Here is a 115343-nt window from a genome sequence, read left to right as displayed (position 1 = left end):
CACGGAATCAAACCCGATGCAGATACGAACGCACATGGAAACACCAATCATCCGCCATATCAAGGTCAAAGGCGAAGCCAGCCCATATGATGGTAACCTTAAATATTGGAGTGCAAGAATGGGTAAACAACCCGGTATGCCAACAAGGGTGTCGAAACTCTTGAAGAAGCAAAAAGGGAAATGCGCCCACTGTGGACTGACATTCCGTGAAGAGGATATAATGGAAATCGACCACATCATCCCCAAATCAAAAGACGGAAAGGATGTGTACAAGAACCTCCAACTTCTTCATCGTCACTGCCACGATGTTAAGACTGCCTCAGATGGTAGTCGCGGTTCTCATGACAAGAGCCAAGTTGTTGAGGAGCCGGATGAGGTGAAAGTCTCAAGTCCGGTTCTGAAGACGAGTCGGGTGGGCGACTGCCCGGCTTAGTTTAACAAACTATCCCATGGGTGAAAGTCCAACGGAAAGTTTTCAAGCTCCAAAAAAGTATATTTCAAGCAGCTAAATCGGGACAGGACGCGAAGGCACGAAGGTGGCAACGTCTACTGGTGAAGTCATATTATGCCAGACTCCTAGCAGTGCGGCTGTAGGGGCGGGTTCCACGGTCAGCCATGCTTCCCAACAGTCAGCTTAATAAACCCGCCCCCCAAGATAATCAAGGCAAGAAAACGGCTGGAGTCGATGGAATGAGAGCAATCTCACCAAGGCAAAGGTATGAACTTGTCGAAAGCATTAAGGGAAATCTCAAAGCAAAACCACTGCGACGGGTATGGATACCAAAACCCGGAAGGGATGAAAAACGCCCTCTGGGAATACCCACAATCCAAGATAGAGCAAGGCAAGCCTTGGTTAAATCGGCTCTTGAACCTGAATGGGAATCGAGATTTGAAGGCACAAGCTATGGGTTCCGACCTGGTCGGTCAGCCCACGACGCAATTGGTAGAATCTATACTGCCATAAATCAAGGACAATACTATGTTCTCGATGCTGATATAGCGAAATGTTCTTACCGTGAACCATGATTATCTACTGTCCAAAATTCATTGTCCAAGCAGCCTGAAGAGAGACTTGAAACAATGGCTCAAAGCAGGTGTGCTAGATAACGGTGTATTTGAGGATACAGAAACAGGGACACCCCAAGGAGGGGTAATAAGTCCAATACTCGCCAACATCGCACTGGATGGAATGGAAAGGCTAGTTAAGGAAATGTATCCAAATAAAGGAACAGCCATTCAGGTGAACCTTATAAGATACGCCGATGATTTGGTGGTTATATCAAAAAACCGGGAAATCATTGAACAGTGCAAAACTGCAATTTCCGAATGGTTAAAACCTGTAGGATTAGAAATAAAACCTGAAAAGACTCGAATCTGTCATACACTCAAATCTATTGAGTACAATGGCAAAACAGAGGAACCAGGGTTCGACTTTCTGGGATTCAATATCAGGCAATATCCGGTAGGAAAACATAAAACTGGGAAAAATACACATGGGAAACCATTAGGATTCAAAACCTACATCAAACCCAGCAAGAAAGCAGTTAAAGCCCATACAGAAGTGATTAAGGGTGTAATCAAACAACATAAAACAGCACCTCAATCAGCCCTGATTAACAAACTAAACCCAATCATTAGGGGATGGTCAAATTATTATTCAGGGGTCGTCTCAACAGAGACCTTCACAATGCTAGACCACACAATCTGGCTAATGTTAAGGGCATGGACAGGTTCAAGATGCGGAAAGGCAAGCTACGAAAAGCTAGGAAACTACTTCCATAAAGGAACGGTTAAACTTAGCAATGGGAAAGAAAGACATGAATCCTGGTTATTCAAGACTAAGGATGGATTCACATTATGGCAACATAATTGGACTCCGATTGTCAGACACACCCTAATACGCCCTAATGCAACACCATACGACGGAAAATGGACTTACTGGGCAACCAGACGAGGTCAGGCAATTGAAACGCCAAATAAGGTAGCAAAACTACTCAAAAAGCCAAAAGGTAGGTGTACCTGGTGCGGGCAATACTTTACCCCATCAGACCTAGTTGAAGTAGACCACATTGTACCTCGAAGCCTAGGCGGAAAGGATGAATACAAGAACCTCCAACTATTACATCGCCACTGTCATGATGATCAAACGGCACTCGACAACGCCAACGCTGTATCCTTAACAATGGAGCAGTCAGACTAGGAGCCGTGTGAAGGGAAACTTTCACGCACGGTTTTGAATGGGAGGGGGTAGAGGCGACTCTACTCTCGACCCCTAATAGAAGATGGGAAAAAAACGGCAAAATTCAAGCAATAAAGACACCATCAGGGCAGAGACGATATGATATTGCGTCCTACACGGTCTCATCAAACGAGAGAACGCAACGGGCAATTATCGCTTATGCCCGCGTTTCAAGTCGCGGACAAAAAGCAGACCTTGCGCGCCAAGTTGCAAAATTACTCGAGGTCTACCCCAACGCCGAGCTCGTCACTGATATCGCCAGTGGTCTTAATTTCCAAAGAAAAGGACTTAGAGCCGTTTTGGAGCGAGTCCGTCAAGGCGATGTCGGATTTATTGTGGTTGCCCACAAAGACAGACTCGCCCGTTTCGGGTTTGACCTCATCTCTTGGTTGTGTGAACAAGATGGTACAAAAATCGTGGTTCCGGGCCAAGACGGTTTATCCCCAGAACGAGAATTGGTTGAGGACATCCTTGCCATTGTTCACATCTTCAGTTGCCGACTTGACGGACTCAGAAAGTATAAATCTGCAATCAAAAAAGATCCGGATTTATCCAAGCCTTGAACTGGAAAAAACCTGGAAAAAATGGCTGGCGGCTTGCCGTTATTGTTTTAACCAAGCCATAGCTATGCAGCGAAGCTCGACGCGGATGATTGGTAAGCTGAAGTTAAGAAATCTGGTAATGCAATCAGATTTACCTCAGTGGGTTAAAGAAACGCCTTGCCATATCAGACAAAATGCTATCTTTGACGCACATCAAGCCATAAGTGCGAGTGGTGATGCCCAATTCCGAAGTATCCGTGACCCCCGCCAAACCATCAAATTTAATAATTCCAATTTCACCAAAGGAACATGGTACAGTAAATTAACAAAAACACTGAAGTTTAAGGCAAGTGAACCTATACCAGAGCCATGTGATTATGGTACTCAATTGACTTATCGGCGTGGTAAATGGTTCGCTGTTTTTCCAGAACCTGTAATTAAAAGTCATACATATTCAATGAAAATAATTGCCTTATATCCTGGTGTCAGAACTTTTTTGACCGGATATGACGGCGATAAAGTCATTGAAATTGGCAACGGGGACATGGGACGAATCGTGAGATTATGTCAATACTTAGATGATTTAATTAGCCGTTCAACTAAGGTAAGTGCTAAACAACGCCGTTCAATGAGAAAAGCGGCCAATCGAATTCGAGAAAAGATTCAAAACTTAATTGACGAAGTGCATAAAAAAGCAGCACATTATCTAACTACTAACTATGGATTAATTTTTCTTCCTCGCTTCGAGTCCTCCCAAATGGTAGCCAAGTCCAGAAGAAAAATTAGGTCTAAAACAGTCAGAAGTATGCTGACTTGGGCTCATTATCGCTTTAAGTTAATCCTAAAACATCAAGCAACAAAGCGAGGTGGCGTGGTGCTTGATGTTGGCGAAAGTCACACATCTAAAACCTGTGGAGGGTGTGGACATCGCCACGCCCAACTAGGTGGTGCGAAGATACACAAGTGTCCCCACTGTGGTAGTCAAACACCTAGAGATGCGAATGGCGCACGTAATATAATGTTACGTGCTTTGAGGGATTCCTCCTTTACTGTCAGCAATGATGGTATTGCTATAGTTACAGTCCGAGCATTGTCAATCAATGTTAAGGAATGTTCAGCTTAAATGAATCAGACACTAGCGATCGCCAGTTTCGATATCATAGTGTTGTCCGTTATCGCCGAATCCTACCATTGTTGTGCTTGATCCTATTTTTTGGCTAGGACTGTCCCTATTATTGGTTGCAGTCAGCCTGACCGCCTTATTAATTGCAGCACTCCCGGCGATACTCGCCTTGGGGAGAGCAGCACGCAGCGTCGAAAAATTAGCTGATACCCTGTCGCGGGAATTTCCTCCCACCCTAGAGGCTATTCGCCTAACGGGGATGGAAATTAGCGATCTGACAGATGATGTAGCCGAAGGAGTCCAAAGTGCTAACCAAGTAGTTAAACAAGTTGATCGCAGTATTAGCAGCGCTAAACAACAAGCGAAACAACTAAAAATCGGGACTGGGAGTATTGTCGCAGGTATCCGTGTCGGTTGGGGAACCTTCACGGGTAAAAGTCGCCGTTCCCAAAAACCAAGTTTACCCCCAGAACGCTCGTCCCAGAGACTACCATCCGATCGCGATCGGCTTCAATTAGGGGGAAACCCACCCTCGGCGAAGGTTTCCTATGAAGACTATGATTCCGAAAACCGACAGCCCTACGATTGAAAAAAAGCAATGGTAAACAGGTAATTAATTTAAAATTAATAATTATTGATGATCCACAGTCAACCATTCCCAGCCATGAAAAAAGGGAACTTTCAAAAAAGTCCCCCATAAGTGTCCAGTCAAATATCGAGTAGACCACCCAATCCAATAGTTAGTCTAGTTATCCGTTTTTCCCAGTTAGGTAAAGGTATTTTCGGATTCTATAAGTTAGATAATAACCTATAGAAGCACAAAAAACAAGCATATTGTGTGAACTTTATGCAAAAATTTGTAAAGTTTAGGCAAAGCCCTTACATTCGATCTAATACCGAAATCCCCAATAGAGATAGACCCAGCCTCAAAGTTTCAGCCGTTAAGTGACACAAAGCTAAACGAGAAGCGCGATCGCATTCATCAGCTTTCAAAACTGGACAGCGATCGTAAAACTGATTAAACTTCTGGCTCAATTCAAACAGATACTGACACAATCGATTCGGCAACAACTCTTGGGCCACGGTATCGATAACCTCATGTAATTGTAGTAAATGTTTAGCCAAAGTCAACTCAGAAGGGTCTTGTAAATGAATACTCGCCCTATCCCCCACCTGTTCAAAATCAATACTCCCCTTACGGCTAATCCCCTGAATCCGCACATAGGCATATAACATATAGGGAGCCGTGTTACCCTGTAGAGACAGCATCTTATCAAAACTAAAGATATAATCACTGGTGCGATTTTGACTCAAATCAGCATATTTGACCGCATCAATACCAACCACCTCCGCCACATGATGCACAAATTCTGGAGACTCTGCGCGTCCTTCCTGCTGTAGGCGAGTTTCCAAATCCTCCTGAGCGCGTTTAACCGCTTCGTCCAAAAGATCCCGCAGCCTGACCGTTTCCCCAGACCGAGTTTTTAGCTTTTTCCCATCCTCTCCCTTAACGAGACCAAAGGGAACATGGACCACATCCACCCCATCGGGTATCCACCTCACCCGACGGGCCACCTGCCACACCTGGGCGAAATGATTAGCCTGACCTGCATCAGTGACATAAATTAGACGAGTAGCACCTTCCGTGTTAATCCGATGACGCACCGCGGCCAAATCCGTAGTAGCGTAGTTATAGCCGCCATTGGACTTCTGCACGATTAATGGTAGGGGGTCTCCTTCCTTATTGGTAAATCCTTCTAAAAATACGCATTTTGCGCCTTGGTCTTCCACCAATAACCCAGATGCTTCCAAATCCGCCACCACTTCCGCCAACATGGGATTATAAAATGATTCACCCCTTTCGGTGAGTTTAATATCAAGGCGATCATAGATTTGTTGAAACTCCCGGCGAGACTGATCACAAAGTAATTCCCAGGCGCGGCGACTATCCTCGGATCCTGATTGTAAACGGACTACCTGATCGCGAGAGGCTTCTTTAAACTCTTCATCTTCATCAAACCGCTTTTTGGCTTGACGGTAAAACTCGACTAAATCCCCAATATCTAAAACGTCAGCAGTAGTTAAGGCTGAGGGGTATTTTTCCTGTAGGTAAGTAATCAACATCCCGAATTGTGTCCCCCAGTCGCCAACGTGATTCAGTCGTAGCACCTGATGACCTTCAAACTCTAAAATCCGGGCGATACAGTCCCCGATAATGGTCGATCGCAAATGACCAACGTGCATTTCTTTGGCAATATTGGGGCTAGAAAAGTCTACAATCACGTTTTGTGGGTTTCCATTCGGGGCGATTCCTAACCGAGGGTCAGTTAATTTAGCATTAAGTTGGGTTTCTAGGTACTCTGATTTGAGGCGCAAATTGATAAACCCAGGTCCGGCAATTTCTGGAGGGGAGCAGATATCATCAATTTGAAGATGCTCTATAATGGTGCTGGCTATCTGGCGAGGGTTACTTTTGAGCCTTTTGGTTAGGGACATGGCAACGTTGCACTGATAATCCCCGAATTTGGGGTTACTGCTGTTAACTATTAATGGATCAGTCCCGCTGACGGTTTCCCCAAAGGCATCAGTTAGGGCTGTTTCAAATCGCGATCGCATCTGTTGGATTAGAGAAGACATAATTTTCGGCTGCCGATTACGCAGTGGTTGGATTACAGAAAACATGATATTTTTTGCCGATTATATACAAATCGGCCCTTTGACCATCCTCAAGGGTGATCAACATCTATACTGGCTGATTTTATCGCATTAGGTCAACTCTTCGTTGTTTAGTTATGTGGATTTATGGACTATTAAATCCCGGTTTTTTCACAGAACAGAATCTATATTTACCCAAATATACACAAGCCATATAAAATAAAAATAAATTAAACCGCGCTCTCTTGGGGCTCACTATTTACTTCATGGACAACAGGCAGTCAAAATGTTAGAAGCACTTATTTGGATAGGGATTTTTGCAGTTAGTCTGGCGGTTCTGATCTATGCCTCGGATTCCTTTACAGAATCAGCTAGTAAACTGGGGCTATTTTTCGGCTTGAGTCCGTTTATTGTGGGCGTGACCATTGTGGCGATCGGTACCTCTCTTCCTGAACTGGTTTCTTCTCTGGTAGCCGTTTATCGAGATACCTCAGAAATTGTAGCTAGTAATGTTATTGGTTCTAATATTACTAATATTTTTCTGATTGTTGGGGTTGCGGCCGTTATCAGTAGTCCGATGAAGATTAATTATGACCTGATTTCTGTGGATCTACCTATGTTGGTTGGCTCCGCTATTCTGCTCTATTTTACCATTAGTGATGATGTTTTTTCCACCGGAGAAGCTCTGTTATGTCTCATCGGATTTGTGATTTATCTGATTTATATTATCCGAGAAGGTCAAGAGGATAATAACCAGCAAATTGACGATGAGGTGAACTCTACTCGATTTGTGATTGTGAATTTGGCGATTGTGATTTTGGGCGCGGTTTTTATCTTTGTCGGCGCTAACTATACCATTGAATCGATTATTAAACTCTCGGAAATTTTCCATCTGGGAACTGAGATTATTGCCGTTACTGTGGTGGCTTTAGGGACATCTTTACCGGAGTTGGTAGTCACGATTTCTGCCGCTCGAAAAGGTAATGCAGAAGTGGCGATCGGAAATGTGGTCGGCTCCAATATTTTTAACTCCTTAATCGTTATGGGAGTGCCGGGACTGATTAAACCGTTAGATATCCCTGATGATATCTTAGTTAATGCTCTTCCGGTCATGCTGGCGGCGACTTTACTGTTTTTCTTTGTCACCCAAGATAAACAGGTAACACAATGGGAAGGATTGCTATTTTTTGTGCTTTACGGTTGGTTTGTTGGTCACATTTTTGGCTGGTTATAAACTGTCCCCAGCAGACTAACTCCCCCAACCAATAGCCAGTCATCAGTAGGGGGGAGATTTTTCGCTCCTACTGATGATTAACAGAGGCGAAGGGAGTCTCAAGTTGATTTGGCTGCGTCAGAATCATCAGAGTTGGCTTTTTTTTGCCAGTTTAAGCTGTTCTTCGATTTGCTCTCGATGACTGACGGTGGTTTGGCGGGACTGTGGCCAACCGCGATCGCCTGTTTTCTCGGTTCCCGATGACTCAGAAGGATCACGGTTCACCGTTTTGGCAATTCTAAGCTGCTCTTGAATCTGATCTCGGTGACTCAGAAGCGGTTCACTGGGAACTTTCCGACCCGCTACAGTTCTCCGAGGCGGAGGGGGAGGAGGAGTAGGAGAAGTCGGGGGAGATGCTAATGGTGCGATCGCATCCTTGAGCAGTTTAATCGCACTGTTACGAGCATCTGTTTGTTTCGGTAACAAATCTATTAGTTCCCGGATAGTTTGCTCGTACTGGACTTCTTCGGGAGATATCAACGGAGTGGATAATCTAATTGGATCTCGCTGAACAGCAGCGATCGCCTGACGCACCGTTTCTTGGATTTTACCCCTGTAGGTTTTCGCTCGTTGCTCCTGTTTGTTTCTACCCTCCTGACAAGACGCATACAACGGCGGCAGACGGTTAAGAGCATAGGTTGCTACTTCAACCCGACTAATATACTTTAGTAAATTCTGTGACAGACGCTGTAACTGACGATCAATTTCTTCATCTACCCAAATCTCCATCACATTTTGGTATTTTGGCGGTTTGTTATCGTTAGTAGTATTCATTTAATCAATTCTATAGTAATAGTTCTATATTTAAATCAATAGCATATTACTTCTGGATTTGCTCAAGATTCTCTGTCTCCTTATCAAAAATTTACGCAATTTTGAGCAAATTTTATAAATCCCAGAGGTTTGTAAAGAACAACAATATAATAAGGGGTTATACCCATCATGGGCATAACCCCTTACCAATTCTCCCAAGACAAGTGACAGGACCATGATCTGATGAGCTGGCTAGTCACCTTGAGGGATGTACTTTTAGTCCTGATATTTGTCGTGACATTAGATTTATAATAGATAGTAAATTTTACTAACACCTAGTTTGTCAAAATTTAGACTCAAGATATATTAACATATTATGAATAGATTAAAATTGCAGTTATCCAAAATATTCAACCGCAGACAACTATCTAAACTGGTGAGATCCCTAGCCAAACTACTGCGAGAATTGATAGAAATCGTGTTAATTTTAGTAGCTGTTTTCCTGTTAATTTCTGCAATCCTATATATAGAAGACACCCTACAAGCCAACACAGAATGGGGTAAATTCTTTATAAATGCCCTAGAAAAGTCCCGAATTCTTGGCACATTTGAAAGCATCAGTATTGTCACAGCATTAGTAATTTATGTCAGACAAGGAAAAAAGAAATCTCATTACGAAGCATGGCAAGTCATTGACTCAGCTCAAGGCATTAAAATTAGCCATGCTCGCATTAAAGCCTTAGAAGAATTATCCAAAGACGGAGTAAGTCTTAAAGGCTTATCTTTACCAATGGCGGATCTGGAACAAGTGACCTTGGTAGACACCGACTTCAAAGAAGCAAATCTAAAAACCGCTAAACTCCAGGAAGCCAACCTAAAAGGCAGTACCTTTGAACTCACCCAACTCCAAGGCGCTAACCTATGGAAAGCCAATTTACAGGAATGTTTTTTTCTACTCACCCAACTCCAGAAAGTCAACCTAAATGCAGCCAACTTAGAAAATGCTGAACTTCAGGGAGTCAATTTATTAGAAGCTAATTTACAGCAAGCCAACCTACAGGGAGCCTATATTTTAGGAAACTTACAAGGAGCCAACTTTCAAGAAGCAAATTTAAAAGGTGCAAACCTTCAGGGAGCCTATCTTCAGGATGCCAACTTTAAACGAGCCAACCTGCGGGGAGTCAATCTTAAAGATGCCAATTTAACCGGGGTGAATTTTGAAGAAACCAATTTACAAAGCGCTAACCTGCAAAATGCTCAGGGATTAACCCCCCAACAAATTAGAGTAGCCAAAAATTGGGAACAGGCTCGTTATTCTAAGACTTTTCTCTTGAGTTTAGGACTACCTCAAGACTCATCATTGGTCAACCCAGAAGAGTTGACCTAAATCTACCATTATGGCAATAAAGATACCCATAAATTGGGGATAGTTCAATCAAAACTCAACCATCCCCAAATTTGATTGGGTGTTAATTCCAACTGGATACCATCCAAAACAGGTAGCACAGTATCTCCCTCATACAACTCTATTTTTTGTTCAGGAAACACCAGGATGACACTGCCATCTTCATCTGGATTAATTAACCATCCCAACTCCGTACCATTTCTTGAACACAATAACAACTTAGACAGAACTCTGGTCAAGTTTTGTTCTGGGGACAAAATTTCAATACACCAGTCAGGATATGTTTGAAAGCGATTAGCAATTCTCCCGGAAGGTTCGCGAGGAATCCTGGACCAGCGAAATACAGAAATATCTGGCACAATTGACCTGCCATCAAAAGTGCAGCGCAATTCAGGAAAAGCATAAGCAATTTTGTCTGTTTCTGTTACCTGATTAATCGCGCCGCCAAGTTTCCCCTGTAGTCTGCTATGTTCTCCCTGTGGCATAACTTTCTGAGTAATTTCTCCATTGATAAATTCTGAAGCTGGCTTAGTTTCCGGAAGTTTCAGAAACTCCTCCAACTCAAGCTGAGGTTGAGCAATTGTAATCATGTCAGTTCTGTTAAGAGTAAACTGGATTGTATCTTAGACAAGAGATGAGTTGGCATACATGGCCACTAAGTTGAGCCTAAACCAACTATAACATCTACAGTTTAGGACATTCAGCCAAGTAGGAGTTGAGGGTATGAGAATATTAGTAACGGGTGGAGCCGGATTTATTGGTTCCCATTTGATTGACCGACTAATGGAACAGAAACACGATGTTCTGTGTCTGGACAACTTTTTCACGGGGAATAAGCAGAATATTCTTAAATGGATAGGGAATCCTTACTTTGAACTGATCCGCCATGATATCACTGAGCCAATTCGCCTAGAGGTGGATCAGATTTATCACTTGGCTTGTCCTGCTTCCCCAGTACATTATCAATACAACCCGGTCAAGACCATTAAAACTAATGTCATGGGGACTTTGAATATGCTGGGTTTAGCCAAACGGGTCAAGGCTCGATTTTTGCTGGCTTCCACCTCAGAAGTTTACGGAGATCCAGATGTTCACCCCCAAACTGAAGAGTATCGGGGTAATGTTAACTGTATTGGTCCCCGTTCCTGTTATGATGAGGGGAAACGGGTAGCGGAAACTCTGGCTTTTGACTACTACCATCAAAATAAGGTAGATATTAGGGTGGCGCGCATCTTTAATACCTTTGGACCCCGTATGCTGGAAAATGATGGACGGGTGGTGAGCAATTTTATTGTCCAAGCTATCCGGGGAATTCCTTTAACAGTTTATGGTGATGGTTCCCAAACCCGTAGTTTTTGCTATGTTTCGGATTTGGTGGAAGGACTGATTCGCCTGATGAATGGGGAGTATATAGGGCCAGTTAATTTGGGTAATCCGGGAGAATATACGATTTTGGAGTTGGCTACCAAAATTCAACAGATGATTAATCCTGATGCCGAGATTCAATATAAACCCTTACCCCAAGATGATCCGAAGCAGCGACAACCGGATATTACCAAAGCCAAGAAGTATCTTAATTGGGAACCTACGGTACATTTAGATGATGGACTCGAGCTAACCATTGAAGATTTTCGGAGTCGGGTTATCCTTGAGAGTAAGTAGTTTAGGTAATTGCCGATTGATGGGTCTTCTACAATTCTAAATGGTTGTGCTAATAAATCATGGCACTGCTATAACTCCTGTTGTATCAATCATTTGAGGAAGTTTGTATGCGTGTTTGTGTAATCGGTACTGGATATGTGGGTTTAGTAACCGGGGTTTGTTTGGCTCATACAGGTCATGATGTGATTTGTGTGGACAACAACGAAGAAAAAGTTAAGTTGATGAAGTCGGGACAGTCCCCAATTTATGAGCCGGGACTTTCGGAGTTGATGAAGTCCTGTGCGGAGTCTGGGAAGTTGTCTTTTACTTCTGACCTGAAAGCTGGGGTTGAACATGGGGATATTTTGTTTATTGCGGTGGGAACCCCTCCCCTACCAACAGGAGAAAGTGACACTCGATATGTGGAAGCAGTGGCGCGAGGAATTGGCGCTAATTTGACCCGTGGATCTGGTTATAAGGTGGTGGTGAATAAGTCTACGGTTCCTATCGGTTCGGGGGACTGGGTGCGGATGATTGTTCTTGATGGTTTTACTGAACAACAAAAGGAACAAGGAACTTCTGGGTCGGCGGGAGAATTGCAGTTTGATGTGGTTAGTAACCCGGAATTTCTGCGGGAAGGTTCGGCGATTTTTGATACTTTTAATCCCGATCGCATTGTTTTGGGAAGCAATAGCCAAAAGGCTTTGGGTCTGATGCAGGAATTATATCAACCCATTGTAGACCGTAAATATGCTGATGATCCCGATTTACCTCCGGTTCCGGTGGTGATGACTGATTTAAGTTCTGCGGAAATGGTCAAATATGCGGCTAATTCCTTCCTGGCGACTAAAATCAGTTTTATTAATGAAATCGCCAATATTTGCGATCGCGTTGGTGCTGATGTTAAACAGGTAGCCACTGGTATCGGTTTAGACTCCCGTATTGGTAACAAATTCCTGCAAGCTGGTATTGGTTGGGGGGGGTCCTGTTTCCCTAAAGATGTCTCGGCTTTAATTCATACCGCCGATGATTATAATTATGATGCCAAACTGTTGAAATCAGCCGTAGAGGTCAATAATCAGCAGCGGGTAATTGCGATCGAAAAATTGCAGCAAGTTCTCAAAATTCTGAAAGGGAAAACCATTGGTTTACTGGGGTTAACCTTTAAGCCGGATACTGATGATATGCGGGATGCACCCGCTTTGAATTTGATTGAACAACTCAGCCGTTTGGGAGCCAGGGTGAAAGCCTATGACCCGATTATTTCCCAAAGCGGAATGCGTCATGGTCTGTCTAATGTGATGGTGGAAACCGACCCAGAATTGATGGCTGAGGGTTGTGATGCTTTGGTCTTAGTAACCGATTGGGAACAGTTCCAAAACCTTAACTATGCCAAAATGGTTAAATCTATGCACAGTCCTGTTATCATCGATGGTCGGAATTTCTTAGACCGCGAAAAACTCCAAGAACTTGGTTTCCAATATGTGGGAATTGGACACTAACTTATCATGAGTTAGTTTAATCTGCTAATTATCACTAATCAGAAAGAGATATATTGGATATATTGATAAATCTGGTTTCTCCCCAATTAAAAGACGGAAGATATTACCAACCTTCCGTCTTTATTTATTTGTTGATTTAGCGGTTAATTACACACGATTCTAGGCGTTAGAATCGTTAGTAGGTAGGAGAGCTTCTACCGAGGTATCGGGGGCGATTTTGGGAGCTACAAACCCGCCTGAGTAAAGCACCGAACCGCGTTGTTGTTGAGCAAATACCGGGAAGATTTCACGCACTTGAGAAGCAACTTCAACAGTTTTCACATCATAGGTTTGAGTCGCTACTTTGGGATATAAACCAATCCCGATAATTGGTAATAGCAAACAGGTGGCAATCATCACTTCGCGAGGTTTCGCATCTCCCAGATATTTATCAATGTTGAATCCGCCACTATTTTCACCGTAGAAGACCACCCGCAATAGGTTCAGTAAATAAATGGGGGTTAAAATCAGACCGACAGCAGCTAAACCAATCACTACAATTTTGAAGCTGGAACTGTAGATATCGCTAGTTGTGATACCGAGGAAGATAGTTAATTCTCCGACAAAACCACTCATTCCAGGTAGTGCTAAAGAAGCCATTGAACCAGCAGTGAAGAGGGCAAACACTTTAGGCATATCCTTAGCCATACCGCCTAATTTTGCCATTGATAGGGTGTGGGTACGTTCGTAGGTAACACCTGCTAAGAAGAACAGCATGGCGGCGATTAAACCGTGGGAAATCATTTGCAGAACCGCGCCGTTAAGTCCCAATTCAGTTAAGGAAGCAATACCCAGGAGGACAAAACCCATGTGAGAGATAGAGGAACAAGCTAATCGACGTTTGAGGTTATCTTGAGCAAAGGCGCTTAATGCACCGTAGACAATATTAACCACTCCTAGAATTGCCAGAATTGGGGCAAAATACAGGTGAGCGTTGGGTAGCATTTCCATGTTCATGCGGATTAAGCCGTAACCACCCATTTTCAGGAGAACACCCGCTAGAATCATTGATACAGGGGCGGATGCTTCGCTATGAGCATCAGGTAGCCATGTGTGGAGGGGGAAGATAGGGAGTTTGACGGCGAAGGCAATTAGGAAGCCTGCATACAGGAATAATTCTAAGGCTAGGGGATAGTTTTTGTGAGCGAGGGTGCTAATGTCGAAACTGGGGTTGGAGCCGTAGAATGCCATGGCTAGGGCGGCGGCGAGGATGAAGATGGAACCTAGGGCAGTATATAGGATGAATTTAGTAGCTGCATAGAGGCGCTTGGGTCCACCCCAGATGGAAATCAGGATATAAACGGGAACCAGTTCTAGTTCCCACATCAGGAAGAATAATAGCAGGTCTTGGGCTGCGAATACCCCCATTTGGGCGGAGTACAGCACCAATAAGAGAAAATAAAATAGTCTGGGCTTGTTGGTGACGCGCCAGGAAGCTAGAATAGCTAATGTATTAACGAAACCTGTTAGCACGATTAGGGGCATTGATAGGCCGTCTACTGCTACTGACCAGTTCATGCCTAATTGGGGAATCCAACTATAGGTTTCGGCTAGTTGGAATGTTGAATCGTTGAGATTGTAGTTAGAAAAGAAGCATACAATTGTCAGAACTAAGTCGAGCAAACCGACTCCTAGGGCATACCAGCGGATAGTTTTGCCTTCTCGGTCGGGAATTAGGGGAATGGCAAAGGATGCCAATAGGGGAAATAGGATAATTGCTGTTAACCAGGGAATTTGACTGCTCATGGTCAGAGTGTGAGAATAAATACCTATTGCTTGCTTGTTAGTGAATTATACTCAAAGAGTAAAGTTTTGTTAAGCCTTTTGGCGAAAATTTTTTCGAGATTGTCTGAATCAGCTTCACAGTAAGGGTTTCAGGTCTTGATTTTTTTTTGTTACTGGGTTATCCTTAACTGTATAGATTGATTATAGTCTATGGTTATAGGTATGTCAACTTATTGGAGTCTATTAAATTGGGGGGTGTCAGTGGACCATTTCTAGGGACTTTGGTTGAAAAAGATGGATATTTATTCAGAAGCGACAAACTCTGTGTCACAATTGGGATCGGTTTAACCCATTTGTTAAGAAGTATAAAGCTGTCATCAGTTATGGAACCCCTTTATCAATATGCCTGGTTAATTCCGGTGTTGCCCCTCTTTGGTGCAATGCTGGTAGGCATAGGGCTAATCTCATTGAACAAAGCCACTAACAAAATTAGACAGGGAAGCGCTATATTCCTGATTTCCCTGTTAGGTGCATCAATGGTTTTGTCCTTTGCTCTCCTAGCCAGTCAAATCAACGGCCATGAATCCTACACTCGTATAATTGAGTGGGCGGCGGCGGGAGACTTTAAAATCAGTATGGGCTACACAATTGACCATCTGACCGCTGTGATGTTGGCGATCGTCAGCACTGTAGCTCTATTGGTAATGGTCTACACCGACGGCTATATGGCTCATGATCCAGGATATGTTCGTTTTTATGCCTATCTGAGTCTATTTAGCTCGTCTATGTTGGGTCTGGTAGTTTGTCCCAACCTGCTACAAGTCTATATTTTCTGGGAATTGGTAGGGGTATCTTCCTACCTACTGATCGGGTTTTGGTACGATCGCAAACCAGCAGCAGATGCCTGTCAAAAAGCCTTCATCACTAACCGTGTCGGTGACTTCGGTCTGCTGTTAGGGATCCTCGGTTTATATTGGGCGACTAACACCTTTGAATTTGAGTTAATGGGGTCTCGTCTAGAACACCTAGTAGAAAGCGGGTCCATTAGTGGGGCGCTGGCTGCTCTATTTGCCATCCTAGTGTTCTTAGGTCCCGTGGCGAAATCGGCTCAATTTCCCCTCCATGTTTGGCTTCCAGACGCAATGGAAGGCCCGACCCCGATTTCCGCTCTCATTCACGCCGCCACCATGGTAGCGGCTGGGGTATTCCTGATCGCCAGAATGTACCCGGTGTTTGAGGGTATCCCCGTGGTGATGACTATGATCGCCTGGACAGGTTGCTTTACTGCCTTTCTAGGCGCTAGTATCGCTATCACCCAAAACGACATCAAAAAAGGACTCGCCTACTCCACCATTTCCCAACTAGGCTATATGGTGATGGCAATGGGTGTCGGTGCTTATAGCGCCGGACTGTTCCACCTAATGACCCACGCCTACTTTAAGGCAATGTTGTTCCTGTGTTCCGGTTCGGTTATTCATGGTATGGAAGCCGTAGTCGGACACGACCCGGTTCTAGCCCAGGATATGCGACTAATGGGGGGACTGCGGAAATATATGCCCATCACTAGCACCTGCTTTTTGATTGGGACTCTGGCTATTTGCGGCATTCCTCCCTTTGCTGGCTTCTGGTCAAAAGATGAGATTCTCAGCAGTGCCTTTGCTTCTAATCCGGCGCTGTGGGTGGTAGGCTGGCTAACGGCTGGTATTACGGCATTTTATATGTTCCGTATGTATTTCAGTACCTTTGAAGGTCAATTTCGGGGTAATGATACAACCATACAGCAACAGCTAACGGCGGAGGCTAATGGCCCTAATTATGCCTTTGGTCCGGGTGCGATGAACCCAGAGGAACTACATAGCGATGATCATGGTCATGGTCATGATCACGGTCATGGTCATAGTGATACTCCCCATGAGTCTCCCTGGACTATGACTATTGCTTTGATGGCTTTGGCTGTTCCCTCTGTGTTTATTGGGTTATTAGGAACTCCCTTTAATAACTATTTCGAGATGTTTATTCACGCTCCCGGGGAGTCAATATCGGAAGTGATGGAACAGTTGGCTGAGTTTGAACTAGGCGAATTTGTGATTATGGCGGGGAGTTCCGTTGGCATTGCTTTGATTGGTATTACTTTGGCATCCTTGATGTACTTGAAACATCAAATTGATCCAAGTGCGATCGCTAAAAAAATCCAACCTCTTTACCAATTCTCCCTAAACAAATGGTATCTCGACGATATTAATGACCTCCTTTTTGTCAAAGGAAGTCGCCGCCTCGCCCGTCAAATTCTCGAAGTTGACTATCGAGTTGTTGATGGTGCCGTTAACTTAACAGGTTTAGTGGCTTTAGTCACCGGAGAAGGTCTCAAATACTTAGAGAATGGTCGCGCTCAATTTTACGCCCTAATTGTATTTGTAGCAGTCCTCGGCTTTGTCGTATTTTCCGGCATTGGCTAACTGCAATTACCCCCGTGTTTCCGTAATTTGGGGAAGTGGAAAATCTCCGGTTTAATTAACCATTAGATTCACAACACTTTCCCAATCTTGTAGTGAATGATTGGCGCTTTTGTCCTAAGCGTGAAAGGACAACTAAAACATGACAATGGCTAATTTTCCTTGGCTGACGATTACAATTCTGTTTCCCATTGTGGCATCACTTTTTCTACCGTTTATCCCTGATAAAGAAGGGAAAACGGTGCGCTGGTATGCCCTAATTGTGGGATTGATTGACTTTTCAATTATTGTTTATGCCTTCTGTACTGGGTATGACTTGAATACCCCCGGTTTACAGTTGGTAGAACGTTATGACTGGCTGCCAGAAATCGGTTTGAGTTGGTCCGTGGGGGCTGATGGCTTATCTATGCCCCTAATTATCCTCACCGGATTTATCACCACCCTAGCGATTTTAGCCGCTTGGCCAGTGACTTTTAAGCCCAAACTTTTCTACTTCCTAATGTTGGCGATGTATGGCGGTCAGATTGCCGTTTTCGCTGTCCAGGATATGTTGTTATTCTTCCTGGTTTGGGAGTTGGAATTAGTTCCGGTTTACCTAATTCTTTCAATTTGGGGCGGTAAAAAGCGCCTGTATGCGGCTACTAAGTTTATTTTGTATACCGCAGGCGGTTCCCTGTTTATTTTGGTGGCAGCCCTGACTATGGCTTTCTATGGCGATGCTGTTACCTTTGATATGCAGGCGATCGCCATTAAGGACTTCCCCATTAAACTACAATTACTCCTGTATGGTGGCTTTCTGATTGCATACGGGGTCAAATTACCCATTTTTCCCCTTCACACCTGGCTACCTGATGCCCACGGAGAAGCTACCGCCCCCGCCCATATGCTACTAGCGGGTATCCTCCTAAAAATGGGCGGTTATGCCTTGCTACGCATGAATGTGGGAATGCTACCCGATGCCCATGCCACCTTCGCCCCCATTTTAGTGATTTTAGGCGTAGTTAACATCGTCTATGCCGCCTTCACTTCTTTCGCTCAACGCAACCTCAAGCGAAAAATTGCTTATTCCTCAATTTCTCACATGGGGTTTGTGTTAATTGGTATGGGCTCATTCACAGAAATAGGCCTCAGTGGTGCCATGTTGCAGATGATTTCCCATGGCTTAATTGGGGCTAGTTTATTCTTCCTGGTCGGCTGTACTTATGACCGCACCCATACCCTCATGTTAGATGAAATGGGGGGGGTTGGTTTAAAGATGAAGAAAGTTTTTGCCATGTGGACTACTTGTTCAATGGCATCTCTAGCCCTACCTGGAATGAGTGGATTTGTGGCTGAATTAATGGTGTTTATTGGTATTGCTACCAGTGACGCTTACAATGCCACCTTTAAAGTCTTAGTCGTCTTCCTCGCCGCCGTAGGTGTAATTATTACCCCAATTTATCTGCTGTCCATGCTGCGGGAAATTCTCTATGGTCCTGAAAATCAGGAACTTACCTCCCACGAAAAACTCGTAGATGCAGAACCCCGCGAGGTCTTCGTTATCGCCTGTTTATTAGTGCCGATAATTGGCATTGGGTTATATCCCAAAGTGGTAACACAAATGTATGATTCGACCACAACTCAACTCACCGCTTTAATGCGGCAGTCTGTCCCCACTTTGGTTAAGAATAATCCCATTGCTACCAATACTCAAGAATTGGTTTCTCTAAATGCTCCCATCATCGGTAAGTCCGTGTCTGAGAATTAACCAATTTAACCAATTCAAGACCTAATTAATAATCCCCCCAGAAGTTGGGGGGATTTTTTGATGATACCACAGCAAGGAATAAGAACTATAAACTTAACTGACACCATCCATAGCTGCGTTGATTTCTGGTAATTAATATACCCTCATAAAAACCATTGAGTTCCGGTCAAGATATAGTAAGCACCTGTCATCATTAAAGCTACGCTACCAAAGCGGATAATACCTTCAGAATGGTTTAACAACTGCTTGCTTTGTTTTGCTAATCCAGTAAACAAACTAGCCAGGAAAATCAATAGAGTATATCCCAGAGCATAACTCACCATTGTCAGCGTTCCGAGCAGTTGAGAGCCCGTCCCCGCCGCTGCTGCTAATACCGCAAATAATACCGGACTAGCGCAGGGAGAACTCACCAAAGCAAAAGTTAAGCCTACCCCTAATGGTCCAGCTATAGGAAGATTAATATTTGTTTGTGGTAGGGGTAGATTAATTAACCCCATTAACCATAGTCCCATCAATGCCATAATCATTCCCACTGCGATATTGATATAGCCTCGGTAGTCCACCATTACCGCTCCCGCAAAGGAGGAAACTAAACCAAATAAACTTAAAATTGTCACCGCTCCCAAGACAAATAAACTCGCCTTAGAAAAAGCATCCCATCGAGAGCTGATTTGTAAAGTTCCGATATAACTGAGGTTGACAGGAAGTAAAGCTAAAATACAGGGAGATACACTGGCTAAAAGTCCTCCAATAAACGCCAAAAACAATAACAGAGCAGGATGACCAGTATTTTGTTGTTCAAACCACTGTTGATAGCGGTTTTCTACTAGAGATATTACTTGTTCAATTGGATGACTTATCACTGGTCCGAGAGTGATAACTACCATCAAAGCTAGTAATCCTAAAACTATGTAAACTAGCCATTTTTTCCATCCTTGATAATTTGCGGATTTGGGGGCTTTTCGGTCTATATAGGTAGTTTTCTTCACGCCAATTATCTCCTGTATCAGCATTCTTAACTTGGGAAAATTATGGATTGACTTACCCTTCTAGCTAGGGTCGGCTTTACTAGCACAGGGGTCGGCTTTACTAGCACAGGGGTCGGCTTTACTAGCACAGGGGTCGGCTTGCATTTCTGTATCTGTATTAGGAGAGGTGGTTCTAGCAGCACAAGGATTTGAGCAAGCTGCGACTGTTCCTAAACTCAAAATTGAAACTATGGTCAAAGTTGATAAATAGTGAATATTCATGCTCTGTAGTCCTCCAAATATGTGAATTGGGTAATCAGTAATTAACTGTTGAATCAGAGTTGTAGTTTTCGGGTAAAATTTCCACAATTTATTTTTGATTACCCTGTTTATGTCTGATTGTTTATTTTTGAGAAAGTGCTGTATTAAGTACAGAAGTATAATCAGCCAAGTTAGTATTATTGCGGTGTTGTGCTAAAATATCACCCGTGGCTGGGTCGATAATTGCTACCATGCCGGTTTGAGCTTTATTAGCTGCAAAAAAATCAGCTAATCCGAGTTCTTGAGCCAGGGATTCTGCCGCACTAGCTTTACTTTGGTCGCTGACATCAAAAACCACAAAATGGGCAGTATCTCTATATTGTTGTTTTAGTTGAGCCAGGGTGGGGGCAATATTTCTACAGGCGGCACACCAACTAGCATAAATATCTACCACTACTGGTTTACCTTGTAGTTTTTGGGCTAAACTACCCCCCACATTACCCACTTTAGCGGCACAGGGATTAGCAGAAGCACAGGGGTTAACTTGAGCGATTTCCTGGTTTTTAACACTCTGAGATGCTCTGAGTGGTGTCCCGGTAACCAGAGATAAAGTGATGAAAATACCACTTAAACACAGGGAGAACCATAATAGGGGCGATGGTTGGCGCATATTGAACCTCAAAATTTTTCTAACTGTACATAGGTAAGAAGCAGTCACTAAGTTGATAGCCTTAGTTAACTGTTATTTGTATTAAATTCCACAAATATGAGGATTATCTGAAAAATAGATGGAGATTAGATAAAAAATAATTTCAGCAAAAATTCATCTGGTTATCAGCAAGAAATCAGCTTTTGAGGTAACAGTGTAGCTATAATTCAAGATTAAATAGCACAATTGAGTATAACTATATAGTTTGGGTAATCTGATGACAGGTGAAAATTGGTTAGCGACTAATGATGGAAAATGTAAGGCGGTTGATTGGAGGACTCAGGAGGAACTATTATCTAATCCTTATCGACTATATCGGTTTTTAACTAATCTCGAAGATATTGTCGAAAATATTTCGGAAGACTATCTACGACTACAGGCAATTTGTCCGTTGGTTCGGAAATTATTAAACAGTTCTTCTTGGCTACAAATTCCTATGCTGGAACCTAACCCAGAAACGGGTTGGGAAGTTTTGATGTTATACGATGAACCCTTTTTTCCTTTAACAGTGCAATTAGTAGCTTGGGCTTCTGGGACAGTTTCACCTATTCATAATCATGGCTGTTGGGGGTTGGTAGCTTTGCTTAGTGGGAAGGAAAAAAATAGTTTTTGGCGACGGTCTCCTACGGCAGAATTTCCTGATAAAATTGAACCTATGGATGAGCGGGAGATAATGGCAGGTGATATTTTGTGTTTCCTCCCCGATGCTATTCATAACATTGAGGCAATTTCCCCAGAACCTACGATTAGCTTTAATTTGTATGGTGAAACTAACTATAATCAGCGATTTGAGTTTGACCCGATTAAATTTATGGCGAAAACTTTTTAATTTTTGATGGTCTAAATTGAGGCTTATATGATGGAAATACGTCGTTACTTGCGTGGGATTATTAATTGTTTCCCTAGGGTTAATTTGTCAACATCTTCTCTTCAGTTTCGTTTGACTTTTGAACTGGTGACACTCTCGGTTTTAGGGCTGGGTAGTGTTTCGATTTGGGCAGCTTGGCAAATGGAACAAAGTTTAGTGACAGTTCATAAACAAACTTTAGAATATATTGCTAGACGGTTTCCAGAACAGCTTGAACTTTATACCCAGACAGCATCTTTGGAAACCGGATTAGAACAGACTATTCGTCGAGTTTCGACACCGGAATTGCTGGTGTTAGTACAAAATACTGATGGTCAAGTTTTGGCTAAATCTTCTAATATTAATAGTGATTTATCAGAACTGCGTGGGGTGGTATCTATTACGGAAATTCCGGAAGAACCACAAGTGATTAGATATGGCGATCGCCATATTGTTTTATGTGGGACACCTTTAACTCTAAATAATCAAGTAGTTGGTCGGCTTTACTTATCTCAAGATATTACCGGAGACCAGCAAAAATTACAGGCGGGATTATGGAGATTATTAATAATTAGTCTGGTGACTATCTCAATCCTAATTGTAGCAATTTCCCAACGGATTCGCCAAGGGATGCAACCCCTACAGCAAATGAGTCAAGTAGCTAGTGCTATATCCGCAGATGATTTGAGCGCTGCTCAACTACAACTACACGAAGCACCTGATGAAATTTTAGGGCTGGCTAAGGCTTTTAATCAGATGTTATTTCGCCTATCTGAATCTTGGGATCAACAACGACAATTTGTCGGGAATGTTTCCCATGAACTGCGAACACCTTTAACGGTGGTTGTGGGTTATTTACAAAGTTTAATGCGACGGAGTACCAATTTAAGCACCTATCAACAACAGGCATTAGAAACAGCTACAGCAGAAGCTGAACGCACTATTCGGATGTTACAGGATTTGCTAGATTTAGCCAGAGCAGATAGTGGTCATTTGCACTTTAGAAGCAATCCAATTATTCTTAATACTTTAGTCGCAGAAGTAACCGCCATGACTAAAAAAGTAAGCGATCGCCAAATTAATCTATTAACTACGGCTGAGGATGTAGTGGTTTGTGCTGACCAAGACCGATTACAACAGGTATTGATTAATTTGGTTGATAATGCTCTGAAATATTCGGGGTCTGAACAGTCCGTTGATTTGGTTTTAGAAAAAACTAGCGAATCTGGTATAATTCATATACACGATTATGGCATTGGCATTCCCTTAGCTCATCAAAACCGGATTTTTGAAAGATTTTATCGAGCCGATGAGTCCATGACTCGTTCTCGGGATGGTACGGGGTTAGGATTGGCGATCGCCAAAAGTTTAATAGAAGGTATGAAAGGCAAAATCACCCTCCGTTCTCAACCGCAAAATGGTAGTATATTCACCATCACATTACCATTATGGAGATCTCACCTATGAGTCAGCATATTCTCCTGGTAGAAGATGACCCCAAACTAGCTGAATTTATCGCCGCCGAACTCACCCTAGAGGGATATCAAGTAACAGTTGCTCCTAATGGAATCGAAGGCTTAACTAAGGCTCGTAATTCTGACCCAGATCTGTTAATTTTAGATTGGATGTTACCTAGTATTTCGGGATTAGACTTATGTTTACGTCTCAGACAAACTGGGGTGCAAATTCCCATTATTATGTTAACCGCCAAAGATGAAATACCAGACCGTGTGACTGGATTAAACGCCGGAGCAGATGATTATGTAACTAAACCCTTTAGCATCGAAGAATTGCTGGCTAGGGTTAAGGCTCGCTTACGTCGTACCAATTCGGAAGCACCGGACTTTATGGAATTTGAGGACTTGAAATTAAATCGTCTTACTAGGGAAGTATATCGAGGCTCTCAACTAATTGAATTAACCGTCAAAGAATTTGACTTATTAGAGTTGTTACTGCGCCATCCTCGTCAAGTAATGACTCGCGCTCAAATTCTGGATCATGTTTGGGGTTATGACTTTATGGGAGAATCAAATATTATTGAAGTTTATATTAGAGCTTTACGCATTAAACTCGAAGACAGCCATCCCAAACGACTGTTACACACTGTCCGAGGTGTCGGTTATGTTTTGCGTTGATCTTAACCCTCAATAACTACCATGGTGTCATTAATCAATAAGTATGATATAATTATATGTTGTCTCATGTTGTCTTGTTGATAGCAGGAAAGCTCATGAATCCATTTTCTCATCAGAACCCTAATTCTCATAAAGATCATCAATCCCCCAATGGATTAAGCAATATCCATCATCCCTCGGAATCAGAAATCGAAGACCTGCAATTTAATGAATATGATCCGCGAGTGGTTAAAAATCTCAAAAATTCCTTTCTGTCTTTAGTAGTTATTGGCTTAGTTTTAGGGTTGTTTATTGCGGCGGGAGTTGTCTATATCATGAATCGATTGGATATTAATGCTCAACCTCCGGGTAACTCTAGCATCCAACAAGTTCAATAATTTGGTGATTAATTAGATGATTAATTACTCATTTTTATATCGCTGTTCGGCGATTTCTTTGACTTTTTTAGAAAATTGCGGATAGTTTTCTAAAACACTGTCAAAATCTTCTTTTAACAGCACAAAAAGCTCACAATAGCTGAGGGTTTTAACCGAAGCTGTGCGACGGGTAGAATAAAGTAGAGCAATTTCGCCAAAAAATGACCCGGCTGACATGATTCTATATACTTTTCCAGTTTTCTCGGAAAAGGCTTGCACTTCTCCCCGTTGGATAAAATACATTTCATGTCCTAACTGTTCCTCCCTAATTATATAGTCATTAGGTGGCAATATTCTCGGCTTTAGTTTAACCACTAAGGCTTCAATACAAGCCGGATCAGCATCTTTAAATAGGGGGACTTTTTCCAATAATTCCTGATACAAATACAGATAAATTTTGGTTTTTAAAGAATTGGGGATTTCATCAAGAAAATCCCGGTCAAATGATGTGTCTCGGTTGCATTCCCACAGATATTGATAGTAGTCCCTAACCTGCGCCTGTAAAAAAGCGGGAATTTTGCGATCGCGCATATAAGACTGAACTTGATCAAGTTGTTCTCTAAACCTAGCCTGACTAGCATCTAAACTACTGACCACAGAAGCCACATTACCAATAATAAACGCATACATAGACACCCCCAAAATCATTACAACTAAAGTAAATGCAATCTCTAAGTTACTGGTGGGGGTAATATCGCCATAACCGACAGTTGTTAAAGTAGTAATTGACCAATATAGAGATTTCATATATTGGGTAGCTATGGGGGCTGTATCTAAGTTAGAATTAATTAACCAAGAGTCTCCGTAAGCAATCATTGACTTACCAATCCAAAACCAGATACAGGCTACCCAATGATCAATCAGAAATATAATCAGGACTAACTCAGTCATACGCACTAGGGCTGGATTAATTTTAACATTAGTTTCCCATCGCCGAAAAATTCTAAAAAATTGCGACAGTCTCAACAGCCTCGGTATTCTGAGGATAGCCAATATCAATACTGATAATTGAGGAAAAAATAGCCTAGCCATTAAATCCAGCGGGAGACTAGCAGCTAGGTTAATTTTAAAATATGTAGCCCGGTAATTTTGAGCGATTTTTTTCAGGTCTGTAATACATTCTCCTTGGTCAATATATGCCATCCTAAATCTGAGGAAAATATCCATCATAAAAACCAAGTCCGCGCCACAATCTATCCCTAACCATAAATGGGAAGTAGTGGTCTGAAAAGCTATGCGAAATGGGATAACAATAAAATTGTATAGTATCACCAAAACTAATAAACATTCCCATAAAAAAACTTCTTTTGATTCTGGGTCAAAGATTTGCATTTATATCATCTCTCCTGATTTACTGTATCCGCGATTACCAAACATGGGATAATTTTAAAAATTTTCAGGGATTTTTCAGCTTAGTCTCATCAAAATTTAAGTTATATGAGGTTATATATAACCATGGCATAGATATGGTATCTGAGGTAAACTTGGGGAACACTTGAGAAACTTGTGTTTTCAAAATTCCGGGTAATTTTAGCTAGATAGTTGTTACAATAACTGATAATCATAGTACAGACATAGCCAATTAATAATGATTCAGACCACGATCGCACCATTTCACCAAAGAATTAAATCCCCTCTAACCAAAAACTCGATTAGTGTTTTACAGATTAATCTAGGAAAACGCTGTAACCTCGCCTGTACTCATTGTCATGTAGAAGCTGGTCCCCGACGCACCGAAGAATTAACCCCAGAAATTTGTGAACAATTAATTGAGTTAATTCGGCGTTTTCCACAAATTGAAACGGTAGATTTAACTGGTGGGGCTCCCGAAATGAATTATGGTTTTAAGCCATTAGTAGAAGTAGCGAAATCCCTCAATAAACAAGTAATTGTCCGTTCCAACTTAACTATTTATTTTGTTAAGGGATTTGAGGATATCCCCGCCTACTGTAGCCACCACCAACTCAGGATTATAGCATCTTTACCTTGCTATTTGCAAGATAATGTCGATCGCATGAGAGGTTCAGGGGTCTATCAAGACTCGATCGCCGCCATTCAAAAACTCAACCAGCTAGGATATGGTCACGCGCCGGATCTCATTTTAGATCTAGTCTATAACCCAGCTTTACCCACCTCAGACAGCTTTTCCCTCCCCCCCCAACAGGAAAACCTACAACAAGCCTATAAGGTCTATCTGCGAGAGAAATTCGATATTGAGTTTAATCAACTTCTCACTATTACCAACCTTCCCATAGGTCGCACTAAGTTATTTTTACAGCGTCAAAAACTCCACGATAAATACTTAGATTTTTTGGCGGATAACTATAATCCTGATACCGTGGAAAATCTCATGTGTCGGAATGAATTATCAATTGATTATCTGGGAAATGTCTACGACTGTGATTTTAACCAGATGGAAAATCGACCCGCCAGAACCCCTGATGGTCAAAATATCACAGTTCAAACACTTCTGGAAGCTGACAGTTTAGATATCATTGAAACCGTCCACACTGAAGCATATTGCTATGGTTGTACTGCGGGCTGCGGTTCGAGTTGTGGAGGTGCTTTAACATGATGATTTTGGGGCTAGTTTAGGCTCATACCCTTGACTATTGCCTACCATAAAGCCGGGAATTTGTCAATAAAAATCAATGATAATTCCTGGCTAATTAGCGGATAAGTTATAAGGTGAGTTTGGCAAAAATGTTGGCAATTCAAGATATATTAAGAAATGCGATCGAGTGGATAGACAGCTTAGGCGGCTGGGGGGCGGGAGTATTTATGCTCCTATATATTGTGGCAACTGTTGCCTTTTTACCTGGTTCGATATTAACCCTAGGTGCGGGTTTTGTCTTCGGGGTAATTTGGGGTTCTGTTTATGTATCGATCGCCTCAACTTTGGGGGCTATTTGTGCTTTTTTAATCGGACGATATTTAGCTAGGGGTTGGGTATCGGCAAAAATCGCAGGTCAGGCAAAATTCCAAGCGATCGATAATGCAGTAGGGAAGGAAGGCTGGAAAATCGTAGGACTCCTGCGCCTGTCGCCCATCTTTCCGTTTAACCTGCTAAATTATAGTTTGGGCTTAACCAAAGTTTCCCTAAAAGATTATTTTCTGGCTTCCTGGATAGGTATGATGCCAGGAACAGTCATGTATGTGTATATTGGATCTATTGCGGGTAGTTTAGCCACCCTGGGAACTGAGCGATCGCGCACAACAGGGGAGTGGATACTCTATGGCGTGGGACTTGTAGCCACCGTAGCCGTCACAGTCTATGTCACCAAAATCGCCCGCCGTGCGTTAAATGAGAAAATCGCCGCTCCTGAACGGTCCTAAAACCTTTTCAATCGGGAAAAAATTAGTTATAATGGCGGCAGCTTTGCCCAAAATCAGGTCGCAGTCATGCCACGTCAGGATACAATTTTTGAGCGCTATTTAGCGCCCGTGTTAAAATTATTTGTAGACCGAGAAGCGATCGATAACTTGGACAAAAGTATCGATTGGGAATCAGTGTGCGATCGCCTCACTGACCCCAACCTCGTCTATCCCCAATATTACCAAACCCAAGACTTTCACGGTATCGAGGGAGGATACCTGAATAAAAGCGCCGCCCTCACCTACGACCCCATTACCCAATACGCCATTCCCCCCAATGAAACCTGGGTCCGCCAAGAAGCTATTGATACCATTACCGTTAAACCTAGACGCATATTAGACCTAGGGTGCGGCACAGGTTCAACTACCCTACTATTAAAACAAACCTTTCCTAATGCCGAAGTGATCGGCTTAGACTTATCTCCCTATATGTTGGCGGTGGCGGAAACTAAAGCCAAACAAGCCGGCTTAGATATCAAATTCTATCATGGTTTAGCAGAAGAAAGCGATCGCTTTGAACCTCAATCTTTTGACTTAGTTTCCGCTTCTCTACTTTTCCATGAAACCCCCCCAGAAATAGCCATAGCCATAGCGCGGGAGGCTTTCCGACTTCTGAAAGCCGGGGGAGAAGTAATGATTCTTGACGGTCATCAGAAAATCTTACGCCAAAACCCCTGGCTAACCGAAATTTTTGAGGAACCCTATCTCAAAGATTATGCCACCGGAAGCGTTGATGCAACTCTTGGGGCGGCGGGTTTTGCGAAAGTGCGATCGGAGGATATATGGTGGATAAATCAAGTTACCGTAGGCTCTAAAACCGATGATTAACCATTCCCCCAACATCAATTCACAATGGGAACAACAGCCCAATCATAACCCATTTCCTGCCCCAGCCTAAGATAATTAATACTTTGGTAGGGGCGGGTTGCGCTGTCAATCTAAATTCCCACAGATAAAACTGGTAAACCCGCCCCAACCCACCCCATATCAATCAATAATTGGTTATCATGTAGGGGCGGGTTCTGCTGTCAATCTAAATTCCCACAGATAAAACTGGTAAACCCGCCCCAACCCACCCCATATCAATCAATAATTGGTTATCATGTAGGGGCGGGTTCTGCTGTCAATCTAAATTCCCACAGATAAAACTGGTAAACCCGCCCCAACCCACCCCATATCAATCAATAATTGGTTATCATGTAGGGGCGGGTTCTGCTGTCAATCTAAATTCCCACAGATAAAACTGGTAAACCCGCCCCAACCCACCCCATATCAATCAATAATTGGTTATCATGTAGGGGCGGGTTCTGCTGTCAATCTAAATTCCCATAGATAATTATTAATTAATAATTATTAATTAATAATTCCCATAGATAACATTTGTCCATTATCCATTAACTTGGTATGAGTTTAAAGGCTGTTCTGTTTGATTTTAATGGTGTAATTATCAATGATGAATCGATCCATGAACAGTTAATCGAGGAATTATTGGTAGCTGAAAATCTGCGGGTGAAACCAGAGAAAATTCGTGAGGTTTGCTTAGGAAGAAGCGATCGCGCCTGTTTACAGGATTTACTCTCATTATACGGCAGAGTGGTAACTTCTGAGGAGCTAGAAAACCTGATCGCGCGGAAAGCACAAGCCTATCAACAGCGGTTAAATGCTATGTCAGACCTACCCCTATATGATGGGTTGCGGGAACTAATTACGCGCATTCAGGCGGCGAATTTGAAAATCGCCCTAGTTACCGGCGCTATTAGAAACGAAGTTGAGTTAGTTTTGACTCGCGCGGGGTTGATTGATTATTTTTCCGTCATTGTCGCTGGGGATGATATTACCACCAGCAAGCCAGAACCTGATGGCTATTTATTGGCGCTACAAAGGCTAAATTCCGCTGATGAGACCTTGAATTTGCAGCCGGAAGAGTGTTTAGCGATAGAGGATACTTTTGCTGGTATTGAGGCGGCGAAACGCGCGGGTATTCCTGTCGTGGGGGTAGCCCATACTTATCCTTTCCATATGCTACAGCGTCGCGCTGATTGGTGTGTGGACTATCTCCAGGACTTGGAGTTAGAGAGGATTTTGGGAATCTCTGGAGAAGTTGCACTATCAGAACCCGGTTGATGTTATAATCAGCGGTTGTGTCCTATCTCTCTCTATACTTGGGGAATTAGCTCAGTTGGTAGAGTGCTGCGATCGCACCGCAGAGGTCAGGGGTTCGACCCCCCTATTCTCCATATCGCTTAAAAGCCTATTCTGGCTACGATAACCGGGAAACACTCAACCCGATAGTCGTACCGTTACACTCAAAATGCACTCCATTCAGTCTTAGCACACGGGACAATTAGTGCACATCCCCTAGCAACAAATCTTAATCATTGACGGGTTAATCAATAAGCACAACTTAATCAATATGTCAAATACCCATATCACCCCCATAGCCGGACGCTGATAGGGTAGTTCCCTTGTGATACCCGTCAATGGCAAGCCTATCGGTTCCTAACGTCACCCTTGACTGCTATCACGTAGCCCAGGGGGTGTTGTGTTGTCGATTTATTGAGGGTTAATCATCAAGCTGATATATTACCCTAAGAATTGCCTTAATCTCTGGCAAGTCTGGATTGATACCATGATTGGTTAGTGCTTGCTTTGCCATATCTAGCGGTAATGGCTGCTTTTGATGTCGTGTCAGGATACCTAACTCTGTGGCAAGGTTGCGACGTTTTTTGTACTTGCTGTCATTAACCGTTACCGAGTGACCAAACGAACGCGCCCTGATTTCCTGTGGTATCCCGTTCATCTCTCCCAGTTGGTTGGCTAGATATCGGAAAGCTAATGCTTGGGTGAATCCCCAATTATGGTTAGTTAACCATTGTCTGTGGTTACGATTAAAGCCCGTTGGGTTCTTAGGTTCAGTAATAGGTAAACAGACGTTATGAATCCCTAGACGGTTAATCAAAGCCTTGTCTTTTGACATTGGTATTGCTAACCTTTGACCTGTTTTGGTGCTACTACCAAAGCAAGTAAACTCACCAATCACTAACACTAACTCAATGTTATTGGAGTCACTTATCGCGGGGAACGTTATGCCGTCAACCGTGATATCCTTGGTTAAGTTTTGTCCTGCTGCAATCTCTGATGGTCTCAATCCATATAAAGCACACATTGCTGACACCCAACACCAACCATCACGAGCATTATTGTCTGTCAACCGTCCATAATCAGTGTTACGTTCCTTGTCTAGCAAGCCTAGCAAGGTATCCAAGTCTATACTTTGGGATTCAGCAAATACTGTCTGGGTAGGGTCAATCTTTTCCATCTTCTCTAGTGCTTTCTTGCATCGAGCACGTTCCGCTACCTGTCTTAGTCGGTAGTATCTGTCTTTGAATATTTTATGACCTACCGGACTACTGCCATCTTGTAACGGGCTATATAACGCTTCTTTTCTACCCTCCCAGCTAACATAAACATCCCAGTCTGTGACTTTGTTAAACACAGTAAGAAAACAGCGTTTAAATGAACTTTGGTCACTAGCCATATCACGGGAACGTTTCCGCTTAGTGTTCTTGTGTACCCCATTAAAGTAATCATCCTCCATTTCTTTAAACACTTGACGATAGGTGATTAAGTCGTTTTCCATGGGAACTTTGGATTCATCAAGGATAGTAGCCTTGTACCAGTCCAGCCATTCAGATACTGACTGAAATTGTCCATCAAGGGATTTATGGACTAACCAAGCCTTGTCTACAGCCTTGCGGATACCCTCTGGAGTAAATTGGCAATTACAGCCCCGTTGCTTACGTCCCCCAGTTTCCGGGTCAGTGGTGATGTCTAGTTGGATTGTCCCCCGGTTACGCTTAATCCTGACACCCTTGGGACATTGTTGGCGGGATAAGTTGAAAAACTCAAGGATATCTTGAAAACCTTGATATATACCGCTGTGCGTACTGTTTGTACTTGTACTCATTTTACACTCACTCCTAATAATGCGATCGCTTTCGAGTGCATCAGTGTGACGGTAGAGTAAGGGTTATAGCTTTTATGGTGGGTTCGACCCCCCTATTCTCCACTAAAAGCCTATTCTGGCTAAGGTTAACCGGAAATAGTGAAATAGTTTTTAAAAATGCGATAACCGGGTTAAGTTTTTCCCGGTTATCGCAGTCAGGATAAAGTTTTACAGAAAATGGAGCATATGGGAATCGAACCTGGTTTAAAGGCTATAACCCCTATTCTACCGTTACTTGGGTGTTACTCAAAACCACAATAGAGTAACAAGTGAGTAAAAAATGAGTAACACTGCTAACACCCCTACCGTAGGGGGAAAGGGCAATTATGACGAGAGTTACGATAGATTTCTGAAAGCCTACCAAGACTTTAAGGGGGAATGTCCCAAGGGAGTGACTCTCAAGCTACAGAAGTCCGGGACCAGGTACAATCTGCTACTGCAGTTCAAACAACCGCCTACCGGGAAACGACTACCCAAAACGGCTAATCTTGAGTGTACACCCCAAGGTGTGATAGACGGAGTTAAAAAAGCTAAGTTAGTGGCGGAGGCTCTGGGAACTATCAGTAGCGCTAGTGAATTTTGGGACTGGTATGATGCAACTATCCTAGGAAAGAATCAGATTGAGGATAACCTGATAACCTACCGGGAGATATTCCAACAACTAGAAGATGAGTATTTTGCCGGGTACAACCGCAACACAGGAAGGAAGCGCTCCCGTGATATCGTCAGTGATTTATCATCATACCATCGGACTAAATGGATATTTTTTGAACAGTTCCCTAATTGGGATGATTACCCCACTTGGGAGAGTTTTAAAACTATGCTGTACACTCCCTTACAGAATGGAGAGGAATTGATAGGGTCCAAAACATTCAAAGAACGTTACTACATCCTGAAAGCCATCGCCAAAAAATCACCCAATAAAGACCACATGCTAAAGCAATTAGAGCCTATTAATCCCAAACAAACACGATTTACGGTTAAACAACGCATAGGTATCGATGCTTTTAAAGAATGGTGGTACAGCGCCAAACAGGAAGCCTACACCATTAAAAGCCATAGAATAAGTGAAATCCGTCACAGTTGGTTGTGGGTTACTGGTATGGCAGTAATGTATGGGTTAAGACCTACTGAGATAGCAGCCGCTATTAATTTGACCAAACCTTATGTAACAGAAGATGGTGTAGTTATCAAAGCATTATCGGACCTCGATAATCAGGATAATTACTTAGTGTTAGGTGACTACGCCTACTTTACCGACGGAGAAGGCAGGAAGGTAAGTATTAAGACCGGGGGACGGATTATAGCACCAATCCCTAGTCCTGAGATGTTTAATTTTTTGGAATTAAATCGACCGCTACTACCAGAGTATACTCCCAGAGAGGGAAGCCAGCCTAGGACTGTAGCTGCGGGTTTTAATGTAGCATTCAGCAAACATATTAAAGCTATGGGGTGTCCGGTAACTCAGAAATATGCTTTCCGTAGGTTGTACAACCTGTTAGGTGAAAAATATGGGGTGCCTATAGAATTACGCGCTAGAATGATGGGCCATAGCGCAATGGTTAACGCATCCAGTTATAAAACCGAGGGGATTGACGCGACATTGGAAGTTTTAAAAGGGGTGGCTAAACTACCCGTACCGTTAAACGTAGCCCTGGAAAGGTTGACTGCTTTGGGGGTTGATATTGATAGCCCCGAGGCTAAATTGTTTCTCAGGGTAATTTATCAGATAGATTAATTTACCCACTACAATCTCATAAGTTAATACCCCTAGATTAAACTCCTAGGGGTTATTTTATGGCTACAAATTGATAGATCCTGTTGTGGTTTTGAGTAATACCTAAGTGACGGTAGAATAGGGGTTATAGGCTATGCAACAGCTTCGATTCCCATATGCTCCATTTTCTGTAACCCCTAGTCTAGTAGCTATCGCGCGATATTACTCAAAACGATAGCTACACCCAATTACTCAGATATTACTCACAATCCATTCCTAGCACAGGATAATAATTCTGTCAACAGGATGATTACTCAATCAACAAGCACAACTTAATTAATCTGTCAAATAGCCATACTCCCCCCTAACCAGACACGCGATAGGTTAACTCCCTTGTGATACCCGTCAATGGCAAGCCTATCGGTTCGTGCCTCACCATTGACTGCTATCACATCGGTCGTTTCCCCTAAGATGTCTGTTCCGGTTGGGGGGAGGGTATGTTTCTCAAAATCAACCACTACAGCACTAAAGGATAATCCCTCAATCTATCTTTGTACATTGATAGTTAGGTTATTTTTCGCGGACTATACCTATAGGTAAACCTATGTGCGATCGCTGTAGTGATTGTCTATGGGGTCAAGCCATGATTGTTACTGGGGAGATTCTTGGGAGTGCGATCGCAAAACCTGAATCATCTCCTGCCGGAACTAACCCGACACCCCTAAACATCTTTACTACTGGCGGAGACTATCGAGATGTGAACCGATACCAACATAATCACCTTACCCAAAAATCTTAGCCGTCTATTGTAGGTAATTTAGTTAGGGGTGTTATGTGGACATGATAGGGTGAGTATTCATATACTCTCGCTTTCGTAGCGAATTATCGTAACGAAAACCTAAAAATATGCAGACACCCCTACAGTCAGAAACCATAGGGGGCCATTTTAGGATATTGGGTTATGGGTTAGGTGCTAGGTAGGCTACTAGGGCTTGCGCCAATCATCAGCATTCGGGGTATCTTTACGGTTAGGGTTTGGGTGATTGTTACTTGATTTACAGATGATTTTGTCAAAAGAGCCTTTAATAAAATCAAGTAAAATACGCAACACCTCGCTGTTATAGTCAAGTTTTGACTCAATAATCTTATCTTCCCTAAGTATCGCATAAGTCGAAAATATAATTATAGTTATCAATAAAGCTAATTCAGCAATTATTATATTCATTGTGTTAATATCCAAAAATAAAGAGTGAACCATTTTATCCGTTCTAACGGGTCAAATACCGCATAAAAGTTACTATATGGGGGTGATTCAATTATTTGATATTCATTAAGCCAGACAATCTCACGCTTAACCATCATATTTTGTTTAACGTCATTATATGCGTAAAATTTTAACCAACCCGCCATTTTCCAATAAGTGGAAACCTGGTCAGCATCAAATAATATTCTAACAAATTTACTGCCCGATATATCTGGTAATCGCTTACTCCCGTGTGGGGTATCATCCTCATTGATAAAATATTGGTTGTAAGTCAAAAACCATTTATTCTCTGATATATCGTAGTTGTTAGGCATATTATTAAGTTATCCAGTGAGTAGGTCTAATAGTTTGAAGACTAGATTCTGTTATATGGGTTAATCCACTAACGTCTATTGATAGCGGACTCCAGGGAAAATAAATATTGATATCATCCTCACACGATAATAAATCCCAACTTACACCGTTATAACCACTATCTGTAAAGTGAGTTACTAGATATATTTCGTTATTAGATTGAGAAATATAACAGCGTAATCCTGCTACAGACGGGCTAAATGTGTGGGCTTGATGATGTGTAGAGAAATTAATCGACATAGTACCAACGGTTGATATTCTGTAAAACAATAAAATCGGAATAACACCTAAATAACCAAGATTAGCGACAATTATATCGCCTTTTATCCAACCACGAGTGTCGCTAGAATTAACTGTTATTTTACAGGCTTGGTTCCAGTCTGGCATAACTGCAGAAGCATCAAAAAAACCGCCAACATATTTTTTGATTTTAAAATTGCCAACCGGACTACTACTTCTGTCATTAAAAATAATATTTCTTGTGGCGATATCTCCATTAACGTCTAACTCTGTTTGTGGTGTTGTGTTTGCAATTCCTAGGCGGGAATCTCCAGTTAATACCATCATCGTTGTTCCGCCAAGTCCCGAGGCAAACGTGCTGTCATGGTGAATTCCACGCTTAAACCAAGCAAAATGCTGCCCCGTCCTACAATAATATGTACTATTTTGTATACCTATCCCGTACAGGGGACTACCAGCGACAGTAGTCCCCCATAGGGTTATCATTTGCCTCGTGGTACTACCAAAACTAATAGTACCTAAAAATACTTTATTGTCTTGTATTGTTTGGTCTCCGGTCAAATTAACTGTTTCCGACAAGGTAGCGGGTTTGTCTGTAATATTATCCCATGATAAATCAGTTAATTTAATTAAATCAGTGTTTGAGTCAATAACGGCTTGTATCCTTTCATTAGTTAAATAAAGGTTAACTTCACCCTCTGGTAAGTTATCAGTTGATTGCCCAAATCTACTGGAATAAATATTAAAGTTAGTCATAAATTAAGTCCTATTTAATAGGGGGAAATCCCCCCATATCATTTAATCAACAGTTATAAACTCAACTACAGTTACCGAAATATCTGCGACAGATTCACTGATTGCTTGTAGTTCACTAGCGCCAATAGTGAGCATAACAGTATCACCCGGCTTAACGGAAAATGCTGCATCAGCGATAGCGGTTCCCGTTGGGTCTAAAATTAGGTGAACGGGTACAGCAGACCGATTTTTGATAAATACATTACGTCCGTTTGTTGTGGCATTTACTGCTACCAACTCGGCAACCGTATTAGCCGTTAAACTAATAGAAGTTGTAGTAGGTGTGCCCGGTATTTTAGCCGTAATATTGAGAGTGTCTAAATTTAAAACACTACTGTAAACTGAGAAACTCATAATTGATTACCTGGTAAATAATTCCATTATAGTCGGTTAATAAGTGATTGTCTGTTCTAATCCAACAATCTGCGAAACGCTGTCTTCTGTTACCCCATAAATACTAGCGGTAGATTTTAACTCATCATCCCAAGCTGTATTAGGTGGTAGCCATAAGCATTGACCTGGTACACAATTGCTGATGTGTCCGTGACTAAACCAAACCCCAACGTTACCGGCGTTCTGTAGGTGTAAGCGATATCTGTAAGTATTGGCGGCACGGATTAGTGTAGGTGTATTGCCTACCGAAATCCCAAAATTTTCGGGTTGAGTTAGTGATGGTGTTTTCGGTAATGTATCTAGCTGATATTCTGCCATTCCAAAAATATTAATCGAATCATTATTGTGCAATTGATTTAGACATCTAGCCTTTAACACGGAATGTGAATCTATAGCTAATCCCTCTGTTTGATTGGTAATCAATTCGATTAATAAATTTTCGGTATGGATTCCCCCATAATAAGGGAGTTTTACGATACCTAGATTTAACCCGTTTTCTGTGGCTAGGTTCCAATAAAATATCTGTAAGTCTATAGAACCTTGTAACACATCTTTTTTCTTTTCCCATCTTTGGTAATAACTATCTTCTGGGTAAATCTTGGGCACTTGTGACTGATTGATACTAGGGATATAACACCTAGCATTTAAACTAGAAACATAGGCGTAAGCAGTAACATCATAACGAAATCTATCAGTTATCAAACCTTCTAAAATTGCGCCATTAAATAACTCTACAGCGTTATTCCAGTTACTAGCGTTAATTTCCTGGGTGATGTTTTGTAGCCCTCTCATTCTGTTGTGATGTGTATAAATTTTGCTATAATCATAACATAAATAGCAACGGTAAATGTTTATGGCTGGGGTAGGCGCAGCGTCTGGGATAATAGCAAAAAAAGCTGGTAGGTTTGTTGCTAGGCGAGCAGCAATCCGATTAGGCAAAAAAGTTGCTAGGGACGTAGCAAAAAATCAGTTTGATGTTGAAAATTCCTGGGAAGAAAAATTTGAAAATGAATATACCGAAAATTATGAGGATTTAGAAGATGGCAGGAAACGGAAAAATTTTGATGTCAAGATAGAATATAGGGTTGGCTTCGGTGATTTTGGCGATAATAGCCCACATCACGAAGGCGAAGTTAAATTAGGCGTTGGGAAAAATGGCGGTAGGCGACTGGGGGTTTCTTCGAGTAATAGGAGAGGTCCTGGCGGGATGTCGTGGGGATTAGGTGTTAGCTTTGGAAGTAGCATAGATACAGGCGATAAAATAGATGATGAGGAGGGGAGAGATATCGATGATGATATCGATGATGATGTCGATGACGACGATGATGATGATGATGATGATGGTGGCGAATGGATTGTTATAGATGATGAGCCTGACCCAGAAACCGGGAGAGGTAAAAAAGGTAGTAAAGGTTCTGATTCATTACCTGAAAATTGTAACGGTTGTTTAGTTATTTTACAGCATAGTTATTATAAAGTAACCGGTGAATATCCTAGGGAGCCGGAGAAAAATGGTGGATATATTACAATTCGGACGGACAATGTATCACGGGCAGACGGGGTAAATCATTTAATCGTAGAGGAGACTACTAATGATGATATTCGACGCTCACCATCATTCTCGTGGATACCCGGTGCATCTAGCGATGTTCCCGATTATTACTGGGGGGGTATGACATCAGACGATAATTCACATCCTCCTACATACTCTAAGATTTATCCCAGGAGATACGCTGGTGGAATATTTGTAACAAGTCGCCCCAAACAATTATTAGAGACAATAGAAACATGGACGGGTGTCATTCGACCTTACCGAAGATATACCTATATAGACGAGTATGGTATTTTATATAGACCTATTGATGATTACTGGATACAAGTTCCACCATCAGGATCCATTGAAACAACAGAGATAAGCCATTACCGCAAAAATCATAGGTGGGAAGGGGAAGTGTACAGTATTGTTAATATAGTACGAAGGTGGGGGTGGGAATGGAAATGGTTTAGTAATGAATGTGGAGATATTCAGTGGTATTTTCCTAAAACTAAAAAAAGAAAAATCAAAAGAAGAAAAATTTGGATACCAGACATGAATGAAGAATGTTGCGGAATGATTAGACGGATTTATGAGTTTTTGGACCCTGAATCCTTCCCTGCCGAAATGCCAGAAAAAATAACAGTTAATGCGGATAATCCAGACAACAGAATCAAGCGAATAAATACATTGCCAGAGTGGCTGATGTACAGATTTGATATTGATGATGAGAGATGGGGTGAGTTTGAGGTTAAGGTGGAAATTGATGATGTAAACTTAATGACAAAAGAAGAGGAGAAAGCCGAAATCAAGTTACCTAATCTAGCCGAGTCAATTGCTGAGATATTTGGGATAGTAATGGAAATTGCTATTAGCCATCAGGTTACACAAAACGCTGTTTTAACAGCATTACACGAAGCAGGCTTAGCTCACGCGGCGGCGTTTAAAGCAGGTAGGGAAGTGTCGGAGATAATTGACTATTTAGGCTTTGCTACTGAAGAAAAATATGAGACGCTTAAAACAGCATTTACCCCCGAGGCGGAATCTTTTGAGGAGCTGTTAGAACCTAACGAAAGCAAAGTTAAGATTACAAATCAAAAGGATGCTAAGGAAACACTGCAAACAACATTAAACCAGATTAAAGAAATATTTGCTATTGTACGCGCCCAAGGTACTTTACAGGTTAACAGTAATGACCCAGCAAAGGATATATTAGCCGATTTAACGCGGTTATATGATTCAATGAAAAAACAAGACGATATCAGGGAACAGGAAACAAACAAAGTACAGGAATTATTAAAAAAAGACTTTCCTGATATCAAGATAGAAACTGAATTGATTGATGGTGATAATCCGTTAAGAGGGACTTTGTAATGGTAGCCAGAAGTGCAAGAATGTTGAGAAGCACCCGCAGTTTGTCTAGTCGGCAAACCCGGAGTGGTATTGGTAGAAATGGCGTTAGGCAGGTTAATCTATCCCGTAGAACGTCTACCCAGGAGATGGGATGGTTTGGTAAATTTTGGGCGAAAGTTACCGGTAAGGTCGCCGAATGGGGCAAAAGTTTTGGGGGTTGGTTATGGGAGGGATTCACTAAGTTTCTATCCGCATTTAGTTTTGAGAAGGTAGCGCAATTTATTACATCTAGTTGGGATTCTTTCTGGAATTTTAACTGGAATATCTCTGATTCGGATATCGATAAAAATATCCTTAACATCAAAAGACAATTTATAAGCACCACTGCAGGTTTTTTAGGCAATATGGCTGGCAAGTTAGTCTGCGGAGTGTTACCGGTAGCCGGTCTCGCTTTTATCAATAAAGCTGCAGCTATGCACGTCGCTTTAAGCAAAGGTCCTGAGATGTTGATGGAGGTATCTACAGCGTTTGGCTCATACTTAAAACAATCGTTTAATATGACTATGAAAGCAATAGCATGGTCACTATTTAAACACGGCAGGAGAGCCATAAAATTATTTTTAGACAAAAGTCCGTCAGTAGCCGCTAACGCTATCGTGGAAATGGTTCCTGGTGGTAAGTCAACAATTGAAAAGTGGGGTAACGAGAAAGGTGAAGAGTGGAGTTTTGGAAAACAAAGGAGAGAGGCTAGGGAAAAATTGCCAGAAGAATATGACGGCAATATAAACACTATTTGGAATCAAGATAGTTCTGAAGAATTCTGGGATGAATTTAGCGATAGTTGCAAAGAATCTATCATCTTAGTTGCTCAAGGTTTAGATGAGTATATTGCACTGCAAAGAATAGAGGAAAATAGACAGCAACAATTAGTTAACGCCGTGGTAGAGAATGGTGGTGAGAGATTCAGAATCGTATCATCTTTAAGGAATTTACAGGAAAATATTGCAAACACATTAGCCCAAACTGAAATACTAGGAAATAGAGATATAGGTCAATTTATGGGGTCAGGCGATTTCCAGGAAGTTAGCACATCAGCTAACCTTAAAATACAGTTAACCTTTATTTTATACAACTACGAAAAGCCACCATATTGGACTAAAGATAGACGGTCAAAATTACAAAAAACTCAAATAGAATTACCATCAGTTGATAGGCATAAAATCACTTGGGATAGATTACAAAAGATATTTACCCAACCCAGTAAATCAGCATTTACTAAAGGCAATATTAAAGTTACCTGTACTATGAGTAATGGCAGAAAATTCTCATTTTTTGTCAATGAATCAAGTAAAAATGAAGCTGAAGCTTTGTGTAAAGAATTGGTTGATTTAACTAACGCTAAAATAGTTTATCCTATTACGTTTGAGGAGAGGAAAGGTTTTGGCGGTAGGGAAAATGTGAAAAGAATTAAAGAAAGTAGAATGTATATCAGTGAAGTGAAAATACTTAACTGGGAGTTAATCGATAAATTTGAACAAGCGAAAATTGATTTAGGTGAAGGTAGCGTATTAGCAATGTATCAGGACCCCAGAAAAGCAAAAGCCAAAATACCCCTACACTTTGAGAAAAAACCAACCTGGGTTGACGATGCTATCAGGAAAGCTACCAGAACGTCATTAGAACTGAAAACAGGAAACAAACCCCCAACATCAACCTAATTATCGGACTTTCGCTGTAATGTTGGCATTGGTAACGTGCTGTTTGTATTTGACTTAAAAGAAGCTACATATATGTAGCATTTCACTCATTAAACACAAGCCACCCAATCAGCGAATATACTGCTATAGTCTAAATATCGAATTGAGTAAAAATAAAACTATGGCTGCACCTAAAACGCTAAATGCTACCACGATGGAAAATCAACTACTAGAACTGGTTGAACAAACCCAACGTATGCAATCTCTCGCAGCAAACAATCCTAATGGCGCAACCGTTATTACGAGTTACACCCGCAATATGGCTACAGGTCTTATCAGTGTCTCCATGTCAATCCCTAGCGATGATGTTTTAGACCCTGTAGATGGTTCTATTGACGTATCAGCAGCCGAGCTGTTTGTTGATTAATAGATATTGGGTAGGTGTTAATATCATCACTCTACCTACCCTAGTTTAGATAATTTAGAAAAAAGGAAACTAATATTATGCCTTTAGACGCTGCATATGCCGCCGCATGAGCTAAACCCGCCTCGTTTAATGCTGTTAAAACAGCGTTTTGTGTAACCTGATGGCTAATAGCAATTTCCATTACTATCCCAAATATCTCAGCAATTGACTCGGCTAGATTAGGTAACTTGATTTCGGCTTTCTCCTCTTCTTTTGTCATTAAGTTTACATCATCAATTTCCACCTTAACCTCAAACTCACCCCATCTCTCATCATCAATGTCAAACCTGTACATCAGCCACTCTGGCAATGTATTTATTTGTTTAATTCTGTTTTCTGGATTATCTGCATTAACTGTTATTTTTTCTGGCATTTCAGCCGGAAAGGATTCAGGGTCCAAAAACTCATAAATCCTTCTAATCATTCCGCAACATTCATCTTTCATATCTGGTATCCAAATTTTTCTTTTTTTAGTTTTAGGAAAATACCACTGAATATCTCCACACTCATTACTAAACCATTTCCATTCCCACCCCCACCTATGTACTATATTAACAATACTGTACACTTCCCCTTCCCACCTATGATTTTTGCCGTAATGATTTATCTGTGTTGTTTCTATAGATGCTGATGGTGGTATGAATATCCAGTAAGTATCATTGGGTCTATGTAAAATACCGTGCTCATCTATTTCGGTATATCTTCGATTAGGTCGAATTATACCTTTCCAGGTTTCTATTGTCTCTAGTAATTGTTTGGGTCGGCCTGTTACAAATATTGCGCGAGCGTTTCTTCTAGGGAAAATCCTATCATATGAGGGAGGGTGTGAATTATCGTCTGATGTCATGCCCATAAAGGTAATAAAAGGAACATCGCTAGACGCACCGGGTACCCATGAGAATGGTTCTGAATATCGAATATCATCATTAGTAGTGTGCTTTACAATTAAATAATCTGCCCCGTCTGCTCGTGATACATCTTCCGTCCGAATTGTAATATATCCACCATTTTTCTCCGGCTCCCTAGGATATTCACCGGTTACTTTATAATAACTATGCTGTAAAACAACTAAACAACCGTTACAATTTTCAGGTAATAAATCAGAACCTTTACTACCTTTTTTGCCTCTCCCGGTTTCTGGGTCAGGCTCATCATCTATAACAATCCATTTGCCACCATCATCATCATCATCGTCGTCGTCGTCGATATCATCGTCGATATCTCTTCCCTCTTCATCGTCTATTTTATCACCCGTATCTATGCTACTTCCAAAGCTAACACCTAATCCCCACGACATCCCGCCAGGACCTCTTCTATTACTTGAAGAAACCCCCAGCCGCCTACCGCCATTTTTCCCAACGCCTAACTTAACTTCGCCTTCGTGATGTGGGCTATTATCGCCAAAATCACCAAAGCCAACCCTATATTCTATCTTGACATCAAAATTTTTCCGTTTCCTACCATCTTCTAAATCCTCATAATTTTCGGTATATTCATTTTCAAATTTTTCTTCCCAGGAATTTTCAACATCAAACTGATTTTTTGCTACATCCCTAGCAATTTTTCTGCCTAATCGGACTGCTGCCCGCCTAGCAACAAACCTACCAGCTTTTTTTGCTATTATCCCAGACGCTGCGCCTACCCCAGCCATAAGCATTTACCGTTGCTATTTATGTTATGATTATACCAAAATCTATACACATCGCAACAGAATGAGAGGGCTACAAAACATCACGCAGGAAATTAACGCTAGTAACTGGAATAACGCTGTAGAGTTATTTAATGGCGCAATTTTAGAAGGTTTGATAACTGATAGATTTCGTTACTATATTACTGCTTACGCCTATGTTTCTAGTTTAAATGCTAGGTGTTATATCCCTAGTATCAATCAGTCACAAGTGCCCAAGATTTACCCAGAAGATAGTTATTACCAAAGATGGGAAAAGAAAAAAGACGTATTACAAGGTTCTATAGACTTACAGATATTTTATTGGAACCTAGCCACAGAAAACGGGTTAAATCTAGGTATCGTAAAACTCCCTTATTATGGGGGAATCCATACCGAAAATTTATTAATCGAATTGATTACCAATCAGACAGAAGGGTTAGCTATAGATTCACATTCCGTGTTAAAAGCTAGATGTCTGAATCAATTACATAATAATGATTCGGTTAATATTTTTGGAATGGCAGAATATCAACTAGATACATTACCGAAAACACCATCACTAACCCAACCCGAAAATTTTGGGATTTCAGTAGGCAATACACCCACCCTAATCCGTGCTGCTAATACTTACAGATATCGCTTACACCTACAGAACGCAGGTAGTGTTGGGGTCTGGTTTAGTCACGGACACATCAGCAATTGTGTACCAGGTCAATGCTTATGGCTACCACCTAATACAGCTTGGGATGATGAGTTAAAATCTACCGCTAGTATTTATGGGGTAACAGAAGACAGCGTTTCGCAGATTGTTGGATTAGAACAGACAATCACTTATTAACCGACTATAATGGAATTATTTACCAGGTAATCAATTATGAGTTTCTCAGTTTACAGTAGTGTTTTAAATTTAGACACTCTCAATATTACGGCTAAAATACCGGGCACACCTACTACAACTTCTATTAGTTTAACGGCTAATACGGTTGCCGAGTTGGTAGCAGTAAATGCCACAACAAACGGACGTAATGTATTTATCAAAAATCGGTCTGCTGTACCCGTTCACCTAATTTTAGACCCAACGGGAACCGCTATCGCTGATGCAGCATTTTCCGTTAAGCCGGGTGATACTGTTATGCTCACTATTGGCGCTAGTGAACTACAAGCAATCAGTGAATCTGTCGCAGATATTTCGGTAACTGTAGTTGAGTTTATAACTGTTGATTAAATGATATGGGGGGATTTCCCCCTATTAAATAGGACTTAATTTATGACTAACTTTAATATTTATTCCAGTAGATTTGGGCAATCAACTGATAACTTACCAGAGGGTGAAGTTAACCTTTATTTAACTAATGAAAGGATACAAGCCGTTATTGACTCAAACACTGATTTAATTAAATTAACTGATTTATCATGGGATAATATTACAGACAAACCCGCTACCTTGTCGGAAACAGTTAATTTGACCGGAGACCAAACAATACAAGACAATAAAGTATTTTTAGGTACTATTAGTTTTGGTAGTACCACGAGGCAAATGATAACCCTATGGGGGACTACTGTCGCTGGTAGTCCCCTGTACGGGATAGGTATACAAAATAGTACATATTATTGTAGGACGGGGCAGCATTTTGCTTGGTTTAAGCGTGGAATTCACCATGACAGCACGTTTGCCTCGGGACTTGGCGGAACAACGATGATGGTATTAACTGGAGATTCCCGCCTAGGAATTGCAAACACAACACCACAAACAGAGTTAGACGTTAATGGAGATATCGCCACAAGAAATATTATTTTTAATGACAGAAGTAGTAGTCCGGTTGGCAATTTTAAAATCAAAAAATATGTTGGCGGTTTTTTTGATGCTTCTCGCAGTTATGCCAGACTGGAACCAAGCCTGTAAAATAACAGTTAATTCTAGCGACACTCGTGGTTGGATAAAAGGCGATATAATTGTCGCTAATCTTGGTTATTTAGGTGTTATTCCGATTTTATTGTTTTACAGAATATCAACCGTTGGTACTATGTCGATTAATTTCTCTACACATCATCAAGCCCACACATTTAGCCCGTCTGTAGCAGGATTACGCTGTTATATTTCTCAATCTAATAACGAAATATATCTAGTAACTCACTTTACAGATAGTGGTTATAACGGTGTAAGTTGGGATTTATTATCGTGTGAGGATGATATCAATATTTATTTTCCCTGGAGTCCGCTATCAATAGACGTTAGTGGATTAACCCATATAACAGAATCTAGTCTTCAAACTATTAGACCTACTCACTGGATAACTTAATAATATGCCTAACAACTACGATATATCAGAGAATAAATGGTTTTTGACTTACAACCAATATTTTATCAATGAGGATGATACCCCACACGGGAGTAAGCGATTACCAGATATATCGGGCAGTAAATTTGTTAGAATATTATTTGATGCTGACCAGGTTTCCACTTATTGGAAAATGGCGGGTTGGTTAAAATTTTACGCATATAATGACGTTAAACAAAATATGATGGTTAAGCGTGAGATTGTCTGGCTTAATGAATATCAAATAATTGAATCACCCCCATATAGTAACTTTTATGCGGTATTTGACCCGTTAGAACGGATAAAATGGTTCACTCTTTATTTTTGGATATTAACACAATGAATATAATAATTGCTGAATTAGCTTTATTGATAACTATAATTATATTTTCGACTTATGCGATACTTAGGGAAGATAAGATTATTGAGTCAAAACTTGACTATAACAGCGAGGTGTTGCGTATTTTACTTGATTTTATTAAAGGCTCTTTTGACAAAATCATCTGTAAATCAAGTAACAATCACCCAAACCCTAACCGTAAAGATACCCCGAATGCTGATGATTGGCGCAAGCCCTAGTAGCCTACCTAGCACCTAACCCATAACCCAATATCCTAAAATGGCCCCCTATGGTTTCTGACTGTAGGGGTGTCTGCATATTTTTAGGTTTTCGTTACGATAATTCGCTACGAAAGCGAGAGTATATGAATACTCACCCTATCATGTCCACATAACACCCCTAACTAAATTACCTACAATAGACGGCTAAGATTTTTGGGTAAGGTGATTATGTTGGTATCGGTTCACATCTCGATAGTCTCCGCCAGTAGTAAAGATGTTTAGGGGTGTCGGGTTAGTTCCGGCAGGAGATGATTCAGGTTTTGCGATCGCACTCCCAAGAATCTCCCCAGTAACAATCATGGCTTGACCCCATAGACAATCACTACAGCGATCGCACATAGTTTCCCCTATAGGTCTAGTCCACGGAAAGGCGGTCTGATATCTTTGTACATTGATAGCTTGGGGAATTATCTTCTGCTGTTGTCGTGGTTGATTTTGAAACATATCCTCCCCCCAACCGGAACAAACACTCTTTGGGGAAACGACCGACGTGATAGCAGTCAATGGTGAGGTACGAACCGATAGGCTTGCCATTGACGGGTATCACAAGGGAGTTAACCTATCGGTGTCTGGTTGGGGGGAGGTATGGATATTTGACAGATTGACTAAGTTGTGCTTGTTGACTGAGTAATCATCCTGTTGACAGAATTATTATCCTGTGCTAGGAATGGATTGTGAGTAATATTTGAGTAATTGGGTGTAGCTATCGTATCGAGTAATGTCGCGCGATAGCTACTAGACTAGGGTTTACTGAAAATGGAGCATATGGGAATCGAACCCATGTCCAAAACGACTATTTACGCCCTGCTCGTTCACAGACATAGCCCCTCTAATCCTTAGGGCGGGAACCGTCACTTATCCCTGACGGTAGGATTCTCTAGTAGAGTCTTTTTCAGTTAAGCTACCAGAGAACGCTTAACCGAAGCATCCGTTGGGGTTTAACCCACAGTCCTTAACGGAGTCAAACCGTGAGTGCTCGAACCTATAGGAGGTATTCGTTATTAAGCAACAGCGGCTTTAACGCGAGCGAAAGGTACGACGTTGTTCGCACTTACATTTTTTTTGAACCTTTGATTTTCGAGAGGAGGCTCACTCTCGGCCTGAATCACAAGGTCGGTTTGATCGTCCTGTCGAAACCAGTAATGCCCCGTGTATACAAATAATGATAGATGATAAATCCCAGACTGTCAAGGGCTTTGGTGAAACTGTCTGTGGTCCGCAAGAGTTAAGGAAGGGGAGGGGTTTTGTCGGGGCGGGTACGTCATGGCACTACTAAGACCCGCCCCCGGCGGCTAAACAGCAGCAGTGGCCGCTAAAACCGCATCGGCTTTTTCAATACCTTCGCGAACCGATTGAGCGCAACTGTTGAGTGCTTCGCGTTCATTGTCTGTGAGGTTTAATTCCAGAACGCCCTCTACGCCTCGACATCCCAACCAACAGGGAACCCCTAGGAAAATATCCTTCATGCCATATTCTCCCTTGAGATAGGCAGAAGTTGGCAATAGACGACGACGGTTGAGTAAAATAGATTCTACCATAGTCCGCACGGAGGAAGCGGGAGCATAATAAGCGCCGCCAGTTTTCAGAAGTCCGACTATTTCCGCCCCCCCATTACGAGTGCGAGCAATGAGACGATTAATGGTTTCAGCATCCATTAACTCTGTAATGGGAATGCCATTAACTGTAGAATAACGGGGAAGGGGAACCATTAAATCGCCATGGCTTCCCATAACGGTTGCATTAACATCAGCAACGGAAACGTTTAATTCTGTGGCGATAAAGGCTTGGAAGCGAGCTGAGTCTAACACTCCTGCCATTCCCATAATCCTAAAAGGTTCGATTTGGCTGACCTGCCAAGCTATATAAGTCATTACATCCAAAGGATTGGTAACTATGATAATGACTGCATTAGGGGAACTGGCGATCGCATTAGTAACAGCACGAGCGACAATAGGGGCATTAGTTTCGATTAAATCATTACGATTCATGCCCGGAGTCCTAGGGCGACCGGCTGTAATTACGACAATATCTGATCCGGCAGTATCTGCATAATCATTAGTTCCGAGAATTTTGCGATCGTGACCTTCCACTGATCCAGCTTGCATCAAGTCCAGGGCGACCCCTTGGGGTAAACCCTCCACCACATCAAGTAATACGACATGGGCGACATTACTCTCTGCTATGCGCTGGGCTAGAGTCCCACCTACCTTACCTGCCCCAATTATGGAAACCTGGGTAGGGTGACATGAAGGAGGAAAAAACATACTAGAAGCCATCTGCATATACCAATTATATTTTTATTAACGGTGTCCTCTGCAAGATGGGAAGTAAAGGCGGGTTAAGCAGGGGTAGCCCTAATTTGAAGCCACCCCACCACCCGTAGGATTATGGGAATCATACCCTACCCTGCGGGTGTTAGTACCCTAGCCTAGTTATGTACGGATATTAGGGTTAACTGCGTAGTCCGATCGCGCATCGAGTCGCACATGGCTATTTAGCCGGTTCCAATTGATCAATCCGCAACCATATAGCTGGTGTAGGGACTCGACCAAATTTGACAAAGGCATAATCTCCCTTGGTTTCCATGACTTCCCCTTTAGTTTCAAACAAATAGGGAGGTAAGCGGGAGTCGCTGGCGGTCACTTCTAGGCTATTTTCTAATTTTTCCCGAACGGCGTGAACAAAATCTCCGCGTTTAATAGTCATAGCGAGTAGGATAGCAAATGATAAATGAATCTATCCCAAATTTTAAGGGCTTGTGAGTTAATTTGATGTCAAGGATTCTGCGATCGTGGGCGAATCTGTACAGACAAGGCATTCATTGCCTCTACTGATTCTGGCTTCCCATCCTGAGCACTGCAAATTATATTTTACCGTTACTGATGGTAGACGTAGCTTTATGAACATCTATCTTAACAATCGAGATCAGGAGAGATCAGAATCGAGTTGAGGTTGACACCTAGGGCAGAAATGGGTGCCGCGTCCCGATAGTTTAATTTTAGCGATGGGGGTTTGACAAACTCGACAAGGTTTCCCGCCGCGTTGATAAACCCAGGCGTGGCTACCGTAGTTCCCGTTAACGCCTTGGACGTTGAGGAAATTACGAATAGTTGTGCCACCGGAAGCGATCGCCTCTTGCAAAACCTCGACAATGTGGGTACACAGGCGATTAACTTGGTCTTCACTGAGACGACAACTAGGAGTTGTGGGTTGAATTCCCGCTAAAAATAATGCCTCGTCCGCGTAAATATTACCCAAACCAGCCAATATAGCTTGGTCTAGTAAAGCCGTTTTAATCGGTCTTTGGCGGAGTCGGAGTTTGGTGGCTAAATACTCAGGGGAGAATTCATCGCTAAGGGGTTCTGGTCCCAATTCCCGTAAACCAGAAATCACATCCATCACCGCCATACCAGGGGGAACCCACCAGATTTTACCAAAAGTCCTCTGGTCAACAAATCTCAATTCTCGTTCCCCCTGCAAAAACAATCTCACCCTGGTATGTTTGTGTAAAGGTTGATCAGAAGTCAGCCACAAAAGTTGTCCGGTCATCCGCAAATGCACACCCAGCCAGCCCCCGTCGCTTGTCTTAGTCTCGATTGGGTCTTTTGATGTGAAAATAGGATTTGATGGCTGTGATGGCGCTTGTAGTTGCGCTAAAAGATATTTTCCCCGCCTATACCAATGGTTGATGGTAGTGTTGGTAAGTTGGGCTATAAATTCCACAGCAGTGGGGTGAGCGATCGCACTATCTAACAGGACATCCGCACCCACTATAGGCTGATTGAGGGTCATCTGATTTAGACCCTTTCTAACGGTTTCAACTTCAGGTAACTCTGGCACAGCAAAACAAGCAGATATAAAGTGACTGCGATTAAAACATTAACAGGCGGCAGGCACTCTATGGCACTGCCGCCAGGGGGATTAGCCGAGAGCCTAGTTTACTTCTTAGCTGCTTTAGCTGGTGCTTCTACTTCCACCAACTCAGCTTCAGCAAAGTTGTTAGTGTTAACGCCGCCATCAACACCGCAGTAGGCGTTGTAGTTGACCTTATCAAAACGAACAATCACAGGATAGCGAATCCCGCTTTTATCCACGGAAACAACTGTTCCCACTTCTTGGAACCAATAGGACTCTTTACGAAGAATGCGAACTTTAGAACCACGTTGAACCATTGGTTTATTTTCCTCTATGTCTAAAATGCGTTAATCTTCAGCCTACTACTGGATCAGCCATCTTATTCACTTCACTTTTTTAAGTTTTATTGCTAACCTACCCACAGGACTGGGGCTTCCGTGAGGGAGATTTCCCCAAAACTGCTGATTTGTGGTGACTTCGACCGTTCACTCTTGCCGTCTACCATCGCGGAAAGTACCGGGGAAACGTTGTCCGGCGGTGTTAATGAGAACACCTTGGCCGTGGGGGATACCGCCGCGCAGTTCCCCTTCATAGCGAAAACCGTTAGGGAAGGTACAATTCCCGCTTCCGTCGAGGGCCTGATTAAAAAATTCTCCTTGGCAGGTAGTCCCATCTGTGCGGGTTAAGGTTCCCTGTCCAAAGGGTCCCCCGGCAAAAAATCTTCCCTCAAAGCGATCGTCATTGCTATAAACAAACTGTCCGCTACCGTGGGGTTGGCTGCTGGTGTTACCGCTACCCACTTCCGTGACCAGTTGAAACTCACCAATATAGCGATCGCCATTGGCAAAAATCACCGTTCCGTTGGTAATCTGGCCATCTCTAAACACTCCCACTACACGGGAATCATCAGCAAAGATAAACACACCTTGACCATTAGGGAGACCATTGCGAAATTCTCCCTCAAAGCGATCGCGGTTAGCATAGACAAAGATACCGCGTCCTTCTGGGCGACCGTTGACAAAACTACCCGTAAAATTATCTCCCCCTTCGTAGTTGCACGTCACCTGACCAGTAGGTAGTTGTCCTTCACAGATGGGGGGGCGACCGCCTTCTGTTTGGGCATTAGCTGGCAGTGCAACTAACAAAGCCACAGAGCCACCAAGCGCCATTCTGCTGACCAGAGACTGCGTGAACCGTCCTAGGGTAACAAAGCCAAATTTTTCAACTAAATTCAACATAATACTCAACCCATGACATTGATAATTTCTGGGTTATCAAACCCAAGGGAGTTTTAGATCAACGACTGACCTCAACCACCGGGGATATAGATCCAAGCCAGGCAGAGTAGTCGCCTAAAACCCCCAATTAGTTAGGACTGATTACGAACAAAATTGTTGATAGTTTGTGGCATTACAATCGTGTTAGCCTCATCCCCAAAGGGTCCGCTAACCTCACCTACCATTCTAGCAACTTCAATGCCGTTCTGCTCAAAGATGACAATCGGAACGCCGTCTCCGCTCAACTTCACCCGCTTGATTAGAACTTCTCCCCCTGCTATGCGCTGACCAACACTCACATAACGACTCGTGGGTTCATTAGGAGCCTTAAGAATAATTCTCGTATCATCTCCCGTTCTCAGCACTCCGGTTACCTCTATTCCACGAGCTAAATCAGTCGAAGGGGGTGGTGGCGGCGCGGCTGGGGCGACGGGTGGAGGAGCATTAGGGTCAACCCATGCGGGTGGTCTGGAAGTGAGGGGGAGTTGAGGCAGATCTGGCACTCCAGCTACAGCTAGATCTGGTAATTCTGCTACTGGTTCAGCCAGTCCGGGTCGTCCGTTGGCTACTCCTGGCTGTCCGGTGGGAGTTCCGGGTCGTCCGTTGGCTACTCCTGGCTGTCCGGTGGGAGTTCCGGGTCGTCCGTTGGCTACTCCTGGCTGTCCGGTGGGGGTTCCGGGTCGTCCGTTGGCTACCCCTGGCTGTGCGGTGGGGGTTCCGGGTCGTCCGTTGGCTACCCCTGGCTGTCCGTTAGCTACCCCTGGCTGTGCGGTGGGGGCTCCTGGTTGTCCTGGTACCGTAGTAACAGCAACAGGAGTTCTCCATTGGGGTGGTTGCATAGCCACCGGAAGACTGGGTAGGTCCGGCACTTGTCTAGTGGGTAAGGCGATCGATTCACTGTCTGCTTGCACGTCTGGGGGTCTATCTGCAATAACCGGTGGAACCGGTCCAAAGGGGTCAAGTTGTTGACCAGGAATCGGAATAGTTGCCGGTGCAGCAGGTACTCCATTTCTGCCGGGCAGAAGCTGTCTCAATCGTTCCTCTGATTTGGTAGACTGAATCAAACCTGCTTCTGGCGGAGGAGTTTCAGTAACTAGAGGATCTTCAAATGGTGTTTCTGCTGTAGTTTCCTCTTCCGATGGGTCAACTGGGGTTGTTTCTTCTGTGGGAGTTGGAGTCAATGTAATTTCCTCCTCCGGTGGCTCCGAAGCACAACCCCCTAGCCAGAGTGATAAAACCCCCGCTATAATCACAAATAGAACTTTACGCATTGCCTATCCCCAATGATGCTCTAAATTTGACGCTCTCATGTCAAGGGTAGCTTGAAACGAACCACAATCATCATTTCTAGCTGCCATCTGTTTAAAATTATCGGCTGGTTGGTAATAACCCCAGGTTAACAAATTTACGAGGGTTTTTGGGACTTAAAGGGCGGGTAGTGTCAAACCTATATTAGCTTGCTGTTGCCTTTTCACCTAGCAAAGAGTTAACAGTTTCGTCAAGGGGTGATATCATGTCGATGGAATTCACTCGTCGCTAAAAGGTAAGTTGGCATGGCATCAGTGTCTGTATCTCCCGTTGTACTCATCATATTAGACGGTTGGGGCTATCGTGAACAAACGGACGGAAATGCCATTGCTGTTGGCAATACCCCTGTAATGGATAGCCTTTGGACTGCTTATCCTCGAACATTAATTCAGGCTTCTGGTAAGGCTGTCGGCTTGCCGGAGGGTCAGATGGGCAACTCAGAAGTTGGTCACTTGAATTTAGGCGCGGGACGAGTGGTTCCCCAAGAGTTGGTGAGGATTTCTGATGCAGTTGAGGATGGCAGTATTCAGAATAATCCGGCTTTGGGTAAGGTTTGTGAGGAAGTTCGTCAGGGACAGAGTAAGTTACATTTAATCGGTTTATGCTCTGATGGGGGTGTGCATTCCCATGTTGACCATATACTGGGATTGCTGGATATGGCTAAGGCTAAGGGGTTGTCTAATGTCTGTATTCATGCCATTACTGATGGCCGTGATACTAACCCTAATGATGGAATTAAGGTTCTCCAACAAATTCAAGACTACACTGAAAAAATCGGGGTGGGCCATATCGCGACTATTAGCGGCCGTTACTATGCTATGGATCGCGATAATCGATGGGAAAGGGTAAAGAAAGCCTATTCGATTATGACTACCGATGGACCACAGAGCGATCGCACTATAGCTGAGATCATGAGGGAATCCTACGGAGAGGGTATCACCGATGAGTTCATTAACCCCATGAGAGTAGCGCCAGGGGCGATCGAACCTGGAGATGGGGTGATTTTCTTTAATTTCCGACCAGATCGCGCTAGACAGCTTACGCAAGCCTTGGTTATGGAGGATTTTGATGGGTTTGAACGGGAACTGATCCAACCCCTGAGTTTTGCGACTTTTACCCAGTATGACCCCAACTATCCCGTCGATGTCGCTTTTGAACCCCAAGGACTCGATAATATCTTAGGACAAGTAATTGCTGATCATGGCTTGAAACAACTGCGGACCGCCGAAACCGAAAAATATGCCCATGTCACTTATTTCTTTAATGGTGGTTTGGAACATCCTTTTGAGGGAGAAGATCGAGAACTCATTCCCAGTCCCGCCGTGGCTACCTATGACCAAAAACCCGAAATGTCTGCCGAGGAAGTCACAGAAGTGGCTCTTGAGGGTATCGCTAAAGGGATTTATTCTCTGATTGTGATCAATTATGCTAACCCCGATATGGTCGGTCACACGGGGATAATGGATGCTGCGGTTAAGGCTATTGAAACGGTCGATCGCTGTTTGGGAGAATTGTTAGCAGGTATCTCTAAAGCCGGGGGAACAGCCATTATTATTGCTGATCATGGTAATGCTGAATATATGTCCGATGAACAGGGTAATCCCTGGACTGCTCACACTACTAACCCAGTTCCTTTTATTCTGGTTGAAGGGGAAGTCCGTAAAATTCCTGGTCATGGGACTGATGTACCTTTGAGAAGTGATGGCTGTTTGGCGGATATAGCTCCGACTATTTTGGAAATACTCCAGTTACCACAACCGCCAGAAATGACCGGAACTTCCATGATTGTTAAATCTGAGTTATCCCTGACAGAAAATCGTAGTCCGGTCAGGGTTAGACTTTGACCGGAAATTGGTTAAGGGAGCCGGGATAATTAATAATTAATTTTCCTGTTCCCGGTTGGGCTTAATTTCTCAAAAGATTGACAAGGGGTGGCAGATGGTGTTATGTTAGAGACTAACTTATAATTGTAATTTTGACGCAAAAAATAAAATTGTCAATATTACGATTATCTAAAATAATAACACAAGTAACCCTCCTAAAGCAACCCCCCAGCGGAAGGAATTTTTTTTAACATTTCTTAACTTTTCTTTACAAAAGTTAACATAATCATCAGATGGTCCTAGTCTTCTGACTGGGTAAGGCTAGGCTGGGCGTTTTTGATGCGACGTTCTTGGGAGAGAATAATCAGTGTAGCTAAGGTTGACACGAACAACATCATGAGAGCAGCAACTGAGGCTTGGGTAAAGGCGACACTTTCTGCTGTGGCTTGCCAAATTTGGGTGGCTAAAGTACGAAAGCCAATGGGAGAGAGTAACAGAGTGGCTGGTAATTCCTTAATGGAGGTGAGGAAGATTAACATAGCGCCACTAATCACGCCAGGACGAACGAGTGGTAAGGTGACATGGCGTAGAGTTTCCCAGGGTGTGCGTCCCAAAATACGGGCAGATTCTTCTAGGTTTGGGGATACTTGAAGTAGTGAGCCGCGCAATGTTCCGACGGCTTGAGGAATGAATAAGACTAGATAAGCAAACAGCAACATGGGTAGTTGTTGATAAAGCCAGGGTACATAATTGGCTCCAAAGAAGACGAGGGAGAGTGATACGACAATTCCCGGCATTCCAAAACCGATGTAGGATGTGCGCTCTAAGATGGCTGTGAGGCGACTAGGAAAGCGGACGGCGAGAATGGCGATGGGGAGTGCAAACAGGGTGGAAATGATGGCAGCTAGACCTGAGCTATAGATGGAGTTGTAGGCGGCGGGTAACATCATGGTAATCAATTCTATGGGGTTTTGACCTACTCGCAGACCACGCCCTAACCAGAAGAATAAAACTCCGAGGGGCATTACTAGGGAAAATAGTGTAATCAGGATACAAAAACCGAGGGCTAACCAAGTCCAGCGACCTAGGGGAATCAAGGGTTGTTGATGTTGACTAGCTGAACCTCTACTATAATAGGCGGCTCGCGATCGCGCTCGATATTCTAGCAATAAAATCAACCCGACTAAGGCGATTAATACTAGGGATAAGGCGGCGGCCATACTACGGTCAAAACTGGAGCGATATTGTAAAAAAATGACGTAGGTAAAGGACTCAAACCGCATGAGTGCGGGAGTGCCAAAGTCTTGGAGCGCATAGAGTGAGACAAGTAGAGACCCGGCGGCGATCGCTGGCCGCAGTTGTGGTAAGGTGACTCGCCAGAAGGTTTGATAGGGAGTATATCCGAGAACCCGTGAGACTTCTTCCATGGCTGGGTCCATACCTTGTAAACTCGATCGCACTGTGAGCAATAAGTAAGGGTAGGAAAATAGTGTGGTGGCGATAATTACTCCAGACCAGCCATAAATAGAGGGTAGCCGCTGGACTCCCAAGGGTTCGAGGAGAATTTGGATCATACTGCCACGGGGTCCGGCGAAGGCTAATAGAGCAAAACTGCCCACATAGGTGGGGATAGCTAGGGGTAATGTTGTGACTACTGACCAAAAACGCCGCCCGGGTAAATTGGTGCGTACTATTAGAAATGCTAGGGGAATGGCAATCAAAGCAGATAGGAATGTGACAGATAAGGCCATACCTATACTGTTGAAAAATACCTGAATGGTGCGGGGTCGGGATATAAGGGCGATGAAGGGGACTAATCCAATGCCCATGGCCCTAATTACTAGGTAAACCAGGGGTAATGCCATGCCTAAAGCGACTATGGCAGCCATGATGACTAAAAAAATGGGAGGATGCGATCGCTTGGTGGAGAAATAGCTATTTAAGGATAATGTTTTCTTTAGGTTAATAGTCATTTAATGAAGGGATAATAGGAAAAATTAGGGGGATATTATAAACGGAAGTACCTGAATAAGTCAGGCAAAAATCAGAAGCAATTATACCATAAATGGTAATAAACGTCTGTTTAAGGAGCAAGTTTTCTGAACAAATCAGGAAGAGGTCTAGTGCTTCCTGATTGATAGGATGGGGTTCCCTGGTTATAAAACTCCCGCTGCTCGCAGCAACTCTAGTGTTCCTTCCAAGTCTTCTAAGTTACTGAGATCGATATCTGGGGGATTAATCTGATCAATAGGAATCTGTCCATTTGGTGGTTCTATTCCATCAATTAAGGGATATTCACTATTCCCTTGGGCGAAGTGTTGCTGTGCTTCTGGAGTAAGCAGAAACTCGATAAAGACTTCTGCTACTTCGGGTTGGTCTGTGCTATCGATAATAGCGACTCCGGCTATATTGATCATGGAACCTACATCACCGGTGGCATAGTGATAGGATACGGGGAAATTGGGATCTTCGGCTATAAAGCGGAACAAGTAATAGTTATTTGTCAATCCCAGGGCTACTTCACCGCGCCCCAAGCCTTCGACAAGGGTTGTATTATTGCGATAGACCTGGGGGTTATTGGCTTGCATAGCTTCTACCCATTCTCTAGCGCGTTCTTCGCCTTCATGCTTTCGGAGAGCAGTAACAAAGGATTGGAAGGAGCCGTTAGTTGGAGCCCAGCCAATGCGTCCTGACCATTCGGGTTGTGTAAGTTCCCATAAGGAGTTAGGAACTTGATCGCTGCTGAGTAGATCTGTATTGTAGTTAAATACGCGCGCGCGTCCGGTAATACCAATCCATTGTCCTTCTCGAGAGCGGAACCTAGGGTCTACTTGATTGAGTAAGGTTTCTGGAATGGGACGGGTGCGCCCTTCTCTTTGCAGGGCGCCTAAAGCTCCTGCATCTTGAGCAAAATAAATATCGGCTGGGGAATTTTGACCTTCTTCTAAGATGGTGGCGGCTAATTCGGCTGTATCCCCATAACGGACATTGACTTGAATGCCAGTTTCAGCTTGAAATCGCTCAAACATTGGACCAATTAGGTCTTCTCCGCGACCAGAATAAACGACTAAGGTTGCACCTGTTGTAGCATTGGTGGCGGTTGTATCGGTGGTTGGTTGTTGTTGACCACAAGCGATGGAGATGGCGCTGGTGGCTATTGCTAACCCAATTAAAGAGATAACTTTTCTTCGTTTCATGTGATTTTCCCAAGTTTCAAGGTGAGCTGATATTCATAATATTTCTCAATTGCTGAGATATGAATAGCCCTAGTAATCGATTTTTGCAACCGCAGGCAGGGTATGATCTGGATATTGGTGCAATGGTTGGTTGATAGTCTGTTATAACCAGGATACAACCTGGGACTTTCCTAGATATGGGCTACCATTCTGACTTTAGTCCCACCAGCTAATTCAAAATTATTATAGATTAGTCTGGACTTTAATAAGAATAGTTGTCAATGGGCTGTCTGTCAATATGGCAGATATAGGATTTTGGTTTAGGGTGAGGCTAGGGATATAGTTAGACAGGGGGGTCGCGTTTAACAGCAAATGAGTCTATTGTTGTATAAAGATTTATAAAGTTTTCGGAAACGCGGTCTGCGTTTCATATCTGTTTGAGGAGTCCCATGAAGCAACTTCTGATGCAAGAGCGATTTTTTTTGACCATCCATATCCTGTCCACTCTGTTTGGTCTAGCGGGACTGCTAATAGTTCTACCTAATCCAGAACTAATTATTAACCTACCCCCCATAGGACAAAGTTTCTTTCAACTGAGTATGGCAGGGGGAGGAGTAGCTTATATTGTGTTTGGAGCGATCGCAGTTAGCTTATACGCCTATCGCACCCTAGGGCTGGTTACAACCCTAGGATTTATGGTGCCATCTATTGTCCTATCGCTGAGTAGTGAACTCCTGGGGACTAGCACAGGTTTTCCTTTCGGTCATTACCAATATCTAAACGGTTTAGGCTATAAAATCGGGGATCTAGTTCCGTTTACGATTCCCCTATCCTGGTTTTATATGGGTTTAACCTGCTACCTACTAGCGAGGGGTGGCTTAAAAGTAACGCTGGCTTCGAGTTGGGTGCGTCATGTAGCAGCTTTAGCGGTGGCCGCGATTTTATTAACGGCTTGGGATTTAGTCCTAGACCCGGCTATGAGTCAAGCACCTTTTCCGTTTTGGCAATTCCAAGAGGTAGGGGAATTTTTCGGAATGCCCTATCGTAATCTTACGGGATGGATGGGGACGGGTTTGCTGTTTATGACGGTGGCCGCGGTTTTATGGAGAGGTAGGCCGATTGTTTTATCTCGACCTCTGTTGACTCTACCTTTACTGGTGTATTTGACTAACTTTGGCTTTGGCGCAGTAATTACGGTGGTGGCTTTAGATCCTAAGTTTCTACTACCGACTCTATTAAGTGTATTATTTGGTGTGGTTCCGGCGATCGCCTTATGGTGGACTGCACTCGAACCAGATATGCCTACGTTAGAACCCAATTCTAACTCGCCGGAGGTGGCTGATTCTCCGATGAATGCGATCGCCAAATAAGATGATGATTGTGGTCGGTGGCATTCCCCTGGAGGTGAATTTGATTTTATCCCCAAAATTTAGGATTAACCCCCGACCCATTTGGTGATTTACCCCTAAATATCCCCTAAATGGCTCTATCCTTTATTAGACAATGGTTAGAGCCATTTACAATGGTGGTTAGTGGGCATTATTGAATAATTAGTCAAGTTTATGGGCGCAGTAAACCGATAAAACCATAATAGGCGATCGGGTAGATTTGTCAACGCCCTAAATTAATCAAGAACAGATGGGGGGCGGAGCAATGAATTAATAGAATAGTCCGTCCCCCCAGGCTGAGAAAATGAGCGGGAAACTGTTGCTAGAAACGGAAAGTCGTGAGCCGAGTTCCTACGAAAATATTAGCATTGCGGCTATTGTGATCAGGACATCAAGAATATTGTCTATTCCCAGAGCATTAGCGCCTACCCAGAAGCGAGCTTTACCATCAAAAGCCGGGAAACGGTAGTTTAGATCATCTAGTCGGAAGCCATTACTCCTGCCATCAATGGAAGTGCGAGCCATTAATGTATTATTGAGACCAAAAGCTCTCAGGTTGGGAATGTCTACGGCTTCTAAACGAATTCTCAGCCTGTCTCGACCGCTAAAGCTGCTATCAAAGTTGAGACGGGCCTGGTAGCCGAGATAGGTTTCGGTGGGGTCATCACTGGCTCGGCCAAAGGGTCCCCCTGCTACATTATGACGAGAGCGCGCGCCAAAGCTATCTCCTGCCCAAAATACTACTTCCCCACTAAGTTTGGTAGTAGTGGAGAATTGGTTAGCTTCTAATTCGGCGGTTCTGGCTTCTAGGGCATATACGCGACCTCTTAAAGTGGCTAGTTCTGCTGCAAATTCTTCCTGAAGCCGTTGGATAACTGCTAGGTCATAACGAGTTACCAGATTAGCTACAGAAGCGGCAATTAGTTCGTTAACTCGGTCTAAACAGGCATTTAAACCAGCCGCAAACTCAAAACGAGTCATGGCTCGGTTTCCCCTAAAGGTTCCGTCAGGATAACCTGCGATACAGCCATAGCGCTCAACTAGGGACTGTAGGGCTTGGAATGCCCAGTCTGTGGGTTGCACGTCTGACAACTGGGAAACAGAAGTTACCTGTTCCATGGAGTCTTCTAAGCCACTGTATTGGTTGATTTGCTCGATACCTAAGATGCTGATTTCTGGCTCGGTTTCGGGCTGTATTTGAGCTAATTTTGACACTCCCCGCTCTGAAGAGACGGGGATTCTTGGCTCACCGAGACCACTTAAACTAGATTCCTTGCGTCGTCTAGCCCAGAGGTGGGACTCTCCCCAAGCGTTACTTTCGGTATGCCCTACCGTAGTTGCATTTCTGCCAATCCTGTTTAGATTGAAGCAAATATACCTCAAAAACTGATTTGTCTAGTTCCTGTGAATCTTTTACCTGCTGCCAGGAGGAAGCTAGAACAATGCAGCCAAACCGCATAGATTCAATGGTCAAGGTTCAGTGTACGCCTTGAGGCAACAAGGTTTTTTAAGTGGTTGGTTACCTTTATCCACGCTCAATCGGTGTAGCATTTATCTAGTAAGCGTGTCAAGTCAAACAGCGATGTTGTTCGAGAGTTGATCAGGTCTTGGGCTGACGGGCACTAAAGTACCCGTGTCGCCTTTCATCCTTGCTCTCTTGAGACAAGGTTTTCATGCTCCAGTGCTGTTCGTATAAGGGTGGGCTTGGGGGTTCGGACATGAGGGCGATCGCCACATTAGACTCTGGGCTGATAGAGTCTTCTATCTCTTCAGTAGTTACCGGGTCTACTTGAGATGTCATGTCAAATTTAGTGGCTATTTTTTCTGTGGCTAAGGCGGAACCTGCACTTAGCAGCAGGGCTGCACCCACCAAGCTGGGACTGTGGAGGGTCTTCCAAAGAATTTTGTTTGTCATTTCTAATCTAATCTCACACCAACGCTAAAACATCTGAAAATCGGTTAATAGCTGTAGTTCCTGGATCACTACACCATTAATTGAGAGTTTTTTCTCATGATTGGGGTTGTCTAATTACTTAGAAACCTTTTCCAGTAAACATTTAAACCCTTTAAATCCAGGATAGGATTCTAGGTATGGCTCTAGATACTAATTACAAATTATTCTCTTTAAGGTGTTTATATCATGAAAGTGATTTTTCAAGCTAATGATTCTCAATTAGTTGGCAACCTAGGTCTAGCCCCGGCAAATTAGTTAAGTGTAGCTAATGTATGGCTGCCAATAGTTTTGATTTTCCAAAGATTGTTAAGAATTAATAAGGTTTTATGGCTAACTGTAGGGTCGGGTGCTAGGTCAGCCACGGGAAAAACGAGAGGACTGCCGCACCGACCCCCGGAGAAAATGCGATCGCCTAAAATTGGCATATTGACAAAAATAAGATTGTATGTATAGAGGTGGGATGTTTTCCGGGTGAGTGGGAGAGGGGATAATCAATAATCGTATGACCCCCCTCCAGTGTAATGGGATTAGAAGTCTAACTGCTGAAGCATCCAGAAGCCAGCAAAGGACTCGGAATTAGGGTCAGACTGAATAGCCAAAAAATGCACATTCTTAGCCGAGAGTTTGGCTTGTTCAAAATTCTTGGCTTCGGTCTGGGTTTTGGGGTCGGTGAGGTTAGCCAAAATCCAACTCTCATTTTCCCCTGTTTCCAAAATCAGGTTAGGGCGGGGAGTTTCCACGAGTCGCAGAAAGGCTAACTCCAACCCGGACATCCAAGCGGCTAGGGGTATGGCGCGTGTCGTGAAAATAATCAGACCCGGAACTGGTGTTTCTGGGGATAAGCCCATCATGGGTAAACTGAAGGCTTCGCCAAAGCCGATATCCCATTCTGGCATATCTTCAAAGGCGGCGGCTTCTAAGGAAACGATCGCCCACTGTTCCCCCTGAAGTGCATCTGGTAGCGGTTGAGGTTCGCCGGAGACAAACTGGACTGATGGGTTAGTTCCTTCCTGATAATTAGGATAAGTGGGATAAACTTTGTCGATGCGTTCTTGTAGCCACTGAAACAGGGTATAGGTGCGACGACTAGCTGATGCGGGGATATCTAATCCTTCAGCAGCTTTAGAGATCATATTCGCCATGGGACGGCGGAAAAAACGAATTTTTGATGGTGGTAATGGTGCTTGGGCGATCGCCTCTTGAATAGCTCCCTGCAACCAGATAGAGTTAACCTGGGTACTGGGACAAAATTGTGTATAGCGGAATAGAGACTCGGGGCGCGATCGCACATCTAGGGGGGTTTCACAGATAATCACCTCCCACACTTTTTTCCCGTCTTCGTCCCGCAGCGGACGACTATAAAAATCCAGTTCCCAAATCGTTCCCTTCATTGGATGCTAAAAACTCGCTATGTATACTAAACTCAATTTTTTATTGTCCCATTAAAATGATGGTAACAACAAGGTTGTTGAATTAACCCTGGTTCATGGTACAATGATAAGTCATGAGTAAAGACACTAACGGATACAAAATCCTCACCGATAACCGTAAAGCTCGCTATCTGTACGAGATCCTAGATACCTACGAAGCCGGAATTGAACTGAAAGGCACGGAGGTTAAGTCGATCCGGGCGGGTCGCTCTAATTTGCAGGATGGTTATGCCTTGCTGCGGGATGGAGAGGTGTGGCTGATTAATGTTCATATCTCCCCCTATGAGAATACGGGTAATTTCTTTAATCATGATCCGCGCCGTACCCGGAAGTTGTTGCTACATCGCAAGGAAATTAATAAGCTGATTGGACAGGTAGAACAAAAGGGCTTGACTCTGGTTCCTCTGAAAATGTATCTGAAACGGGGACGGGTTAAGGTGATGATTGGACTGGCGCGAGGTAAGAAGTTGCACGACAAGCGAGAGACGATCCGACGCCGGGATGACGCGCGGTCTATGCAACGCGCACTCAAGCAGTTTTAATAGATAATGGACGGGGAACTTAGGGATGAATCAGGACATGGATGCCAATATGCGAGTTGAACGCGATAGCATGGGGGAAATTCAGGTCCCCGACGATCGCTATTGGGGAGCGCAAACTCAGCGATCGCTTCATTATTTTTCTATTGGTACTGATTTAATCCCCCCAGAGGTGATCGCCGCTTTTGGTATTCTCAAAAAGGCGGCGGCGTTGACTAATCAAGACTTGGGAAAACTGCCCCCAGAGCTGGCAGAATTGATTATACAGGCCGCGCAACAGGTAATTGAGGGTAAGTTATCGGAACATTTCCCCCTGCGAGTGTGGATGACTGGAAGCGGTACTCAATGTAATATGAATGTAAATGAGGTGATTGCTAATTGGGCGATCGCTTCTGTGGGCGGAAAAATGGGCAGTAAAAACCCTATTCATCCCAATGACCATGTGAATATGTCTCAGTCGTCTAACGATACATTTCCGACCGCTATGCACATCGCAGCAGCTTTGGCTTTTCATCAGCGCCTAATTCCTAAAGTCCGAAAAATGCGAGATGCTCTGGCTCAGAAATCGGCAGAATTTAACCATATTGTCAAAATTGGTCGCACCCATTTACAAGATGCTGTTCCCCTGACTTTAGGACAGGAGTTTTCCGGCTATGTGGCGCAACTAGATGCCGACCTAAAACGCATTGAGATGGTTTTACCTGATTTGTATGAATTAGCTATTGGTGGAACCGCTGTAGGAACCGGCCTAAATGCGCCGCCTGGGTTTGCGGAAAGGGTGGCGGAACACATTGCCGAAATGACAGATTTACCCTTTGTTTCAGCACCCAATAAATTTGCCGCTATGGCGGCTCATGATGCCATAGTTATGGCAAGTGGTGCCTTAAAAACCTTAGCCTGTTCTTTGATGAAAATTGCTAATGATATTAGATTTTTAGGGAGTGGTCCGCGCTGTGGTTTGGGGGAATTAATTTTACCCGAAAATGAACCGGGTTCTTCAATTATGCCAGGAAAAGTCAACCCCACCCAATGCGAGGCTATGACTATGGTGGCGGCTCAGGTAATGGGGTATGATACTGCTATTAGTATAGCGGGTTCCCAGGGTCATTTCGAGTTAAATGTGTTTAAGCCAATGATGATTTTTAACCTGCTACAATCGGTTAATATCTTGGCAGATAGTTGTCATAACTTCACTGATTTTCTATTGGTTGGTTTACAGGTAAATCACCGTAAAATTAACAGTTATTTAGAACAATCTTTAATGTTAGTAACTGCTTTAAGTCCTAAAATAGGCTATGACCGAGCCGCAGAAGTCGCTCATTTGGCTTTGGAGAAGGATTCCACCTTAAAGCAGATTTGTGTCGAATTAGGCTATATTTCGGCTGAAGAATTTGACCAAATTGTGGTTCCTAGCAAAATGGCACATCCTCATTAATTAATAGTTAATATCAACTCACTTTCTCAAATCTATGATTCCTCTAGCCGCTGACGTACCACCTCTACAGATAACCCCAATGCTACAGAAATTTGCTGTACTGTTAATCCCATATTGTCTAATTGAGCAATAGCTGCTAAACGAGCCTGACGTTCTTTTTGTGCTTCCAATTGAGCCTGCTGTGCTAACTCTTCCGCACTCAAATAACGTCTCCCCTCTTGGTCAAACCAAGACAGGATTTCTCGGTCAATACCACCTAATGTAGCTTGACTTCTCCCAATTCCTAAACCGATTTCTGGTAGCCAGTAGGGTTCTCCCGTTTGTAACTGGTATTTACCATCAATTTGTCGATAAATCTCGAAGGGTTGATGGCGATCGCGTTGGTAATATTCTGGGTTATAAATAACGTAGTATAGTACCCCCAACTTTTCATAAATCGCCATTTTGGACTCATACTCATTTCCCGGAGTCCAGGAAACCACCTCTAACACTAACTGGGGAACCATTCCCCCCTCTTCCCAGACCACATAACTTTTCCGAGATTTATTACCTGGTCGGCGGCGGTTCACTCCCACCGTCAGAAAACCATCAGGAATTACTGGGACTCTGGGGTTATCCCCGCTGGTGTGATAAATTCCCATATCTACACCGAAATACCAATCATTGCGGTCTTTCCAGATAATTGCTAGAAGAAATAATAGGTAATTGGGGAGAAAGTTTTGGTCTTCGTTATCCACAGGAGTATCATCAGAGTCGGGAAGTTCATCACTGGTGGGTAGATTTTTATAAAGGTCAATAGAAACCATAGGTCTAAACCAGTAGAAGACAGTTTCTCCCCAATTATAGCAGTTATATCGCTAGAATCTATGATTCCTCTAGCTGCTGACGTACCTCATTGATAGATAAGCCCAATGCTACAGAAATTTGCTCTGCTGTCAATCCTATATTGTCTAATTGAGCAATAGCTGCTAAACGCGCCTGACGTTCTTTTTGTGCTTCCAATTGAGCCTGCTGTGCTTCCAATTGAGCCTGCTGTGCTTCCAATTGAGCCTGTTGTGCTTCCAATTGAGCCTGCTGTGCTAACTCTTCCGCACTCAAATAACGTCTCCCCTCTTGGTCAAACCAAGACAGGATTTCTCGGTCAATACCACCTAATGTAGCTTGACTTCTCCCAATTCCTAAACCGATTTCTGGTAGCCAGTAGGGTTCTCCCGTTTGTAACTGGTATTTACCATCAATTTGTCGATAAATCTCGAAGGGTTGATGGCGATCGCGTTGGTAATATTCTGGGTTATAAATAACGTAGTATAGTACCCCCAACTTTTCATAAATCGCCATTTTGGACTCATACTCATTTCCCGGAGTCCAGGAAACCACCTCTAACACTAACTGGGGAACCATTCCCCCCTCTTCCCAGACCACATAACTTTTCCGAGATTTATTACCTGGTCGGCGGCGGTTCACTCCCACCGTCAGAAAACCATCAGGAATTACTGGGACTCTGGGGTTATCCCCGCTGGTGTGATAAATTCCCATATCTACACCGAAATACCAATCATTGCGGTCTTTCCAGATAATTGCTAGAAGAAATAATAGGTAATTGGGGAGAAAGTTTTGGTCTTCGTTATCCACAGGAGTATCATCAGAGTCGGGAAGTTCATCACTGGTGGGTAGATTTTTATAAAGGTCAATAGAAACCATAGGTCTAAACCAGTAGAAGACAGTTTCTCCCCAATTATAGCAGTTATATCGCTAGAATCTATGATTCCTCTAGCTGCTGACGTACCTCATTGATAGATAAGCCCAATGCTACAGAAATTTGCTCTGCTGTCAATCCTATATTGTCTAATTGAGCAATAGCTGCTAAACGCGCCTGACGTTCTTTTTGTGCTTCCAATTGAGCCTGCTGTGCTTCCAATTGAGCCTGCTGTGCTTCCAATTGAGCCTGCTGTGCTTCCAATTGAGCCTGCTGTGCTTCCAATTGAGCCTGCTGTACTTCCAATTGAGCCTGCTGTGCTAACTCTTCCGCACTCAAATAACGTCTCCCCTCTTGGTCAAACCAAGACAGGATTTCTCGGTCAATACCACCTAATGTAGCTTGACTTCTCCCAATTCCTAAACCGATTTCTGGTAGCCAGTAGGGTTCCCCGGTTTGTAACTGGTATTTACCATCAATTTGTCGATAAATCTCGAAGGGTTGATGGCGATCGCGTTGGTAATATTCTGGGTTATAAATAACGTAGTATAGTACCCCCAACTTTTCATAAATCGCCATTTTGGACTCATACTCATTTCCCGGAGTCCAGGAAACCACCTCTAACACTAACTGGGGAACCATTCCCCCCTCTTCCCAGACCACATAACTTTTCCGAGATTTATTACCTGGTCGGCGGCGGTTCACTCCCACCGTCAGAAAACCATCAGGAATTACTGGGACTCTGGGGTTATCCCCGCTGGTGTGATAAATTCCCATATCCACACCGAAATACCAATCATTGCGGTCTTTCCAGATAATTGCTAGAAGAAATAATAGGTAATTGGGGAGAAAGTTTTGGTCTTCGTTATCCACAGGAGTATCATCAGAGTCGGGAAGTTCATCACTGGTGGGTAGATTTTTATAAAGGTCAATAGAAACCATAGGTCTAAACCAGTAGAAGACAGTTTCTCCCCAATTATAGCAGTTATATCGCTAGAATCTATGATTCCTCTAGCTGCTGACGTACCTCATTGATAGATAAGCCCAATGCTACAGAAATTTGCTCTGCTGTCAATCCTATATTGTCTAATTGAGCAATAGCTGCTAAACGCGCCTGACGTTCTTTTTGTGCTTCCAATTGAGCCTGCTGTGCTTCCAATTGAGCCTGCTGTACTTCCAATTGAGCCTGCTGTGCTAACTCTTCCGCACTCAAATAACGTCTCCCCTCTTGGTCAAACCAAGACAGGATTTCTCGGTCAATACCACCTAATGTAGCTTGACTTCTCCCAATTCCTAAACCGATTTCTGGTAGCCAGTAGGGTTCCCCGGTTTGTAACTGGTATTTACCATCAATTTGTCGATAAATCTCGAAGGGTTGATGGCGATCGCGTTGGTAATATTCTGGGTTATAAATAACGTAGTATAGTACCCCCAACTTTTCATAAATCGCCATTTTGGACTCATACTCATTTCCCGGAGTCCAGGAAACCACCTCTAACACTAACTGGGGAACCATTCCCCCCTCTTCCCAGACCACATAACTTTTCCGAGATTTATTACCTGGTCGGCGGCGGTTCACTCCCACCGTCAGAAAACCATCAGGAATTACTGGGACTCTGGGGTTATCCCCGCTGGTGTGATAAATTCCCATATCTACACCGAAATACCAATCATTGCGGTCTTTCCAGATAATTGCTAGAAGAAATAATAGGTAATTGGGGAGAAAGTTTTGGTCTTCGTTATCCACAGGAGTATCATCAGAGTCGGGAAGTTCATCACTGGTGGGTAGATTTTTATAAAGGTCAATAGAAACCATAGGTCTAAACCAGTAGAAGACAGTTTCTCCCCAATTATAACAGTTATATCGCTATAATCTATAATTCCTCTAGCTGCTGACGTACCTCATTAACAGATAACCCCAATGCTACAGAAATTTGCTGTACTGTTAATCCCATATTGTCTAATTGAGCAATAGCTGCTAAACGCGCCTGGCGTTCTTTTTGTGCTTCCAATTGAGCCTGCTGTGCTTCCAATTGAGCCTGCTGTGCTTCCAATTGAGCCTGCTGTGCTTCTAATTGAGCCTGCTGTGCTTCCAATTGAGCCTGCTGTGCTAACTCTTCCGCACTCAAATAACGTCTCCCCTCTTGGTCAAACCAAGACAGGATTTCTCGGTCAATACCACCTAATGTAGCTTGACTTCTCCCAATTCCTAAACCGATTTCTGGTAGCCAGTAGGGTTCCCCGGTTTGTAACTGGTATTTACCATCAATTTGTCGATAAATCTCGAAGGGTTGATGGCGATCGCGTTGGTAATATTCTGGGTTATAAATAACGTAGTATAGTACCCCCAACTTTTCATAAATCGCCATTTTGGACTCATACTCATTTCCCGGAGTCCAGGAAACCACCTCTAACACTAACTGAGGAACCATTCCCCCCTCTTCCCAGACCACATAACTTTTCCGAGATTTATTACCTGGTCGGCGGCGGTTCACTCCCACCGTCAGAAAACCATCAGGAATTACTGGGACTCTGGGGTTATCCCCGCTGGTGTGATAAATTCCCATATCCACACCGAAATACCAATCATTGCGGTCTTTCCAGATAATTGCTAGAAGAAATAATAGGTAATTGGGGAGAAAGTTTTGGTCTTCGTTATCCACAGGAGTATCATCAGAGTCGGGAAGTTCATCACTGGTGGGTAGATTTTTATAAAGGTCAATAGAAACCATAGGTCTAAACCAGTAGAAGACAGTTTCTCCCCAATTATAACAGTTATATCGCTATAATCTATAATTCCTCTAGCTGCTGACGTACCTCATTAACAGATAACCCCAATGCTACAGAAATTTGCTGTACTGTTAATCCCATATTGTCTAATTGAGCAATAGCTGCTAAACGCGCCTGACGTTCTTTTTGTGCTTCCAATTGAGCCTGCTGTGCTTCCAATTGAGCCTGCTGTGCTAACTCTTCCGCACTCAAATAACGTCTCCCCTCTTGGTCAAACCAAGACAGGATTTCTCGGTCAATACCACCTAATGTAGCTTGACTTCTCCCAATTCCTAAACCGATTTCTGGTAGCCAGTAGGGTTCTCCCGTTTGTAACTGGTATTTACCATCAATTTGTCGATAAATCTCGAAGGGTTGATGGCGATCGCGTTGGTAATATTCTGGGTTATAAATAACGTAGTATAGTACCCCCAACTTTTCATAAATCGCCATTTTGGACTCATACTCATTTCCCGGAGTCCAGGAAACCACCTCTAACACTAACTGGGGAACCATTCCCCCCTCTTCCCAGACCACATAACTTTTCCGAGATTTATTACCTGGTCGGCGGCGGTTCACTCCCACCGTCAGAAAACCATCAGGAATTACTGGGACTCTGGGGTTATCCCCGCTGGTGTGATAAATTCCCATATCCACACCGAAATACCAATCATTGCGGTCTTTCCAGATAATTGCTAGAAGAAATAATAGGTAATTGGGGAGAAAGTTTTGGTCTTCGTTATCCACAGGAGTATCATCAGAGTCGGGAAGTTCATCACTGGTGGGTAGATTTTTATAAAGGTCAATAGAAACCATAGGTCTAAACCAGTAGAAGACAGTTTCTCCCCAATTATAGCAGTTATATCGCTAGAATCTATGATTCCTCTAGCTGCTGACGTACCTCATTGATAGATAAGCCCAATGCTACAGAAATTTGCTCTGCTGTCAATCCTATATTGTCTAATTGAGCAATAGCTGCTAAACGCGCCTGACGTTCTTTTTGTGCTTCCAATTGAGCCTGCTGTGCTTCCAATTGAGCCTGCTGTGCTTCCAATTGAGCCTGCTGTGCTTCCAATTGAGCCTGCTGTGCTTCCAATTGAGCCTGCTGTACTTCCAATTGAGCCTGCTGTGCTAACTCTTCCGCACTCAAATAACGTCTCCCCTCTTGGTCAAACCAAGACAGGATTTCTCGGTCAATACCACCTAATGTAGCTTGACTTCTCCCAATTCCTAAACCGATTTCTGGTAGCCAGTAGGGTTCCCCGGTTTGTAACTGGTATTTACCATCAATTTGTCGATAAATCTCGAAGGGTTGATGGCGATCGCGTTGGTAATATTCTGGGTTATAAATAACGTAGTATAGTACCCCCAACTTTTCATAAATCGCCATTTTGGACTCATACTCATTTCCCGGAGTCCAGGAAACCACCTCTAACACCAACTGAGGAACCATTCCCCCCTCTTCCCAGACCACATAACTTTTCCGAGATTTATTACCTGGTCGGCGGCGGTTCACTCCCACCGTCAGAAAACCATCAGGAATTACTGGGACTCTGGGGTTATCCCCGCTGGTGTGATAAATTCCCATATCCACACCGAAATACCAATCATTGCGGTCTTTCCAGATAATTGCTAGAAGAAATAATAGGTAATTGGGGAGAAAGTTTTGGTCTTCGTTATCCACAGGAGTATCATCAGAGTCGGGAAGTTCATCACTGGTGGGTAGATTTTTATAAAGGTCAATAGAAACCATAGGTCTAAACCAGTAGAAGACAGTTTTAAAAATTCGATGTTTAAATTATAGCATATCTGCGATCGCGGGTTATTTATTAATGTTTAATTAAGCTTTTTTAACAAAAAATAAGGGTGGGTTTATCATTCTTTTACTTTGTAGTAGCAAGCTGATATGATGAACCCAACCCTAGGTTATTTTCGGGGGAAGTGTTATTTTAATATGTTTGACACTTCAGCATGAATGAGGGCAATATTTGGGTCACGCTGAATGGCTTGATAATAACGCTTTTCTCGTTCGGTTCCCTGTTCATCTACTCGCAGTAGAAATTTAGCTTCTTCTAGTAGTTCGTTAACTTGGTCTAAGGTGACGGGTTCTTTTTCCTCTAGGGTTTCGTCAATTTTGACAATAAATTGGGAAAATGGTCGCAGCCAGCTAAACCAATCATCTCCAATTACTAGCCGGAAAAATTCTCCTTTAGAGGGGATGCGTCCGTAACACTTCTCATAAGTAATGCGTTCGGACTCTAGGAGATTTTTATGTAAGTTAAGTAAGCCTGTCCGCAACTGACGCAGACGCTTAAATGGAAGATTGAGAGGAGATTGAGTTGAGGACATGAATACAAATACGATCGCTATTTTCTTAGTTATCTTATTATCCCATAGAATGGGTAATTTAATGATAACTTATTCCCAATCTTGGCTGGTGTCACAAATAAAATTATCGGTGATAATATCATCAAATTGGTAAGGACAAATATCGGGAAAAGTTCGCAAAGGCAGACCTGTCTCTCGGAGAGCCAAATCAACCCCAGCCTCGAAGCTGTCCTCCAAGGCTTGGGCGATTCGGGACTTTAAACTAGGATTTCGAGATAAATGTCGCCGGGTGGCGCGGCGCTGTTCTCGAATGGTCAAGAACCAACTCCTTGAGCGTTTATGGGGTTGATATTCCCACTTGAGTAAATGTCCTAACAAGACTGTTAGATGACTGACTAATTCTCGATATTCTTGTCTTCCCAAACTGTCAATTTCAGCGTGTAAATTTTGCCAATCTAGGTTATTAATATCCTGTTGGGCTAAGGCTTGTAACTGCCACTGAGTCCAACCGTAAAAGTCCTGTTGATATAGGGAAAGTTTCTGACTATCCATAATCAGGATGCCTATATGTTATAATGGTGCATGATATTTGAATTAATGATTATGGCATCTATTTCTAGGTCGGAAGTAAAACAACTGTTAGAACGTTTGATTTTTGTGGACGATCGCCCTCAAGATTGGGTAGAGGATGTGTGGGGCATGAGTCCGACTTTAGGGGAAACTGCCGCCCGCTTGGTTGATGCTTTTGATGCTGTAATTGAATGTTGTTCGGAGGAAAAGTTAGAGAATATGTTACAGTCTCTCTATAGCGATCGCATCGATGAAGATATCTGATATCATAGCATTTGCGTAGCTCCTAAATACTTGGTAAGATAGGGGGAAAACACCTCATAAATCAAGGTTAAGGGCTTCCCGTGATGCCAGAAAAGATAATAACGACCCCAAAAAGGCCCCGGCTGTCCAAAGGCTAATTCTAAGGCTTTAGAATCGCCATAGTCAATACCTTGCACATCTCGATATAATTCAGTTCTCAGCCTGGCTAAACTTGCCCAAATTGGCAGAGATCTATTTTGTAAATACTCGTCAACGTGGCTATTTTCCCACCAGGAAGTAGCATAGGCTAAACGTTGTCCTGATGCAGTCCGCAACCAGACTTGACGGCGCAGCCGAGGGCCAGGGACTGCCTGAATCAATGGCGGCGCACCATCTGGACTCATACCAATGGCAGACATATCAATCACATCGACCTCTGTAGGTTCTCCGGTGAGTAGTTGCAGGTGGCGGGTTGGCGATCCGTCTCCCAATAGCATAATTTGCCAGGCTGGGGATAGTTGGCTGTGGGGGAGTCCTTGGCGGACTGTTTCCTGGTTTCCCTGCCAACGACACCGGAGGCGATGCCAGCCAGCAGGCTGTTGAATTGGGTTAGGGGAGTGAATGTGGGCAGTCAATGTTTTTTACAATTCTTAACGTTGGTTTTAATCATAGCGCGTATTTGTGATCATGAGTTTTAATCCCCTTGGGGGGAATTTAATGGCAGCCCTAGAGTTTCTGAAGTTTCCCAGAAACCACTATCAGGATTATAATTAACGGAATCAGTCAAAGTATAAAATATTATGTCAGATCCTATGTCGGCTCCTAATGATATCACCTTAACGGTCACAGTTTCCCAGGAGTTAATGCAGGAAATTGAGCAAAAATCCCAGGAAAATGGACACAGCATCACGCAACTGGTGCAGGAAGCGATCAGGGAATATTTAGCCCTCAATAATGCCACAGATATAGAACTTTTACGTCGTCAAATAATTGAACTCCAGCGACAACTGTTAACTCTGGAAAAAATCCCCCAATATTTAACGGCGGTTGAAACTAGGGTAGCGATATTAGAAAGGCGCTTAGGTTCAGTAAGTATAACTAATCAACGATCATCTTTACCTACTGTGGCAGCAGATGATGAGGATTTTGATGATGAACCGGATGAAATTCTCACGGATTTTTTGGCTGATTAATTAAAGGCAATTTTGGGTATCTAAAAACTTTAATTGCTGATATAACATCTGAATGCGAGGTAGATGCACTCCTCCGGCTGTAGCCATTTTTAAGGGATTGCCTAAAATGGCATCAATTTCTAGGGGTCGGCGCTGATCATAGTCAATTTTCATGCTGGTTTTATAGGGTGTCATGGTTTCGGTATGAGACAACATTTGATTAATTATTTCGGGGTCAAGAAAGCGATCGCAACCCTTAGCGCCCTGTAAAACTTCCCCCATAATGTCCTCAACTAAAACCCGAGTTGCTGGATTTGACATCATTTGATCAGTGCGGGCATTTAAAACTACTGATAATCCATTATAGGGGATATTCCACACCAACTTTTCCCAACGAATTGAGAGTAAATCTTCGGCTATGTCTAGGGGGACACCAGCCTTTTTAAAATCATCACCAATTTGTTGGAGTCGGGGGGTAATGCCACCAGATTGGTAATTGTGGTTATATTCGGCTAGTTTCATCATACCATAGTCTAAATGGCGAATATAACCAGGTTTGATTTTATTAGAACAAATTACACAAATACCCCCTAAAACTCTGTGATTGCCGACTATTTCGGCTATTTCTGGCTCAATTCCTAACCCATTTTGTAAGACCAAAACCACGCCATCAGGTTTTAATACTGGGGGTAAAATTTGGGGTAGTAAATGATTTTCTGTGGATTTTATGGCGACAATTACTACATCACAGGGTGGCATTTTTTGGGGATTATTGTAGGCTGGGACTTGGGGGAGTTGAAAATCACCCCAAACGGATTCTATTTGTAAGCCATGCTGACTCACCCAATCGTAATCACTTCTGAGTAAAAAATGAACATCTAGTCCTGATTTCTGAAGTTTAGCGCCATAGAATCCACCTAATGCCCCGGTGCCAATAACTGCATAACTACGAGGATTGCTAAGTTGAGAAACCAAAGTCATATCATCTAATTAATTGATGGTCAAAAGCTGTTAATATTATGACACAAATCATTGTATTTGTCGAGGATTTAACCATTGTTGAATGGGAGGAGGAAGGGGTTGTCTTTGGCGGGTAGATGGGTTAATTGAGATATGCTTAGTTATACCTTGGGCGATTAATGATTGAGGCTGATCAGCAAGGCAGATTTGATATTCTATCTGAAAGGTATCTAGGCTTAGTTGTTGAGGTGAGAGGTTAATGACAATCCGATCGCCACAATAAATGGGTTGCCGATAGTCCATAGAAGCATGGACAATGGGAATGGCAAAATCGGGGTTATTGACAAAAGTTTTTAGGTCAATGCCTAGATTAATTAAAGCGGCTTCATAGGCTTGGTGACACATAGACATCATCTGGGCAAAATAGACAACGCCAGCGGCATCAGTTTCGCTAAAGTAGACAGTTCTAGTATATACCACAAAGGTGATGAATAAATGAGCAATTTCGGACTATTGTTCCCCTGAACTAGGGGAAATCAGGGGAATTTATGGGAATTGACTATCCTTGGTTTTTGATCATCATAACATCAATAATTTTGGTAGCTATTTCCTCTGATAAATCGAGGTAACTGTAGAGGTCATTAAGTAGGTCTTCTTCCTCTTTGGTAATTTCACCATCAGCGAGAGTGATATCTGTAGCAATGGCAAAGACTGTTTCCCGTAACTCTTTGGGTAAGACAGCGATCGCCGATTTTAATAAAGTATTGTAGCCGTGGGTTTTAATTTCCGTGAGTAGACGATCTAGCATTTCCCGTTTCTGAGTCGGGGAATAGTCGCTAAAAAGCTGCATTCGCGATAGACTACTATTGAGGATTTGAGACTCACTGGGGAGAACCAAACCATCAGCGGCTATGGCAATTAAAGCGATCGCCGCAAAGGCTTCCGGGGGTGAAAGTTTAATAGTAGCGTTGCTATCAGTAGATTCAGACATAGTTAATTTTTCCTGATTTGGGAGTATTTCCGATCTTGATTATGATGACACTGGATGCCGAATTTTTCCAATCTATTGATCAGCTAGGGCAATTTCCGCGGCCAGAAAATCGATAAACTGTCGCGCCGTCCGTCCCGATCGCCCATTATGTCTTGTTGCCCACTGGCGGGCGCGATAATCAAGATCTTCTGGATCGATAGTTATTCCGGCTTGAGTAGCCAGATGCCTAACTATGCTAAGATAAGTTTCCTGATCTGCTGGTTCAAAAGTCAGGGTTAAGCCAAAGCGATCGGCAAATGATAGCTTTTCCTGGACTGTATCCCAAGCCTGTACTTCATTCTGGTCTTGAGGACGGGGACGTTCATCAAAAAACTCTCGGACTAAATGGCGGCGGTTTGAAGTGGCATATACCACCACATTTTCAGGTCGGGCGGTCATATTTCCTTCCAGGACAACTTTCAAGGCTTTAAAAGCATCATCATCTTCTTCAAAAGATAGGTCATCCACAAAGATAATAAACTTTTGGGGAACTCCCCGCAACTGTTCAATTACTTGGGGTAGGTCTCGCAGTTCAGATTTAGTTACTTCAATTAATCGCAAACCCCGATCGCTATATTGATGTAACAAGGCTTTAACTAGGGAAGATTTCCCTGACCCCCTACTGCCATATAACAGAACATTTAAGGCTGAATATCCCGCCAATAAAAACTCGGTATTTTTTAACAAGATTTCTCGCTGTGGTTCATATCCTACTAATTGGTTGAGGTGAATCGGATCAGGATTCGCGATCGCCATTAGTTCCCCATTCCGCCAACGAAATGCCTGGTTTTCGGCAAATTGACCAGTTCCATATTGTCGATAGTGGGCGGCGATCGCTTCAATGGCATCTCCCCAATTTTCCCCTTGGGCTAACTGATTACGCAGAGCCAGTTCTTCAATTTTATCAACTAAAATAGGTTCATCTTCCCAAACTATTGGCAATTCGGGAATTTGGGCGATCGCTTGTACCCATTGAGCCATTTTTATCCCCTGACATTTATAGAGGATATGTAAGATTCCTAAATCGTGACGGGTAGCCGCAATTAAAGAGGGATTTAATGCCGTTAGGTCGCACTGTTGGGCTTGACGGGAAAAGGGATTATCTGCCCTCAGAATTTGAGTGATTAAGTAATTTTGCCAGCTTTGGGATTGTTCGGCTTGGACTCGAAACCAGTAACTATAAGCCTGTAAAGTTTGATGGCTGTCTGCTTGTAACATATAGTCTAATAGGTTCATAAAGGCTTGACCTATTGGATCTCCCATTACTTCCTGATAAAGCAGCAGGGATAGCGCTTGACGTTGCAGAAATCGAATTTTAGCGATCGCTTCAGATAACGGTGAGGACATGGGCTAATTTGGCTGAAACTTACATCTAAACACAACCACGACACTCTCTGATTATATGGCATAGTGCCACCATCAAAAACGTTAATTTTTACAACATTTTCTGCGGAGTCTGTCTGATTCCTGATAAGTTGCTATTGATGGCAGTTTTTAATCAGTAGGAGTTGGGATTGATGAGTTTAGGTATGATCGCCACTCTCCTTTATGGAGTTTTGGCAATTGTTGGGGGAATTGTTGGATATAAGAAAGCCCAAAGTAAGATTTCTCTAATAGCGGGTGTCAGTAGTGGTATACTGTTATTGGTGGCAGCTTTGGGACAAGCCCAAGGCTGGGAATGGGCGTTAATTTTTGCCCTAGTTATTTCCGTGGTTTTAGTATTAGCTTTTGTGGGTCGATATGTGAAGACTCGAAAATTTATGCCGTCCGGTTTAATGGTAATTTTAGGAATGGTGGCGATCGCTGTGATGGTTTATCAAATTATTGGCGGTTTCAATACTGGGCTGATGGTTTAAAAGCCCAACTGCGAGGCGGGCGGGTGATTTCGTCTAACCACTACCCGCCCTGTGTTAATCCCCTCAGTTAATGATGTTTAAAATCTCAGCTTTCAGGATGGCTTAAAAAAGGAACTGCTACCACTGTAGCCGTTGTGTCTCCTAGGGATACTTGCGAGCCTTCGCCCCCCGCTTTTGTGCGGATATAACCCAAGCCAAACCATCCCTCTTGAGTCTCGGTAATGCTGGTAAGTTTACCGACTTTTTCATCCTTGAGATTAATCACGGTTCCCGGTTCCACAAAACCCGAAAGACGCAAACCCCATAATCGTTGTTTAACTCCTTTATAAGTGTTGAGACGGGCGATGGTTTCCTGTCCGATATAACAACCTTTCTCAAAGGAAATATTACCCCATAATCCCGCTTCTAGGGGGTTATAATCTTCTGTTAGTTCCCGATCGGGTGTGGGGCGACCCTGGAGAATGCGGAGTTGTTCCCAAATGCGATCGCCCAAAGGAACAGCCCCAGCTTCCGTCAGAGATAGCCACAAATTCCCCGCCGCCTCTGTGGGAACTATCAGAGTGTATCCTTCCCTAGCCAAACCACTACCGATCGCCACACGAACCGAAATATTAGCGATATGATCAACCCAGTGATTTCCCCGGGTGAGATTTTCAGCCATGGTAGCCCCCAGTTTTGTCAGTAGAGAGGAACTTTCCGGTCCAATGAGACTAAATATCGCCCACTGGTCGCTGATGTCTTTTATGTTAACCCTATCCATGGGGAAAATATAGCGGTCTAGCCATTGTAGCAGGTGCTGACGGCGATTCGGCGAAACCAGTAATAACACCGCCTCCTCGGTCATGTAAGCCGTTGCTAGATCGATATTTCGGGCGGTGGAGGTGACAAATACTGTATCACATCCCTGTCCCGGTTGGCGATCGCTAATAGAATTGGTGCTTTGGTTGTGGAGGAAAGATAAACGATCTTCCCCAGAAAGTTCTAATAGTCCCCAATGGGAGCGATCGCATAACGCCACCGTCTCCTCGGAAGCATTCAATGCTTCAGTGTCATTATCAAAACTGAGGGGAACCTGATTAGCTTCATCATATATGGCTTTGGTATTCGCGTAAATCTCTGGGAGGGTTTTAGTCATTGTTCTGTTAAATTAGCAAAAACTTTCTCGATTAAGTCTTGAGTTTTGCGATCGAGTTTATCCCAATCTACATCTCCTGTATTATCCAGTAAACTGGTATCAATTTCCACCTCCTGGGGTTGGTCGGGTGTATGGGTGGGCTGGTAGTCCTGGAAACAGACTTGATAACACAGATCCCAAACATCAATGTTTACTTGTTGGCCATTATGCTCTAATTTAAGTACATAACCCGGATAGGGGGTGGTATGGGTTTCATAACTTCCCTTCCAGATAGATGTTTCCAGTTGCTTGCGAATGTTATCTAGGACTCTGATTAAAGCTGGCTGCATGAGTATTTCAGCTTGCTGCCAAGCCAGTTGGTTTTTAATTTTGGGTTTCATGGATATTAGCCGATGAAGGGTCTATTTAGCTATAATTTACATAAAGATGGCGATAATAAACCATCAAATTTTAACATACAGTAACCTCAATTTACCATGAAAATTCTTTTAGTGGATGATGATCAATATTTGAATCAACAATTATCCAAATCTCTGAAAGCTCATAATTATGTAGTTGATATAGCGACCGACGGCGAATCGGGATGGAACTATATCGAAAGTTTTGAATATAGTTTGGTTATCCTAGATATTATGTTGCCGAAACTGAATGGGATTGCACTATGTCGAAAATTGCGATCGCATAATTATCAGATGCCAGTGCTATTATTAACAGCTCGTGATAGCTGCGAAGACAAGGTTTTAGGGCTAGACGCGGGGGCTGATGATTATCTAGTCAAACCGATTAGGGCTGAAGAATTAATCGCCAGAATGCGCGCCTTATTGCGTCGTGCGACCATTTCTTTACCGCCAGTAATCCATTGGGGAGACCTAACTTTAAACCCGGCAAAATGCGAGATTTCCCACCAAAAATCGGTCTTGCATCTCACCCCCAAAGAATATGGATTGATGGAATTATTTATTCGCAGTCCCTATCGTGTTTTCAGCTACGATACCATCATCGAACATCTCTGGTCAATAGAAGAACCTGCGGCCGATAACACTGTCCGCGCCCATATTAAAAGCCTACGCAATAAGCTAAAAGACGCTGGCGGAAACCCCAAGTTAATTGAAAATGTCTATGGAATGGGATATCGGATTAAATCCCTAGATGAGGGGAGTTTTAGTCATAAATATTCATCCTTAACCAGCCACCCTTTGTCCGTAGATGAAACCGTTACGGAGATTTGGGCAAAAATCAAAGACAAAACCATAGCTAGAGTTGAGAGTATTCAAGCAATAGCTATGGCTAATTCCCAAGATTTAAATGATGAAAACAACCCCCGCCAATATGCCTATATAGAGGCTCACAAACTAGCGGGTTCTTTGGGAACTTTTGGATATGGTCGAGGTTCCGAAATCGCCAGAAAAATCGAATACTTGTTAGCGGGAGAACAACCCCTAGACACCGACAAGCAAACACAAATTGAGCAATTAACTGAAGACCTCTTAAAGGAGCTGAAAAAAACGCCGGCCAAACCCCAAATAAAAGAGATGAAAAAGCACCCCAAAACCACTGTGCAGTCATTGTTGATTGTTGATAATGATACCATCCTAGGGGACCAAATTATTAGGGAAGCCCATAGTCGTGGTTTAGAGGCTCGACTGGCTCCTGGTGTGGGGATAGCCAGAGCCATGATGGTTGAGTATCAGCCCAGTATAATTTTACTAGAATTGAACTTTCCCAAGCCGGAAGAAGATGGGTTAATGCTATTAGAAGATATCGCCTATCATCACCCAGAAATTCCGGTGGTCATATTCTCAAGGCGATCGAGTTTTATAGATAGGCTGACGGTGTGTCGTTTAGGGAGTCGGGCGTTTCTGCAAAAACCGATGTCTAGCCATCAAATTGTGGAGATAGTCACAGGAATTCTCAATAATAATACCATCACCGGCAAAATTATAGCGATCGATGATGATCCGCAAATTTTGGAACTATTAGAAGCCCTGTTGTGTCCCTTGGGATTAGAGGTAAAAACCCTAAATACTCCGCGAAAATTCTGGCAAGTCTTAGAAAGCTCTAACCCGGATTTACTAATTATTGATGTAGAAATGCCCCATTATAATGGCATTGATTTATGTCAGGTAATTCGCAACGAACCCAGATGGCGTTATCTGCCGATTTTAGTATTAACCAACCACACAGACCCAGAAACTAGAGCGGAACTATTTAGAGCCGGTGCTGATGATTTTATCAGCAAACCGGTAGTCGGACCGGAATTAATAGCCCGTTTATTTAGTCGTCTGCATCGCAGTCGTCTGTGGCGTAATATAGCGGAGATAGACACCTTAACCGGAATCGCAAATCGCTATAAATCAACTGAAGATATAAACCGATTAATTCGGATGGCTGGTCGTCACAAACAACCCCTGTGCTTTGCCATTTTAGACCTGGACAATTTTAAAGATATTAATGACCAATATGGTCATGATACGGGGGACTGGGTTCTGCACCGATTTGGGGAAGTTCTCAAAAAAGTGTTTCGCCAGGAAGATATAGTAGGAAGATGGGGAGGAGAAGAATTTGCGGTAGCCATGTATGGTACTTATAAACAAGATGCCATTAACCGACTGCAAAAAGTTTTAGAAGAGTGGCGTTTAGAGGTTCTAGTCCCAGAAGATAATATAGCTTTTTCGGTCACATTTAGTGGGGGAGTAGCTCAATATCCAGAAGATGGGCAGGATTTACAACTACTGTATCGAGTGGCAGATACTATTTTATATGAAGCCAAACAAGCTGGACGTAATCAAATTCGCGGATAATTTACCATGAGCCAAACAGTTTTAATTATTGATGATGATGAGGATATTCTATTTGTGGCGGAGAGCTGTTTACAACTGCAAGGGAAATGGCAGGTACTCACAGCCGCATCAGGAACGGAAGGATTTACCATAGCCAAACAACAGCAGCCGGATGTGATCCTACTAGACCTAGTTATGCCGGGTGTAGATGGAGAGGCTACCATAAAGATGCTCAAAAATGATATCATAACTGCGGAAATTCCGGTGATTTTGATGACGGCGAAAAATTCCCCGAAAGAACGATCGCTCTATTTAGGATTAGGAGCGATCGCCATCATTAACAAACCCTTTGAACCCCTAGAAATTTCCGATCAAATCAGTAATGCTCTAGGTAACTAATCGTGTACTGGCCACCCTTAACCCATCAATTCCAGAGCCTCGCCAAATCCATAATTGGCGGTTCCAAAAGGCTGGCCATTTTAGAAGCCGGCTTAATCGGATTAATTTCAGGAATAGCCGCCTTTTTTCTGAGAACAGGAGCCGGGTGGTTAGGGTCTTGGCGAGTCCAAGGTTCCGCCCACTTTTCAGCTTGGCTATTTTTACCCATATTAGGCGTAGTCGGGGGGCTGTTGTCTGGTTTCCTAGTCGAACGCATAGCCCCAGAAGCAGCCGGAAGCGGTATCCCCCAAGTTAAAGCAGCCCTAGGGGGAATCAAAACCTCCCTAGATCTACGGGTAGCAGTAGTCAAACTGATCAGCACCATGATCACCATGGGTTCTGGATTAACCCTAGGACGACAGGGGCCAACAGTACAAATCGGAGCCGCCCTCGCCGCCTGGGTAAGTCGTTGGGTTCCCACTTCTCCCAACTATCGCAAACAACTAATCGCCTGTGGAGCCGCCGCCGGACTAGCCGCCGGGTTTAACGCTCCCATAGCCGGGGTTTTATTCGTAGTGGAAGACCTCCTACACGACATCTCAGGATTAACCCTCGGACCCGCCATTATCGCCTCATTTACCGGGGCGGTAGTATCCCGGCTATTAGGAAACAAAGCCATGGGACTACCTCCCACCATAGAGATACCCCCAGAAGCCCTATATCAACAATGGTTAATTGAACCCCTAGAAATCCCCTTTTATATCCTGGTGGGTGTTCTCTCGGGAGTATTTGGGGTGTTATTCAGTCGGGGAATTATTACCTTTCAGAAATTTAACCGCCATACCCTCAAATTAGGACTACCCCTGAGTATGGCTGTGGCGGGTCTAATTTGTGGGATGGTTATTGCTGTGCTACCAGAGACTTTTCGAGATAATGCCGGTTTGCGAGAATATATCCTCAAAGGTAATATCCTCTGGACAACCACAGCTCTAGCTTTTGTGGTGCAGTTTTCCCTAACTACCATGGCGGCGGGTTCCGGTGCGCCGGGGGGATTATTTGCACCATCCCTAATTTTAGGCGCGGCTTTGGGGAATACTATTGGCTTATGGGAAGAGGCAACGATCGCCTTACAACCTCACACCACTTTTGCTTTTGCCGGAATGGGAGCCTTTTTCTGTGCCGTGTCTCGGACTCCCGTCACCGCCGTGGTGATTGTCTTTGAAATTACCACCGATTTTAACTTGGTTCTGCCACTGATGATCTGTTCTGTGGTCTCCTATTTGGTAGCCGAAAAGATAGAAAAACATTCCCTATACGATCGCCTATTGGCTTTGAGTGGCATTGAATTGGAACCTGACCAAAATGCTGACCGGGTAGCCTTAAATATGTTGCACGCTAGGGATGTTATGCAGCGACAGGTAGAAACTCTCGAAGATCAGTTATCCCTAGAACAGGTTAGGTCCGCTTTTTCTCAATCCCATCATCGCGGCTTTCCCGTAGTCAACCAGGGTAAATTGGTCGGTATTATCAGCCAAACTGATATGGCAAAGATTAACCAACAAGACATATCAGAACAAACCCCCCTACATAAGCTGATGACTCCCCAACCTGTTACTATTTACCCTGATGCTCCCCTCAGTGAGGTTCTGTATCTGTTGGGACGGCAAAAACTCAGTCGCCTTCCCGTGGTGGAGGGACGGCATTTGGTGGGAATTATTACCCGCAGCGATATTATTCGCGGTGAACTTGGATATATTAGCGGTAATCACCAGGTGGGGCATCATGCGACCCCCTCCTACGTGGTTTATCAAACTCGCGGCCCCATGGTCGGTCATGGGCGACTATTGGTGGCTTTGAATAATCCCACTACCGCCCCGGCTTTGCTACATATTGCGGCGGCGATCGCTGCTGAACGTAATTATGAGCTAGAATGCTTGACTATTATTACCATTGCTCGCAATTTGTCCCCGGCGGAAACTCCGGTATCCATTACTAAATGTCGCCGTCTACTTCGCCAAGCTGAACGTATTGCCAAAAGCTGGCGGGTTCCTATTCATACTCAAATTAGGGTCAGTCATGATGTGTCTGGGGCGATTTTGGAGACCGTGCAAGAACGAAATATTGATTTGACTTTGATTGGGTGGCAAGGGGAAAGGTCCGCCACTAATCGGGTTTTTGGCACTGTGGTTGATACCATTATTCGACAAGTACCCGGTGAGGTGGTTTTGGTGAAGTGGGGAAAAGATGTTAACCCCATTTTTAGTGACCCCTCAGATCAGCGATCGCTCCAGTTTCCTGTTTGGCGACGTTGGTTAGTTCCTCTGCGAACTGGGGGACCTCCACCAGCGGCAATGGGCATTTTACCCGGTTTGGCTAGGTTGAGTTTGCGCCCCGATATCCGACTGTTAACTGTGGTTAAAAATGCTTTGTCTGAGGCGGAAATGGCAAAGCTAGACCACTTAGTTGACAGGTTGCAGGGTTCCATTAATGGGGAGGTGGTGGCAACTGCTGTTTGTGCTAGGTCTGTGGTTGATGTGCTTTTGGATATTGCTAATCATGATTACTGTGATGTGATTGTTTTGGGTGCTAGTGGCGAAAGTATGCTGCAACAGGCGATTAAGGGTAATATCCCCGAAGCGATCGCCCGTGGTTGTCCTTGTACTGTCATTTTGGTACGCCCACCTATTATGAATTGACCAGGTTTTGTTTTTGGTCAATAATTCTGCTATAATTTCGGCGGAATTGTCTGACTATTAACTGCCAACTTCATTGGAAATTATGACCGAACCCAAAAATCAACACCTGACCCACGCCTTAAATCAACTTATTGGTGATTATGGCATTCAAACCGTTTTGGATTGCCTCGCCGATCGCTGCTTGAAAGAAGCTGATTTTTTGAGGAGCGATCGTAGTACCGACTTGGCCGAAAATTGGGAAGAAATCGGCAAGGGTTTAAAACATATTTTAAGCCGATGGCAAGAATAAATTAACCCCCAAAATATGGGGTAATATGCTTGACATTTTGGATAATTTGTGCTTGTATCAGATAGGGTTATTGCTATTGATTAATTAACCATAAATCCCTTAATCTTAATGGATGTACTCAATGTTAGTTACCGCGCTGCTAATCCTAGGGATGTCCTAGAAATTGCACCACTCATCAGACTGGCTGCCGGGGAGATGATGGATTTTTTACTCCAGCCTCTTCATCAACAATTAACCGTTGAACAAATACTAGCCAGAATGATTCAGTCAGAAACTTCTGTTTTATCTTATCAAAACATTGAGGTTGCCTATAGTCATGGTCGCATTATTGGCATGGCGAACAGCTATCCGGCTAATGCCGATATCATCACAGAAGAGATGAAACAGTTATTTAAGCCTGACCGTTTGGCTATTATCGAGGCTTTTGATAACGCCAAAGTTGAGGGGAGTTGGTTTCTTAATATTTTGGCGGTTAAGTCACCATATCAACGGCAGGGTATTGGCACATCATTAATCTGGCGAACCAAGCAAAAAGCCTGGGAATCAGGATTTTCTACCTTGAGTTTAGTTACTCAATCCGATAACTTGACGGCGATTCGCTTATATCAAAAAAATGGGTTACGAGAAGTTCAAACCCTGGAAATTCATCCCCACCCCAAAATAAGCGATCGCCTCAGTTATATTTTAATGAGTTGTGACCTCACTATCTAAATAAATTAACCCCGAATTATGCGACTTCCTCAACCTTCTGAAGGTCTGGTTAATAGCTTATATCAGCGCCGCCAAAAATTAGCGCAACTGGTAGATTTTCCCGTCCTGTTGTGGTCTGGTGGTGTGCGATCGCGCAATTTTCCTGCTAATATTTATCCTTTCCGCGCCAGTAGCCATTTCTTATATTTTGCCGGTCTATCCTTAGTCGATACTGTCATCCATTTAGAAGGGGGAAAACTGACCCTATTTATGGATGACCCAGACCCAGATAGCGCCCTATGGCATGGGGACAGTCCCTCACGCGATCGCCTCGCTGAAATTATCGGTGCCAACTCCGCTTTTCCCAAATCGGAATTAACCCAAAAAAGCCATAATGCTGCCACCGTCAGAGTGCAAGACCCAGCCACCCTTGCCGAAATGGAACGCATTTTAAAGCGCCCTGTCATGGCTCCAGCCGCCGCCGTAGGTCAAGATTTAGCGTTAATCAAAGCCATAATTAACCTCCGTTTATGCCATGATGATGCCGCCCTGTCCGAACTCAAAAAAGCCGCCACCGTCACCGTCAAAGCACACCAATCCGGAATTTTAGCCACCCCCACAGCCAGCCACGAAAGTGATATTAGGGCAGCCATGGAAGCCGTCATCATCGCCTATAATATGACCTGTTCTTATAATAGTATAGTGACCACCGAGGGTCAGGTATTACATAACGAATTATACCATAATCCCCTGAAATCCGGTGATTTATTATTAGCAGATGTCGGCGCAGAAACCCCTGGGGGATGGGCTGGAGATGTCACCCGCACCTGGCCAGTTTCCGGCACTTTTTCCCCTACCCAAGCCGATATATATGATATAGTATTAGCCGCCCATGATGCTTGTATTGAGCAGGTCAAACCCGGTGTAGAATATAGGGATATTCATTTATTAGCGGCGGCGGTTATCACCGAGGGATTAGTAGATTTAGGGATTTTGCGAGGACAGGTAACCGAATTAGTAGAAAAGGATGCTCACGCCTTATTTTTCCCCCATGGTATCGGTCATTTACTAGGGTTAGACGTTCATGATATGGAAGACCTAGGAGACTTAGCCGGATATGCTCCTGGGCGCAAAAGAAGCGATCGCTTTGGTCTAGGTTTTCTGCGTTTAAATAGACCCCTAGCCCCCGGAATGCTAGTCACCATCGAACCTGGTTTTTATCAAGTTCCAGCCATTTTAAATCACCCACCCAATCGCGAAACCTATAGAGATATGGTAAATTGGGAACAACTCGAAAAATTTGCCGATGTGCGTGGCATTCGCATTGAGGATGATGTATTAGTCACCGACAGCGGCCGGGAAGTTTTAACCGCAGCCTTACCCAGTCAAAGACATCACCTGACAAAATAAGTGAGACTCTAAAGCCTCACTTAGCCACCGCTCAAAGGGGATAAATAATTTACAAACCTGGTAGGTTCAACCCACCAGTCAACTCTTCCATGCGTTCCCGCATAGTAGAGGTGGAGTTATTATAGGCTTCCTTCATGGCAGTTAAGATTAGATCAGAGACTACATCAGGTTCCTCTCCCAGCAAATCAGGAGATACTTCTACCCGGCGAGGTTCTTGGTTCCCACTGAGATAAACCTTCACCAGACCACCACCCGCTTCTCCGAGGACTTCGAGTTCGTCTAATTCTTCCTGAAGTTTTTTCGCCCCTTCCTGAACCTGCTGGGCTTTTTTAAAAGCCTCGGCTAGTTCCTTCATTTTACCAAGGCCGAAGCCTCCACCGAATCCTTTTCCTTGTGTCATAACTAATTTTCCGTTGCGTCACCGACGCTCTGAGTTTTCCATAAGACCTAGCTTAACCCCAGATTGTACCAGAAGTCTTGCTCTAGGAACAATCATGGCGAATCAAACTGGCTTCACACAGCCAAAATTCTCAGCCTAACAGACTTTGAAGTCTCCGAGGATTCTCACCTCTGGCTCTAACAAATAGGACCACTGATGCTGAACTCGCTCTTGAACATGGTGTATCAGTTGAAAGATATCACTAGCGGTAGCCGAGCCGCAATTCAAGATAAAGTTAGCATGGCGTTCGGCCACTTGAGCGCCACCAATTTTATAACCCTTTAATCCCGCTTGTTCAATCAACCAGCCGGCCTTATGGGGTCCAGGGTTACGAAAAACACTACCACAACTAGGTAAATGGTAGGGTTGAGATAGCCTTCGCTGTTGGAAATGTTCTGTAGTCTCAGCCATAACCTGTTCTGGGTCATAACCCGGCTGTAACTGGAATGTAGCCTGAGTAACTAAGCGATCGCTTCCCTGTAGATTAGAAGTACGATAGCGGTAGCCCAATTTTTCCGGGGGTAACACATGGAGAGTTCCCGAACGTTCCAGGATATGGGTATTAACTAAAATATCTGCTGTACAAGAACTATGAGCGCCAGCATTCATAACTATCGCTCCTCCGACAGTTCCCGGAATTCCCACCGCCCATTCTAAGCCACGCCAACCCATACGAGCAGCTTTCCAAGCCAAGCGGGGTAAAGAAGCACCCGAACCCACCGTAAGCTGTCCAGTTTCCTGGTCAAAGTGAGTATGTCGCAGATAACGAGTACCAATCACCAAACCGCGCAAACCTCGATCGCTCACCAAAAGATTAGAACCGCCGCCCAATAAAGTGATAGGTAGTTCTTCAGCATTAGCCCATTCCAAACAGGCTAGTAACTGATCTAATCTTTGAGGTGCAGTATACCAGTCAGCCGGGCCTCCCACCCGAAACGAGGTTAGAGAAGCTAGGGAAACTTTAGACCGGATCAAACAGTCATTACCCAGGAGGGTGATGGAGCGTTCCGGTTTTCCGTTCACTTGACCTAGAGAGCCAGAGGAAACAGTCATGACCATAATCAAATACTTATTTAATGAGAAATGCCTGTAATTTAATCAGCACATTACATGAGTTAATATCCAGTTACGCAGTAACAGTGGGATTGATGCCAGAATTGTCATCGGATTGAAAGAATGCCATCACCTCTGGAATTACTCGGTTGAGGTTGCCAGCACCCAAAAACAGGACCAAATCTCCTGGTTTGAGCAGTTGACACAAGCGAGTTTTCACCGCCTCTAGGGAGGGCTGGTAATCGACATGGGGATGATTTTCAGCAACGCGCGCGGCCAATTTTTGACCATTAATCCTGCCCGGATTGGCTTCTCCGGCGCTATAGATCTCCGTGAGCATAACTAAGTCTGCATCACCAAAGCACAGAGCGAAATCCTCCATAAGGGTTTCGGTGCGGGTGTATCGGTGGGGTTGAAAAATGGCGACCACTCGTTTAATTTCCGAGCTGGGATGAATAGGGGTGATAGCTGCTTCCGAGAAAGTGGAGCTAAGACCCTGGGAATTTTGAAGCCGTCCCCTAGCAGCAGCAAGTGTTACTCGAATTTCGCTAGGGTGGTGGGCATAATCATCAACAAATTGAATACCCCCATAATTCCCCCGATATTCAAAGCGTCGTTTAGTCCCCGGAAATTGTGCGATCGCCTGAGCAATCACAGAAAATTCCAAATTGAGTAACCGACCCACAGCCACGGCGGCCAAAGCATTACTGAGATTATGGGCTCCCAGCAATTGTAACTTTAGCAGACCGATCGCCTCACCTCGCTCATAAACCTGAGCGATGATGCCATCAGCTAGATATTGAACAGCATCAACAGTATAGTCGGCATTAGACTGGGAGTTAATGCTGTAGCTAATGGTAGGTTTAAGGTAATCTCGAACCATTGTGCAGTCAATGCACCCCACAATAGTCTCACATTGATTGGCAAAAATCTTAAAGGTCGAGATCAATTGATCAAGAGTTTTGTAGTGGTCAGGATGATCAAGTTCAATATTAGTCACAATCCCTATATGGGATGCTAGTTTAACCAGGGAACCATCAGACTCATCGGCTTCGGCGACCAAATAAGGGCCATGTCCCACGCGGGCATTTCCTTCCCAAGCGTTCACCTCGCCACCCACCAGAATTGTCGGGTCCAAACCAGCTTTTAGCAATAGAAAAGCAATCAAGCTGCTGGTTGTAGTTTTACCATGAGTGCCGGCGACGGCAATACTTTGGTACTCAGCCATCAAAGCGGCTAGTAGGTCTGATCTATGAAAAATCGGACATCCTAACTCTCGGGCGACTTGATATTCGGGATTTTCGGGATGGATAGCTGTTGAACAAATAACTTGTGGCAGTTGCTGTGCTAACTCGGGGCTGGAAATAGATGGTTCTATGGGTAATGGTGCTTTCTCCGAGGAGATTTTCCCAGATACGACAGAAGCCACTGACTCCCAATTATGCTTGGGGGTTTTAAAAATCTCAAAGTTGCTGGCATCTTGACTCCAAAAAATATGAGCCCCCATGGCTTGTAATCGCTCTGTGATATGGCTATTTTGGAGATCCGAACCGAAGACAGGCAAATTTCGCTCGGCTAAAATATAGGCAAGGGCTGACATTCCTATGCCACCAATGCCAATGAAATGAAATGGCCTGCCATGAAAATCGACAGTATTAGGCATTAACTATTCCTCAACACACCACACCACACCTCCAACAGGCGATTATCATATCAATAATTGCCGGTTGTTGGAAACTCAAGAATAACAAACTCTCGGAATTACAACATTCTCAAGCGATCGCTCGGATTAAATGGAGGCAGAACGCTTTATGATATTTGTATACTACATACTCCCCAAAATCGGAAATGACCGGATGCTACCTGCGGAAAATTAGGTTTAGATCAAGGCAAACCGGGGCGGATGCCATATAAGACTCAACACCTGCCATAGCTTCACCCCAGGGCATTTGGGGTCATCATGTCCTCCTTAGATGTGATTACTGAGGCTTATTATCCTAAGTATGCGCCCCTAATCATAGCCGATCGCACCCGGAATCAGAATCCCCCTAACTATCAGAGAAGACAGAATAGCACGGGAAGATCAGCAATTTTGTCTGTACCAGCGGGGATCTAGGGGAATGGACGATTTGCTGTTAACTGACTAGGGACATCCCAGCAAAAGTTTCGATACCTAAACTTCAGAAGAGGTCAGCCTTTAGGGTATGATTGGGGTCAATATAAACTCACGTTATAGAAGGCGTAAGCCTTAGTTGGGCAATACCATCGTTAGGAGGAACAAAGTGATTAAAGTCGCAATCAACGGTTTTGGCAGGATCGGACGTAACTTTCTGCGTTGTTGGCTGACCAGAGGGGACAATACCAATCTGGAAGTTACAGCTATCAATGACACTTCCGACCCCAAGACCAATGCTCATCTGCTGAAGTATGACTCAATGTTGGGGACTTTGCATGATGCCGATATCAAGGCTGATGAGAACTCCCTGATTGTCAATGGTAAGACGATTAAGTGCGTTTCTGACCGTAATCCTCTTAACCTCCCTTGGAGTGAATGGGGTATCGATCTGATCATTGAAGCGACAGGGGTATTTGTTACGGAAGAGGGAGCATCGAAGCATTTATCTGCTGGTGCGAAAAGGGTTCTGATTACAGCCCCTGGGAAAGGTGGTAACATTGGAACCTATGTAGTTGGTGTCAATGACCATAACTATGATCCCAATGCCCATGTTATTGTCAGTAATGCCAGTTGTACTACTAACTGTTTAGCCCCTGTGGTCAAGGTGTTGCAAGATAATTTCGGGATCATCAAAGGAACGATGACCACTACCCATAGTTACACTGGCGACCAGCGTTTGTTAGATGCTAGTCACCGGGATGTCCGACGGGCGCGGGCTGCAGCTCTGAATATTGTTCCTACCTCTACTGGTGCGGCTCAGGCTGTGGCTTTGGTGATTCCTGAACTGAAAGGTAAGCTGAATGGGATTGCTATGCGGGTTCCCACGCCTAACGTTTCTGTGGTGGACTTTGTGGCTCAGGTGGAGAAAACCACTTTCACGGAAGAAGTGAATAAGGCTCTCCAAGAAGCGGCAGAAGGACCGATGAAGGGAATTCTGGCTTATAGCGATCTGCCTCTGGTTTCTAGTGACTATCGCGGAAATAATGCTTCTTCTATTGTTGATGCTAGTTTGACAATGGTTATGGGCGGCGACTTGGTTAAAGTTGTGGCCTGGTATGACAACGAGTGGGGATACAGCCAACGGGTTGTAGACTTGGCGGAGATTGTGGCTAAACACTGGTAAGGGGACTCAGGGGGATTTTGGTTCAGATCAAAAGTGCTGAAATCCCTGTTTTTGGGTCAGGATAATTTCTGAGTTAGAGTGGGTAGCTGTAAGTAGGATGGTTTGGGTCTCTGTTGTGGTAACACCAATGATGGCACTTCCTGGGATGTGTTTGATCAGTTGTTGGGCGCGATCGCATGGTAGACATAAAACTAACTCAAAATCCTCGCCGCCATAGAGTACCCAATCAAGGACGGTCTCTGCTGGGGCTAGTTGGAAAAGGGAGTTAGAATGGGGCAGTTTTTGGGCTTCGATTCTGGCTCCCACTCCACTGGCTTGGCTGATCTGCACGATCGCATCAGCTAAACCATCGCTGCTGTCCATACCAGCAATAATTAGGTGAGGATCGCTATCCCATAGCTTTTGTAGAGTTGGTAATATATCTAGTCGCGGTTGCGGATACTGATGATGGTGTTGAAGCGATCGCTTTTCGGTTTCTGATAGGGATGCACCTAAATTCTCATTTAGCAGCAATTCTAGCCCGGCTCGGGAGTGACCATGAGCGCCGCTGACCATGATCGCCCATTCTGGTTGTGCTGTCGATCGCTTAATAATTCGTTGGGGCGCAACTGTACCAATAGCAGTAATTGAGATGGTATTGATAGGGGAGCGACAAATATCGCCGCCGATAATTGGGGTTTGGAATTGGTCTAAACATTCAGCCATCCCCTCATATAACTGTTCAACCCAGTTAATAGGTGTTTCCCCTCTCAACCCCAAAGCTACGGTAATTCCTAGGGGAGAGGCTCCCATGGCTGCCAGATCTGACAAATTAGCCGATACTGATCTCCATCCTACTGCTATGGCGGGGGTAGTGCGATCGCTAAAATGACAGCCTTCGACTAACATATCAGTTGTCACCACCAGGGACTGATCAGCAAGGGGACTGAGGACAGCGGCATCATCTCCCACTACTTCTAGGGGACAAAACCTTTTAACCATTGCTAATAACCCCTGTTCACCCAGATCTCGAATTTCCATAATGAGCAGTTAATCCAGCGATTTTTGTGTTATACTAAACCCCTGAGCAGAGCTTGTAGTTTAAGTTGAATTTCGGCTAATTCTTGCTCAGGTTCGGAGCCAGCGACTATTCCCGCCCCAGCGAACAGTCTAGCTCGATCGCTATCTATCAAAGCGGAACGAATACCTACGATAAATTCCCCATTACCATGATAGTCTACCCAACCCAAAGGAGCCGCATATAAGGAGCGGTCAAAGGTTTCGTATTGCCTAATTTGAGCGATCGCTACTTCGCAGGGAGTCCCGGCGGCGGCGGGGGTCGGGTGTAGTTTCGCCAATATATCTAAGAGGTGGATATTGGCGGATATGGGGGAGGTTATGGGGGTCCACAGGTGTTGAATATTGGATAACTGCATTAGTCTGGGTTTTGGCGATCGCTCTGGGGTCAAGCCTAGATGCAATAGACGTTCGATGATAAAATCGACTACGGCTTGATGTTCCCGTAGGTTTTTGTCACTGGAGAGGAGGCGGTGGGCGATTTCTGTATCTTCTGCTTGGGTTTCCCCACGGGGGGCAGAACCTGCCAGCGCATCGGTGCTACAATTACCTTGATTGACTGTAATTAGACGCTCTGGACTAGCACCGATAAAGTTTTGACCTTGGCTGTTTCCCGTGGAAAAAATGTAGCAGTCGGGATAAAGCGATCGCAAATTTGCCAGGGAATTGATGAGCCGAAAAGGTCTATCTGAGCAAATATCAAAGGCTTGGGATAGCACAACTTTACTGAGTTTCCCAGTAGCAATTAACTGCAAATTCGCGGATACTGACTTATGAAATTCCCCGACTTGTGGATTCCTCCAAAGTGTTTGTGGGTGTAAGTTTTTGGTTATTTCGGACTGTATTTTGCTACTTTTCAGAGCATTAACCTTGTCGATTTTCCCCCATATAGAGGCAGTTACAGCCTCAATGTCCGATTTTTTGTCAACCAAAACATTGATTAACAAAGTATAGCGATCGCCTTTTTGATACAGTAGAATAGCTGGCAAAAATACCGTGGCGGCGGGGAACACCGGGCGGGAATGATAGTTATCTACATCCGGGTAATTCCTCAAATAATAATGTTCGGAATTGGATTGATAATTGTCCTGAAAAAAGGTGAAACTACAACAGAACGCCGGCGCGGCTAAATTAGACTCCGACCCAGCGATAATCGTTCGGCGAAACCAAGCATCGATAAACTCTTGAGATTTGGCGAATCTTTCCCCGTTGTTAATAGTTAATTTTACCGCAGCATCCCCGCCGACGATCGCCTGTTTTGACTGAGCTTTTTCAAAATAAAAATGTGGCTTATCTTCCGTTAAGAATGCTTCCAGAAACCGGAGAGGGTCAACCGCATCAATTTCCCGAACAATACTAATAATTTGAGGGTCAGAATTGACAAGGCAATTTTGCTGGCACTCACACAGAAAGCGATGCAGTTCCCGGCGGTCTTGCCAAAGCAATTGGGGAGGAGGTACAGCCAGCATAGAATAGAATAACAGATCAATATAGGGATGTTAGCAAGAAAACAGCCTTTGCGCCCAGAAGGTCAGTTATGAGAGCAATATACAACACTGACTGATATTGGTTCAAGACTTGGGAGGCTTGACCTAGCCGACAATTGGGAAAAATCAGTTCGGGAATTATGCCACTAGGCTTTAGAAAAGGCAATATTAGCGATCGCCACTGGGTGGTCTGTGGTAATAAACCTTAACAAATCCGGCCCTAGGAGAGGGTCAGAGGGGGATAAGGCGGTGGTATTATGGATTGACCCACCACTGAATTGGCTGCATTCGACTATACTCATGAAACTGCCTGATGGCCCTAGATTAATGTCCCCCCTGCAAATTTTGCAGCTTGTTATTGATCCTCCCAAATACCTAGAAAACTGTGCCGATAAATATGGCGATCGCTTTACTCTGCGGGTTTTGGGTAACAACTCGCCGCCGGTGGTTTTTTTAGTCATCCAGAGGCGATCGAGGCAATTTTTGCAGGTTCTGAGGGTCTGTGTCCGGCTGATCAACTAGAATTAGGACGCATTACCCATGTATTTGAACCCCTGACCGGCCCACAGTCTTTAATTGCTAAAGACGGGTCGGAACACCAACGTTTGAGACAGTTGTTAATGCCACCCCTACACGGGAAGCAACTACCCCGCTATGGTGAGGCGATCGCCAATATTGCCTCATCAGTGACCGAAAACTGGTCTGTTGGCGATTGTATCTCTATCCGCCAGTATACCGCCCAAATGTCCCTACAAACCATTTTGCAGGTAGTTTTGGGGTTAAGTCCCGGTCCTCTGTATGACCAACTGCAACAGACCCTAGAAACCTATTTAGAATGGGTGAATTCCCCCTCAACTCGTTACAGTTTTTTTGGCCGGCTTTACAGCGAGATCTGGGTGCGGCGAGTCCCTGGGGCAAATTTCTCCGACAGCGACAACAAATTGATGATCTGATTTATACTGCCATAGCCGATCGCCGCCGGGAAGCCACAGGGGAAGATGTCCTATCTTTGCTAATTTCCGCCAGGGACGAAAACGGCGAGGGTATGAGCGATCGCGAATTGCGTGATCAGATTATCACCCTATTGTTGCTAGGTTATGATACCACTGCCTCAGCCACCGCTTGGGTGTTTTATTTAATTCATCAATTCCCCCACATTAGAGATCAACTTGTCGCCGAATTGCAGACCCTCGGAAGTGATAGCGACCCGACGCAGGCGGTGCAACTTCCCTATTTAACAGCAGTTTGTCGGGAGGCTTTGCGTCTGCACCCTATTGCTTTAATTTCTCAGCCTCGTGTGGTGCGTGAGTCTGTGACTATTCGCGGCGATCGCTTTGAACCTGGTACTATCTTAGTGCCGTGTATTCACCTAGCACATATGCGATCGCCAACCTACCCAGAACCCAAAAAATTTCGACCAGAGAGATTTTTGGAACGTCGATTTTCCCCCTATGAATATTTCCCCTTTGGTGGAGGTTCTCGCAGTTGTATCGGCATGGCATTATCTCTATTTGAGATTAAAATCATCTTGGCGATCGTCCTCAGCCGTTGTCAATTTTCCCGAGCTGATTTGGGTCCCGTGCGTCCCGTGCGCCGAGGGATTACCATTGTGCCGTCGGATAACTTTAAACTAATTGTCGAAAATATCCGACCCTCCCCCATTCCCTCCCTGGTTTAAACTAGATTTTTGCCGACCATCTTCACTTAATAAATGATGACTACAAAACTGATTGCTGATTCCAATTCAAAACTTTGGTTAGCTGCCATTAAGCCACCCATGTACAGCGTCGCTATTATGCCGATTTGGGTCGGAACTGCCCTCGCCAAGTCGGAGACTGGTTTAATAAATTGGGGCGTGTTTATGGCTTTCCTAACCGCCGCTATTTTAATCTTAGCTTGGGAAAACCTACTTAATGATGTCTTTGATTCCGAGACTGGCATCGATAAAAATAAACATCATTCTCTCGTGAATTTAACCGGGAATAAAGCCCTAATTTTAACCATTGGTAATATTTGCCTGTTAGTGGCGATCGCCCAAATTATGTTAATCTGTTGGTGGCAGCAAGATTTAACCGTTTTGGGGTTAATCATCCTCTCCTGTTTTTTAGGGTATCTTTACCAGGGGCCGCCTTTCCGTCTCGGTTATCAAGGCTTGGGGGAATTTCTCTGCTTTTTTGCCTTCGGACCTGTAGGAATGTCCGCCGTTTATTATAGTCAAACCCAAACCTGGTCACTGCTGAATTTAGCCGTCTCCCTTATAGTCGGAATAGCCACCACCTTAATATTATTTTGTTCCCATTTTCACCAAGTAGAAGATGATATCGCCGCCGGAAAGCGATCGCCTATTGTCCGCTTAGGGACCCAACGCGGCGCGCAAATTTTACCCTGGTTTTGTGGTAGTATTTTCGGATTAACCCTAATTGGAGTCCTCGGCGGATTTTTCCCAATTTGGACTTTGTTAAGTTTTGCCGGAGTTTTCCCAGCCATTCAATTATGTCGCCATGTCCGAGAATATCATCATCAACCCCAACAGGTTAGCAATTGCAAATTCATCGCCGTTTCCGTTCACTTTTGGACTTGCTTATTGTTAGGCTTTGGGTTTATAATTTAGGCATAGAGAAACATTGTAGTGGACCGTTTCGGCTAAAGAGACAAGGTTTTCATGCTCCAGTGCTGTTCGTATAATCTCACCTACCCAGATTGGCAAGCTGCTAATCTGTAGCACCGGGCGGCTTTATTCATAAAGTCGTGAGGAATTGAGAATTGACAGGGGAGGCGCGCCCCCGCCATTAACAATTAATAATTATTACACATTTATCATAATTCCTCTTGACAAATCTCCTAACTTGACCTATCCTAGAAGAATGGGAAACCGTGCCGCCATATATAATAGTAGAATCAGGGGTCTATGGTGAATTTTCCCTGCCCTAGGATGGGGTTTTTTGCCACCGCGAAGATTTGTATGAGCCTAGATCTGGAACCAGAAAACCATTAAAGTTAATTTAAAGCCGATTATCAATTATCAGGATGAATAATAAACAGGTACTAATCACTGGCGGAACTGGGGGGCTAGGTTTAGGAGTGACACCCCTAGTGCTTAACCAAAAAGCTAAGGTCACGATACCCTATCGCAGTGAAGCAGAAGTCGATCGCCTTAAAGGTATCCTTTCCCCGACGGACTTTGAGCAAATTCGGTTTGTGGCGGTCGATCTCACGGACGAAAACGCGGTTAGTAAACTGATTAATGATATGGGTCGGGTTGATGTTCTGATTCATCTAGTGGGGGGTTTCTCCATGGGTGCTACCCACGAATATAGCTATGATAGCTGGAAACAAGACATAGACCTTAACTTAAATACCACATTCCTTGTATGCAAGCACAGCCTAGCTAAAATGCGACAAAATAACTACGGTAGAATCGTGACGGTAGGGAGTCGTGGTGCTATAGACCCAGCCGGACAATTAGCGACTTACTGTGCTTCTAAGGCGGCGGTAGTGGCTTTAACTAAAGCGATCGCAGATGAAACCAAAAACACCAATATCACCGCCAACTGTGTGCTTCCCAGCGTCATTGACACCCCCAGCAACCGCGAAGCCATGGGTAGTGATAACGCTCACCAATGGGTAACACCCCAATCTTTAGGAGAGGTGATCTGCTTCTTAGCTTCAGAAGCCGCCAAGGACCTACGCGGTGCTGCTATTCCCGTCTACGGCAACATTTAAGCCTACATTCCCGTAGCGTCAGAAGCGACCATATCAAAACCCAGGGAGATGGATATATTCTGACGCACCAGCACCACCTAGGTTTTTTGAGCCGTATCCAAAATGTCAACCTCTACCAACCTTTCTGGGTCTGACCCGCTACTTTTAACGGGGGTTTGATGAATAGGAATCTCTACTCCCAATTCTGTTCCTTGGTGGGGGGTTGACCGACAAATCAATTGACCTTGATGCAGTTGGGTGATAATTTGATAACTAATTGATAACCCTAATCCCGTACCTTTCCCGACAGGTTTGGTCGTAAAAAACGGGTTAAAAATGTGAGGACAAACTTGGTCACAAATTCCTGAGCCATTATCTTTAATGGAAATCCTAATAGACTTGTGATCAATCAGTTGGGTAGAAATTCTAATTTGGCTAGAATGTGGGGAGTTGCGGTCTGGGGGTGGTTTTTGGTCGGATTCTACTAAAGCATCGATCGCATTACTAATCAAGTTCATAAATACCTGATTAAGTTGACCTGGATAACATTCTATTAAAGGTAAGTTGCCATAGTCTCGGATTACCTCGATTTTACCAGATTGTAAGGAAGTTTCTAAGCGATCGCGTAAAATCACCAAAGTGCTTTCAATACCTTCGTGAATATCCACCGCTTTGCACTCCGACTCATCCAACCGCGAGAAATTGCGTAGGGATTTAACAATCTTTAAAATCCGTTGAGTCCCTGTACGCATGGAATCTAACAAATTCTCTAAATCCTCTACCACAAAATCCAGATCTATTTCTGCTTTAAACTCTTCAATTTCTGGCGATGAGTCTGGATATGCTGTTTCATACATTTGGACTAGCTGCAATAAAGTCTCAATATATTCTTCAGCATGAACCAAATTGCCATCAATAAAAGTAACCGGGTTATTAATTTCATGAGCGAGTCCGGCTACTAATTGACCGAGACTCGACATTTTTTCCGTTTGTATTAACTGAAGTTGAGCATTTTTTAATTGACAAAATGCCTCTTCTAATTCCTGGTTTTTCAGGGATAATGCGGCTTCGGCTTGTTTCCGATGGTGAATTTCTTGGCTGAGTTGATCAATTTTTTGATTTAAGACGGCAAAATCTAAATTGGCGGCTGCACTATTTTGTAAACGCAGTAAAATCAAAGCCGGAGATTCATGGGAAGCTGGTTGAATTACCGCACCCTCCGCACGACAGCTTAAATGCTCATCATTGGGGAGGATAAAATTTAAGGAACCGAAGGAGAATTGACGAGTTCTGGCGCAGGTTTTTAAATATTCAATAACTGAATCAGGGGGTTTTCAACAAGTTCTAATAAATTCTTATTTTGCAAGTCTTTAGTGCGACAATTTAGAAGTTTTGATAATGGGCGATTTACCACTAAAATATCACCCTTAACTGTAGCCAAAATTAACGGTTCTGGCAACACCCTAGCCACCTCTAAAAACTGTTCAGGTGTCATAATATTTTAGATCCCAAAATACTCCCTACCTTCGGCATCTTCGGCATCTTCGGTGGGTTGAAGATACACAACTACTCGACAACCTGAATCACCTTGAGCAATAGTTTCCTGTAATTCTACTTTCGCATAACCGAGATTATCAGCAGCAATTGACCCAAATACATTAGAGGTCATCATACACATAGAAGGACGATTTAAGACCTGATCTCCAAAGGGACAAACTCGATTCCCAAAAACTATTTTTTCGTCGTCTTCTTCAATGACATAAAAATCGCCGTTAATGCGTCGCTTGAGGTCTACCAAAACTTGAGCGACTTGTGAACGGGAGAGTCGAGAAAGTTGCAGGGCTGATTTATAATGGTGATCAATGGCTCTACCCATTGACTGACCGACAACGCTGATAAAACCGGATGCTTCTTCTAAGCCGACAACGTTTTCTAGTGTACCAGCGAGTTCTCTGATTAAGGTACGGAGAAAAATATCTCGTTCCAGGGGAATATCTAACTCCGTGAAAGATTGGTTGTTATCAGGGGATGAATGGGTAAGATTACTCATATTCCTGTGATTTGGTTAAGACTGATGTGCTTATTGACGTGACCCTAGGGAGATTATCGCATAAATAACTTGTATATGTCCACGGCTGAGATATTTATGCTGACGAGGGTGGCTACAGCCACAGAGATTGATTATGATTAGGGGGTTGATGAATGTTTTAGGTATGGGAACTGCCGATATATTTAAACTTCCAGAGACAGCCGGATATAAAATTAGTAAAAATGTGAGCCACAATGGGCACGACAAGGTTGCCTGTAGCTAAGGCACTATAGCCTAAAATTACTCCCACTAGGGTAGCCCAAATAATGTAAGGCCACTGTTGAGAACCGCTGAAATGGAGTAAGCCAAAAAAGATGCTGGAAACGACTAAACCCAGGGGATTCAACCCAATGGCTGCGAAAATTACACCCCGAAATAGTAACTCTTCACTGAGACCGGGAAGCAATCCCAACCAAATTAAATCTGGCCAGATTAAGGGGGTGAGAATTAGTTTTAAATAAATATCGGCACTGCGACTATAAGCCGGCCAAAGACGATAGAGAATTGCACTAGCCCCAGTAATTCCTACACCGATCGCTAATCCTTGAATTATGCCCAAAGTGGTGATTTCCACAGGTAAGATATAAAAATCACCAAAGAAAGACACGACTTTAGCAATGACTAGCAACAATAGGGCTGTCCCCCCCATGGCGATTAAAATTTGGGTACGGGTAAAGGATTCAAATTCTGGCTGATTGGGGATTTTTTCCACGATGATATTAGGGCTGGAGTATGGTTCTGTTAAGGGGTGTGCAGTCGGTTGAGAGTTGTTAGATTGGGTCTGAGGGCTTGATGATTAACTCCCTGTCGCCATGTTACCAAAACTCCGATCGCCTCTAAATATGATTTTACCGGGACGGTCTTAATACCGATCGCCTCTGGGGGGGTTGCCATAGTGGTGCGATTTTCGGCTACGGTGATCATCAGTTTGGCACTATTAGCAAAACTCAGGATAGCACTACCACCACAGGCGGTTTCTGGAACTACCACCGCATCAACTTGATTAGCCCAGATGCTATCAGGTGCTGTCAACCGAGACTGGACATATTGGGGCGCACGACTCAACCCGGCTAATACACAGGGAAGGAATGTATAGCCTATTTCTTCGGCGGCGGAACGGGGTGATAAATGGGGGTCTAGGGGTAAAGGTAACAGAGCGGGAGCGTGGGCGCAGGGGATGCGAAAATGTCGGACAATGAGATGGCTAATAATAGCCTCGGCTCCGGCGAGAGGATCAACACCCTGTCCCTGTCGATACTGGCTGAGAGCCACACTGCCTTCATCATCGGGAAATCTAGCCACCACTGCGATCGCTTCCGCTCCCGCTTTATCGATCAACTGTTTTGCCCCCGCAGTAAACTATCTGGGTTGCCAATGGTTCCCCAAGAAGCACCAGAGGGGCTATTCTTAGCTCTACGTTGAGGGGAGCATCGGTAATGACATAATCAGTCATATTGATGCCCAGAGTCGCTCTAGCGCCATCGGCGGCCTGTAGGTGTCGCAGTTGCAATTCTGGTTCCATACCGCGATCGAGTAATAGTCCCACTCGGTTACTGTGGACGGGTTGGAGTCCCCAACACCCCGCGGCCATTTGGTCTAGGGCATATCCTTCCACATAGAGGGCATTAGGTATAGGCCAGTACAACTGAGCGCCGTTAAGGACGTTGGGATGGGTGATTAACCTATCACAGACTCCAGATAGCGATCGAGCAATGGGTAAGGCATCCCCCGCATAGCCACCCAAATCCGCCCCTATTCCAGTAGGGACTATCATTACCACAGTAAAGGGGCGAGCCATGATTGTCTATTGAGGCTGACCGGGATGGTCGCCTGTGGTGACAACTGCTTCTACATGGGCGATTTGGCGTTCAGTATCCACCTTGGTAATCGCCCAGCGCAGGGGTTCGCCCCGGCTTTCTAATTCGGTGGCGATCGCTTCTTGTAAAGCCTTTGGGGATTCAGTTAAATCTATTTCAGCAGTAATAAAGTGGGTAGTCATTTCTCGTCAATTCAAAAATCCTATGAACTTGCACCAAATTGGCGCTGATAGACCTCTTCTTCCTTTCCGGTTTCCACCTTCAAATCTGAGCGCGGATGGGCTATACACAGCAATACATAGCCCTGTGCTTGCATATCTGGGCTCAACCCCATACCCTCACTCTGATCAACTTCTCCTTCCAGGATTTTAGCAGCACAGGTAGTGCAAACTCCAGCATTGCAGGAATTTGGTAAACTAAACCCCGCCTCTTCCGCTACTTGCAGGATATACTTATCCGACGGCACATCAATCTCGTGAATTTGGCCTTCGTGGTGAATCTCCACCCTATAGGTGTTAGACATGATTGGGTTAATACTCCTTCCACAATTTTGAACAATCAATTTTATAGTTTACAATGACAGGGTCAAATATATCCCTGATTGTTCGCTGAACCTAACCATTCAGGATAATAGCGCCCGCCGGGTTAACTTCCTCTATTGCAACTTTATCGGAAATTATTGTTCTGTATGATAGAGTAATTCCCGGTTTTTGTTATAAACTTTTTGGGTAAAAGTCAGAAACCTTGTAGATCTACTTTTGGTCATTATAACCTATAAGTTTAACCTGCCTTCCCTCGATTGTGCTTTGACCTTCTTACCTAATCTGGGTATGGCTCCCGGGTTATCCCATTCAAGTTCAATAATTGGTCTAGCATTAACAGATGAATCGATTTGACAGTCAACTTTGGAGACGATTTCTCAGCATCGCACAACCGTTTTTTTACCCGTTGGGACCTGGTAGTGGCAGGGTATTTTTGCTATTGATGTTGCTGCTGCTGATTTTCTTGTTTGGGGTCGCTTTTGTGTTGGTCACAGCCGTTACTTTAGCTAGTCAACTGCTGTTTCCTGAGTTTTTTAATCGCATCGCTCCCGGCTTATTGGAAACTATACAAGGGGTGATTTATTCTCCCTCTATTATAGTCGTGGCTTTGATGCTGCTTGTACCCGCCATGGTATTCTACTGGTATCGCCGTCAATGGTTGACTCGCTGGCAACCTTGGGCTTTTTTGAGTGTCCTGCTATTTATTTCTCTGGCTGTTAGTGGCTTAAATGTCATTATTAGCTATGTGGGAAACTTTTTTATGACCGCTCTCTCCGAGAGAAATGAGGAGGAATTTTGGCGGTTTCTGTTTGTTTATGCTGGTGTCTTTGTCGTGGGTACTCCCATCGTGGTTCTCTATGGTTACACACGCGATCGCCTCGGTAACTATTGGAGGAAATGGTTAACTAATCGATTTCTGGATAATTATTTTAACAATCGCTCCTACTATGAAATAGACTCCCATAAAGATATCGATAACCCTGACCAACGTATCTCTGAGGATATTCGGGCTTTTACGATTACTAGCCTCCGATTTTTACTGATTATTTTAGGCGCGGTAATTGATGTAATTTCCTTCACGGGTATTCTGTGGTCGATTTCTAAACAATTGTCCCTGTTCCTGTTAATTTATGCCGTATTTGGTACAGGGGTCACAGTCTTATTAGGTCGGCGCTTAATTACCCTCAATTTTAATCAGCTTAAACTGGAGGCAAATTTCCGTTATGGTTTAGTCCATGTCCGCGACAATGCCGAATCTATCGCCTTTTATCAGGGAGAAGATCGCGAATCTCAGCAGGTTAAAAACAGGTTTTTCCAAGCCTTTAATAATTTTAACCTCCTGATTGGTTGGCAGAGAAATGTAGATTATTTCACTACTGGGTATCGCTATCTTGTGATTATTTTACCCTCTGCGATTATGGCTCCTCTGTATTTTGCCGAACAAATCAGATTTGGAGATATTACTCAGGCGAGTTTTGCCTTTTCTCAAGTGTTAAGCGCTTTTTCGATTGTGGTGACTCAAATTGAACCCTTGAGTAGATTTGCGGCGGGTATTAATCGTTTAACTGGGTTCTCCGAAGCCTTGGAAATGAGCGATCGCACCCCCACAGGGAAACCTCAAATTGACCTCATGATAGACTCTCCTTTGGCGGTGAAAAATCTCACCTTAGAAACTCCTAACTATCAGAAAACATTGGTGCGGGATTTATCCCTAGAGTTAGCACCCGGTGAGGGTTTATTAATTGTTGGTCAAAGTGGAGTAGGGAAAAGTTCCCTATTACGAGGAATCGCGGGTTTATGGCGATCGGGAACTGGGGTGCTAGTGCGTCCGGAACTTAGCGAAATGCTATTTCTCCCCCAGCGTCCTTATATGATTCTGGGAACCCTGCGAGAAATTAGGGGTCGAGAATGGAGTCGCCTCCATCCCCTCCCATTCAAAACCGTACTTGAGAGTTTCCCCTCATACGGCTCCTAGTCTAACTGCCTCTCTGTTAAGAGTACAGCAACCTCTCTTCATCAAGAGCGGTTTTATCATCGTGACAGTGGCGATGTAATAGCTGAAGATTCTTGTACTCGTCTCTACCTCCTTGGTTTCGAGGTACAATATGGTCTACTTCAACTAAATCTGATGGGGTAAAGTATTGCCCACACCAGGTACACCTGCCTTTTTGCTTTTTGAGTAGTTTGGCTACCCTTGTTGGCGTATCGATTGCCTGTCCTTTTCTGGTTGCCCAGTAAGTCCAGTTTCCGTCGTATGGTGTTGCGTCCGGGCGTACTAAGGTATGTCTGACAATTGGTGTCCAGTTGTGTTTATATAGATGTAACCCATCTTTAGTTTGGAACATCCAAGATTCCTGTCTTTCTTTCCCATTACTGAGTTTGACCGTTCCCGGTTTGAAGTAATTACTCAGCTTTTCATAACTTGCCTTTCCGCATCTTGTGACTGTCCATGCCCGTAACATTTGCCAGACTATGTAGTCTAGCTTAGTGAAGGTTTCCGCTGAAACTACCCCTGAGTAGTAGTTTGACCAGCCTCTGATTATCGGGTTTAACTTGCTAATCAGGGCTGATTGGGGTGCGGTTTTATGTTGTTTGATTACACCCTTTATCACTTCTGTATGGGCTTTAACTGCTTTTTTACTGGGTTTAATGTGGGTTAGAAAGTTTTTCCTTTTGCTCCCATTCACCTTACCCGCTTTGTGCTTTCCTGCTGGATATTGCCTTATATTGAATCCTAGAAAGTCAAATCCTTGGTTCTCCATTTTGCCATTATACTCAATGGGATTGAGTGTGTGGCATATCCTGGTTTTTTCAGGTTTTATCTCTAGTCCAACAGGCTTTAACCATTCGGAGATTGCAGTTTTGCACTGTTCAATGATTTCGAGTGATGGAGATATCACCACAAAGTCATCGGCGTATCTTATTAAGGTTGCCTGAACAGGTTTACCTTTTCTATTAGGATACATTGTTTCTATTAACCTAGCCATTCCATCCAGTGCGATGTTGGCGAGTATTGGACTTATTACCCCTCCTTGTGGTGTCCCTGTTTCTGTATCCTCGAATACGCCGTTATCTAGCACACCTGCTTTAAGCCATTGTTTCAGGTCTCTTTTTAGGCTGCTTGGACAATGAATTTTGGACAGTAGGTAGTCATGGTTTATTCGGTCAAAGCATTTAGCTATATCTGCATCCAGTATGTAATAACCTCCTTTGTTGATACTTTGAAAGATTCTGGATATTGCGTCATGGGCTGACCGACCGGGTCGGAATCCATAGCTGTTGCTTTCAAATCTCGATTCCCATTCAGGTTCGAGAGCCGATTTAACCAAGGCTTGCCTCGCTCTGTCTTGGATTGTGGGTATTCCTAGCGGGCGTTTTTCATCCCTGCCAGGTTTTGGTATCCACACCCGTCGCAGTGGTTTTGCTTTGAGGTTTCCCTTGATGCTTTCGGCTAGTTCAAGCCTTTGTCTAGGAGAGACTATTCTTACCCCATCGACTCCAGCCGTCTTCTTGCCTTGATTGTCTTGGGTCACTCGCCGCACTGCCAAGAGCCTGGCATAATATGATTTCACCAGTAGACGTTGCAACCTTCTCGCCTTCGCGTGCTGTCCCGATTTAGCTGCTTGGTATATCCTCTTTTGGAGCTTAAAGACGTACCGCTGAACCTTAGCCCAATTGATACCTCTCCATACATTCGTAGTCTTGGTAGGTCTCGGTTTATTGAATCCCTTACTTTCTCTCGATTTCGTCATATTGACTCCTACTTGACTCTATCCTTGCAATCAAACCGTGACCCGTTGGCGTATCCCTACCATTACAGTCGGGCGTTGGCTTCTGGTCACATCTCACATCCTCAAGGTATCCGCTTACACTTATCGCTACTGAGTTCATCGACCTATTCCCTCAGAACACTTGAGGACTTAAAACGTTCCGTTTATATGGGCATTCCATCTTTAGACTTGTCCTTTCCACCGGGGTACTTTTAAAGGTCTGTGTAGGTAGTTAATTGAGCCTCCTACTTTTCCCCTTGCTCTTTTGAGCGCAGCGTGTCAACCTATTTTCGCTGCCAAATAATTACGATGGTTCAGGCCGGACATTCGGTTTCCCTAATCATGGATGGTTGGCAGTGGTCTCGATTCTGGTGTTAGGTTACACCTCGGAGCCTTCCGTTCCCCGCTTCAGTCCCAGGGTTGTGAGTCCTGAATCTGGGGGTGGCTATCGCCGTCACTCTTAACGCAATTGTTAAGGAATCATTAAGATTTCTGATTTTGCGTTTTGACCTTGAGTTCCCTGCCTTGTTTTGTATATTTCTATACCAAACGTTGGGACATATAAACAGTTATGGGGATGGTCAGGTGTGCTATCCTTATATTCAACCAAGGGGTTGAAATCCCCACCAGGCGGTTATTTCGGGTATTGCAACCCTATTTCGTGCCTGAACGTCTCGCACCAATTACTCTATCCTAACTCCCATCTAAACATCGACGACACCGAATTAGAATCCGTTTTGAAACTCGTTAATCTGGGTGATTTAAGCGATCGTGTTGGTAGCTTTGATGTAGAATTGGATTGGGCTAATGTTCTCTCCCTCGGAGAACAGCAACGCCTCGCCTTTGCTCGTCTGTTGCTCACTCAACCTCGCTATGCTATCCTTGATGAAGCTACCAGCGCCCTTGATATGAAAAATGAGGAGTTGCTGTATCAAAAACTCAACCAGATGAACACTACTTACGTTAGTGTCGGACACCGGATGAGTTTACTGCAATATCATCACCACGTTTTAGAGTTGATGGAAGACCAAAAATGGCGTTTAATATCCCCACAGGAATATCAAGCAGACCTGAATTTATTTGCGGGATAGTCTCCGTTTTTGACCGCTTCTGATTTCGCCGTCATTATCCGGGGGGTGTTTCTTCCAGGGACTCATAAAAGCGACATCGATCGCAGGGTCCCTGGGGATTTACCGCACAGCGAAATAACTCCGATCGCGCATTAAACCGACAACTAGCATCCCCTATTACCCAATGTCCATTGACTAAACTCTTCTCCTGGGGTTCTTCAGCAGACTGTACATATAGAGCAATTTTACTTAGGCGGTAACGACCTGATTTTAAATGATAACGGTGTCGGCGTTCCAAAACTGCATAGGTTTGACCCTCTAAAACCAAATAATGGCCAGGTTGGGGAGTCCAATCAAAACACACATTTCCTAGGGACTTACGCGGCTCGGTTAAAATTACTTCTGTTGGTAGTGAATATGATTCCATGAATTTCCCCAATTTTCACAAAACACCTGCCCAATTGTATCTTAAAATATACCCCCAGAAGCTGAACCAAGATTGGTCCACTTTTCTGGCAAAATGTCAAGGGTCTTAGGTAGTCCCTCCCGCTTCCCCACTGACCCGAATAATTCCCGGAAATCCCCAATTATCGATGATTTCAGGCGATCGGGAACTGTGATTTTCCGCGCCGGGAGTTTGAGATTTGCCTATTTCATGTCAAGATAAAAAACTGTCTGTTCTAGTGAGTGTCGCTGGGTGGTCGCACAACTATCGCAGCCACTTCTGTAGGCATTTTTACCGAAATACATGAGTTGGAATTTATGAAAGTCGGCGATCGTGTTCGCGTCAAAGAGTCAGTGATTATCTATGTCAATCCCGAACACCGCAATCAACCTTCTGATGCTAAGGGATTGGAGGGGGAAATTGTATCCGTCCTAACAGACTGGAATGGTAGACCTATTACCCCGAATCTGCCTGTTATAGTACAGTTTAACCCCAAGTTTAAGGCTCACTTCAGAGAGGAGGAGTTAGAAGTGATTTAGGAGAGTTATAAACCATCTGGGGAACTATTGGGGACAAAGAGACATCAGTTTACCGTTTCTTGAGTCCCTCACCCCGGCGGCTTTAGTGGCGACCCCGCAAAAACCACCCCAGCAGGTTAAAATCACCTAGCATTTTCTGCATCTGATACATTTACGCGACATTTTTCCGGTTGTTCCCGGACAATGCGACGATAGCACTATTACCCGTTAAGGTAACAGAGGCGGTATCCCGCAAAGCTTTTAGAAAGATTCCAAAAGCACCGTTCCAGTCCCGTGGTAGAGTGAACCCGCACTCAGGACATCGGAACACTTTTGAGCCACCTAGCTGGGAATGGACATGACCACAGTGAGTACAGGTTTTGCTGGTGTATTCTTCGGTCACATCTACAACTGTTCAGTTATTTCCGCGCTTATGTCTCAGGGTTAGTTTGAATCGATAATGCGCCCATGTCAGCATGGCGCGGGCAGTCTTAGACCTGATTAGACGCTTCACCTTGGCAACCATATTGGAAGTCTCGAAGGTGGGCAAAAAAATCAGGCTGTGTTATGGGATGGCCAGGGATGCGACCCAATCAACCAAGGGGTTGAAGTCCTCACCGGGTAGTTATTTCGCCCATTTCAGCTCTATTTCATACCCGAAGGTCTCGCACCATACTTGGTATTATACCGTATTGCCGTAAAATGTTAACCTAATTTGAGATTAAATCATGCTCTTGACGGTGGCGTTCGGCTGTCTCATAATACCACTGGCAATAGCGATCGAAGTCCTCACGATATTCGACTTCCTGATAAAATTCCCGTGTGGTCGTCGTGGCTTCTAATGCTTCTATGATTTCCCCTGGGGGTGGCGGCGCTTGTGGAATTATGTGTTCCCAGTTGGAGTGCATAATCTTTCTGGCTAAGGTTGACTTTTCCGTACATCAAGCAGGGGTCGCTGTTAGTAAAATCCAGGCGATCGCTAAACCGATGGCTACAAACAGCTTTAATATGACCCCTTTACCTGTCTTTAATTTCTCTTTCACCGATTCATAGAACCGAGTTACTTTCGGTTACAAATAGCATCCACATCATATCACCGCCTAGATTTTTTGTCAACCTGTTGGTGAGAGTTTAGAAACCCGGTTTCTCACCAGCCATCTCTTGGGGAAAGAGAAACTCTCCTAGAAACCGGGTTTCTCCTGGGGTGGGTGAGAGTTTAGAAACCCGGTTTCTCACCAGCCATCCCTTGGGGAAGGAGAAACTCTCCCAGAAACCGGGTTTCTCCTGGGGTGGGTGAGCGAAAAAAAACTGCCCCGGTTTCACCAGAGCAGTTTTAAATTAGAACTCAGAAGTTACTTAGTATCCTAAACGGAACTCTATTTAGCCTGAGCGACTTCCATGATATCATCAACCAAAACGCCAGACTCTTCCATCTTGCCAATGTCGAGGATGGTCTTAATCACAGAGTCGGGGTTCAAACTCATCGAGTCAATACCCAACTCAACCAAGAACCGAGCAAACTCTGGATAGTCACTAGGCGCTTGACCACAAATACCAATCTTGCGACCATATTTCTTAGCTGCTTTGATGGCGATCGTGACCATCCGACGTACCGCCTCATTGCGTTCGTCAAAGATATGAGCCACCAGTGCGGAGTCACGGTCCAAGCCTAGAGTTAACTGGGTCAAGTCGTTCGAGCCGATGGAGAAGCCATCGAACACTTGAGCGAACTCATCAGCAAAGATGACATTACTCGGCAATTCGCACATCACATAAACCTGGAGGCCGTTTTCGCCTCGTTTCAGGCCATATTTCTCCATTTCAGCCAACACCTTGCGGCCTTCATCAGGAGTCCGACAGAAAGGAATCATCGGCACCACATTGGTCAGACCCATTTCGTCGCGCACCCGTTTCAGAGCCACACATTCCAGACCGTAGGCTTCCCGGTAGTTGGGGTCGTAGTAACGGGATGCACCCCGCCAGCCGATCATCGGGTTCTCTTCTTTGGGTTCAAACTGACGACCACCTAACAGGTTGGCGTATTCGTTACTCTTGAAGTCCGACATCCGCACAATCACTGGGTTCGGATAGAAAGCCGCTGCGATCGTGCCAATACCATGAGCCAGTTTATCAACAAAGAAGTCCGGCTTATGATCATAGAGTTTGGTCAGTTCGCCAATTTCCCGCTTAACTGATTCATCTTCCAGTTGGTCATACTTGAGTAGCGCCAAGGGGTGAGCCTTAATATGATTAGCGATAATAAACTCAAGACGAGCCAAACCTACACCATCGCAGGGAATAGATGCCAAACCAAAGGCTTCTTCTGGGTTCCCCACATTCATCAGAATTTTAGTGCGGGTCTTAGGTAAGTTGTCCAGAACCGTTTCGTTTACATCAAAGGGCACTAACCCTTCATACACCCGTCCTTCTTCCCCTTCCGAACAGGAAACTGTAATGTCTTGTCCGGTCTTGACCACTTCCGTAGCATCTCCGCAACCAACGATCGCCGGAATACCCATTTCACGAGCAATAATCGCCGCGTGACAAGTCCGACCGCCAGCGTTAGTGACAATAGCACTGGAACGCTTCATAATCGGTTCCCAGTCGGGGTCAGTCTTGTTGGTAACTAATACTTCTCCCGGTTGGAAATCATCAATCCGGTGAACATCCATAATTACCCGTGCTTTACCCTGACCGATCATTTCGCCAACTGCACGACCGCGAGATAGCACGTTGCTAGTTCCGTTGAGTTTGTAAGACCGCAGGACACTGCCCGATTTTTGGGATTGTACCGTTTCTGGACGTGCTTGGACGATGAACAGTTCACCCGTGACACCATCTTTCGCCCACTCAATATCCATAGGTGTATAGCACCCACGAACTGTTGAGTAGTGATTTTCGATGATAACTGCCCATTCAGCCAGCTTCAGGATTTCATCATCTGTAATACAGAACTTCTCGCGTTCGGAAACTGGGACGCTTACGTTTTTGGTGAGTTTCGTGCCACCAATGTCGTAAACCATCTTGAGTTCTTTTGTTCCTAAGCGTTTCTCTAGGATAGGACGGAATCCTTGTTTCAGAGTAGGCTTAAATACAAAGTATTCATCAGGGTTAACTGCACCTTGTACCACGTTTTCCCCTAAACCATAAGCCGCTGTCACTAGGGCAGCATTCTTAAAGCCTGTTTCTGTGTCAATTGAGAACATGACACCGGAGGAGGCTAGGTCAGACCTAACCATTTTCTGTACACCCACCGACAAGGCAACATCGAAGTGATCAAAGCCTTTAATTGTCCGGTAGGAAATCGCCCGATCTGTAAAGATGGAAGCAAAACACTTATGGCAAGATTTTAAAACTGTATCTTCCCCATAAACGTTTAAGTATGTTTCTTGCTGACCTGCAAAACTCGCATCAGGTAAGTCTTCTGCTGTAGCACTAGACCGCACCGCTACGTCAATATCACTGGCATAGCGTTTGCATTCTTCCTTATAATCTGAATCGAACTTCTCACAGAATTCTGCTGAAGTCCCGTAACGTTCACACAGTTTTCTGTAATAACTAACAATTGCTTCTTCAAGTTCTGGAGGGAAGGGGGTATCTAAGATCAAAGCGCGAGCCTGCTTACCCCGCTGCCGCAGGTTGGGCATATCTTCCACATCTAGATCTGAGAACAGTTCGCGTAGTTTGACTTCTAAGCCCGCTTTTTCGATAAAGTAGCGATAAGCATAGGCTGTGGTCGCAAACCCTGTGGGAACGCTAACCCCTTGGGAGCCTAGCTGTTGTATCATCTCCCCTAGGGATGCGTTTTTTCCACCTACTAATGGAACATCGACAATTCCTACTTCCTCAAACCACAGTACGAATGCTTTTTCTTTATTTTCAACCATTATGAAATTCCTCCAAACTTGAATAACAGTCTGGTAGAGAGTACAGCCAAATCTTTCTACACTTCCAGAATATTCAGTCTTACTGATACTCTGATTTTCATGCAAATAGACCATCTGGCAACAGGTATGGGAAACCTTATTGCTCCAAAACTCAGCATTTAGACTTAGTTAATTTTGGTTTGACTGTCGATCTACAGGCTGAGATTGTTTTCGTCACAGAGGGTTTTTTTTCCCTCTGTTTATAGAGTATTACTTTCTATAAAAATTACAATATAGTTTACTAAAGTTACCTTAGTTACCCAAAGTACAAAAATATTGCTATGATGGAGATACAGCCGCTTATTAAAAAAGTTTAAAACTGCTGTGGCGGTTGGTAACCACTAAAGTAAACCTTAAAATTTGTTAAAATGAAAGTTACAAAACATTGCGAAAACTCCCAAACAGGCCCAATGTCAACTGGTTCGGAAAACTCTACTGAGACCGAACAGCCTTGTCCTATAGAATATATATTGGATAGAATTAATAGTAAGTGGTCTTTTCTAATTTTGCGGGAACTTTTGATAGATAACCGCCGTACTCATGAACTACAGGAAGCACTTCCGATTAGTACGAAAACCTTGACAATTCGGTTGAGGGAATTAGAAAAATATGGTATGATAGAAAGAAAGGTTTATCCAGAAATACCCCCTAGGGTAGAATATTCTCTCACACCTAGGGGACGAAATATCAAGCCAGTCATTGATGCCCTACAACAGGCGGGAGAGGCTTGGTTGTCTGATGAACAGGTAGTCGGAGGTAGTTAAACTTCGACTTTTACGCCTCTCCAAAAGGCGATATAACCTTGGATATTTTGGGCGGCGGGTTTAGGGCTGGGATAATACCAAGCAGCATCTTTATTAACTTCGCCTCCCACCTCTAGGGTATAGTAACTAGCGACCCCTTTCCAGCCACAGGTGGTGTGGGTGTCGCTATTTCTGAAGTATTCTTTTTTAATGGAGTCTGGGGGGAAATATTGATTGCCCTCGACTACTTCACAATTATTGCTTTCGGCAACAACGACCCCATTCCAAATTGCTTTGGCCATAAAATTTTCCTAAACTCAAGTTTTGTGATGGCTTAATTATACATAATTTTTGATGGTTGGTGAGGGGATAACTTCTAACCTGCTTCTGGACACAAATTATGATGTTGGCGTTGGAGATAGTCTTCGACTGCGGCTACGGACATGGGTTTAGCGAGTAGATATCCTTGGATGGTTTGATATTTGAGGTTTTGTAGCTGTCTGAGTTGACCTTGGGTTTCGACTCCTTCAGCTACTAAGTTGATATCTAAAGAGTTGGCCATCAATGCAATAGTTCTGACAATTTCAACACTTTTCTGATCTCGTTCCATACCGCTAATAAATGATTTATCAACCTTAATGGTGTCGAAGGGGAAATTGTGGAGATAGCTTAAAGATGAATACCCGGTGCCAAAATCATCTATACATAGGTTAATTTTACGGGATTTGATTTGTTTTAAGATGTCGGTAATATCTTCGGCATTATTCATTAAGGCGGTTTCGGTAATTTCGAGTTGAATTTGTTGGGGGGGAATTTCAGTAACTTTTAAGATATGATCAATTTGGCTTAATAAATTAGGCTGCATCAGTTGTACGACGGAAACATTAATGTTAACAAACATGGATGCGACCTGGGGAAATTGCGATCGCCACTGTTGAAATTGCCAACAAGCCTGACCAAATACCCAGGTTCCCAAGGGAATAATAAAACCGGTTTCTTCCGCCAAAGGGAGAAATTCAAAGTTAGAAATAAGCTGAGTGTTATTATACCATCTAATCAGGGATTCAAAGCCGACTATTTTGAGGGTCTCAGCGCAGAAAATTGGTTGATAATAAAGCTGAAACTTACGGTCATTAAAGTCTCGTCTCATTTGATTATCCAACTCTAGCTGACGACTAGCATAGGCTTTAAATTCGTGATTAAATATGGTATAACTTGTATTGGGGGAACGGCGACATTGATGCACGGCTAATTCTGCTGCTTGTAACAGTTCTTCGGGATTTTCCCCACAGTCAGAACTAAAAGCCAACCCCATTTTTACCTGTTTAAAAAGTTCATGTTCTGAGAGATTAAATGGTTGAATAAACAGATTGCTAATATAATTGAGAATTTTATGGGCTGATTCCAAGTCTCCTACCTGTTCCAAGAGAATTATAAACTCATCAGCCATACCGACTCTAGCAATCATGACGGAATCAGGAAGATAGGTAGTCAGGCGGTTAGTGATAGCGATTAATAGCTGTTCTGATAATTCATATCCCAGGGTATATTTAATGGATTTGAAATGGACAACATCAAGGTGAATAACTGCAAATTTATGATTTTCTGGGTGAGTTTGTTTTAATAAATACTCCAGTTTATCTAACAAGACAGACCGCAAAGGCAGTTTAGTCAAAGAGTCATATTCAATGTAGCTTCTCAGTTGCTTTTGTAACTTGATATATTCGGTAATTTTGCTTAAAATTATCAGTAATTGCATGGTTTTTGTGGATGCCATTTTATGGTTAATTTCCTGAAGCGATCGCTGATATTTTTGGAGAAGCTGATATAATAAAAGGCTGGTAATAGCAATAAATATTAAGCCTTTAAAAGTAGTCAGATAAGTAAACTGGCTATAATTACCAATAATAGTTTCTATAGCCTGATCAGAAATGAGTATCCAGACCGCGCCAATAACAGCGTAACTGAGGACTATTCGACGAGGGAGGTCTTTGGTTAATGTATGTATATTCATGGTCAAAGCCATTGACAAGGTAAACATCAGAGCATAGACTCTGTTATGGTGAAACCAGGATGGCTCACCATTATGGAGTCTTACCCATTAACAGTATTCTATCTGAGATGCTACAATGTCCAGTGTTTATGGAATTAATGGGAGTGAAAATGTGTGCCTAGATTCGCTTGAATAGCAGTAATTGCTACTGTATTAACAATATCGGTGACGGTGCAACCGCGACTCAAATCATTAACGGGTTTTTTCAATCCCTGCAAAATTGGTCCGATCGCCACAGCATTAGCCGATCGCTGTACAGCCTTGTAAGTATTATTCCCGGTATTCAAATCGGGAAAAATAAAAACTGTGGCACGACCAGCCACCTGGCTATCAGGTAGCTTAGTTTTAGCGACACTCTCATCAATAGCAGCATCATACTGGATCGGGCCTTCAATTTTCAAGTCCGGGCGCAGTTGACGAGCGATGATGGTAGCTTGCTTAACCTTTTCGACATCCTCACCCTGTCCGGATTCTCCAGTAGAATAAGACAACATAGCCACCCTAGGTTCAATGCCAAACATTTGAGCAGTCAAAGCGGAACTGATAGCAATATCAGCCAATTGTTGAGGATTAGGATTAGGATTTACGGCACAGTCGCCATAAACCAAAATCCGATCTTCCAACCCCATTAAAAAGACACTAGAGACAATAGAAGTACCGGGAATGGTGCGAATAAACTCCAAAGCGGGGCGGATCGTGTGACCTGTGGTATGGACTGCTCCCGACACCATACCATCAGCGTGTCCCTTATAAACCATCATGGTACCAAAATAGCTAACATCGAGCATGACATCATAGGCCCCGTCTTTAGCAATACCCTTATGTTTACGGAGATTAAAATAGGTTTCAGCATAGTCTTCATACCAGGGGGATCTAGCCGGATCAATAATCTGGACTTGGGATAAATTCAAA

At 43.8% G+C, this 115343-nt stretch carries 114 protein-coding genes, 1 tRNA gene, 1 other RNA gene and 7 pseudogenes (2 of these 123 running past the window's edge); 56 read left to right on the top strand and 67 right to left on the bottom strand.

Annotated features, from left to right (window positions below):
* The 7 genes and pseudogenes from ltrA (NLZ44_RS01215) to NLZ44_RS01185 form a co-directional block, all read left to right on the top strand.
* Positions 1 to 433: pseudogene (ltrA, locus tag NLZ44_RS01215) on the top strand (group II intron reverse transcriptase/maturase); it begins 1375 nt to the left of the window's first position.
* Between the two features lie 11 nt (positions 434 to 444).
* A complete protein-coding gene (locus NLZ44_RS01210) occupies positions 445 to 594 on the top strand; it encodes a reverse transcriptase N-terminal domain-containing protein (protein WP_493752928.1) in 150 nt (49 codons plus the stop codon).
* Between the two features lie 21 nt (positions 595 to 615).
* Positions 616 to 1026: a reverse transcriptase domain-containing protein gene (locus NLZ44_RS01205; protein WP_493751623.1), complete on the top strand. Its 411-nt coding sequence runs from the start codon at positions 616 to 618 to the stop codon at positions 1024 to 1026.
* Positions 1016 to 2200, top strand: coding sequence for a group II intron reverse transcriptase (locus tag NLZ44_RS01200; protein WP_493751622.1), 1185 nt, complete (start codon positions 1016 to 1018; stop codon positions 2198 to 2200). The genes NLZ44_RS01205 and NLZ44_RS01200 overlap by 11 nt, the downstream gene beginning before the upstream one ends.
* Before the next feature lie 101 nt (positions 2201 to 2301).
* The gene (locus NLZ44_RS01195) at positions 2302 to 2802 is read left to right on the top strand and encodes an IS607 family transposase (RefSeq protein WP_493752927.1); all 501 of its coding nucleotides are present in this window, start codon (positions 2302 to 2304) and stop codon (positions 2800 to 2802) included.
* Positions 2699 to 3904, top strand: a complete 1206-nt coding sequence (locus tag NLZ44_RS01190; protein ID WP_493752926.1) for an RNA-guided endonuclease InsQ/TnpB family protein — start codon at positions 2699 to 2701, stop codon at positions 3902 to 3904. The genes NLZ44_RS01195 and NLZ44_RS01190 overlap by 104 nt, the downstream gene beginning before the upstream one ends.
* Before the next feature lie 73 nt (positions 3905 to 3977).
* Positions 3978 to 4493, top strand: a complete 516-nt coding sequence (locus NLZ44_RS01185; RefSeq protein WP_493751621.1) for a DUF948 domain-containing protein — start codon at positions 3978 to 3980, stop codon at positions 4491 to 4493.
* A 290-nt stretch (positions 4494 to 4783) separates the two neighbouring features.
* Here NLZ44_RS01185 and argS read toward each other — a convergent pair whose 3' ends face one another.
* Positions 4784 to 6541 carry an arginine--tRNA ligase gene (argS, locus tag NLZ44_RS01180; RefSeq protein ID WP_146743214.1) on the bottom strand — a complete coding sequence of 586 codons (1758 nt, stop codon included), beginning with the start codon at positions 6539 to 6541 and terminating at the stop codon, positions 4784 to 4786.
* 304 nt (positions 6542 to 6845) lie between these two features.
* Here argS and NLZ44_RS01175 point away from each other — a divergent pair, with 304 nt between their 5' ends.
* On the top strand, positions 6846 to 7793 hold the full coding sequence (locus NLZ44_RS01175) for a calcium/sodium antiporter (protein ID WP_493751620.1): 948 nt from the start codon (positions 6846 to 6848) through the stop codon (positions 7791 to 7793).
* Positions 7794 to 7919: 126 nt separating this feature from the next.
* On the opposite strand, the gene NLZ44_RS01170 is transcribed toward NLZ44_RS01175, so the two are convergent.
* Positions 7920 to 8606 (bottom strand): late competence development ComFB family protein, encoded by a 687-nt coding sequence (locus NLZ44_RS01170; RefSeq protein WP_493751619.1) that lies wholly within the window; start codon positions 8604 to 8606, stop codon positions 7920 to 7922.
* A 355-nt stretch (positions 8607 to 8961) separates the two neighbouring features.
* Here NLZ44_RS01170 and NLZ44_RS01165 point away from each other — a divergent pair, with 355 nt between their 5' ends.
* Positions 8962 to 9972: a pentapeptide repeat-containing protein gene (locus tag NLZ44_RS01165; protein WP_493751618.1), complete on the top strand. Its 1011-nt coding sequence runs from the start codon at positions 8962 to 8964 to the stop codon at positions 9970 to 9972.
* A 44-nt stretch (positions 9973 to 10016) separates the two neighbouring features.
* Here the strand turns inward: NLZ44_RS01165 and NLZ44_RS01160 are convergent, their stop codons facing one another.
* Positions 10017 to 10580 carry a Uma2 family endonuclease gene (locus NLZ44_RS01160; protein ID WP_493751617.1) on the bottom strand — a complete coding sequence of 188 codons (564 nt, stop codon included), beginning with the start codon at positions 10578 to 10580 and terminating at the stop codon, positions 10017 to 10019.
* A 133-nt stretch (positions 10581 to 10713) separates the two neighbouring features.
* Here NLZ44_RS01160 and NLZ44_RS01155 point away from each other — a divergent pair, with 133 nt between their 5' ends.
* Complete coding sequence (locus NLZ44_RS01155) at positions 10714 to 11652, top strand: UDP-glucuronic acid decarboxylase family protein (protein WP_006624789.1); 939 nt, start codon at positions 10714 to 10716, stop codon at positions 11650 to 11652.
* Positions 11653 to 11759: 107 nt separating this feature from the next.
* Positions 11760 to 13133: a UDP-glucose dehydrogenase family protein gene (locus NLZ44_RS01150; protein WP_006624788.1), complete on the top strand. Its 1374-nt coding sequence runs from the start codon at positions 11760 to 11762 to the stop codon at positions 13131 to 13133.
* A 159-nt stretch (positions 13134 to 13292) separates the two neighbouring features.
* On the opposite strand, the gene NLZ44_RS01145 is transcribed toward NLZ44_RS01150, so the two are convergent.
* Positions 13293 to 14918 carry an NAD(P)H-quinone oxidoreductase subunit 4 gene (locus NLZ44_RS01145; protein WP_493751616.1) on the bottom strand — a complete coding sequence of 542 codons (1626 nt, stop codon included), beginning with the start codon at positions 14916 to 14918 and terminating at the stop codon, positions 13293 to 13295.
* A 362-nt stretch (positions 14919 to 15280) separates the two neighbouring features.
* Here NLZ44_RS01145 and NLZ44_RS01140 point away from each other — a divergent pair, with 362 nt between their 5' ends.
* Together NLZ44_RS01140 and NLZ44_RS01135 are read left to right on the top strand one after the other, a co-directional pair.
* Positions 15281 to 17353, top strand: a complete 2073-nt coding sequence (locus NLZ44_RS01140; protein WP_493751615.1) for an NAD(P)H-quinone oxidoreductase subunit 5 — start codon at positions 15281 to 15283, stop codon at positions 17351 to 17353.
* Positions 17354 to 17498: 145 nt separating this feature from the next.
* Positions 17499 to 19097: an NAD(P)H-quinone oxidoreductase subunit 4 gene (locus tag NLZ44_RS01135; RefSeq protein WP_493751614.1), complete on the top strand. Its 1599-nt coding sequence runs from the start codon at positions 17499 to 17501 to the stop codon at positions 19095 to 19097.
* Positions 19098 to 19240: 143 nt separating this feature from the next.
* On the opposite strand, the gene NLZ44_RS01130 is transcribed toward NLZ44_RS01135, so the two are convergent.
* From NLZ44_RS01130 to NLZ44_RS01120, 3 genes are all read right to left on the bottom strand, one after another.
* Positions 19241 to 20086 carry a cytochrome c biogenesis protein CcdA gene (locus tag NLZ44_RS01130; protein ID WP_493751613.1) on the bottom strand — a complete coding sequence of 282 codons (846 nt, stop codon included), beginning with the start codon at positions 20084 to 20086 and terminating at the stop codon, positions 19241 to 19243.
* A gap of 60 nt (positions 20087 to 20146) precedes the next feature.
* Complete coding sequence (locus NLZ44_RS01125) at positions 20147 to 20347, bottom strand: hypothetical protein (RefSeq protein ID WP_493751612.1); 201 nt, start codon at positions 20345 to 20347, stop codon at positions 20147 to 20149.
* 121 nt (positions 20348 to 20468) lie between these two features.
* Positions 20469 to 20996, bottom strand: a complete 528-nt coding sequence (locus NLZ44_RS01120; protein ID WP_493751611.1) for a TlpA family protein disulfide reductase — start codon at positions 20994 to 20996, stop codon at positions 20469 to 20471.
* A 256-nt stretch (positions 20997 to 21252) separates the two neighbouring features.
* Here NLZ44_RS01120 and NLZ44_RS01115 point away from each other — a divergent pair, with 256 nt between their 5' ends.
* The 4 genes from NLZ44_RS01115 to NLZ44_RS01100 all read left to right on the top strand — a co-directional run bounded on the left by NLZ44_RS01115 (position 21253) and on the right by NLZ44_RS01100 (position 24394).
* A complete protein-coding gene (locus NLZ44_RS01115) occupies positions 21253 to 21864 on the top strand; it encodes a cysteine dioxygenase family protein (protein WP_493751610.1) in 612 nt (203 codons plus the stop codon).
* Positions 21865 to 21891: 27 nt separating this feature from the next.
* Positions 21892 to 23349 carry a sensor histidine kinase gene (locus tag NLZ44_RS01110; protein WP_493751609.1) on the top strand — a complete coding sequence of 486 codons (1458 nt, stop codon included), beginning with the start codon at positions 21892 to 21894 and terminating at the stop codon, positions 23347 to 23349.
* Positions 23346 to 24017 (top strand): response regulator transcription factor, encoded by a 672-nt coding sequence (locus tag NLZ44_RS01105; protein WP_493751608.1) that lies wholly within the window; start codon positions 23346 to 23348, stop codon positions 24015 to 24017. Before NLZ44_RS01110 ends, NLZ44_RS01105 begins: the two co-directional genes overlap by 4 nt.
* A 95-nt stretch (positions 24018 to 24112) precedes the next feature.
* Positions 24113 to 24394 carry a hypothetical protein gene (locus NLZ44_RS01100; RefSeq protein WP_493751607.1) on the top strand — a complete coding sequence of 94 codons (282 nt, stop codon included), beginning with the start codon at positions 24113 to 24115 and terminating at the stop codon, positions 24392 to 24394.
* Positions 24395 to 24418: 24 nt separating this feature from the next.
* Here NLZ44_RS01100 and NLZ44_RS01095 read toward each other — a convergent pair whose 3' ends face one another.
* Positions 24419 to 25765, bottom strand: coding sequence for an ion transporter (locus NLZ44_RS01095; protein ID WP_493751606.1), 1347 nt, complete (start codon positions 25763 to 25765; stop codon positions 24419 to 24421).
* A 256-nt stretch (positions 25766 to 26021) separates the two neighbouring features.
* Between NLZ44_RS01095 and arsS the strand changes: the two genes are divergently transcribed.
* From arsS to NLZ44_RS01070, 5 genes are all read left to right on the top strand, one after another.
* On the top strand, positions 26022 to 27008 hold the full coding sequence (arsS, locus tag NLZ44_RS01090; protein ID WP_493751605.1) for an arsenosugar biosynthesis radical SAM (seleno)protein ArsS: 987 nt from the start codon (positions 26022 to 26024) through the stop codon (positions 27006 to 27008).
* 128 nt (positions 27009 to 27136) lie between these two features.
* Complete coding sequence (locus NLZ44_RS01085; RefSeq protein WP_493751604.1) at positions 27137 to 27769, top strand: TVP38/TMEM64 family protein; 633 nt, start codon at positions 27137 to 27139, stop codon at positions 27767 to 27769.
* 66 nt (positions 27770 to 27835) lie between these two features.
* Positions 27836 to 28636 carry a class I SAM-dependent methyltransferase gene (locus NLZ44_RS01080; RefSeq protein ID WP_493751603.1) on the top strand — a complete coding sequence of 267 codons (801 nt, stop codon included), beginning with the start codon at positions 27836 to 27838 and terminating at the stop codon, positions 28634 to 28636.
* A gap of 576 nt (positions 28637 to 29212) precedes the next feature.
* Positions 29213 to 29932, top strand: coding sequence for an HAD family hydrolase (locus tag NLZ44_RS01075; RefSeq protein WP_493751602.1), 720 nt, complete (start codon positions 29213 to 29215; stop codon positions 29930 to 29932).
* Positions 29933 to 29972: 40 nt separating this feature from the next.
* A tRNA-Ala gene (locus tag NLZ44_RS01070) sits at positions 29973 to 30045 on the top strand.
* A 326-nt stretch (positions 30046 to 30371) separates the two neighbouring features.
* On the opposite strand, the gene NLZ44_RS01065 is transcribed toward NLZ44_RS01070, so the two are convergent.
* The gene (locus tag NLZ44_RS01065; RefSeq protein ID WP_493751601.1) at positions 30372 to 31775 is read right to left on the bottom strand and encodes a site-specific integrase; all 1404 of its coding nucleotides are present in this window, start codon (positions 31773 to 31775) and stop codon (positions 30372 to 30374) included.
* Positions 31776 to 32094: 319 nt separating this feature from the next.
* On the opposite strand from NLZ44_RS01065, the gene NLZ44_RS01060 reads away from it, so the two are divergent.
* Positions 32095 to 33552: a recombinase gene (locus NLZ44_RS01060; RefSeq protein WP_493751600.1), complete on the top strand. Its 1458-nt coding sequence runs from the start codon at positions 32095 to 32097 to the stop codon at positions 33550 to 33552.
* A 583-nt stretch (positions 33553 to 34135) separates the two neighbouring features.
* The gene (locus tag NLZ44_RS01055) at positions 34136 to 34330 is read left to right on the top strand and encodes a hypothetical protein (RefSeq protein WP_493751599.1); all 195 of its coding nucleotides are present in this window, start codon (positions 34136 to 34138) and stop codon (positions 34328 to 34330) included.
* Positions 34331 to 34516: 186 nt separating this feature from the next.
* Here the strand turns inward: NLZ44_RS01055 and NLZ44_RS01050 are convergent, their stop codons facing one another.
* From NLZ44_RS01050 to NLZ44_RS01030, 5 genes are read right to left on the bottom strand one after another with little or no spacing between them, the layout of a single operon-like run.
* Positions 34517 to 34756, bottom strand: a complete 240-nt coding sequence (locus NLZ44_RS01050) for a hypothetical protein (protein WP_493751589.1) — start codon at positions 34754 to 34756, stop codon at positions 34517 to 34519.
* Complete coding sequence (locus NLZ44_RS01045; protein ID WP_369299725.1) at positions 34753 to 35109, bottom strand: hypothetical protein; 357 nt, start codon at positions 35107 to 35109, stop codon at positions 34753 to 34755. Before NLZ44_RS01045 ends, NLZ44_RS01050 begins: the two co-directional genes overlap by 4 nt.
* 4 nt (positions 35110 to 35113) lie before the next feature.
* Positions 35114 to 36145: a hypothetical protein gene (locus NLZ44_RS01040; protein WP_493751598.1), complete on the bottom strand. Its 1032-nt coding sequence runs from the start codon at positions 36143 to 36145 to the stop codon at positions 35114 to 35116.
* A gap of 42 nt (positions 36146 to 36187) precedes the next feature.
* Complete coding sequence (locus tag NLZ44_RS01035) at positions 36188 to 36538, bottom strand: hypothetical protein (RefSeq protein WP_493751591.1); 351 nt, start codon at positions 36536 to 36538, stop codon at positions 36188 to 36190.
* 36 nt (positions 36539 to 36574) lie between these two features.
* Positions 36575 to 37369, bottom strand: coding sequence for a hypothetical protein (locus NLZ44_RS01030; protein ID WP_493751597.1), 795 nt, complete (start codon positions 37367 to 37369; stop codon positions 36575 to 36577).
* A 61-nt stretch (positions 37370 to 37430) separates the two neighbouring features.
* Here NLZ44_RS01030 and NLZ44_RS01025 point away from each other — a divergent pair, with 61 nt between their 5' ends.
* The 3 genes from NLZ44_RS01025 to NLZ44_RS01015 all read left to right on the top strand — a co-directional run bounded on the left by NLZ44_RS01025 (position 37431) and on the right by NLZ44_RS01015 (position 41588).
* On the top strand, positions 37431 to 39485 hold the full coding sequence (locus tag NLZ44_RS01025; protein WP_493751596.1) for a hypothetical protein: 2055 nt from the start codon (positions 37431 to 37433) through the stop codon (positions 39483 to 39485).
* A gap of 41 nt (positions 39486 to 39526) precedes the next feature.
* The gene (locus tag NLZ44_RS01020; RefSeq protein ID WP_493751595.1) at positions 39527 to 41182 is read left to right on the top strand and encodes a hypothetical protein; all 1656 of its coding nucleotides are present in this window, start codon (positions 39527 to 39529) and stop codon (positions 41180 to 41182) included.
* Between the two features lie 160 nt (positions 41183 to 41342).
* Complete coding sequence (locus NLZ44_RS01015) at positions 41343 to 41588, top strand: hypothetical protein (RefSeq protein WP_493751594.1); 246 nt, start codon at positions 41343 to 41345, stop codon at positions 41586 to 41588.
* A gap of 40 nt (positions 41589 to 41628) precedes the next feature.
* On the opposite strand, the gene NLZ44_RS01010 is transcribed toward NLZ44_RS01015, so the two are convergent.
* Positions 41629 to 43278 (bottom strand): hypothetical protein, encoded by a 1650-nt coding sequence (locus NLZ44_RS01010; protein ID WP_493751593.1) that lies wholly within the window; start codon positions 43276 to 43278, stop codon positions 41629 to 41631.
* A 61-nt stretch (positions 43279 to 43339) separates the two neighbouring features.
* Here NLZ44_RS01010 and NLZ44_RS01005 point away from each other — a divergent pair, with 61 nt between their 5' ends.
* Genes NLZ44_RS01005 through NLZ44_RS00980 form a run of 6 tightly spaced genes read left to right on the top strand, consistent with a single transcriptional unit; the run spans position 43340 to position 46193 of the window.
* Complete coding sequence (locus NLZ44_RS01005; protein ID WP_493751592.1) at positions 43340 to 44134, top strand: hypothetical protein; 795 nt, start codon at positions 43340 to 43342, stop codon at positions 44132 to 44134.
* Positions 44135 to 44170: 36 nt separating this feature from the next.
* On the top strand, positions 44171 to 44521 hold the full coding sequence (locus NLZ44_RS01000) for a hypothetical protein (RefSeq protein WP_493751591.1): 351 nt from the start codon (positions 44171 to 44173) through the stop codon (positions 44519 to 44521).
* Positions 44522 to 44563: 42 nt separating this feature from the next.
* Positions 44564 to 45199, top strand: a complete 636-nt coding sequence (locus NLZ44_RS00995) for a hypothetical protein (protein WP_493753079.1) — start codon at positions 44564 to 44566, stop codon at positions 45197 to 45199.
* The gene (locus NLZ44_RS00990; protein ID WP_493751590.1) at positions 45174 to 45596 is read left to right on the top strand and encodes a hypothetical protein; all 423 of its coding nucleotides are present in this window, start codon (positions 45174 to 45176) and stop codon (positions 45594 to 45596) included. Before NLZ44_RS00995 ends, NLZ44_RS00990 begins: the two co-directional genes overlap by 26 nt.
* A gap of 4 nt (positions 45597 to 45600) precedes the next feature.
* A complete protein-coding gene (locus NLZ44_RS00985) occupies positions 45601 to 45957 on the top strand; it encodes a hypothetical protein (protein WP_369299725.1) in 357 nt (118 codons plus the stop codon).
* Positions 45954 to 46193, top strand: coding sequence for a hypothetical protein (locus NLZ44_RS00980; RefSeq protein WP_493751589.1), 240 nt, complete (start codon positions 45954 to 45956; stop codon positions 46191 to 46193). The genes NLZ44_RS00985 and NLZ44_RS00980 overlap by 4 nt, the downstream gene beginning before the upstream one ends.
* A gap of 186 nt (positions 46194 to 46379) precedes the next feature.
* Here the strand turns inward: NLZ44_RS00980 and NLZ44_RS00975 are convergent, their stop codons facing one another.
* The 8 genes from NLZ44_RS00975 to NLZ44_RS00940 all read right to left on the bottom strand — a co-directional run bounded on the left by NLZ44_RS00975 (position 46380) and on the right by NLZ44_RS00940 (position 52638).
* Positions 46380 to 46679 (bottom strand): hypothetical protein, encoded by a 300-nt coding sequence (locus NLZ44_RS00975; protein WP_493751588.1) that lies wholly within the window; start codon positions 46677 to 46679, stop codon positions 46380 to 46382.
* Positions 46680 to 46989: 310 nt separating this feature from the next.
* Positions 46990 to 47384: a transfer-messenger RNA gene (ssrA, locus tag NLZ44_RS00970) on the bottom strand.
* Positions 47385 to 47527: 143 nt separating this feature from the next.
* The gene (gene mdh / locus NLZ44_RS00965) at positions 47528 to 48511 is read right to left on the bottom strand and encodes a malate dehydrogenase (protein WP_493753076.1); all 984 of its coding nucleotides are present in this window, start codon (positions 48509 to 48511) and stop codon (positions 47528 to 47530) included.
* A 214-nt stretch (positions 48512 to 48725) separates the two neighbouring features.
* On the bottom strand, positions 48726 to 48941 hold the full coding sequence (locus NLZ44_RS00960) for an NAD(P)H-quinone oxidoreductase subunit O (protein ID WP_006625538.1): 216 nt from the start codon (positions 48939 to 48941) through the stop codon (positions 48726 to 48728).
* 219 nt (positions 48942 to 49160) lie between these two features.
* On the bottom strand, positions 49161 to 50075 hold the full coding sequence (locus NLZ44_RS00955; protein WP_493751587.1) for a DNA-formamidopyrimidine glycosylase: 915 nt from the start codon (positions 50073 to 50075) through the stop codon (positions 49161 to 49163).
* 98 nt (positions 50076 to 50173) lie between these two features.
* Positions 50174 to 50407, bottom strand: coding sequence for a photosystem I reaction center subunit IV (locus NLZ44_RS00950; RefSeq protein ID WP_006625536.1), 234 nt, complete (start codon positions 50405 to 50407; stop codon positions 50174 to 50176).
* Between the two features lie 168 nt (positions 50408 to 50575).
* Positions 50576 to 51328 (bottom strand): MORN repeat-containing protein, encoded by a 753-nt coding sequence (locus NLZ44_RS00945; RefSeq protein WP_493751586.1) that lies wholly within the window; start codon positions 51326 to 51328, stop codon positions 50576 to 50578.
* Between the two features lie 131 nt (positions 51329 to 51459).
* A complete protein-coding gene (locus tag NLZ44_RS00940) occupies positions 51460 to 52638 on the bottom strand; it encodes a hypothetical protein (RefSeq protein WP_493751585.1) in 1179 nt (392 codons plus the stop codon).
* A 282-nt stretch (positions 52639 to 52920) separates the two neighbouring features.
* On the opposite strand from NLZ44_RS00940, the gene gpmI reads away from it, so the two are divergent.
* Positions 52921 to 54519 carry a 2,3-bisphosphoglycerate-independent phosphoglycerate mutase gene (gpmI, locus tag NLZ44_RS00935; protein WP_493751584.1) on the top strand — a complete coding sequence of 533 codons (1599 nt, stop codon included), beginning with the start codon at positions 52921 to 52923 and terminating at the stop codon, positions 54517 to 54519.
* Positions 54520 to 54797: 278 nt separating this feature from the next.
* On the opposite strand, the gene NLZ44_RS00930 is transcribed toward gpmI, so the two are convergent.
* Positions 54798 to 56471 carry an ABC transporter permease gene (locus NLZ44_RS00930; RefSeq protein WP_493751583.1) on the bottom strand — a complete coding sequence of 558 codons (1674 nt, stop codon included), beginning with the start codon at positions 56469 to 56471 and terminating at the stop codon, positions 54798 to 54800.
* Positions 56472 to 56654: 183 nt separating this feature from the next.
* On the bottom strand, positions 56655 to 57695 hold the full coding sequence (locus NLZ44_RS00925) for an iron ABC transporter substrate-binding protein (RefSeq protein ID WP_493751582.1): 1041 nt from the start codon (positions 57693 to 57695) through the stop codon (positions 56655 to 56657).
* A 428-nt stretch (positions 57696 to 58123) separates the two neighbouring features.
* Between NLZ44_RS00925 and cruF the strand changes: the two genes are divergently transcribed.
* Positions 58124 to 59044 carry a gamma-carotene 1'-hydroxylase CruF gene (cruF, locus tag NLZ44_RS00920; protein WP_493751581.1) on the top strand — a complete coding sequence of 307 codons (921 nt, stop codon included), beginning with the start codon at positions 58124 to 58126 and terminating at the stop codon, positions 59042 to 59044.
* 402 nt (positions 59045 to 59446) lie between these two features.
* Here cruF and NLZ44_RS00915 read toward each other — a convergent pair.
* The 4 genes and pseudogenes from NLZ44_RS00915 to NLZ44_RS00900 form a co-directional block, all read right to left on the bottom strand.
* A pseudogene (locus NLZ44_RS00915) lies at positions 59447 to 60265 on the bottom strand (iron uptake porin); the annotation flags it as partial.
* A gap of 397 nt (positions 60266 to 60662) precedes the next feature.
* Positions 60663 to 60977: a hypothetical protein gene (locus tag NLZ44_RS00910; protein ID WP_493751580.1), complete on the bottom strand. Its 315-nt coding sequence runs from the start codon at positions 60975 to 60977 to the stop codon at positions 60663 to 60665.
* A gap of 290 nt (positions 60978 to 61267) precedes the next feature.
* On the bottom strand, positions 61268 to 61441 hold the full coding sequence (locus NLZ44_RS00905) for a hypothetical protein (RefSeq protein ID WP_006625523.1): 174 nt from the start codon (positions 61439 to 61441) through the stop codon (positions 61268 to 61270).
* Positions 61442 to 61543: 102 nt separating this feature from the next.
* Entirely contained in the window at positions 61544 to 62407 is an 864-nt protein-coding gene (locus NLZ44_RS00900) for a Tab2/Atab2 family RNA-binding protein (protein WP_006625522.1), read from the bottom strand.
* A gap of 113 nt (positions 62408 to 62520) precedes the next feature.
* Between NLZ44_RS00900 and smpB the strand changes: the two genes are divergently transcribed.
* Together smpB and fumC are read left to right on the top strand one after the other, a co-directional pair.
* Positions 62521 to 62988, top strand: a complete 468-nt coding sequence (gene smpB, locus NLZ44_RS00895; RefSeq protein ID WP_006625521.1) for an SsrA-binding protein SmpB — start codon at positions 62521 to 62523, stop codon at positions 62986 to 62988.
* 25 nt (positions 62989 to 63013) lie between these two features.
* On the top strand, positions 63014 to 64420 hold the full coding sequence (fumC, locus tag NLZ44_RS00890; protein ID WP_199456215.1) for a class II fumarate hydratase: 1407 nt from the start codon (positions 63014 to 63016) through the stop codon (positions 64418 to 64420).
* A 32-nt stretch (positions 64421 to 64452) separates the two neighbouring features.
* On the opposite strand, the gene NLZ44_RS00885 is transcribed toward fumC, so the two are convergent.
* The 9 genes from NLZ44_RS00885 to NLZ44_RS00845 all read right to left on the bottom strand — a co-directional run bounded on the left by NLZ44_RS00885 (position 64453) and on the right by NLZ44_RS00845 (position 71765).
* Positions 64453 to 65226, bottom strand: a complete 774-nt coding sequence (locus NLZ44_RS00885) for a Uma2 family endonuclease (protein WP_008050940.1) — start codon at positions 65224 to 65226, stop codon at positions 64453 to 64455.
* Between the two features lie 58 nt (positions 65227 to 65284).
* Positions 65285 to 66121, bottom strand: coding sequence for a Uma2 family endonuclease (locus tag NLZ44_RS00880; RefSeq protein WP_108614901.1), 837 nt, complete (start codon positions 66119 to 66121; stop codon positions 65285 to 65287).
* Between the two features lie 58 nt (positions 66122 to 66179).
* Entirely contained in the window at positions 66180 to 67058 is an 879-nt protein-coding gene (locus tag NLZ44_RS00875; RefSeq protein WP_493751576.1) for a Uma2 family endonuclease, read from the bottom strand.
* Positions 67059 to 67116: 58 nt separating this feature from the next.
* Positions 67117 to 67932: a Uma2 family endonuclease gene (locus NLZ44_RS00870; RefSeq protein WP_493751579.1), complete on the bottom strand. Its 816-nt coding sequence runs from the start codon at positions 67930 to 67932 to the stop codon at positions 67117 to 67119.
* A 58-nt stretch (positions 67933 to 67990) separates the two neighbouring features.
* The gene (locus tag NLZ44_RS00865; RefSeq protein WP_493751578.1) at positions 67991 to 68848 is read right to left on the bottom strand and encodes a Uma2 family endonuclease; all 858 of its coding nucleotides are present in this window, start codon (positions 68846 to 68848) and stop codon (positions 67991 to 67993) included.
* Between the two features lie 58 nt (positions 68849 to 68906).
* The gene (locus tag NLZ44_RS00860) at positions 68907 to 69701 is read right to left on the bottom strand and encodes a Uma2 family endonuclease (RefSeq protein ID WP_493751577.1); all 795 of its coding nucleotides are present in this window, start codon (positions 69699 to 69701) and stop codon (positions 68907 to 68909) included.
* Between the two features lie 58 nt (positions 69702 to 69759).
* Entirely contained in the window at positions 69760 to 70638 is an 879-nt protein-coding gene (locus NLZ44_RS00855) for a Uma2 family endonuclease (protein WP_493751576.1), read from the bottom strand.
* A 191-nt stretch (positions 70639 to 70829) separates the two neighbouring features.
* Positions 70830 to 71234 (bottom strand): hypothetical protein, encoded by a 405-nt coding sequence (locus NLZ44_RS00850; RefSeq protein WP_006625513.1) that lies wholly within the window; start codon positions 71232 to 71234, stop codon positions 70830 to 70832.
* Between the two features lie 69 nt (positions 71235 to 71303).
* Positions 71304 to 71765, bottom strand: coding sequence for a DUF29 domain-containing protein (locus NLZ44_RS00845; RefSeq protein ID WP_111890788.1), 462 nt, complete (start codon positions 71763 to 71765; stop codon positions 71304 to 71306).
* Positions 71766 to 71810: 45 nt separating this feature from the next.
* Between NLZ44_RS00845 and NLZ44_RS00840 the strand changes: the two genes are divergently transcribed.
* Positions 71811 to 72047, top strand: coding sequence for a hypothetical protein (locus tag NLZ44_RS00840; RefSeq protein WP_199456214.1), 237 nt, complete (start codon positions 71811 to 71813; stop codon positions 72045 to 72047).
* Between the two features lie 2 nt (positions 72048 to 72049).
* Here NLZ44_RS00840 and NLZ44_RS00835 read toward each other — a convergent pair whose 3' ends face one another.
* Positions 72050 to 72661 (bottom strand): chorismate lyase, encoded by a 612-nt coding sequence (locus tag NLZ44_RS00835; RefSeq protein ID WP_111890786.1) that lies wholly within the window; start codon positions 72659 to 72661, stop codon positions 72050 to 72052.
* Between the two features lie 165 nt (positions 72662 to 72826).
* Here NLZ44_RS00835 and NLZ44_RS00830 point away from each other — a divergent pair, with 165 nt between their 5' ends.
* A complete protein-coding gene (locus NLZ44_RS00830) occupies positions 72827 to 73219 on the top strand; it encodes a ribbon-helix-helix protein, CopG family (protein WP_111890785.1) in 393 nt (130 codons plus the stop codon).
* Here the strand turns inward: NLZ44_RS00830 and NLZ44_RS00825 are convergent, their stop codons facing one another.
* From NLZ44_RS00825 to NLZ44_RS00810, 4 genes are all read right to left on the bottom strand, one after another.
* The gene (locus tag NLZ44_RS00825; RefSeq protein WP_315651240.1) at positions 73220 to 74179 is read right to left on the bottom strand and encodes a putative 2-dehydropantoate 2-reductase; all 960 of its coding nucleotides are present in this window, start codon (positions 74177 to 74179) and stop codon (positions 73220 to 73222) included.
* 48 nt (positions 74180 to 74227) lie between these two features.
* Complete coding sequence (locus tag NLZ44_RS00820) at positions 74228 to 74638, bottom strand: acyl-CoA thioesterase (protein ID WP_006625507.1); 411 nt, start codon at positions 74636 to 74638, stop codon at positions 74228 to 74230.
* A gap of 79 nt (positions 74639 to 74717) precedes the next feature.
* Complete coding sequence (locus NLZ44_RS00815) at positions 74718 to 75149, bottom strand: tellurite resistance TerB family protein (RefSeq protein WP_315651244.1); 432 nt, start codon at positions 75147 to 75149, stop codon at positions 74718 to 74720.
* A 72-nt stretch (positions 75150 to 75221) separates the two neighbouring features.
* The gene (locus NLZ44_RS00810) at positions 75222 to 76535 is read right to left on the bottom strand and encodes an ATP-binding protein (protein WP_315651247.1); all 1314 of its coding nucleotides are present in this window, start codon (positions 76533 to 76535) and stop codon (positions 75222 to 75224) included.
* Between the two features lie 170 nt (positions 76536 to 76705).
* Between NLZ44_RS00810 and NLZ44_RS00805 the strand changes: the two genes are divergently transcribed.
* On the top strand, positions 76706 to 77044 hold the full coding sequence (locus tag NLZ44_RS00805) for a TMEM14 family protein (protein WP_006669584.1): 339 nt from the start codon (positions 76706 to 76708) through the stop codon (positions 77042 to 77044).
* An 85-nt stretch (positions 77045 to 77129) separates the two neighbouring features.
* On the opposite strand, the gene ygfZ is transcribed toward NLZ44_RS00805, so the two are convergent.
* Both ygfZ and NLZ44_RS00795 read right to left on the bottom strand, forming a co-directional pair.
* Positions 77130 to 78179 (bottom strand): CAF17-like 4Fe-4S cluster assembly/insertion protein YgfZ, encoded by a 1050-nt coding sequence (gene ygfZ, locus NLZ44_RS00800; RefSeq protein ID WP_493751575.1) that lies wholly within the window; start codon positions 78177 to 78179, stop codon positions 77130 to 77132.
* Entirely contained in the window at positions 78176 to 78559 is a 384-nt protein-coding gene (locus tag NLZ44_RS00795) for a hypothetical protein (RefSeq protein ID WP_493751574.1), read from the bottom strand. The genes ygfZ and NLZ44_RS00795 overlap by 4 nt, the downstream gene beginning before the upstream one ends.
* A 96-nt stretch (positions 78560 to 78655) precedes the next feature.
* Here NLZ44_RS00795 and NLZ44_RS00790 point away from each other — a divergent pair, with 96 nt between their 5' ends.
* From NLZ44_RS00790 to NLZ44_RS00765, 6 genes are all read left to right on the top strand, one after another.
* Entirely contained in the window at positions 78656 to 80980 is a 2325-nt protein-coding gene (locus NLZ44_RS00790) for a response regulator (protein ID WP_493751573.1), read from the top strand.
* A 6-nt stretch (positions 80981 to 80986) separates the two neighbouring features.
* A complete protein-coding gene (locus NLZ44_RS00785) occupies positions 80987 to 81358 on the top strand; it encodes a response regulator (protein ID WP_493751572.1) in 372 nt (123 codons plus the stop codon).
* 2 nt (positions 81359 to 81360) lie between these two features.
* A complete protein-coding gene (locus NLZ44_RS00780) occupies positions 81361 to 84033 on the top strand; it encodes a chloride channel protein (RefSeq protein ID WP_493751571.1) in 2673 nt (890 codons plus the stop codon).
* 82 nt (positions 84034 to 84115) lie between these two features.
* Entirely contained in the window at positions 84116 to 84322 is a 207-nt protein-coding gene (locus tag NLZ44_RS00775; RefSeq protein ID WP_008050950.1) for a hypothetical protein, read from the top strand.
* A 108-nt stretch (positions 84323 to 84430) separates the two neighbouring features.
* A complete protein-coding gene (locus tag NLZ44_RS00770) occupies positions 84431 to 85033 on the top strand; it encodes a GNAT family N-acetyltransferase (protein WP_493751570.1) in 603 nt (200 codons plus the stop codon).
* Between the two features lie 18 nt (positions 85034 to 85051).
* Positions 85052 to 86422 carry an aminopeptidase P family protein gene (locus NLZ44_RS00765; protein WP_008050952.1) on the top strand — a complete coding sequence of 457 codons (1371 nt, stop codon included), beginning with the start codon at positions 85052 to 85054 and terminating at the stop codon, positions 86420 to 86422.
* Positions 86423 to 86471: 49 nt separating this feature from the next.
* Here NLZ44_RS00765 and NLZ44_RS00760 read toward each other — a convergent pair whose 3' ends face one another.
* The 3 genes from NLZ44_RS00760 to murC form a co-directional block, all read right to left on the bottom strand.
* A complete protein-coding gene (locus NLZ44_RS00760) occupies positions 86472 to 86822 on the bottom strand; it encodes a YbaB/EbfC family nucleoid-associated protein (RefSeq protein ID WP_493751569.1) in 351 nt (116 codons plus the stop codon).
* 135 nt (positions 86823 to 86957) lie between these two features.
* A complete protein-coding gene (gene murB / locus NLZ44_RS00755; protein ID WP_493751568.1) occupies positions 86958 to 87920 on the bottom strand; it encodes a UDP-N-acetylmuramate dehydrogenase in 963 nt (320 codons plus the stop codon).
* 67 nt (positions 87921 to 87987) lie between these two features.
* Positions 87988 to 89577 carry a UDP-N-acetylmuramate--L-alanine ligase gene (gene murC, locus NLZ44_RS00750; protein ID WP_493751567.1) on the bottom strand — a complete coding sequence of 530 codons (1590 nt, stop codon included), beginning with the start codon at positions 89575 to 89577 and terminating at the stop codon, positions 87988 to 87990.
* A 297-nt stretch (positions 89578 to 89874) separates the two neighbouring features.
* Here murC and NLZ44_RS00745 point away from each other — a divergent pair, with 297 nt between their 5' ends.
* Together NLZ44_RS00745 and NLZ44_RS00740 are read left to right on the top strand one after the other, a co-directional pair.
* Positions 89875 to 90030 (top strand): hypothetical protein, encoded by a 156-nt coding sequence (locus NLZ44_RS00745; RefSeq protein ID WP_493751566.1) that lies wholly within the window; start codon positions 89875 to 89877, stop codon positions 90028 to 90030.
* A 166-nt stretch (positions 90031 to 90196) separates the two neighbouring features.
* Positions 90197 to 91213: a type I glyceraldehyde-3-phosphate dehydrogenase gene (locus NLZ44_RS00740; RefSeq protein WP_493751565.1), complete on the top strand. Its 1017-nt coding sequence runs from the start codon at positions 90197 to 90199 to the stop codon at positions 91211 to 91213.
* A 27-nt stretch (positions 91214 to 91240) separates the two neighbouring features.
* On the opposite strand, the gene thiL is transcribed toward NLZ44_RS00740, so the two are convergent.
* The 3 genes from thiL to NLZ44_RS00725 all read right to left on the bottom strand — a co-directional run bounded on the left by thiL (position 91241) and on the right by NLZ44_RS00725 (position 94058).
* Entirely contained in the window at positions 91241 to 92233 is a 993-nt protein-coding gene (thiL, locus tag NLZ44_RS00735) for a thiamine-phosphate kinase (protein WP_493751564.1), read from the bottom strand.
* A 29-nt stretch (positions 92234 to 92262) separates the two neighbouring features.
* Positions 92263 to 93738, bottom strand: a complete 1476-nt coding sequence (locus NLZ44_RS00730; RefSeq protein WP_493751563.1) for an isochorismate synthase — start codon at positions 93736 to 93738, stop codon at positions 92263 to 92265.
* A 164-nt stretch (positions 93739 to 93902) separates the two neighbouring features.
* Positions 93903 to 94058, bottom strand: coding sequence for a hypothetical protein (locus NLZ44_RS00725; protein WP_493751562.1), 156 nt, complete (start codon positions 94056 to 94058; stop codon positions 93903 to 93905).
* Between NLZ44_RS00725 and NLZ44_RS00720 the strand changes: the two are divergent.
* The 3 genes and pseudogenes from NLZ44_RS00720 to fabG all read left to right on the top strand — a co-directional run bounded on the left by NLZ44_RS00720 (position 94057) and on the right by fabG (position 97479).
* Positions 94057 to 95434: pseudogene (locus NLZ44_RS00720) on the top strand (cytochrome P450). The gene NLZ44_RS00725 and the pseudogene NLZ44_RS00720 overlap by 2 nt on opposite strands.
* A 36-nt stretch (positions 95435 to 95470) precedes the next feature.
* Entirely contained in the window at positions 95471 to 96367 is an 897-nt protein-coding gene (gene menA / locus NLZ44_RS00715; protein ID WP_493753075.1) for a 2-carboxy-1,4-naphthoquinone phytyltransferase, read from the top strand.
* 416 nt (positions 96368 to 96783) lie between these two features.
* Positions 96784 to 97479, top strand: a complete 696-nt coding sequence (gene fabG / locus NLZ44_RS00710; RefSeq protein ID WP_493751561.1) for a 3-oxoacyl-ACP reductase FabG — start codon at positions 96784 to 96786, stop codon at positions 97477 to 97479.
* 77 nt (positions 97480 to 97556) lie between these two features.
* Here the strand turns inward: fabG and NLZ44_RS00705 are convergent, their stop codons facing one another.
* From NLZ44_RS00705 to NLZ44_RS00675, 7 genes and pseudogenes are all read right to left on the bottom strand, one after another.
* Positions 97557 to 98636 (bottom strand): sensor histidine kinase, encoded by a 1080-nt coding sequence (locus NLZ44_RS00705; RefSeq protein ID WP_493751560.1) that lies wholly within the window; start codon positions 98634 to 98636, stop codon positions 97557 to 97559.
* 125 nt (positions 98637 to 98761) lie between these two features.
* On the bottom strand, positions 98762 to 98953 hold the full coding sequence (locus tag NLZ44_RS00700; protein WP_493751559.1) for a PAS domain-containing protein: 192 nt from the start codon (positions 98951 to 98953) through the stop codon (positions 98762 to 98764).
* A gap of 6 nt (positions 98954 to 98959) precedes the next feature.
* Positions 98960 to 99508, bottom strand: a complete 549-nt coding sequence (locus NLZ44_RS00695) for a methanogen output domain 1-containing protein (protein ID WP_493751558.1) — start codon at positions 99506 to 99508, stop codon at positions 98960 to 98962.
* A gap of 157 nt (positions 99509 to 99665) precedes the next feature.
* Positions 99666 to 100259 (bottom strand): CPBP family intramembrane glutamic endopeptidase, encoded by a 594-nt coding sequence (locus NLZ44_RS00690; protein WP_315644933.1) that lies wholly within the window; start codon positions 100257 to 100259, stop codon positions 99666 to 99668.
* A gap of 29 nt (positions 100260 to 100288) precedes the next feature.
* Positions 100289 to 101345, bottom strand: a pseudogene (locus NLZ44_RS00685) (DUF3326 domain-containing protein).
* 6 nt (positions 101346 to 101351) lie between these two features.
* Positions 101352 to 101546 (bottom strand): DUF8621 family protein, encoded by a 195-nt coding sequence (locus tag NLZ44_RS00680; protein WP_315644934.1) that lies wholly within the window; start codon positions 101544 to 101546, stop codon positions 101352 to 101354.
* Between the two features lie 20 nt (positions 101547 to 101566).
* Positions 101567 to 101887, bottom strand: a complete 321-nt coding sequence (locus NLZ44_RS00675; RefSeq protein WP_493751557.1) for a 2Fe-2S iron-sulfur cluster-binding protein — start codon at positions 101885 to 101887, stop codon at positions 101567 to 101569.
* Between the two features lie 359 nt (positions 101888 to 102246).
* Here NLZ44_RS00675 and NLZ44_RS00670 point away from each other — a divergent pair.
* A pseudogene (locus NLZ44_RS00670) lies at positions 102247 to 103800 on the top strand (ABC transporter ATP-binding protein/permease); the annotation flags it as partial.
* 97 nt (positions 103801 to 103897) lie between these two features.
* On the opposite strand, the gene ltrA (NLZ44_RS00665) reads toward NLZ44_RS00670, so the two are convergent.
* Complete coding sequence (ltrA, locus tag NLZ44_RS00665) at positions 103898 to 105658, bottom strand: group II intron reverse transcriptase/maturase (RefSeq protein WP_493751027.1); 1761 nt, start codon at positions 105656 to 105658, stop codon at positions 103898 to 103900.
* 698 nt (positions 105659 to 106356) lie between these two features.
* Between ltrA (NLZ44_RS00665) and NLZ44_RS00660 the strand changes: the two are divergent.
* A pseudogene (locus tag NLZ44_RS00660) lies at positions 106357 to 106767 on the top strand (ATP-binding cassette domain-containing protein); the annotation flags it as partial.
* A gap of 34 nt (positions 106768 to 106801) precedes the next feature.
* On the opposite strand, the gene NLZ44_RS00655 reads toward NLZ44_RS00660, so the two are convergent.
* Positions 106802 to 107173, bottom strand: a complete 372-nt coding sequence (locus NLZ44_RS00655) for a DUF6464 family protein (protein WP_006621870.1) — start codon at positions 107171 to 107173, stop codon at positions 106802 to 106804.
* 93 nt (positions 107174 to 107266) lie between these two features.
* On the opposite strand from NLZ44_RS00655, the gene NLZ44_RS00650 reads away from it, so the two are divergent.
* Together NLZ44_RS00650 and NLZ44_RS00645 are read left to right on the top strand one after the other, a co-directional pair.
* Positions 107267 to 107413, top strand: a complete 147-nt coding sequence (locus NLZ44_RS00650; protein ID WP_158536344.1) for a hypothetical protein — start codon at positions 107267 to 107269, stop codon at positions 107411 to 107413.
* Between the two features lie 20 nt (positions 107414 to 107433).
* Positions 107434 to 107730 carry a ferredoxin-thioredoxin reductase variable chain gene (locus NLZ44_RS00645; RefSeq protein ID WP_006621869.1) on the top strand — a complete coding sequence of 99 codons (297 nt, stop codon included), beginning with the start codon at positions 107434 to 107436 and terminating at the stop codon, positions 107728 to 107730.
* Positions 107731 to 107881: 151 nt separating this feature from the next.
* On the opposite strand, the pseudogene NLZ44_RS00640 reads toward NLZ44_RS00645, so the two are convergent.
* The 4 genes and pseudogenes from NLZ44_RS00640 to ppsA all read right to left on the bottom strand — a co-directional run.
* Positions 107882 to 108274: pseudogene (locus NLZ44_RS00640) on the bottom strand (zinc ribbon domain-containing protein); the annotation flags it as partial.
* 145 nt (positions 108275 to 108419) lie between these two features.
* A complete protein-coding gene (locus NLZ44_RS00635) occupies positions 108420 to 108617 on the bottom strand; it encodes a hypothetical protein (protein ID WP_111894641.1) in 198 nt (65 codons plus the stop codon).
* 223 nt (positions 108618 to 108840) lie between these two features.
* Positions 108841 to 109032, bottom strand: a complete 192-nt coding sequence (locus NLZ44_RS00630) for a hypothetical protein (protein ID WP_493751556.1) — start codon at positions 109030 to 109032, stop codon at positions 108841 to 108843.
* Positions 109033 to 109085: 53 nt separating this feature from the next.
* Complete coding sequence (gene ppsA / locus NLZ44_RS00625; protein ID WP_493751555.1) at positions 109086 to 111596, bottom strand: phosphoenolpyruvate synthase; 2511 nt, start codon at positions 111594 to 111596, stop codon at positions 109086 to 109088.
* A gap of 449 nt (positions 111597 to 112045) precedes the next feature.
* Between ppsA and NLZ44_RS00620 the strand changes: the two genes are divergently transcribed.
* Positions 112046 to 112399, top strand: coding sequence for a winged helix-turn-helix transcriptional regulator (locus NLZ44_RS00620; protein ID WP_493751554.1), 354 nt, complete (start codon positions 112046 to 112048; stop codon positions 112397 to 112399).
* Here NLZ44_RS00620 and NLZ44_RS00615 read toward each other — a convergent pair.
* From NLZ44_RS00615 to pta, 3 genes are all read right to left on the bottom strand, one after another.
* On the bottom strand, positions 112396 to 112680 hold the full coding sequence (locus NLZ44_RS00615) for a DUF427 domain-containing protein (protein WP_493751553.1): 285 nt from the start codon (positions 112678 to 112680) through the stop codon (positions 112396 to 112398). The genes NLZ44_RS00620 and NLZ44_RS00615 overlap by 4 nt on opposite strands.
* 74 nt (positions 112681 to 112754) lie before the next feature.
* The gene (locus NLZ44_RS00610) at positions 112755 to 114419 is read right to left on the bottom strand and encodes a putative bifunctional diguanylate cyclase/phosphodiesterase (RefSeq protein ID WP_493751552.1); all 1665 of its coding nucleotides are present in this window, start codon (positions 114417 to 114419) and stop codon (positions 112755 to 112757) included.
* A 107-nt stretch (positions 114420 to 114526) separates the two neighbouring features.
* On the bottom strand, positions 114527 to 115343 hold the 3' end of the coding sequence (pta, locus tag NLZ44_RS00605) for a phosphate acetyltransferase (RefSeq protein ID WP_006668848.1). It continues 1292 nt past the right edge of the window; the window shows 817 of its 2109 coding nt (coding positions 1293–2109); its start codon lies off the right edge, out of view — the gene reads right to left on this strand; it ends in the stop codon at positions 114527 to 114529.

It is taken from the genome of Arthrospira sp. PCC 9901 (assembly GCF_059013425.1).
This window is presented reverse-complemented; position numbering and strand designations above follow the sequence as displayed.

Coding starts and splice junctions, on each gene's coding strand:
- NLZ44_RS00985 (WP_369299725.1), top strand. CDS start 45,601: ATGCCTAACAACTACGATATATCAGAGAATAAATGGTTTTTGACTTAC.
- NLZ44_RS00745 (WP_493751566.1), top strand. CDS start 89,875: ATGTCCTCCTTAGATGTGATTACTGAGGCTTATTATCCTAAGTATGCG.
- NLZ44_RS00855 (WP_493751576.1), bottom strand. CDS start 70,638: ATGGTTTCTATTGACCTTTATAAAAATCTACCCACCAGTGATGAACTT.
- NLZ44_RS00845 (WP_111890788.1), bottom strand. CDS start 71,765: ATGGATAGTCAGAAACTTTCCCTATATCAACAGGACTTTTACGGTTGG.
- NLZ44_RS01135 (WP_493751614.1), top strand. CDS start 17,499: ATGGCTAATTTTCCTTGGCTGACGATTACAATTCTGTTTCCCATTGTG.
- NLZ44_RS00850 (WP_006625513.1), bottom strand. CDS start 71,234: ATGTCCTCAACTCAATCTCCTCTCAATCTTCCATTTAAGCGTCTGCGT.
- NLZ44_RS01000 (WP_493751591.1), top strand. CDS start 44,171: ATGAGTTTCTCAGTTTACAGTAGTGTTTTAAATTTAGACACTCTCAAT.
- NLZ44_RS00730 (WP_493751563.1), bottom strand. CDS start 93,738: ATGCTGGCTGTACCTCCTCCCCAATTGCTTTGGCAAGACCGCCGGGAA.
- NLZ44_RS00880 (WP_108614901.1), bottom strand. CDS start 66,121: ATGGTTTCTATTGACCTTTATAAAAATCTACCCACCAGTGATGAACTT.
- NLZ44_RS01025 (WP_493751596.1), top strand. CDS start 37,431: ATGGCTGGGGTAGGCGCAGCGTCTGGGATAATAGCAAAAAAAGCTGGT.
- NLZ44_RS00805 (WP_006669584.1), top strand. CDS start 76,706: ATGAGTTTAGGTATGATCGCCACTCTCCTTTATGGAGTTTTGGCAATT.
- NLZ44_RS01140 (WP_493751615.1), top strand. CDS start 15,281: ATGGAACCCCTTTATCAATATGCCTGGTTAATTCCGGTGTTGCCCCTC.
- NLZ44_RS00860 (WP_493751577.1), bottom strand. CDS start 69,701: ATGGTTTCTATTGACCTTTATAAAAATCTACCCACCAGTGATGAACTT.
- smpB (WP_006625521.1), top strand. CDS start 62,521: ATGAGTAAAGACACTAACGGATACAAAATCCTCACCGATAACCGTAAA.
- cruF (WP_493751581.1), top strand. CDS start 58,124: ATGAAGCAACTTCTGATGCAAGAGCGATTTTTTTTGACCATCCATATC.
- thiL (WP_493751564.1), bottom strand. CDS start 92,233: ATGGAAATTCGAGATCTGGGTGAACAGGGGTTATTAGCAATGGTTAAA.
- NLZ44_RS01160 (WP_493751617.1), bottom strand. CDS start 10,580: ATGATTACAATTGCTCAACCTCAGCTTGAGTTGGAGGAGTTTCTGAAA.
- NLZ44_RS00790 (WP_493751573.1), top strand. CDS start 78,656: ATGAAAATTCTTTTAGTGGATGATGATCAATATTTGAATCAACAATTA.
- NLZ44_RS00700 (WP_493751559.1), bottom strand. CDS start 98,953: ATGACACCTGAACAGTTTTTAGAGGTGGCTAGGGTGTTGCCAGAACCG.
- ltrA (WP_493751027.1), bottom strand. CDS start 105,658: ATGACGAAATCGAGAGAAAGTAAGGGATTCAATAAACCGAGACCTACC.
- NLZ44_RS00785 (WP_493751572.1), top strand. CDS start 80,987: ATGAGCCAAACAGTTTTAATTATTGATGATGATGAGGATATTCTATTT.
- NLZ44_RS00905 (WP_006625523.1), bottom strand. CDS start 61,441: ATGCCAATTTTAGGCGATCGCATTTTCTCCGGGGGTCGGTGCGGCAGT.
- NLZ44_RS01030 (WP_493751597.1), bottom strand. CDS start 37,369: ATGAGAGGGCTACAAAACATCACCCAGGAAATTAACGCTAGTAACTGG.
- murC (WP_493751567.1), bottom strand. CDS start 89,577: ATGCCTAATACTGTCGATTTTCATGGCAGGCCATTTCATTTCATTGGC.
- ygfZ (WP_493751575.1), bottom strand. CDS start 78,179: ATGACTAAAACCCTCCCAGAGATTTACGCGAATACCAAAGCCATATAT.
- NLZ44_RS00870 (WP_493751579.1), bottom strand. CDS start 67,932: ATGGTTTCTATTGACCTTTATAAAAATCTACCCACCAGTGATGAACTT.
- fabG (WP_493751561.1), top strand. CDS start 96,784: ATGAATAATAAACAGGTACTAATCACTGGCGGAACTGGGGGGCTAGGT.
- NLZ44_RS01075 (WP_493751602.1), top strand. CDS start 29,213: ATGAGTTTAAAGGCTGTTCTGTTTGATTTTAATGGTGTAATTATCAAT.
- NLZ44_RS00650 (WP_158536344.1), top strand. CDS start 107,267: ATGTCAAGGGTCTTAGGTAGTCCCTCCCGCTTCCCCACTGACCCGAAT.
- NLZ44_RS00940 (WP_493751585.1), bottom strand. CDS start 52,638: ATGCGTAAAGTTCTATTTGTGATTATAGCGGGGGTTTTATCACTCTGG.
- NLZ44_RS00635 (WP_111894641.1), bottom strand. CDS start 108,617: ATGCACTCCAACTGGGAACACATAATTCCACAAGCGCCGCCACCCCCA.
- NLZ44_RS00930 (WP_493751583.1), bottom strand. CDS start 56,471: ATGACTATTAACCTAAAGAAAACATTATCCTTAAATAGCTATTTCTCC.
- NLZ44_RS01055 (WP_493751599.1), top strand. CDS start 34,136: ATGTGCGATCGCTGTAGTGATTGTCTATGGGGTCAAGCCATGATTGTT.
- NLZ44_RS00775 (WP_008050950.1), top strand. CDS start 84,116: ATGACCGAACCCAAAAATCAACACCTGACCCACGCCTTAAATCAACTT.
- NLZ44_RS00695 (WP_493751558.1), bottom strand. CDS start 99,508: ATGAGTAATCTTACCCATTCATCCCCTGATAACAACCAATCTTTCACG.
- gpmI (WP_493751584.1), top strand. CDS start 52,921: ATGGCATCAGTGTCTGTATCTCCCGTTGTACTCATCATATTAGACGGT.
- NLZ44_RS00840 (WP_199456214.1), top strand. CDS start 71,811: ATGATTATGGCATCTATTTCTAGGTCGGAAGTAAAACAACTGTTAGAA.
- argS (WP_146743214.1), bottom strand. CDS start 6,541: ATGTCTTCTCTAATCCAACAGATGCGATCGCGATTTGAAACAGCCCTA.
- NLZ44_RS01065 (WP_493751601.1), bottom strand. CDS start 31,775: ATGAGTACAAGTACAAACAGTACGCACAGCGGTATATATCAAGGTTTT.
- fumC (WP_199456215.1), top strand. CDS start 63,014: ATGAATCAGGACATGGATGCCAATATGCGAGTTGAACGCGATAGCATG.
- murB (WP_493751568.1), bottom strand. CDS start 87,920: ATGGTCATGACTGTTTCCTCTGGCTCTCTAGGTCAAGTGAACGGAAAA.
- NLZ44_RS00830 (WP_111890785.1), top strand. CDS start 72,827: ATGTCAGATCCTATGTCGGCTCCTAATGATATCACCTTAACGGTCACA.
- NLZ44_RS01105 (WP_493751608.1), top strand. CDS start 23,346: ATGAGTCAGCATATTCTCCTGGTAGAAGATGACCCCAAACTAGCTGAA.
- NLZ44_RS01125 (WP_493751612.1), bottom strand. CDS start 20,347: ATGAATATTCACTATTTATCAACTTTGACCATAGTTTCAATTTTGAGT.
- NLZ44_RS01205 (WP_493751623.1), top strand. CDS start 616: ATGCTTCCCAACAGTCAGCTTAATAAACCCGCCCCCCAAGATAATCAA.
- NLZ44_RS00765 (WP_008050952.1), top strand. CDS start 85,052: ATGCGACTTCCTCAACCTTCTGAAGGTCTGGTTAATAGCTTATATCAG.
- NLZ44_RS00620 (WP_493751554.1), top strand. CDS start 112,046: ATGTCAACTGGTTCGGAAAACTCTACTGAGACCGAACAGCCTTGTCCT.
- NLZ44_RS01100 (WP_493751607.1), top strand. CDS start 24,113: ATGAATCCATTTTCTCATCAGAACCCTAATTCTCATAAAGATCATCAA.
- NLZ44_RS01035 (WP_493751591.1), bottom strand. CDS start 36,538: ATGAGTTTCTCAGTTTACAGTAGTGTTTTAAATTTAGACACTCTCAAT.
- NLZ44_RS00865 (WP_493751578.1), bottom strand. CDS start 68,848: ATGGTTTCTATTGACCTTTATAAAAATCTACCCACCAGTGATGAACTT.
- NLZ44_RS01145 (WP_493751616.1), bottom strand. CDS start 14,918: ATGAGCAGTCAAATTCCCTGGTTAACAGCAATTATCCTATTTCCCCTA.
- NLZ44_RS00875 (WP_493751576.1), bottom strand. CDS start 67,058: ATGGTTTCTATTGACCTTTATAAAAATCTACCCACCAGTGATGAACTT.
- NLZ44_RS01165 (WP_493751618.1), top strand. CDS start 8,962: ATGAATAGATTAAAATTGCAGTTATCCAAAATATTCAACCGCAGACAA.
- NLZ44_RS01120 (WP_493751611.1), bottom strand. CDS start 20,996: ATGCGCCAACCATCGCCCCTATTATGGTTCTCCCTGTGTTTAAGTGGT.
- NLZ44_RS01050 (WP_493751589.1), bottom strand. CDS start 34,756: ATGAATATAATAATTGCTGAATTAGCTTTATTGATAACTATAATTATA.
- NLZ44_RS00900 (WP_006625522.1), bottom strand. CDS start 62,407: ATGAAGGGAACGATTTGGGAACTGGATTTTTATAGTCGTCCGCTGCGG.
- NLZ44_RS00725 (WP_493751562.1), bottom strand. CDS start 94,058: ATGAGTATAGTCGAATGCAGCCAATTCAGTGGTGGGTCAATCCATAAT.
- NLZ44_RS00815 (WP_315651244.1), bottom strand. CDS start 75,149: ATGTCTGAATCTACTGATAGCAACGCTACTATTAAACTTTCACCCCCG.
- NLZ44_RS01095 (WP_493751606.1), bottom strand. CDS start 25,765: ATGCAAATCTTTGACCCAGAATCAAAAGAAGTTTTTTTATGGGAATGT.
- NLZ44_RS00655 (WP_006621870.1), bottom strand. CDS start 107,173: ATGGAATCATATTCACTACCAACAGAAGTAATTTTAACCGAGCCGCGT.
- ppsA (WP_493751555.1), bottom strand. CDS start 111,596: ATGGTTGAAAATAAAGAAAAAGCATTCGTACTGTGGTTTGAGGAAGTA.
- NLZ44_RS00975 (WP_493751588.1), bottom strand. CDS start 46,679: ATGTTTCAAAATCAACCACGACAACAGCAGAAGATAATTCCCCAAGCT.
- NLZ44_RS01155 (WP_006624789.1), top strand. CDS start 10,714: ATGAGAATATTAGTAACGGGTGGAGCCGGATTTATTGGTTCCCATTTG.
- NLZ44_RS00675 (WP_493751557.1), bottom strand. CDS start 101,887: ATGTCTAACACCTATAGGGTGGAGATTCACCACGAAGGCCAAATTCAC.
- NLZ44_RS01060 (WP_493751600.1), top strand. CDS start 32,095: ATGAGTAACACTGCTAACACCCCTACCGTAGGGGGAAAGGGCAATTAT.
- NLZ44_RS01085 (WP_493751604.1), top strand. CDS start 27,137: ATGTTGGCAATTCAAGATATATTAAGAAATGCGATCGAGTGGATAGAC.
- NLZ44_RS00945 (WP_493751586.1), bottom strand. CDS start 51,328: ATGTTGAATTTAGTTGAAAAATTTGGCTTTGTTACCCTAGGACGGTTC.
- NLZ44_RS00925 (WP_493751582.1), bottom strand. CDS start 57,695: ATGAAACGAAGAAAAGTTATCTCTTTAATTGGGTTAGCAATAGCCACC.
- NLZ44_RS01040 (WP_493751598.1), bottom strand. CDS start 36,145: ATGACTAACTTTAATATTTATTCCAGTAGATTTGGGCAATCAACTGAT.
- NLZ44_RS01015 (WP_493751594.1), top strand. CDS start 41,343: ATGGCTGCACCTAAAACGCTAAATGCTACCACGATGGAAAATCAACTA.
- NLZ44_RS00680 (WP_315644934.1), bottom strand. CDS start 101,546: ATGACTACCCACTTTATTACTGCTGAAATAGATTTAACTGAATCCCCA.
- mdh (WP_493753076.1), bottom strand. CDS start 48,511: ATGGCTTCTAGTATGTTTTTTCCTCCTTCATGTCACCCTACCCAGGTT.
- NLZ44_RS00980 (WP_493751589.1), top strand. CDS start 45,954: ATGAATATAATAATTGCTGAATTAGCTTTATTGATAACTATAATTATA.
- NLZ44_RS01005 (WP_493751592.1), top strand. CDS start 43,340: ATGAGAGGGCTACAAAACATCACGCAGGAAATTAACGCTAGTAACTGG.
- NLZ44_RS00995 (WP_493753079.1), top strand. CDS start 44,564: ATGACTAACTTTAATATTTATTCCAGTAGATTTGGGCAATCAACTGAT.
- NLZ44_RS00990 (WP_493751590.1), top strand. CDS start 45,174: ATGCCAGACTGGAACCAAGCCTGTAAAATAACAGTTAATTCTAGCGAC.
- NLZ44_RS00950 (WP_006625536.1), bottom strand. CDS start 50,407: ATGGTTCAACGTGGTTCTAAAGTTCGCATTCTTCGTAAAGAGTCCTAT.
- NLZ44_RS01115 (WP_493751610.1), top strand. CDS start 21,253: ATGACAGGTGAAAATTGGTTAGCGACTAATGATGGAAAATGTAAGGCG.
- NLZ44_RS01175 (WP_493751620.1), top strand. CDS start 6,846: ATGTTAGAAGCACTTATTTGGATAGGGATTTTTGCAGTTAGTCTGGCG.
- NLZ44_RS00610 (WP_493751552.1), bottom strand. CDS start 114,419: ATGTTTACCTTGTCAATGGCTTTGACCATGAATATACATACATTAACC.
- NLZ44_RS00770 (WP_493751570.1), top strand. CDS start 84,431: ATGGATGTACTCAATGTTAGTTACCGCGCTGCTAATCCTAGGGATGTC.
- NLZ44_RS01010 (WP_493751593.1), bottom strand. CDS start 43,278: ATGGCTGGGGTAGGCGCAGCGTCTGGGATAATAGCAAAAAAAGCTGGT.
- NLZ44_RS00960 (WP_006625538.1), bottom strand. CDS start 48,941: ATGACTATTAAACGCGGAGATTTTGTTCACGCCGTTCGGGAAAAATTA.
- NLZ44_RS00615 (WP_493751553.1), bottom strand. CDS start 112,680: ATGGCCAAAGCAATTTGGAATGGGGTCGTTGTTGCCGAAAGCAATAAT.
- NLZ44_RS01080 (WP_493751603.1), top strand. CDS start 27,836: ATGCCACGTCAGGATACAATTTTTGAGCGCTATTTAGCGCCCGTGTTA.
- arsS (WP_493751605.1), top strand. CDS start 26,022: ATGATTCAGACCACGATCGCACCATTTCACCAAAGAATTAAATCCCCT.
- NLZ44_RS01170 (WP_493751619.1), bottom strand. CDS start 8,606: ATGAATACTACTAACGATAACAAACCGCCAAAATACCAAAATGTGATG.
- menA (WP_493753075.1), top strand. CDS start 95,471: ATGACTACAAAACTGATTGCTGATTCCAATTCAAAACTTTGGTTAGCT.
- NLZ44_RS01110 (WP_493751609.1), top strand. CDS start 21,892: ATGATGGAAATACGTCGTTACTTGCGTGGGATTATTAATTGTTTCCCT.
- NLZ44_RS00885 (WP_008050940.1), bottom strand. CDS start 65,226: ATGGTTTCTATTGACCTTTATAAAAATCTACCCACCAGTGATGAACTT.
- NLZ44_RS01045 (WP_369299725.1), bottom strand. CDS start 35,109: ATGCCTAACAACTACGATATATCAGAGAATAAATGGTTTTTGACTTAC.
- NLZ44_RS00795 (WP_493751574.1), bottom strand. CDS start 78,559: ATGAAACCCAAAATTAAAAACCAACTGGCTTGGCAGCAAGCTGAAATA.
- NLZ44_RS01150 (WP_006624788.1), top strand. CDS start 11,760: ATGCGTGTTTGTGTAATCGGTACTGGATATGTGGGTTTAGTAACCGGG.
- NLZ44_RS00825 (WP_315651240.1), bottom strand. CDS start 74,179: ATGACTTTGGTTTCTCAACTTAGCAATCCTCGTAGTTATGCAGTTATT.
- NLZ44_RS00910 (WP_493751580.1), bottom strand. CDS start 60,977: ATGACAAACAAAATTCTTTGGAAGACCCTCCACAGTCCCAGCTTGGTG.
- NLZ44_RS00760 (WP_493751569.1), bottom strand. CDS start 86,822: ATGACACAAGGAAAAGGATTCGGTGGAGGCTTCGGCCTTGGTAAAATG.
- NLZ44_RS00810 (WP_315651247.1), bottom strand. CDS start 76,535: ATGTCCTCACCGTTATCTGAAGCGATCGCTAAAATTCGATTTCTGCAA.